Origin of the sequence: Providencia sp. (genome assembly GCF_003533305.1) — a bacterium.
Taxonomy (GTDB): domain Bacteria; phylum Pseudomonadota; class Gammaproteobacteria; order Enterobacterales; family Enterobacteriaceae; genus Providencia.
The window spans coordinates 1-82,246 of the sequence record NZ_DOEH01000018.1; the positions used below are offsets into that span (position 1 = coordinate 1).

General features: G+C 38.5%; 76 protein-coding genes and 1 pseudogene. 29 read left to right on the forward strand and 48 right to left on the reverse strand.

Translation table 11 applies throughout. From position 1 onward, the window contains the following. Positions 1–50: 50 nt before the first annotated feature. Positions 51–1,058 (reverse strand): nitrilase family protein, encoded by a 1,008-nt coding sequence (locus DD649_RS10665; RefSeq protein ID WP_294106999.1) that lies wholly within the window; start codon positions 1,056–1,058, stop codon positions 51–53. Positions 1,059–1,154: 96 nt separating this feature from the next. Between DD649_RS10665 and DD649_RS10670 the strand changes: the two genes are divergently transcribed. Continuing rightward, positions 1,155–2,030: a LysR substrate-binding domain-containing protein gene (locus tag DD649_RS10670; RefSeq protein ID WP_336430588.1), complete on the forward strand. Its 876-nt coding sequence runs from the start codon at positions 1,155–1,157 to the stop codon at positions 2,028–2,030. Positions 2,031–2,048: 18 nt separating this feature from the next. On the opposite strand, the gene DD649_RS10675 is transcribed toward DD649_RS10670, so the two are convergent. After that, positions 2,049–2,747, reverse strand: a complete 699-nt coding sequence (locus DD649_RS10675) for an RluA family pseudouridine synthase (protein WP_336430590.1) — start codon at positions 2,745–2,747, stop codon at positions 2,049–2,051. A 201-nt stretch (positions 2,748–2,948) separates the two neighbouring features. On the opposite strand from DD649_RS10675, the gene DD649_RS10680 reads away from it, so the two are divergent. After that, positions 2,949–3,842, forward strand: a complete 894-nt coding sequence (locus DD649_RS10680; RefSeq protein WP_294107002.1) for a LysR family transcriptional regulator — start codon at positions 2,949–2,951, stop codon at positions 3,840–3,842. Positions 3,843–3,900: 58 nt separating this feature from the next. On the opposite strand, the gene DD649_RS10685 is transcribed toward DD649_RS10680, so the two are convergent. From DD649_RS10685 to DD649_RS10695, 3 genes and pseudogenes are all read right to left on the reverse strand, one after another. After that, entirely contained in the window at positions 3,901–4,890 is a 990-nt protein-coding gene (locus DD649_RS10685; protein ID WP_294107003.1) for an aldo/keto reductase, read from the reverse strand. A 108-nt stretch (positions 4,891–4,998) separates the two neighbouring features. Further along, positions 4,999–5,334, reverse strand: a pseudogene (locus DD649_RS10690) (aldo/keto reductase); the annotation flags it as partial. A 225-nt stretch (positions 5,335–5,559) separates the two neighbouring features. Beyond that, the gene (locus DD649_RS10695; protein WP_294107004.1) at positions 5,560–6,456 is read right to left on the reverse strand and encodes a LysR family transcriptional regulator; all 897 of its coding nucleotides are present in this window, start codon (positions 6,454–6,456) and stop codon (positions 5,560–5,562) included. A gap of 114 nt (positions 6,457–6,570) precedes the next feature. Between DD649_RS10695 and DD649_RS10700 the strand changes: the two genes are divergently transcribed. From DD649_RS10700 to DD649_RS10710, 3 genes are all read left to right on the forward strand, one after another. Continuing rightward, positions 6,571–7,794, forward strand: coding sequence for an MFS transporter (locus tag DD649_RS10700; RefSeq protein WP_294107005.1), 1,224 nt, complete (start codon positions 6,571–6,573; stop codon positions 7,792–7,794). After that, entirely contained in the window at positions 7,772–8,251 is a 480-nt protein-coding gene (locus tag DD649_RS10705) for a cyclophilin-like fold protein (protein ID WP_294107006.1), read from the forward strand. Before DD649_RS10700 ends, DD649_RS10705 begins: the two co-directional genes overlap by 23 nt. A gap of 150 nt (positions 8,252–8,401) precedes the next feature. Continuing rightward, positions 8,402–9,409 (forward strand): alpha/beta hydrolase, encoded by a 1,008-nt coding sequence (locus tag DD649_RS10710; protein ID WP_336430772.1) that lies wholly within the window; start codon positions 8,402–8,404, stop codon positions 9,407–9,409. Positions 9,410–9,556: 147 nt separating this feature from the next. Here the strand turns inward: DD649_RS10710 and fabG are convergent, their stop codons facing one another. From fabG to codB, 22 genes are all read right to left on the reverse strand, one after another. Then, positions 9,557–10,294, reverse strand: coding sequence for a 3-oxoacyl-ACP reductase FabG (gene fabG, locus DD649_RS10715; protein WP_294107007.1), 738 nt, complete (start codon positions 10,292–10,294; stop codon positions 9,557–9,559). Then, entirely contained in the window at positions 10,295–10,546 is a 252-nt protein-coding gene (locus tag DD649_RS10720; protein WP_294107008.1) for an acyl carrier protein, read from the reverse strand. It abuts the gene before it with no gap. 16 nt (positions 10,547–10,562) lie between these two features. Beyond that, the gene (locus DD649_RS10725) at positions 10,563–11,357 is read right to left on the reverse strand and encodes a MaoC/PaaZ C-terminal domain-containing protein (protein ID WP_294107009.1); all 795 of its coding nucleotides are present in this window, start codon (positions 11,355–11,357) and stop codon (positions 10,563–10,565) included. Beyond that, positions 11,354–12,607, reverse strand: a complete 1,254-nt coding sequence (locus DD649_RS10730) for a beta-ketoacyl-[acyl-carrier-protein] synthase family protein (protein WP_336430598.1) — start codon at positions 12,605–12,607, stop codon at positions 11,354–11,356. Before DD649_RS10730 ends, DD649_RS10725 begins: the two co-directional genes overlap by 4 nt. Then, entirely contained in the window at positions 12,604–14,037 is a 1,434-nt protein-coding gene (locus tag DD649_RS10735; protein WP_336430600.1) for a TolC family protein, read from the reverse strand. The genes DD649_RS10730 and DD649_RS10735 overlap by 4 nt, the downstream gene beginning before the upstream one ends. Beyond that, positions 14,034–15,998, reverse strand: coding sequence for an ABC transporter permease (locus tag DD649_RS10740; protein WP_336430602.1), 1,965 nt, complete (start codon positions 15,996–15,998; stop codon positions 14,034–14,036). The genes DD649_RS10735 and DD649_RS10740 overlap by 4 nt, the downstream gene beginning before the upstream one ends. A 2-nt stretch (positions 15,999–16,000) precedes the next feature. Next, complete coding sequence (locus DD649_RS10745; protein WP_294107180.1) at positions 16,001–17,092, reverse strand: efflux RND transporter periplasmic adaptor subunit; 1,092 nt, start codon at positions 17,090–17,092, stop codon at positions 16,001–16,003. Between the two features lie 80 nt (positions 17,093–17,172). Further along, a complete protein-coding gene (locus tag DD649_RS10750; RefSeq protein ID WP_336430605.1) occupies positions 17,173–19,386 on the reverse strand; it encodes an ATP-binding cassette domain-containing protein in 2,214 nt (737 codons plus the stop codon). 5 nt (positions 19,387–19,391) lie between these two features. Then, a complete protein-coding gene (locus DD649_RS10755; RefSeq protein ID WP_294107013.1) occupies positions 19,392–20,348 on the reverse strand; it encodes an ABC transporter in 957 nt (318 codons plus the stop codon). Further along, a complete protein-coding gene (locus DD649_RS10760) occupies positions 20,345–21,025 on the reverse strand; it encodes a DsbA family protein (RefSeq protein WP_336430774.1) in 681 nt (226 codons plus the stop codon). The genes DD649_RS10755 and DD649_RS10760 overlap by 4 nt, the downstream gene beginning before the upstream one ends. Before the next feature lie 87 nt (positions 21,026–21,112). Beyond that, positions 21,113–21,313 (reverse strand): DUF4762 family protein, encoded by a 201-nt coding sequence (locus DD649_RS10765; RefSeq protein ID WP_294107014.1) that lies wholly within the window; start codon positions 21,311–21,313, stop codon positions 21,113–21,115. A 124-nt stretch (positions 21,314–21,437) separates the two neighbouring features. Continuing rightward, the gene (locus DD649_RS10770; protein ID WP_294107015.1) at positions 21,438–23,132 is read right to left on the reverse strand and encodes an O-antigen ligase family protein; all 1,695 of its coding nucleotides are present in this window, start codon (positions 23,130–23,132) and stop codon (positions 21,438–21,440) included. A gap of 17 nt (positions 23,133–23,149) precedes the next feature. Beyond that, positions 23,150–23,713 (reverse strand): fimbrial protein, encoded by a 564-nt coding sequence (locus DD649_RS10775; protein ID WP_294107016.1) that lies wholly within the window; start codon positions 23,711–23,713, stop codon positions 23,150–23,152. A 12-nt stretch (positions 23,714–23,725) separates the two neighbouring features. Next, on the reverse strand, positions 23,726–24,844 hold the full coding sequence (locus tag DD649_RS10780) for a fimbrial protein (protein ID WP_294107017.1): 1,119 nt from the start codon (positions 24,842–24,844) through the stop codon (positions 23,726–23,728). A 2-nt stretch (positions 24,845–24,846) separates the two neighbouring features. Continuing rightward, complete coding sequence (locus tag DD649_RS10785) at positions 24,847–25,461, reverse strand: fimbrial protein (RefSeq protein WP_294107018.1); 615 nt, start codon at positions 25,459–25,461, stop codon at positions 24,847–24,849. Positions 25,462–25,471: 10 nt separating this feature from the next. Continuing rightward, positions 25,472–26,224, reverse strand: a complete 753-nt coding sequence (locus DD649_RS10790; RefSeq protein WP_294107019.1) for a molecular chaperone — start codon at positions 26,222–26,224, stop codon at positions 25,472–25,474. Positions 26,225–26,265: 41 nt separating this feature from the next. Then, a complete protein-coding gene (locus DD649_RS10795) occupies positions 26,266–28,713 on the reverse strand; it encodes a fimbria/pilus outer membrane usher protein (RefSeq protein WP_294107020.1) in 2,448 nt (815 codons plus the stop codon). Positions 28,714–28,825: 112 nt separating this feature from the next. Next, the gene (locus tag DD649_RS10800; RefSeq protein WP_294107021.1) at positions 28,826–29,365 is read right to left on the reverse strand and encodes a fimbrial protein; all 540 of its coding nucleotides are present in this window, start codon (positions 29,363–29,365) and stop codon (positions 28,826–28,828) included. Positions 29,366–29,449: 84 nt separating this feature from the next. Next, positions 29,450–29,992 (reverse strand): fimbrial protein, encoded by a 543-nt coding sequence (locus DD649_RS10805; protein WP_294107022.1) that lies wholly within the window; start codon positions 29,990–29,992, stop codon positions 29,450–29,452. Positions 29,993–30,189: 197 nt separating this feature from the next. Further along, positions 30,190–30,531: a helix-turn-helix transcriptional regulator gene (locus DD649_RS10810; RefSeq protein ID WP_336430619.1), complete on the reverse strand. Its 342-nt coding sequence runs from the start codon at positions 30,529–30,531 to the stop codon at positions 30,190–30,192. Positions 30,532–31,327: 796 nt separating this feature from the next. Next, on the reverse strand, positions 31,328–32,626 hold the full coding sequence (locus tag DD649_RS10815; RefSeq protein WP_294107024.1) for a cytosine deaminase: 1,299 nt from the start codon (positions 32,624–32,626) through the stop codon (positions 31,328–31,330). Next, the gene (gene codB / locus DD649_RS10820) at positions 32,619–33,866 is read right to left on the reverse strand and encodes a cytosine permease (protein ID WP_294107025.1); all 1,248 of its coding nucleotides are present in this window, start codon (positions 33,864–33,866) and stop codon (positions 32,619–32,621) included. The genes DD649_RS10815 and codB overlap by 8 nt, the downstream gene beginning before the upstream one ends. 471 nt (positions 33,867–34,337) lie before the next feature. Between codB and dcuC the strand changes: the two genes are divergently transcribed. The 3 genes from dcuC to DD649_RS10835 all read left to right on the forward strand — a co-directional run bounded on the left by dcuC (position 34,338) and on the right by DD649_RS10835 (position 38,342). Beyond that, a complete protein-coding gene (dcuC, locus tag DD649_RS10825) occupies positions 34,338–35,615 on the forward strand; it encodes a C4-dicarboxylate transporter DcuC (RefSeq protein ID WP_294107026.1) in 1,278 nt (425 codons plus the stop codon). 15 nt (positions 35,616–35,630) lie between these two features. Beyond that, positions 35,631–36,896 carry an amidohydrolase gene (locus DD649_RS10830; protein WP_294107027.1) on the forward strand — a complete coding sequence of 422 codons (1,266 nt, stop codon included), beginning with the start codon at positions 35,631–35,633 and terminating at the stop codon, positions 36,894–36,896. A 570-nt stretch (positions 36,897–37,466) separates the two neighbouring features. Then, positions 37,467–38,342, forward strand: a complete 876-nt coding sequence (locus tag DD649_RS10835; RefSeq protein ID WP_294107028.1) for a helix-turn-helix domain-containing protein — start codon at positions 37,467–37,469, stop codon at positions 38,340–38,342. 7 nt (positions 38,343–38,349) lie between these two features. Here DD649_RS10835 and DD649_RS10840 read toward each other — a convergent pair whose 3' ends face one another. The 4 genes from DD649_RS10840 to DD649_RS10855 all read right to left on the reverse strand — a co-directional run bounded on the left by DD649_RS10840 (position 38,350) and on the right by DD649_RS10855 (position 43,174). Then, positions 38,350–39,591, reverse strand: coding sequence for a Zn-dependent hydrolase (locus DD649_RS10840; RefSeq protein WP_294107029.1), 1,242 nt, complete (start codon positions 39,589–39,591; stop codon positions 38,350–38,352). 388 nt (positions 39,592–39,979) lie between these two features. Further along, a complete protein-coding gene (locus DD649_RS10845; RefSeq protein WP_294107030.1) occupies positions 39,980–40,423 on the reverse strand; it encodes a universal stress protein in 444 nt (147 codons plus the stop codon). 115 nt (positions 40,424–40,538) lie between these two features. Continuing rightward, entirely contained in the window at positions 40,539–41,609 is a 1,071-nt protein-coding gene (locus DD649_RS10850) for an HlyD family secretion protein (protein ID WP_294107031.1), read from the reverse strand. Positions 41,610–41,632: 23 nt separating this feature from the next. After that, positions 41,633–43,174: an MFS transporter gene (locus tag DD649_RS10855; protein WP_294107032.1), complete on the reverse strand. Its 1,542-nt coding sequence runs from the start codon at positions 43,172–43,174 to the stop codon at positions 41,633–41,635. A gap of 154 nt (positions 43,175–43,328) precedes the next feature. On the opposite strand from DD649_RS10855, the gene DD649_RS10860 reads away from it, so the two are divergent. After that, entirely contained in the window at positions 43,329–44,231 is a 903-nt protein-coding gene (locus DD649_RS10860; protein ID WP_294107033.1) for a LysR family transcriptional regulator, read from the forward strand. Positions 44,232–44,332: 101 nt separating this feature from the next. On the opposite strand, the gene DD649_RS10865 is transcribed toward DD649_RS10860, so the two are convergent. From DD649_RS10865 to DD649_RS10905, 9 genes are all read right to left on the reverse strand, one after another. Continuing rightward, positions 44,333–44,767: a YbaY family lipoprotein gene (locus DD649_RS10865; RefSeq protein WP_294107034.1), complete on the reverse strand. Its 435-nt coding sequence runs from the start codon at positions 44,765–44,767 to the stop codon at positions 44,333–44,335. Between the two features lie 26 nt (positions 44,768–44,793). Further along, positions 44,794–45,222, reverse strand: a complete 429-nt coding sequence (locus DD649_RS10870; protein WP_294107035.1) for a hypothetical protein — start codon at positions 45,220–45,222, stop codon at positions 44,794–44,796. Between the two features lie 313 nt (positions 45,223–45,535). After that, the gene (locus DD649_RS10875; protein ID WP_294107036.1) at positions 45,536–46,018 is read right to left on the reverse strand and encodes a hypothetical protein; all 483 of its coding nucleotides are present in this window, start codon (positions 46,016–46,018) and stop codon (positions 45,536–45,538) included. Continuing rightward, complete coding sequence (locus tag DD649_RS10880; protein ID WP_294107037.1) at positions 45,996–46,658, reverse strand: hypothetical protein; 663 nt, start codon at positions 46,656–46,658, stop codon at positions 45,996–45,998. The genes DD649_RS10875 and DD649_RS10880 overlap by 23 nt, the downstream gene beginning before the upstream one ends. Further along, positions 46,615–47,187 carry a hypothetical protein gene (locus DD649_RS10885; RefSeq protein WP_336430638.1) on the reverse strand — a complete coding sequence of 191 codons (573 nt, stop codon included), beginning with the start codon at positions 47,185–47,187 and terminating at the stop codon, positions 46,615–46,617. Before DD649_RS10885 ends, DD649_RS10880 begins: the two co-directional genes overlap by 44 nt. Then, positions 47,171–47,920, reverse strand: coding sequence for a type III secretion inner membrane ring lipoprotein SctJ (sctJ, locus tag DD649_RS10890; protein ID WP_294107039.1), 750 nt, complete (start codon positions 47,918–47,920; stop codon positions 47,171–47,173). Before sctJ ends, DD649_RS10885 begins: the two co-directional genes overlap by 17 nt. Before the next feature lie 3 nt (positions 47,921–47,923). Beyond that, positions 47,924–48,220 carry a type III secretion system inner rod subunit SctI gene (gene sctI, locus DD649_RS10895; RefSeq protein WP_294107040.1) on the reverse strand — a complete coding sequence of 99 codons (297 nt, stop codon included), beginning with the start codon at positions 48,218–48,220 and terminating at the stop codon, positions 47,924–47,926. A 54-nt stretch (positions 48,221–48,274) separates the two neighbouring features. Continuing rightward, positions 48,275–48,583: an EscF/YscF/HrpA family type III secretion system needle major subunit gene (locus tag DD649_RS10900; RefSeq protein WP_294107041.1), complete on the reverse strand. Its 309-nt coding sequence runs from the start codon at positions 48,581–48,583 to the stop codon at positions 48,275–48,277. A gap of 35 nt (positions 48,584–48,618) precedes the next feature. Beyond that, the gene (locus tag DD649_RS10905; protein WP_294107042.1) at positions 48,619–49,821 is read right to left on the reverse strand and encodes a PrgH/EprH family type III secretion apparatus protein; all 1,203 of its coding nucleotides are present in this window, start codon (positions 49,819–49,821) and stop codon (positions 48,619–48,621) included. 229 nt (positions 49,822–50,050) lie between these two features. Here DD649_RS10905 and DD649_RS10910 point away from each other — a divergent pair, with 229 nt between their 5' ends. From DD649_RS10910 to DD649_RS20095, 19 genes are all read left to right on the forward strand, one after another. Next, positions 50,051–50,830, forward strand: a complete 780-nt coding sequence (locus tag DD649_RS10910; RefSeq protein ID WP_294107043.1) for a helix-turn-helix domain-containing protein — start codon at positions 50,051–50,053, stop codon at positions 50,828–50,830. After that, a complete protein-coding gene (gene sctC, locus DD649_RS10915; RefSeq protein WP_294107044.1) occupies positions 50,820–52,523 on the forward strand; it encodes a type III secretion system outer membrane ring subunit SctC in 1,704 nt (567 codons plus the stop codon). The genes DD649_RS10910 and sctC overlap by 11 nt, the downstream gene beginning before the upstream one ends. After that, positions 52,514–53,614: a type III secretion system gatekeeper subunit SctW gene (sctW, locus tag DD649_RS10920; RefSeq protein ID WP_294107045.1), complete on the forward strand. Its 1,101-nt coding sequence runs from the start codon at positions 52,514–52,516 to the stop codon at positions 53,612–53,614. The genes sctC and sctW overlap by 10 nt, the downstream gene beginning before the upstream one ends. A 21-nt stretch (positions 53,615–53,635) precedes the next feature. After that, positions 53,636–55,702: an EscV/YscV/HrcV family type III secretion system export apparatus protein gene (locus tag DD649_RS10925; protein ID WP_294107046.1), complete on the forward strand. Its 2,067-nt coding sequence runs from the start codon at positions 53,636–53,638 to the stop codon at positions 55,700–55,702. A gap of 123 nt (positions 55,703–55,825) precedes the next feature. Further along, a complete protein-coding gene (locus DD649_RS10930) occupies positions 55,826–56,230 on the forward strand; it encodes a type III secretion system protein (RefSeq protein WP_294107047.1) in 405 nt (134 codons plus the stop codon). Between the two features lie 6 nt (positions 56,231–56,236). Beyond that, the gene (gene sctN, locus DD649_RS10935) at positions 56,237–57,529 is read left to right on the forward strand and encodes a type III secretion system ATPase SctN (protein WP_294107048.1); all 1,293 of its coding nucleotides are present in this window, start codon (positions 56,237–56,239) and stop codon (positions 57,527–57,529) included. Beyond that, positions 57,529–57,984 carry a hypothetical protein gene (locus tag DD649_RS10940; protein ID WP_336430649.1) on the forward strand — a complete coding sequence of 152 codons (456 nt, stop codon included), beginning with the start codon at positions 57,529–57,531 and terminating at the stop codon, positions 57,982–57,984. Before sctN ends, DD649_RS10940 begins: the two co-directional genes overlap by 1 nt. Beyond that, positions 57,956–59,407, forward strand: coding sequence for a type III secretion system needle length determinant, SpaN/EivJ family (locus tag DD649_RS10945; RefSeq protein WP_294107050.1), 1,452 nt, complete (start codon positions 57,956–57,958; stop codon positions 59,405–59,407). Before DD649_RS10940 ends, DD649_RS10945 begins: the two co-directional genes overlap by 29 nt. 2 nt (positions 59,408–59,409) lie before the next feature. After that, on the forward strand, positions 59,410–60,339 hold the full coding sequence (locus DD649_RS10950) for a FliM/FliN family flagellar motor switch protein (protein ID WP_294107051.1): 930 nt from the start codon (positions 59,410–59,412) through the stop codon (positions 60,337–60,339). Between the two features lie 10 nt (positions 60,340–60,349). After that, positions 60,350–61,006 (forward strand): EscR/YscR/HrcR family type III secretion system export apparatus protein, encoded by a 657-nt coding sequence (locus tag DD649_RS10955; RefSeq protein ID WP_294107182.1) that lies wholly within the window; start codon positions 60,350–60,352, stop codon positions 61,004–61,006. A gap of 13 nt (positions 61,007–61,019) precedes the next feature. Next, positions 61,020–61,292, forward strand: coding sequence for a type III secretion system export apparatus subunit SctS (gene sctS / locus DD649_RS10960; RefSeq protein ID WP_336430653.1), 273 nt, complete (start codon positions 61,020–61,022; stop codon positions 61,290–61,292). After that, a complete protein-coding gene (sctT, locus tag DD649_RS10965; protein ID WP_294107053.1) occupies positions 61,289–62,083 on the forward strand; it encodes a type III secretion system export apparatus subunit SctT in 795 nt (264 codons plus the stop codon). Before sctS ends, sctT begins: the two co-directional genes overlap by 4 nt. A 21-nt stretch (positions 62,084–62,104) precedes the next feature. Then, complete coding sequence (locus tag DD649_RS10970) at positions 62,105–63,199, forward strand: EscU/YscU/HrcU family type III secretion system export apparatus switch protein (protein ID WP_336430657.1); 1,095 nt, start codon at positions 62,105–62,107, stop codon at positions 63,197–63,199. 156 nt (positions 63,200–63,355) lie between these two features. Next, positions 63,356–63,817, forward strand: coding sequence for a type III secretion system translocator chaperone SicA (gene sicA, locus DD649_RS10975; protein WP_294107183.1), 462 nt, complete (start codon positions 63,356–63,358; stop codon positions 63,815–63,817). Positions 63,818–63,846: 29 nt separating this feature from the next. Next, a complete protein-coding gene (gene sctE / locus DD649_RS10980; protein ID WP_294107055.1) occupies positions 63,847–65,898 on the forward strand; it encodes a type III secretion system translocon subunit SctE in 2,052 nt (683 codons plus the stop codon). A gap of 20 nt (positions 65,899–65,918) precedes the next feature. After that, on the forward strand, positions 65,919–67,253 hold the full coding sequence (locus DD649_RS10985) for a type III secretion target, IpaC/SipC family protein (protein WP_294107056.1): 1,335 nt from the start codon (positions 65,919–65,921) through the stop codon (positions 67,251–67,253). Between the two features lie 3 nt (positions 67,254–67,256). Next, complete coding sequence (locus tag DD649_RS10990) at positions 67,257–68,420, forward strand: hypothetical protein (RefSeq protein WP_294107057.1); 1,164 nt, start codon at positions 67,257–67,259, stop codon at positions 68,418–68,420. A gap of 74 nt (positions 68,421–68,494) precedes the next feature. After that, positions 68,495–70,438, forward strand: coding sequence for a hypothetical protein (locus tag DD649_RS20090; protein ID WP_336430667.1), 1,944 nt, complete (start codon positions 68,495–68,497; stop codon positions 70,436–70,438). A gap of 4 nt (positions 70,439–70,442) precedes the next feature. Further along, positions 70,443–70,706 (forward strand): acyl carrier protein, encoded by a 264-nt coding sequence (locus DD649_RS20095; protein ID WP_336430669.1) that lies wholly within the window; start codon positions 70,443–70,445, stop codon positions 70,704–70,706. Between the two features lie 58 nt (positions 70,707–70,764). On the opposite strand, the gene DD649_RS11000 is transcribed toward DD649_RS20095, so the two are convergent. From DD649_RS11000 to DD649_RS11030, 7 genes are all read right to left on the reverse strand, one after another. Next, positions 70,765–72,156, reverse strand: a complete 1,392-nt coding sequence (locus DD649_RS11000) for an amidohydrolase family protein (RefSeq protein ID WP_294107058.1) — start codon at positions 72,154–72,156, stop codon at positions 70,765–70,767. A 71-nt stretch (positions 72,157–72,227) separates the two neighbouring features. Continuing rightward, positions 72,228–73,178: a carbamate kinase family protein gene (locus DD649_RS11005; RefSeq protein ID WP_294107059.1), complete on the reverse strand. Its 951-nt coding sequence runs from the start codon at positions 73,176–73,178 to the stop codon at positions 72,228–72,230. 71 nt (positions 73,179–73,249) lie between these two features. Further along, positions 73,250–74,803, reverse strand: coding sequence for a xanthine permease (locus DD649_RS11010; protein WP_294107060.1), 1,554 nt, complete (start codon positions 74,801–74,803; stop codon positions 73,250–73,252). A gap of 270 nt (positions 74,804–75,073) precedes the next feature. Further along, positions 75,074–76,489, reverse strand: a complete 1,416-nt coding sequence (locus tag DD649_RS11015) for a DUF1116 domain-containing protein (RefSeq protein ID WP_294107061.1) — start codon at positions 76,487–76,489, stop codon at positions 75,074–75,076. Beyond that, entirely contained in the window at positions 76,489–78,039 is a 1,551-nt protein-coding gene (fdrA, locus tag DD649_RS11020; RefSeq protein ID WP_294107062.1) for an acyl-CoA synthetase FdrA, read from the reverse strand. The genes DD649_RS11015 and fdrA overlap by 1 nt, the downstream gene beginning before the upstream one ends. After that, positions 78,029–78,952, reverse strand: coding sequence for a DUF2877 domain-containing protein (locus DD649_RS11025; RefSeq protein WP_294107063.1), 924 nt, complete (start codon positions 78,950–78,952; stop codon positions 78,029–78,031). Before DD649_RS11025 ends, fdrA begins: the two co-directional genes overlap by 11 nt. A 41-nt stretch (positions 78,953–78,993) precedes the next feature. Further along, a complete protein-coding gene (locus DD649_RS11030; RefSeq protein ID WP_294107064.1) occupies positions 78,994–79,599 on the reverse strand; it encodes an ankyrin repeat domain-containing protein in 606 nt (201 codons plus the stop codon). A gap of 784 nt (positions 79,600–80,383) precedes the next feature. On the opposite strand from DD649_RS11030, the gene DD649_RS11035 reads away from it, so the two are divergent. Continuing rightward, positions 80,384–81,316: a LysR substrate-binding domain-containing protein gene (locus DD649_RS11035; RefSeq protein WP_294107065.1), complete on the forward strand. Its 933-nt coding sequence runs from the start codon at positions 80,384–80,386 to the stop codon at positions 81,314–81,316. A 5-nt stretch (positions 81,317–81,321) separates the two neighbouring features. Here DD649_RS11035 and DD649_RS11040 read toward each other — a convergent pair whose 3' ends face one another. Continuing rightward, complete coding sequence (locus tag DD649_RS11040; RefSeq protein WP_294107066.1) at positions 81,322–82,179, reverse strand: alpha/beta hydrolase-fold protein; 858 nt, start codon at positions 82,177–82,179, stop codon at positions 81,322–81,324. Between the last annotated feature and the right edge of the window lie 67 nt (positions 82,180–82,246).

The window sequence follows — 82,246 nt, forward strand, 5'->3', positions numbered from 1 at the left end:
GCCATTTGAATTATTTAGAGTATAGAGTGGATATACTTCAACCACTTCAATTATTTAGATATATCTTCATCTTTTTTATTGCTATTAAAACAAGGGATATCTTCAGAAAAGCGCGCTGTAATGGAATCACGCTCGTAACCTTGAAATTCACTTAAAATAGTGTACAACTCGGGGCGGCGGCCGTGGATCCAGCGTCTTCCGGTAGATGAAGTGAGCAAATCTAGATCCAAATTAGCGCATACCATTGTGTCTTCATAGGTATGACTTTCTGTGATAATCCGCCCATAAGGGTCAATAATCATGGCGTTACCAGTACGGATTTCACCGTTATCCAAGCCAACCCCATTACTGAACAAAATGAAAAAACCATTATCATGAGCGCGTGAAGGTAACCAGCGCATTAACCAGCCACGGCCATTATCACCCTGTAAAGCAGCCATGAGTTCATCGGGATTGTTATGTCGATTTTCCCAAAGACTAACTGGAATAGGTTTCATACCTAAAGGGCTGCGTGAATGGGTTCCTCCGGTCTGATGTGGGGCAATAAGGATATCAGCACCCAGTAATGCAGTTATTCGTGCATTTTCGGTGAGGTTATTATCCCAACAAATAAGGATACCAACACGAACGCCCCAAGGGGTATCAAAGACAGTAAAACTATTTCCTTTGCAAATCTCTTGATGTTCAAAAGGATGGAGTTTTCTGTGTATATGGCGCTTACCATCAGGCATACAAACCGCATAGGCGTTATAGAGCTTTCCGTCACTTCCCTTCTCTATAAATCCTGCCCCTATTGCCATTTGATATTTTACAGCCCAAGCAGCCACTTTGGTTATGGATGGGCCATCATCAGCAGATTCCGATAACATATAGACTTCTTCACTGCTAAGATTTGGAACGTGCCAGTAGCCGGTGATGCACATCTCGGGAAATGCTAAAATCTTTATATTTTTCTCATAAGCTTGTAGGATAAAGCTTTCCATAACTGATAAGTTATACGATTTATCGCCAGCACGGTGACAAAATTGTACAGTAGCAGTGCATAGATTGTTTTTCATTATACTCGTCCTAATCTGGTGATTAAGTCGTCATTTCACTAAAAAAAATCCAATGAGTATAATCATAATTTTTCCCCTATTTGATAACTAAAAAGAATGAATATAAAACTATTACGTGCATTCGTTACTCTTGCACGCCAAGGGAAGTATCATTTGGCAGCGGATCAGCTTTGCATAACGCAACCCGCACTAACTAAGCAAATTCAGGCGATTGAGAGTATTTCTGGCCTGACCCTATTTCAGCGTGGCCGTCATGGTGCCAAGTTGACTATAGCGGGGGAACAATTAATGCATAAAGCTGATGAAGTATTGATGTCTTATGATAATTTTTGTTCTGCGATGATAGATATTCAAAAAGGGAATACAGGCAAGATAAAAGTGGGCTTTGGTATATCGTCCTTTAGTTTGGCTCCCGAACGCGTGGCAGTTTTTCATTCGCTATTTCCCAGTATTCAAGTATCACTGAACGATATGCCTACGGCAGTACAGCTTCAGCTTTTAATAGAAGGAAAGCTTCATGCAGGGTTTGTAAGGCTGCCAGTTAATGATCAGTTAGAAAGCAAAGCCCTCGCCGAAGAAAAATTGGTTCTTGCTATAGCGCTGAAACATTATAAAAAAGGTGTTAATGCAATAGAGTTAATTAAAACTCATAATCTTCTTCAACTTTCTCACCATCGAGGGGAAGGATTAACCGGTCAAGGGCACAAATTTCTTACCGCGAATAACATTATTCCCCCAGCTATTTTAGTTGCTAATGATATTCAGACTTTATTAGCACTTATCGCTGCGGGTGAAGGGGTGGCTCTATTGCCTCAGAGTGTTATCCATATTCTGCCGTCTCAAGTAAAACTGGTGCTTCTTGAAGGTGCGCATACTACATGGCAAATAGGTCTAGCGTGGAATTCGAAGATAGAGGACCCTATCAGAGATAATTTTGTTAGGACAGTACTCTCATCATCAGTGGCTTTATGATCAAACGAATTTTTGTGTTCAAAATGGACTGGCATTATGGGCTTTGATCCACTCGTTGCTAATGGGGTGCACAAAGTGCAGTTCGCTGGCGTGCAACATTAGCCGTGGAGTTTGTTCAGTACCGGGTAGTAGAAGTCCACCATACAGGTCGCAGCCCAAAATAGGGTGTCCCAATAGCTGACAGTGGATGCGGAGTTGATGAGTACGCCCTGTTTCTGGCGTTAGTTGTACTCGCGTTAATGGAAGCAATGTTCCATCTTCCAATTCATGATAGAAGCGCTCAATAACCTGATAGTAAGAACGGGCGGGTTTGCCGTGGATTGCACAAATCGACATTCGGGGAAATAGTGCAGGGTCTTTTGCAATGGCGGCGTCTATCACACCTTCATTCTCTATTAGATGTCCGCAAAGTAGTGCGCTGTATACCTTGGTGACTGCGCGTTGGCTGAATTGGTGGCATAGAGCGGCGTTTATCGCTTTATTGCGAGCAATCACCATTAATCCGGAAGTGCCGAAATCGAGACGGTGGACAAGAGTACAGCCGGGAAATATCTGCACCAATCGGTGATGTACTGAGTCTAGATTTTGTGGGTTTTTCCCCGAAAGACTAAGTAGTCCGGCAGGTTTATTGATAAGCACGAGATGCTCGTCCTGATAGAGATTTTCAATTTCTTCATGGCACGGCGGAGCAATAAAAGTATCGATAATCTTAGACATCAGGCTATCTCGATAAAAAGTAGAAATGAATGATAACTAATTTTAAGCCGACTGGCGAATCGGGGTATGGCGAGAAAACGTATTTATTCTTGATGTTATTGTCTATCAAGTCCTCATGTCTTACCTAAATATAACTCATTGCATTTATGGGTGAATCTTATTAATTTGGTTTGTAGGGCTAGTGGCTTAAGGAAATGTGTAATGCTGAAAGATAATTTTAATGAATTGCAAATCTTTCTTGTTGTTGCGAGGGAACGAAGTTTTACTAAAGCCGCCAATATATTGGGAGTGTCTCAATCGGCACTGAGTCATTCAATCAAGGGATTAGAAGAGCGTTTGAACATTCGGCTCTTAACCCGTACAACCCGCAGTGTTGCACCTACTGAGTTAGGGACAAAAATTATTGCTTGCCTCGAGCCTAAACTGACAGAGCTTGAATATGAATTAGAAAGCCTAATTCAGCTTAATGGAACGGTTTCAGGTAATATCCGCCTCTCTACGGGGGAGCATGCAGCTCGTAGTCTTCTTTGGCCAAAATTAAAACCATTTCTGCGAATGCACCCCGATATCAATATTGAGTTGGTCGTTGATAATGGTTTTGTGAATATTGTTGATGGCCGTTTTGATGCAGGAGTACGTTTGGGGGAAAGTGTTGATAAGGATATGATTGCTGTGCGTATTGGGCCGGATATGCGTCTGGTTGTCGTTGGAGCACCTAGTTATTTTGCATCCCACGATATACCGCAAACCCCACATGACCTACAGTCTCATCGCTGCATTAATATGCGTCTTCCTTCGGCGGGTGGTTTGTATCATTGGGAATTTGAAAAAGAAGGGAAATCGTTGCGCGTGAAAGTTGAAGGGCAACTGACCTTTAATTTATTGTCAGAGCGAATTGATGCTGTGTTATCTGGATTTGGGGTTGCTTGTGTGCCAGAGGATACAGTTCAAGAGGTGGTGAAATCTGGTGAGCTTATTCAAGTTCTGGATGATTGGTGCCCAACATTTTCAGGTTATTACCTTTATTATCCAAGTAGAAAACAGCACCTTCCCGCATTTGCATTATTAATTGATGCGCTACGCCATCATGAATAATATTTAAAAATAAGGCTGATACAGTGGTTTTAGCAACTGTAATCAGCCCTAATTCATATTAACGATTAATCAGTGCTTGTAATGCAGAAGGGTAGCGTTCGCCAATAATTTTCACTGTATTAAGCGCATGCGCTATTTTTTGTAAATCGCTTTGGGTCAGCGTGATATCCACGGCGCCAAGGTTTTCATCTAAACGATGTAATTTAGTTGTACCTGGGATAGGCACAATCCACGGTTTTTGTGCAAGTAACCAAGCGAGCGCAATTTGTGCTGAAGTAACGCCTTTTTCTGCGGCAAGCTCAGATAATAATGAAATTAATTGTTCATTTGCCTCAAGAGATTCAGCACTGAATCTCGGGACTTTACTGCGAAAGTCATCATCGCCAAAGGTGGTACTTGTTTTAATCGCACCAGTTAAAAACCCTTTACCTAATGGACTGAATGGCACAAATCCAATGCCAAGTTCTTCAAGTACAGGCAATATTTCGTCTTCAGGTTCGCGCCACCATAAAGAATATTCACTTTGTAATGCAGTAACGGGTTGGATTGCATGAGCCCGGCGAATTGTTTGTACACTCGCCTCAGAAAGGCCAAAGTGTTTAACCTTACCTTCAGCAATCAGATCTTTGATTGCACCTGCGACATCTTCAATCGGGACATCAGGGTCAACGCGATGCTGATAAAGCAGGTCGATAACGTCTGTTTTGAGCCGACGTAATGAGCCTTCGACGGCTTCACGAATATGTTCAGGGCGGCTGTTTAAAAGCTGCTGTTTATTATCATTTCCTAAGTTAAAACCAAATTTTGTGGCAATAACTATTTTGTCACGAAATGGCTTTAAGGCCTCACCGACGACTTCTTCATTTAGGTATGGACCATACACTTCCGCGGTATCAAAAAAGGTTACACCCCGTTCAACCGCCGCACGAATTAATTCAATGGCTTTATGTGTATCAGTAGCGGGACCATAGCCATGGCTTAGTCCCATACAACCTAGACCAAGAGCAGAAACTTCAAGATTAGATTTACCGAGATAACGTTTTTTCATGGTTTAGTTCCTAATAACTGCGTTCATTGTTTGTTTTGTTATACATCCAGTTTACGATTTGCTAACCACTCAACCATGGCAGGATTTCGATGAGAGAAAAAGGCACTCGTTGCCGTAGGGCTGGTGGATAAGATAGAGATCAACGTAATCAAGCTGTAGGCGATTTAGCGAACGTTCAAATTGTGCTTTGGCACCTTCATAACTCGCGCCTTCTAACCATAATTTTGTTGTTATAAATAACTCTTCTCTTGGTATTTCGCTTTGTTTGAGTGCATTCCCAACTTGGCTCTCATTTTGATAAGAAGCTGCGGTATCAATTAATCGATACCCTGTTTCTAGTGCGTCAAGCACTGCGCGCTCACACTCGGCGGCATCTGTCATTTGAAATACGCCGAAACCTAAAAGTGGCATTTCAATATCATTATTTAATTTGACCGTTTGCATATTTAACTCCTTTTGCTACCTGTGAGATAAAGCATAACGTAAATTTATTGATTAGATTAGAGGCTGTTATTTTCTAGCGCTTATGAGCAAAATTCATGAATTCAGATTAACTAAATAAAAAACCACTTAAGAAAGTAGAGGGGGAGAGGTGAAGTAATAATGTTATAATACAAAAGGTTGTGATTACGAATGTATCGATAATAACTAATATTTATTTTGTTATGGTTATTTTGCTCTATATCGTATTGCTTCAACAAAAGCCATAAAAGCAGGTGAGGATTGACGACGGTTTGGATAATATAAATGAAAGCCTTCAAAATAAGGGCTGTAATCTGTTAATACTGCTTGTAGCTTGCCGCTAGTGATATAAGGTTCGGCTAAATGTTCAGGAATATAGGCTATTCCCATTCCATCAAGAGCGGCATTCAGCTGGTGGAGGGTGCTATTAAAGACTAATTGCCCATCGAGTTTCATACTAAAAGCACGACCTTCATGTTCAAACTCCCACGCATAAATAATACCAGCGGCTCGGTGGCGAATGTTAATACATTGATGCTGAATGAGATTATCAGGAATTAAAGGTTTTGGAGAGGATTCAAAGTAAGATGGCGAGCCAACAGCAATTAAGCGCCAGTTTGGTCCAATTCGTACTGCTATCATGTCCTTATTGATCTCATCGCCAATGCGAATACCTGCATCAAAACGTTCTTCTACAACATTAGTAAATCCGTAATCGACATACATTTCTAGCGTAATATCGGGATATTGTTGTAAAAATTCTTTGAGCATGGGGCGAATATACAATTCAATTTGGTCGTCTGTGCAGCTTAAACGAATAGTTCCCCGTGGTTTATCTCTCAGCTCACCAAGTGCGTTAAGTTCAGCATCAATTTGTTCAAATAGAGGACTAATTGCATTCATTAGCTGTTCACCCGCTTCGGTCGCAGAGACATTGCGTGTTGTTCTTGCTAATAAACGAATACCTAATCGTTCTTCTAAAAGTCGAATGGTGTGGCTTAATGCCGAGGGTGTCACACCAAGTCTTGCTGCCGCTTTAGTAAAACTCTTTTCTTGAGCAACGATAAGAAAGGCGTGTAAGTCGTTCATTTTGCTTTTTGTCATTAGTGAATTTTTCTCACAAGTTCATAAAGATTATGCCTACTAATTAAATTATCTACCCTATGCCATCATAGTGTCCATTAATTTGTGATTTATAAATAAGAGGGAATGAACGGGATGGATAACGCTATTTTACAAAAAGAACCGCAGCCCCAAAATGCAAATTGGAGTGCGGTTTTTGCTATGACCTTATGTGTCTTTGTGTTGATAGCATCAGAATTTATGCCTGTGAGTTTATTGACACCTCTTGCTCGTGATTTTCAAGTCACTGAAGGTATGGCTGGTCAAGGTATCACTATTTCAGGTTTTTTTGCGGTGATCACCAGTTTGTTTATTTCTGTATTAACGAAAGGAATAAATCGTAAAACCTTATTATTGGGATTAACGGCGATTATGGGACTCTCGGGTGCTCTGATTGCTTTAGCCTCAAATTATTATGTTTATATGGTAGGTCGGGCATTAATCGGTGTTGTTGTTGGCGGATTTTGGTCGATGTCTGCCGCTATAGCCATGCGTTTAGTACCGATAAATCAAGTACCTCGCGCTTTAGCCATTTTTAATAGTGGTAATGCACTAGCAATGGTAATTGCGGCGCCATTGGGGGCTTTTTTAGGTGCGGTTGTGGGATGGCGAGGCGCATTTTTTTGCCTAGTTCCTATTGCAGTACTTGCCATTATTTGGCTGTGGGTGAGTTTGCCTTCGATGCCACCTAAGCTATTGTCTAACCAAAATAATCAGCATATTTTCACCATTTTTACGTTATTTAAGCGTCGTGTTATTGCCCTTGGCATGCTGGCTGTTGGATTTTTCTTCATGGGTCAATTCACGCTGTTTACCTATGTTCGTCCTTTCCTTGAAACCGTTACAAAAATTGATATTTCGATGGTGACGTTAATTTTATTAATTATGGGTATTGCAGGATTTATTGGGACGCTCTTAGTAGGGAACGTATTAAAACGTGGACTTTATCGAACATTAGCAGCGATACCATTATTAATGACCATAGCTGCTTTATCTCTTATTGCTTTTGGTCATTCGCTAGTTGCCGTCATGATTTTATTAGGAATTTGGGGATTGATATCAACAGCAGCACCTGTTGGCTGGTGGAGTTGGGTGCCGCGAATTTTTCCAAATAATGCAGAAGCGGGTGGTGGTTTAATGGTGGCCGTTATTCAACTTTCTATCGCGTTGGGTTCTACGGTTGGCGGTTTGCTTTTTGATATTAGTGGTTATCAAAGTGCTTTTGTTTTCAGTGCGCTATTTCTAGTGATTGCAGCCATATTGGTTAAGTTTACGGCTAAGACTGAAGGAGTAGTTCATGTCGAGAATATCACCGAATAAAATTACGATATCTTTATGCCTTTGCATGTTGATTTCGTTTTTTAACTCGATTCAATCCGTTTATGCCAGTGACACTTCTGTGGGTCAGAAGGTAAAAACACACCTTATACAAATACGTGTAGATAACCAAGTAGTTATAGGGAAATTGGATGATACCGAAACCGTACGTGATTTTATTACTTTATTACCGATAACCGTTGAACTTGCTGATTATGCCGCTACGGAAAAAATCACTTATCTTCCACGCAAATTACTGACTCGAAATACCCCTGAAGGGATAACACCAGAAATAGGTGACATTGCTTATTATGCGCCTTGGGGAAATATCGCCATTTTTTATCAGAGATTTCATTATTCATCGGGCTTAATTCGATTGGGGAAAATTACTCAAGGTATTGAACATTTGAAATTTAAATCAGCGAAGCAAGTCACGATAGTGCTTTTCCAAGAAAACTAACAGAGGGTTAATTTTATGAATAGTTATCGACAAAAATTATCAAAATATCCGCTTAATAATGAACGTCGTCATTTACTTAAATTAACAGGGGCGAGCCTCGCAGTGGCCAGTATTGCATCGGTGATAGCAACTCCTGCCTCGGCTCAATCAATGCCATTACTGAATCAAAAGTGGGATAAAACTTTTGCAAAAAGTGAGAACGTTGAGCACCAAAAAGTAAGTTTTAAAAATAGATATGGCTTGGTATTAGTGGCTGATTTATATCAACCTAAAAATAGGCATGAAAAATTAGCAGCAATTGCGCTCAGTGGTCCTTTTGGTGCAGTAAAAGAGCAATCCTCTGGTTTATATGCGCAAACGTTAGCGGAGCGTGGTTTTATTACATTAGCATTTGACCCGTCGTTTACTGGGGAAAGTGGAGGTGAGCCACGCAATGTCGCTTCAGCGGATATCAACACTGAAGATTTTAGTGCTGCGATAGATTTTTTAGGAATGCAGCCAAATGTTGACCGAAATCGTATTGGTGTTTTAGCCATATGCGGTTTGAGTGGAATGGCATTGACTGCCGCTACCAGCGATTCACGAATCAAAGCAGTTGCAACGGCTTCAATGTACGATATGTCTCGCAGTATTAGCCGTGGATATCAAGATAGTTATACCGTTGAGCAACGCCAAAAAGTGATTGATTACCTTAGTCAACAGCGTTGGGAAGATGCTGAGAAGGGTGACTATGCGCTTGGTTATCACGAAGTTCCTTTTGATGAAAATGGCAATATTATCAAAGGACAACGAGTTTTACCGGAAACCTTACCTGAGAACGCACCTACCGTATTAGCGGCATTTTACGATTATTACCGCACGCCTAGAGGCTTCCACCCTAGATCAATTAATTCATCGACTGCATGGACGGCCACTACGCCGATATCATTTTTTAATTTTCCGATGCACGCCAATATTGACATGATCTCACCAAGGCCTATTTTATTAATCGCTGGGGAGAATGCACACTCTCGATATTATTCTGAAGATGTTTATAAACAGGCTTCTGAGCCAAAAGAATTATTGATTATCCCGAATGCAGATCATGTTGATTTATATGACAATATCAAAAAAATCCCTTTTGATAAACTCAGTGATTTTTTTCAACAAAATCTATGAGTCAGGATATGATTGTTTTTATAAATAAAACTCATTAATTTACTTTGATATATGAGCTTAGTAATCATACGTTTTAAAATAGAAAAATATCCGGAAAGTTAAAAACTCTCCGGATTTAAAAATAAGTTTAATTTTATTAAATAATAACTAAGCCGTTAAACCACCATCTAAGACAATAGTTTGTCCTGTTAGATATTGGCTATCTTCTCCGATGAGAAACTTAACCGTTTTAGCGACTTCTTGGGGTTGTCCTAATCGGCGCAATGGAATATTTTTGCACATTGCTTTTAGCTTAGCTTCCGGCATTGCGTTGGTCATATCACTGTCAATAAGCCCTGGCGCAACACAATTAACACGTAAACCAAAACGTCCTATTTCATGGGCTAATGAACGCGTTAGGCCTATCATTGCTGATTTACTTGCTGCGTATGCTGTTTGGCCAATGTTGCCTTTTAATCCAGTGACGGATGACATTAAAACAATCGAACCATTACGCGCCATTAGCATTGATGGCAGTAACTCACGGTTCCAATTAATAATAGAAATGATATTGTTATCCATAACATCTCGCCAAACCTCAGCATCTTGATGAATATGTAACGCATCCCTCGTAATACCAGCATTATGAATAATCGCAGCAGGTTCACCGAATGTTTCTAATAAAGATTGAGTGAGTGCTTTGACTTGTTTTTCATCTTTACCATCACATTGGTATCCTTTTACCCACGTATCAGAATGTGTATTTTTAAAGGACGCTAATGCATTTGAAATACCCTCAGTATTACGCCCAGTAAAAACCACATTCCAATGGGATAATAATTCAGTCACGAGTGCTTGCCCAATACCTCGGCTTCCACCTGTAATGAGTACCCATTTATCTGCCATTTAAGATTCAGACTCCTTGTCGATATGTTCACATAATATTTTCACTGAAATATTAGGGTGTTGAATGAAAAAATCAGCGTCTAATGAGAGGTTAAACTCACGTTTTACAAGTACCATTAATTCAACATAATCTAAGCTATCAAACTCTAGTTGGATTAATGTTAGGTTTTCATTCATATCCTCTGTTTCTAAATCTTTAGCATCACAGATCATTTCACTAATTTTGATATAAATATTTTGATATTGACTCATCGTATTGTCCTTTGTTCTATTTACTTTTAGCGTTAACTTTTAATGTTATGGAATTACTCACTAATTTATTTTTATAACGAGCAATTGTTTTAATACAAATTAATAATCCAGTTTCTATGTCACCGATAACTAATGAAGGTTGAATACTGATATGAATAGGTTCAGGGGTAACGGCGGGTACCCATTTTTGAAGTAGGCTGCTTTCAAAGATGATTTCTTGATGTGTTTGAACGATTGGATAATCTGAAAAAATATCTTTTAAGGTTGTACCTTCCGGTAGCCAAGCTGCAATATTTTCTTGGCGTAGTAGGGCATCATCATGTATCAAATATTGAAACATAACGGCATCAATAAATTGCCAGTCATATAGTTCTTTTGAAAAAACAGCGAATGATGATTGTAATATTGCCACCTCATCTGAAGATAGGCAGTTCATTGTTTCTGAATCATTCAAATCAAAAGTATTTAGCGAAGATAGCTGACACGTTAAGCTATTTTTTTGATCTTCAGCGGATAAGACGGCGACGGAACCCGCTTTGTTTCGAGTTACTAAATGATAGGTTTTATCGTTCCATAATGGATTGCGTAGTCGTACAACACATTTTATATAAGCGTTATTTGGCGCTACGTCATGACAAACTTGCTCACTAGCAAATTGTTTCGCGTCTAATAATACGCGCATACCATGGACACTGAGCTGATCAAGGCCCTGTGCTTGTACCCAATTAAGGTCAAAATGGATTGGGTTATAGTCACCTGAAAACGCCGCCCAGTGGTGAGCATCCTTTAGGGTATAATGTAAGGGCTTCATTTTGATTTTTCCAAAATTAGCGCGGCGTTAGCACCACCAAAGCCGAAGCTAAGATTCAGTGTTCGTTCAATATTGCCTGTACGATGCTCATTTGGAATATAATCAAGGTCACATTCAGGATCTGGGTTTGATAGATTGGCGGTTGCTGGCATAACGCCATTTTGAATAGCTTGTAAGCAAATAATCGACTCAAAGCTACCTGCGGCGGCAATTAAATGCCCTGAATATGATTTAGTACTAGAAATGGGGATCTTATAAGCGGCGGAACCTAAGGCCTTTTTAAGTGATTCAGTTTCATTGAGATCGTTCAAGGCTGTCGAGGTGCCATGGGCGTTGATGTAATCTAATGCTTCAGGCTCAATATCGGCTTGCTGTAATGCCATTTGAATTGTTTTAACCCGCGCCAAACAGTCTTCCGCTGGTGAAGTAAAATCAAAAGCATCTGAAAAATTAGCATAGCCTGTGATTTCACCTAAAATAGTTGCGCCACGTGCAATTGCACTTTCACGCTCTTCTAAACACAGGACTGCCGCGCCTTCAGAAAGGACAAAGCCACTTCGGTCTGCACTGAATGGGCAGCTCGCTCGTGTGGGATCGGCGGCTTCATGGGTTAACGCACCGAGTATATCGATATTCCATACAGCGCAATCTGTTCGTAATGACTCCCCTGCACCTGCTAACATCATTGCGGCACGACCATTTCGAATGACTTCAAATGCATCGCCAATCGCGATAGTTCCGGTGGCGCAGGCCGCTATCGTAGTATTTTGGTATCCGCGTAAGTTCCAAAATTGACTACAGGCTGCGGTAGTCGCATTGGGCATGGCATAAAAACAGTTGAATGGCGATGTCACACCCGTTTTTTCGAACTCACTCACTGACATATAGCTTTCATCGAGTCCCGCCCATCCTGTTCCCATAATCACACCACACATCAGGGGGTCATAATATTCAGTGGGGGAACTGCCAGAAAAAGCCATCTCCATTGCTTCACGAGCAGCGCCTAACGCTAATCGTGAGTGGCGTGGTAAGCGACGGCGGATAGCCGCAGGTACGCCTTTTAAACTCGGTTCGTTATCAATTAGTCCTAAAAAATGGCACTGGATATTTTTTTCTGTTTTATCGACGAGCCGGTAGCCGAGTTGTTTATCCATAATGGCTTGCCAGCAGGCTTGTGCAGTATCACCAAGGGGAGTGACAGCACCATACCCCGTTACAACAACGCGATTAAAGTGAGTTTTTTGATTCATGATTGGTTGTCCTCTGGTTGAGTGCTACCGCCACCTTGTGCTAACCAAAGTTGTAGCGTTGCATAAAGATAGTCGTATTGATTTTGTGCTAATGAATTTTCTAGAGATAAAAGGTCATCTTCAGCATTCAGCAATGTTTGATAATCCAGCACACCAGCGCGATAACGGCTTTCTGTTAGTTTTAATCGTTGTCGACTGAGTGCTAATGAGTCTTGTAGGCGACTTTTTAGTTCCTCTGCGGTGAAGCGTGCTTCCATCGCATTATCAACCTCTGCCAGTGCACTATATGCAGTACTTCGAAATGACACCGCTGCTTGTTGCACCTGTAAATCGGATTGCTCGATGGTGAGCTGCACGGTATTCCATTGAATAAAGGGTAATGAAACCGCGCCTCCTACCACTCGCGTCGGGTCACTAAACCACTGAGTGAAGAGTTGGCTACCTGCATTTAAGGCACCTTGAAGGGATAATGTGGGATAGAAACTCAGTCTGGCTGCATCCGAGTCGGCTAATGCTGAACGTAAACGCGATTCGGCAGCCTGAATATCCGGGCGTTGTGCTAACACGGCCAAAGGGGTTGAGTGCTGGATTTCAATTCGTTGATTACTATCAATAAAGGCTAATTCACTGATATGTTTCTCTGCTGGTCGATTTAACAACAAGGCTAACGCATTGCGTAAACTGTCGCGCTCTTTCATTAGTTTGCGCAATTCATTTTTGCGGCTGATTACTGTTTGTTTTGATTGTAATAAATCGAGTTGCCCAACTTTACCGGCCAAATACCATGATTGAGCCTGTTGCAGGCTTTTTTCTGCAATTTGTTGGCTAGCCGTAAAATTATTAATTTGTTGATTTAACAACGCAATATTCCAATATAATTGTGTTGTAGTATTGATTACGGTTAATGTTGTTGCGTGATAATCCTGTTCTGTTGCGATAGCTTCCCACTCATTTTTCTCACGAATTCTTGCTAACTTCCCCCATAAATCTACCTCGTAATTTAACGATAAACCCGAGCTATAACTTTCTTGGGAAGGGGAGCCATGACGGATTGATTTTGTGTTACTCGCCGAACCATCCAAGGTAAAACTCGGCGTGATATTGGTATTGGTCAATCCTGCCATGTTCCGTGCTAATTTTAATTTGATCGCAGCGGCAGCCAAGTCATTGTTGTTTTCTAAAACTTGGGCGATCAGTTGGGATAACTTAGGGTCGTTAAATTTTTTCCACCACTCTGCGGATAAATTCTGGTGCTGTGGTGAATTGATGACGTCATTCTTATTTGAAGAGTGCTTGATTTTTTCATCCCACGACAAGGGTAACTCAAGCGGTGGGCGCTGATATTCTGTTCGTGTAAAGCTCCCGCAAGCACTGAGTAATAGCAGTATTGAAAGTAAAATAGTGTGTAAAGAGAGCTGCTTGATATTCATTCGCGAGCCAATGCCTCTGTCGGATTAAGTTTGGCTGCTCTACGTGCAGGAAAATAACCGAAAATAAGTCCAATTAGCGCAGAGAAGCCACAAGCGAGTAAAACCGGTAATAAGGTAAAAACCATCGTAAATTGAGTGGTGACTTGAGCAAAAATAGTCCCCGCAACCCAGGAACCTGCGATGCCGATTAGTCCGCCAAGGGAACAAATTAGGATGGCCTCAATTAAAAATTGATTCATGATATCGGCAGGGCGAGCGCCGACCGATAGGCGAATACCAATCTCGTGCGTACGTTCAGTGACGGATACCAACATAATATTCATCACCCCAACGCCACCGACTAATAAAGAGATAGCAGCGATAGATGTAATGAGTAATGACATTGAATCAGACGTTTTTTGTAACGCATTTGCCAACTGGTCATCAGATTGAATAAAAAAGTCTTTTTTGCCATGTTCACGTAATAAAAGCTGCTCAACTTGTATTTCAGCTTGTTTAGGTGTCAAGGTTTCAGGAAAACGTAACGAAATATACTCTATTGGTTTGTCACCTAAAACGCGTTGTTGTAATGCGGTGTGGGGGGTCCAACCCATAATAAATCCACTCGACATTTTTGGCCCAGATTTGCGAGCGATACCGATAATTCGCCATGGCGAGCCTTCTATTTGTACTATTTGGTCTAAAGGATCTTCCTCTGGCGTAAATAACACTTCTCGGCTGGTTTCATCCAAAACAATAACGGGTGCATTATCTGCTACGTCTAATGGGCTAAAATTACTGCCTTGTAAAATCTGAAACCCTTGCGCCGCAAAATATTCATCAGAAACACCATTGAGCAGAATTGAAAAGTCGAGTCCTTTATTAACAACAATCGTCATACTGCTGGTAACAGGGGAAATTTGCTCAATCCATGAAAATTTTTTCAGGCTTTTGATATCGTTAAGTGATAACGCACGCTCCATATCTGGGCGTTTCGACCCCCATCCTGTTCCGGGGCGAATTTCAAGGGTTGTACTGCCGAGTTTTCCGATTTCATCCATGATGGTACGTCTTGCCCCTTCACCCACGGCCATTGATGATACGACGGAGGAAATGCCAATAATAATGCCAAGCATTGATAAGAATGCTCGCATACGATGTCCGATTAATGAGCGCCAAGCCATGCGGATTGATTCATGAATACTTCTTCCAAGAGAGGCTCGCCCGTTATCTTTGACTGGCGGGAAATTATGTGGAATTCCTGTTTTTTGTAATGCATCATTTTGATTATCAGCCACAATCTTGCCATCACTGATTTCAATAATTCGCTGAGTTTGCTCAGCAATATTTCTATCGTGCGTGACAATAATGATTGTGTGCCCATCAAGATGTAATTGGTGCAAGACATCCATCAATGCTTTACCGCTAACGCTATCTAATGCCCCCGTGGGTTCATCAGCTAAAATCACACGAGCACCATTGATTAATGCGCGACAAATACTGACTCGCTGTTGTTGACCGCCCGATAATTGATACGGTTTATGGTTTAAACGTTCGCGTAAACCTAATTTTTCAGCTAAGAACTTAGTTCTAGTGATGCGTTCAGCTTCTGGCATTGCCGTATATAAAGCGGGAATGGCAATATTTTCTTCAGCCGTAAGGTACGGCATTAAATGATAGCGTTGAAAAATAAAACCGAGATATTGACTGCGTAATTCCGCGAGTTGTTCGTTATCTACCTCATGAACTGCAATACCATTGATAAAAATTTCACCTTGAGATGGCTTATCTAAACAGCCAATGATATTCATCAAGGTTGATTTTCCTGAGCCAGATGCACCAATGATGGCGACCATTTCTCCTTGGTTTATTGATAGTGAAATATCATTTAGTACTGGAATGGTTTGTGTTCCCGCAGAGAATTCACGGAAAACATGATTGAGCTTAATGATGGGTTCGGATGATGACTGATAGTGTTTCATCGTTAACTCACAACACTATCTGGCTGAATGACAACGCGTTCGCCTTCTTCTATCCCATCAATGACCTCGACAAAATGGCGATCATTGAGACCAATTTTTACAGTACGAACTTCCGATTTTCCATTATCAATGACGATGACTTCATATTGATTGATACCGACAGAGCGCCCTAGTGCACTAACCGGTAAACGTAAGGCATTTTTGACTTCAGCAACACGAATGAAAACCTGAGCGGTCATCGAGGTTTTTAATTCACGATTGGCATTATCAACTTCAAATGTGCCATTGTAGTAAACTGCCCCACTTTGCTGTCCACCTGAGTTGTTTTTTTCTTCAAGGGCTTCGGAGGGTATGGGTTGTACATAGCCCATTGTACTTTCATACTGTTTTTCGGGATTAGCGATAACATGAAATGTTAAAGATTGTCCCGAATGAATTTTCTGAATATCAGCTTCAGAAATGCGTGTTTGAATCTGCATTTTATCGAGATTAGCCAGCACTAAGATAGTCGGAGCTGTTTGTGACGAAACGATGGTTTGCCCCTCATTGGCGACAATTCCCAGAACTTCACCACTAATTGGCGCGACAATACGTGTAAAGTTCAAATTAGCTTGTGCCGTTTGTACTGCCATTTCAGACTGAATGATCATCGCATCATTGACATTGACTTGTTGTAACTGGGCTTCATATTGCGCTTGTGCTTGCTCATATTCACTTCGAATACCAGAACCATCACGTTGCATCATGACTTGGCGTTTGTAAGCTTTGATATACTGCATCAAGGTTGCTTCTGCTGCTCGTTTTTGCGCTTGTGTGCTCAAGAGTTGTGCGGTTGCATTTTTTAATTCAGATTGCTGAATGGTCGGGTCAATTTCAGCAAGTAGTTGGCCTTTAACAATTTTATCGCCCTGTTGAACAAATAATTTTTTAATCTGTCCATTAACCTGAGCACCGACGTTAACTTGTACCGAAGGTTTCAAAATACCCGTCACCATGACAATTTTTTCGATATCGCCACGCTCAACGGATAGAATTATTGTTTCGTGTTGCGCTGATGTTGGTGTCTGCCAAAATAGGTTTCCAACGACAATCATGAATAGCAATACAGCAATACCAAGCACTTTGGGCGAGCGAAGTATTTTTATTAATGATTTCAGTTTGACGTGGCGAGTCATCATTGTGTTAATTCCTCTGTTGTGGTTAGCAAAGAGGATGCAGGCTTAGCAGTATCGGTTGTTTTAAACTCATTTTTATTTGATGGATGTTGTTGGTTGAGATTGCCATCAATGAGTCGATAAATATGATTAAAACGAACCGTGATTTTATCGCTGTGTGTCACAACGATGAGCGTTTTCCCTGCCTTACGACAATGAGACTGGATAGTTTCCATCACGGTTTTTGCGGTTTCTTCATCTAAATTAGCCGTGGGTTCATCGAGCAGAAGAATAGGGCGAGCGCTATATAGTGAACGAGCCAATAAGAGGCGTTGACGCTGCCCAAGTGAAAGCGCGGAATGACTTTCTCTTATCAGTGCGTTTAAACCACCCGGTAAGCTATTGATGACTGTTCCCAATGCGAGATTTTCGAGCAATTGCTCAATAATTTTGCGATCTTTTTCGCGGAAGTTGGGGTCAAATAATGTAATGTTTTCCAACACTGTCGCATTGAATAAAATATCTTCTTGGCTTTGTAAGCAAACCAGTTGCGTTAATTGCTGGGTACTGACAAGGTCACCATTCGAATGACATTCGCCTTGTTGTGCGGCGAATAATCCAGCTATCACTCTTAATAATGTACTTTTACCTGCTCCGGACTCCCCGACGATGGCTATCTGTGTACCCGAAGGTAAATCTAAAGAAATATCATTTAAAATGGGTTTGATTGGATCATAGTTAAAGTGAATATGCTCAAAGGCGAGATGGGGCGCTTTACCTGTAGGGTGCTTTTCTTTAAATGGCGTAATATTTTCTTCATTCTTTTTAGGGAACAAAGAATGAACTCGGGTATCAATAATATGCAGTTGTGATTTATGAATAATGGCATAGAAGATACGCGTGATATATGAGGTGAAAATCTGACGTAAGAAACTATAAGCAAAAAAATCACCTAGCGAAATTAAGTCGTTAGCAACCATTGGTAAAATCACTAACATAAAAATGACCATTTCTAAGCTACCCGTTAATTGATAGATGCCATCTTTAATTTGTTGGTAAACATTCCTTCGTTGCATGCACGTAAATAATTCACGGCTTAGCCATGCAAATTGCGCTTTACGTTGATTCTCTAACCCTGCTGTTTTAATGGTGAGGATGCCTTGCAGCGTTTCCATGAAAAAATCATTGAGTTCAGCGGCCTTAAGCTGTAGTTGCTGCGTATACCAACGGTCACGAATGATTGCCCAAACGCTGATAAGTCCCATGATGGTGACACCGGCCGCTGAAATCGCCGCTAAAACCGGCGCTATCCAAAACATGACACCGAGAGCGATGGCACAGATTATCCAATCTGTACGTAATCCATTATCAAGTTCAACTTTTGCAGTTAACGCGCCTTGCCACGCCACAAAGCGGCTAAAAATATCGCCAGGGGCACGTTTTTCGAAGAAGCGTAATGGATTGCTGAGTAAACGTGAGAATCCCACACCGCTATTGATTAAGACAAAATGTTTTACAAATCGCTCACTTACCATTCGTACGGCAAGGGCAAGCAATGTTGCACCAACAAAGGCGAGGATAAACCAACCATAGGGAAAAATCGCATTTTTTGCATCAGAGAAGGCTTGGTTTATTGCATTGCTCACCATAGCCGGCATTAAAAAAAGTGTTAGTGAAACTAAGAAAGTGAATGTCATTAACCAATAAATATTTCGAACAACCGCAGTTTCTTTGAGGCTCATCGCATGAGGAACCTTCCGACTGTTCGATGTATTTTTTGTTGTTGATTCTGCTGCTGCCGCTGCTGTGAGGGATTCAATTTTATTTAGTGCAGTTTCAGGCTCTAAAATGAGTGCATACCCACTAATTTCAGCCTTTAAGGCAGCAAAAGGCAGCCATTGTTGTCCAATGGCGGGATTCATTACACAGACATTTTGCCCTTTACGATATGCAAGTACGACAAAGTGATTTGCGCCGTAATGTAAAATAGCAGGGAGTGGTAGGCTATTTAATTCATTATGCTCAAAAAGTACCGGTGTTGTCGCAATGCCGTAATTGGTTAAGATAGTTGAAAGGTCGATCAAAGAAGTCCCATGATCGGAAGCAGGATAAACTTCACGTAAGGTATCGAGAGAAATAGATAACCCTTGAGTTTGTGCCAGCATTGCAATACAAGCTAGCCCACACTCATTAGTTTCTTCCTGATAGATAAGACTTGGAATAATGTTTTTCATTATTATTAATGATTAATAAAATAAAGTGAATGGCTATGCCATAGAAGCCAGTCATGGGGATAATCGCGAATTGCATTTTCGATAATCACTGGCATTTGAGCTGCGACATCTTTAGCCGCAACAGGAGAATATATTTTGATTTGCAGCCCATTTTGATAATACAAATGGTAGAAAATAACCTGCGCTGAAATCGCGTTAGATAATCGTATGACTCCATTGTGGAGTTTGGCTGGACGATTAAATAATTGGCATGATAATTTACTCGACATCCCTTCTTCGGTTTGAATTGTGTAATCAGGGGTTATATCAGGAAAAACAATCATGTTTTTCTGACCTGTCGCCGTTTCTGTCATTAACGTCATTAGGCTGCTGGCCAAAGATTTATTATCTTGATGAATTGAACAGTAAGATAAATTGACAGCACCTAGTTCCCGAGCAGACATATTATATTTTTGTTGTTCAGCACTAGAGGAAACAACAACGGTGGCACTGCCTGGTGTAACACCCGCGCCGACCATAGTGGCAAGAACATCTGAAACCATATGTAGGGGGGCAAGAACAATGGGCTTTTTTTGCTGATGAAGGGGTTCGACAACGTTATTGAGAGCGAGCGTACAAGCTTGAACTTGAGCAATAATATGGCGATTTTGTCCCCAAGTTGCTGCTTCTTCTAAAATAAAGCGACGAACTGCAATCCAGCTTGCATCAATATAGCCGTTAGTTTTCATTAAACTGCGGAAATTCTCGGTGGCAACTTTATTATGATTCTGATATTTCCGTCCCAAGATCCCCATACGAGCAAGACCTCGAGATATAACGAATATTGATGCGATATTGCCGTGATGCAGTAAAAAGCGTAAAGAGCTCAACGCACTATGGCTGAGCTTTTCATATCCTTTTTTAAACGGCATCAAGCAATTTTTCGCGCTGAAAGCCGTCCAAACAATTAAAAACTGAATCACTGTGACTCCTTTTTACTTTTATCTAGTAATTCAATCATGTAATCAGCAAACTCAGGAAAATCGCGATCTTGATAAACCACATAACGTTTATTAATAATAAAAGCGGGGGTGCCAGTAATTTGATAATATTTAGTGATATCAGCCATATATTTGAGTCGTTCTTGGACTGCCTGACTTTGACTGACTTTTAGATATTCAGTGACATTAATATCATTTTGCTTTAGCCAATTTTCGAGTATGTCTTTTTTAGCTAACTCAATTTTTTTATTAATTACAGAATCATATAGACTTGAACGTAATTTAAACTCTATACCCATTTCTTCTAATGTTGCAAAAATAGGCGCATAAGCGGCTAGCCCTTCACCGTTAGTGATTGTCAAATGGATGACTTTAAATGTGGCATTTTCAGGTAGTGTCTTTACAAATTTACTAATATTTTCATCATTAATTGCACAGTAATGACAACCATAGGATAAAACTTCGATAATACTGTTATCTTCTTTTATTGGGCTTAATAAAACTTGTTCAGTACTAAATTCAAAAAAAGAAGAATTTTGATTGTCATCATTTGAAAATGTTTTGAAGACAAAAATATGATAGAACAAAACCGTTATGAGGGAAGACGCAATAATAACAAATAGTGTATAAAGAGTAAGGGTTTTTGGTTTGAAATGCATATTCATAACAGTTAATTCCATTCTTTTATGAAAATACATGGAGATAAATCCCCATGTATATATTAATTAAATAAAACTAATTAAATCTTATGGTGCGATTGGGCCTGCACATTTAGCATCATCAGCAGTTTGAGCTTGGTAAGTTTTATTACCATGCTTGTCAGTACATGTTGTAATTAGCTTACAAGATGAAACACCACCAACAATGATTTTTTCATAAGAGTCTGAACATACTTTACTTGTTCCACCAACGATATTTGCAGCTTCAGTAGCATTTAACTTTTTCATTTTGTTTCCTTTTTAAATGTATATTAATTAAATAAAACAACACTCTATTGATAAACGATTTACCAATAAATTCTTACAATTCTATTTCTGATATGAAGGTTTCTATAAAAACAATCAATTCTGTCTAATTAATTAAATTAATTTGTTCAATTCGTTCATCTTTAATAAATAGCCATTTTGCTTTTTTATAAATTTTTTTAGCTTTTTCTTTTTGATCTAACTCATTTAAAACAAGTATCCATGAATAATAAACATTAGCATCAGGGTATTTAAGAGAGTAATCCTCTGCCCAAATGTCAAATAGTTTTAAATATTTATTATCATGTGTTTCATTATAACGTAACAGATATCCCATATTTAAATCATAACAATATCGATCAGCTATTAATAAATAGCTCCATTTGTTGTTAGCAGGATTTGACATTGACAATATTGATTGACTTCCTGTTTTTTCAATATAAGTTAAATGTTGTTGTGCCTGCAACGTTAAATATAATAATGTTATTGAAAATACGCCACCTAATGCCAATATACTCCTTGAAAAAATAGCAATTGGTTTATAAATTATTTGTTTTTTTAATGAAACATCGGTGCACCGTAATAATAATATCAAAACTATTCCATGTGGCGTTGATAGCCATAATGGAAACTCGGTCATAATATGAATAAAAATAGGTAAAGCTATTACTAGATAAATATAATTTTGGCTTCGTAATGAAGATCGTAATAAATAAAAAACACCTAAAGTTATGAAGCATATACCGAGAAGCCCAATTAATCCACCTTCAACCATCCAACGCAATATTTCATTATGGGGGTGAGACATTGTGCTTTGACTAGTACTAATTAAATTACCACCAAATCTCTCTAAGAAAACTGATTCAAAACTACCAACTCCAGTTCCCCATAAGAAATTTTCACTAAATAGAGATAAACTATGTTGCCATAAAACCCAACGAATATGTGATGTATGTAACTTCATTTCAGAAACATCAGAAACGTTAAGCCCAATTTTAATTATATATCCTAAAATAAGTCCAATAATAATTGAAAATAAAGCGAGTAATATTTTTTTACGATAATATCGTGCAAAAATAAAAAAAACAATTAAAACTAAAAATAAACTTAAATAACCTGTTAATGATTGTGACAAAGGTAATACTGAACTCATTAAAATGAGACTTATCATAATAATGCTAAGAGAATACCAAGTATTTTTTTTAATTTTAATTATTAAACCAACTGCACTTGCTATTCCAACACAAATAAAACTAGAGAAAACATTTACTTGTTGAAATATACCATATGGGCGTTCACCCGATAATGGCGGGTAAGAAAACCCAGCTATAGGTAATAGATTAAAAGTCTGAACTATGGCTAGTGTACTTTCGATAACGCTAGCTAGTAATATTCCCCATAATATAATTTCGGAGTCAATTTCTGAGAAATTGATTTGCATTAATAATTGATAGAAAACCAATATCCCTAATATCCAGTATGCTGTTAAATAGGCACTTTGTCGATAAGCATCTGGTGAAAAAAAACAAATAAAAATGAAAACAATTAGGCCGATAGAAATTAAATTGCTCGCTGTTGAGTAAAATAGGGTAGTTCTTTTTAGTTGGATGATACTAACTAAAAAAATAAATAAAGCAATACTAAAGTTACTAATTATATTTAATGGCAATGATAAACCTGAACCACCTAAATTAGGTAGATATATATGTAATATCACACCAAAAAAAATAAGCGTGAGAAAGAGTGTCACCCAAGGGTAACCTAGTCTTTTATTATTAAAATTTGTTTCTATTAAATTCATGTTATTATTTTTAATTATTATTGATAATTTAAGGTGTAATATGCCGTGCTATAGAAATGTCCATAGGTAATTGTTTCATTTGCTAACGCTTCTGGTTCAGCTTGAATATAAGCCTTAAATTTAATTTCAGTATTATTGTCTGTAAGATTTTGTGCTAATGAAGGTGCATTCAATTTAATTGATGTATCATTTTGATTTAGCAAACCAATACCAATCCCACTTGCTGTGCTTTTATTATTAATGGCTAAATGGTCAGGAAGATCTTGATTTTCTATTCCATTAAATGTCACTGTGACTGCTTTAAATACAGAAGTATTACAACTTATTAAGTGTATAGAAAAAGGCAATGGTTTTGATTTGCCATTTAAATAAAGCTCCTTGACAGATACTTGCTCAAAATCAACAGGTATTTCTTCACTTCCTGGTGCTATTTGACAGGGTGTGACAACAACTGTTCCTGAAAAAGAGTAATTACCTGTATTAATATGTGAAGTACTTGCAATGGCATGGCCAGAGCCTAATATAAAGCCGCAAATTGCGCCAAAATATTTTGCACGAATTATTTGTTTATAATTTAACATGCTATTAGCTCCTTATTGAAATTCAGCAAGAATAGTACCCGTTGCTGTAAATTCACCATCATCTACCGTACTTCCGGGGGCTGCAATCGGTGCTGCGGTTAAATTCCAAGTACCTTGATTGTTTACAAAGTTAGGTACTTGATAGGCTTGGTTGGGCTTAACCACATTTCCCATAGAATTATCTTTAATGACAATGCCTAAGTTTGTACGTTTAATACCATTTTTTAAGGTACCGAAATAATCTGAATTAAATTCAGCATGACCTGAAGCTCCTGGCAATAGTGATAATTTGATATTTAAGTCACCAGTTGTAAAACTACCTCCTGAGCATTTCACTGGTATCGCGAAAGGTTGTAGGTAATTTGTTCCATTTAATTGTTCACTGGTATTCGCAACATCACCAAACTTTATATCAATAGGATTTCCGTTATTAATTATGCAACTATCTGCAACGGTAATAATACCTGCCCCTAATACCACACGGGTTGACGGTATAGCGGCGTAAGAAGTTCCGGCATTATCTTTTCCTTTTTTGGCAAAAACTTGTACTAGCTCCGCTTGATTAATGGTAATTCCATTAATAATTGGTTTTTTTAGTCGGAATGTTACTCTTCCATTAGAACCTGTTTGTAATGTTGTCGCATAGTCACGGCTATTCGTACTCGTTGGTCGGCATTCCATTGGATCGGACCCTCCGTTCCAAAGATTTGTCATAGGAACTGTAATATGTTGGTTTACCAGTCCACCAATCTGGATTTCAACTTTTACATCAAAATATTCGTTGAGACTTAAATAACCCGGATTTTGCATTGATTTTGGAATTGTTGATGTCAAATCAAACGTCATTCCAGAGTCAGGATCTGTATTACCAGGCCCCCCAGGTTTCATATAAGTATCACAATAAATATTAAAATAAGGCGTGTTACCTATATTGAATGTAAATACGGTTTCTGCGTCTTTTTCATTAACCAAAAGCTGATTATTCATCTGCGCTTCAAAAGTATAAGTTCCGCCGTCAGGAATAACAGCGCCATGGGGATATCCTAGTGCTCGCATAGGTAATAATGCGGTTGTTAGAAAACCAGTTATAATGACGACACTTTTAAAATTTTTATTTTTGAGCATAGACATTTTTATAAATACTCCAGTTTTAACCTAACTAACCCGTTAAAGTTACCTGCTGTTACTGTTTGCCCTGTCGCTTCTAATACTGCATTTAGTGTGATGTTATTATCTCCAGGTTTAATAACCCAAGAGGCTTTAGGTTGATTTAACATTAAATTTTCATGATCCTGACTGAAAATACGCAATCCAGCCCCTTTCACATCACCTTTAATACGCACTAAATCAGAATTAAAGAAATCAGGTTCTCCGGTGATACTCAATGAAACAGCACTTTCTCCCGTGAGATAGTAACGTTTACCGTCTTGAGTGGCTTCGCCCGCAGAATTAACAAACGATCTCGATGCTCCTCGTTGACAGTCTTTAAGCCGTATATTAAAAGTGACTGGCGCGCTTCTATCACCAATTCGATGAAATGTTCTTGCATTTATTTCACCTAAATCAACATATTGCTCCTGTGTGCTTAACTCGAGAACACAAGGTGATGCATATATGCTTCCTTGGAAATGTACTTCACTGTGTACGTCAAGTAAGGTTTGACGAGACGTTTTATCATCTGCAAGTTCAGCAATTGCACTGGCACTACTTACTCCGAGTAACAAGATCCCTAAGTGTTTAATTTTCATGTTAATACTCCTAGCGTGGTTGTTGCTCGGTTGGTAATGCCTTGCATGTATTTCCACTACAACTGTATTTCAGTTCAGGATGTCCGCCATAATCGTTCACATACATCATGGTAAAGCTTTCTGCCGCACCATTTACTTTGATATCTAAGTGAGATTTAGGCGCAATCATGACACCTGGGAAATCGGTAAGTTTCTTTCCACCCTCGGCCGTTAATTTGTTATTTAAACTAATTATGGTGACGTAATAAGGTGTTGGATTTTCTGCTCGCCAATTATTTCCCTGTTTGTTGAACGTAACTTGATTTTGCCAAACTGCACTTTTTGATTTTGGAATAACGGCGGTTGGTCGATAAAATAGTTTGATACGTGACTGCATGGCCAGCTGTAAAACATTGGCTTTATCGGGTTTTGGTGGAACTTCACGAACATTTAAATAAAATAAACTTTCACGATCTTGTGGTAATTTATTGATCTCATTTGTTTTTGAAACGCGAGCGACGCCTTTTTGTCCCCCGTTAATTCGTTGTAATGGTGGCAGTACAACTAAGGGCGATGTAATTTTTTTACCTTCAGCATCTTCAACCCATGACTGTGCTAAAAATGGAATACTTAAACTTGTATTTGATAAATTCGCACTTGTAGAAGTCTCTGCTTCCGTAATAATAATTCGTGTTCTATCAAGTGAAATACCAGCATATGACTGATTAACACCTGCCATGATGACTAGCAAACCACCGACCCATTGATTTATCTGAATTGCCATTTTTTATATCCTATATAAGACTTGTTCTGATCGTCGTTTTATTATTGGCAAGGCAGCAGAACTGACATACCAGAATCAATTTGTGCAGGTAGCTGAACTTTGCATTGTGCTTTTCCACCCCAAGAGACGGTTAACGTTTCTTTAGGATTTACTGCCATCAAATAAGACAGCCCATTTTCCATTACCATGGCAATATTGATGCCATCAGCATTGGTTACATCTGCGCCAAAAGGAGGAACGGTGTCGTTATAACGGATTGTTGCCACTAATTTTTCACCTTTTGCTACATCAAACCGCTGATAACCAATTGCGCCTTCCGTTAATGTTGATGTCGCAATCGCTTTGTTGGTATCAACATCACTGTTTAGTTTGTCCACATCAATACGAGTATCAAAACTGTAATAGCTCACGATATCGGGAACGACTGATATACCTTTCCAGTTAGTTCTGGCTTTTTCATGGTTAAATGGCACGCCGCCAACACCATTGGTATCAACCATAATTCTTGCCGTATTGCTTGTTGCACTACTGTTATGCAGCGCGGCACCATAGCCCGTAGCGGTAAAACCACCACGGAATGTTCCGTTAAGTGATGCAGATTGTCTTTCTTGATAGCTGACGTTGGTATTGACTTCAGCAAGTTGCGTTCTTTTTTGATAATAGCCATCGAATTGGGCACGGTCGTCACCACTTCTACCGGCTCTAATTCGCCATAAGTTATTGAAATCTCTATTGTCACTATATGACAACATATGGCTTGTTTTACTACCACTGTTCTGTAAATCATAGCCCGCCCAACGGCTATCACCGACAGGGACTGAAACCGATAGGGATAGGCTATCATCGCGTTTTCCACGATATTCAGAGCGATAGGCTGAAATATTTGTTGAGATACCATCAATTTCCATAAAACGGAATGTACGACCAACAGATAAGCCATATCTATCTTGGGTTGTTTGATCCCAAAAGGTTTGACGGGTATAGGTTAAGAATACGGTTGTTCGCCAGTCTGCTTGGTCAGCCCAAAATGTTTTATTTGCGGTAATGGTATACATCTCTTTTTGACGACCAGTACCTAAATATTTATTTTCACGCTCATCTAAATATTGAGATATTGTCCGAAATTTATCCTGTGAGAAGCGATAACCGGCAAATGTAATAGTACTGTTAATTTCATCAAATGATTTTGAATAGCTGAGTCGAAAAGATGAGCCCGTTTCAGTGTTGTTGCCCGGAATCCGACTAATAGATTGTGTGATATCAGCAGACAGTGCACCCAAAATAGAGAGATCTCGCCCTAAGCCTGCGGATAGTGCGGTATAGTCTTTGCCTGCAAACAATATTCCACCAATAACTGACCAGTTATTACTTAATCCCCAAGAGAAATCACCTGTTGCAAACATGCTACCTTCAGGCTTGTGGTTAAAGCGTGATGGTTTACCCGCCGAGATGTTATAGCGGATATAGCCAGGCCGAGTTAGATACGGAATATTTGCGGTATTAACTTGAAAGGTCGAAATATCGCCATCATCACCTTCAACTTTTACATCTAGCGTTCCGCGAATTGAGCTTTGTAAATCTTGAATACTAAACGGGCCGGCGGGAACGGTTGTTTCATAAACCACTCGTCCTGCTTGGCTAACAATAATTTTTGAGTTACTTTTGGCAATTCCATTAATTTGTGGTGCGTAACCGCGTAAATTAGGCGGTAACATACGTTCATCACTGGATAAGTTAAATCCGGTATAACGAATAGTGTCAAAGACTTGAGAGTTAAGATAGATTTCCCCTAACGTCAGTCTTGCTGCCATATGGACTAAAGGGCGATATGCATAGAATTGATTCCAATCGAATTTTCTGTCGCCACGTTCATTATAATTAGCCTGATAGTCTGCCCTGAAACGCCATGCGCCAAGGTTGAATCCAGTTTGGCCATAAGCAGATAATGAATGTTTATTGGTGTGTGTCGTTAAAGAACGTGCAACTGTCCCAGATAAATTATAGTCAAATAAGATACCGGATACGCCAGTATCCCAACGTTCAGGTGGTACCCAGTTTGGGTCCGAATATTTCATCCACGCCTGTGGCATAGTGATATCCAGCTTTCCTTCTGAGTTATTAATTTTCGCACCAGGAATAACTAAAATATTCGAACATTCTGGCGATATGATTTGAATTTTCTTTAATGCATCTTCTTGAAGTGCGAACATTTCAACTTGTTCATGTGTAAAACAAGCTAATGTTTTTTCACTATTTTGTGGATCAGTAATATAAGTTATTTTTTGTTGAGATAATGATTGACCGTTAATATAAAGGTCTAATAAATAGACTCCAGGAAACACAAAGTTATCTTTAGAAAAACGCGTTAAATCAATATTACTTCGATCGCCAACATCTAATACATCTGTATTAAATTCGACGATATCATCAGCGAGGAGATTTGAGGAATAACAGAGTAATGCAATATATATTGCAAATAACCTTTTCATCTTAATTATGTTTTTATTAAAAATAATCATTATATTTACTCTGTATTCACTGGCAATGTTGGAATTAATTTCTCATGAGCTTATGAGATAAAATAAATTTTTAATTTTTCTTCTAAAAATAATCCATTCTAAATCGTAGAGTTGCTGCAAACTCACCTGCCTTTATATTTTTTTGATAAGCAATAAGAATCGCAGTGAAGTTCAAGCTATCACGTCCTTCAAGTAAGGTGTAATCCGGCATTTTTGTATTAAGGCTTAGGATTTCTCCATGATAATCTCGTAATTGAATTCCAAATCCTTCAGACTTTCCATTAACTCGAAGTAATTTATCACTATCAACTGATGTTCCCATTATTGTTATTTGAGCTCGAGATGCGCTACCTTTATCTGCTGAGGGAAGTGTGCAGCCAATTAGTTTTATTTGAAATTGTTTACTTACAAGTAAATTAGCCTCTGGTGTAATTTCTCTTGCACTAATTTCACCAAAATCAATCCAAAGATCTCGGCTATTAGGATCAATTGTGCATGAGGCTTCTATTAGTTCGCCATGCATAATAATATCACCTGGCGTGCTATTAATTGTTACTCCCCAACTTAATAAAGGTAACAATAAATGAGAACCTAATGCTATTTTTATAACTCGCATTATCATGGGGATACCATATGGCTATATATCAAGTTTTATTATTGCGGAGTATTTAATACTCCGCACATTTTCATAAAAACGAGCTACAGCTTATTGATAGTTGATTTGGAAATTAATCGTTGAATCAAAGTTACCTGGCGTTACTGCATTAGATGCATTATCAGCTTTTAGATAAGCAACGAATGGAATTGATGTTTTACCATCAGTTAAGTTAACTGCTGTAGAGGCAGTTCCCCAAACAACATCTTGATTGCCATTGTCTCTTAAACCAATACCTGCGCCACTTGCTGTACCTGAAGTAAATGCGGCTAAGCTAGCATCGTTAGGGTTCACTGTTGATGGTGTATATGTCACTGTTGCTGTTTGTGCTACAGTGGTATCACAGCCTTGCAGGACGATATCTTTTTTAACGTTACCTGCGCGTTCACCATTTTTTAGGTTTGCTACTGGGATTTGATAAAAATTAACTTTTACTGGGCTTGATTCTTCACTTAGACCACATGCAGAGTTGACTAACTCACCTGTAATTTCAATCGTACCGTTAGTTGGTGTACCCGTGTAAGCCGCCATTGTTGCAAAAGAAGCAAAGCCAGTTACGAATGCAGCAGCCACGACTATTTTATTCAATTTCATGATTTATTAATCCTATATGATGTTTATTTTGTGATGATTGTTATTAATAACAACTTTAGATAAAAATAAGCATTAACAAAAATTAATTAATGATAATCTTTAATAAAGTTGTCATTTTATTTTCTATTTTTAGAGTCTACAAAACTGATCTTATTTAACAATACCCGTCTTGGGTGTAATAATAGATTTTATAAATTTCATCGCCATAATTTTTTAGAATCTTGACCCAGTACAGATAAATAGGTGGATTCATTTTTTATGATATATTTTAGTCTTTCGTTATCATGTTTATCGATAACAGTATTAAAAAAATCTCTCCATGATTTATTAAATACGGTTAATATCGTATCCATCATTTCAAATGTTAGCTTAGTTTTCCCTGTTTCATATCGAGATATTTGTTGTTGGCTAACATTTAGCATTTTTGCCAGTTGACCCCCTGTTAGGTTTTGCTCTTTTCTTATTCCTCTTAAATATAGTCCCACTTCTTTATTTATTCCGTTAGAAAAATGAACCATTTGATTAGAAAAAAAAACCATTTTAATTGACCTTTAATTTAAATAACTAACCTCAGACGCCATATGAAATTTTCATTAAGTATATTGGCGGTTATTTATTTTGTATAATAGATAGTACGAATTGATTGATATTAAAAAACATTATCATCTTAATGAAATGAAAAAGTGTTACAGGAAAATGAATGAGTTAAAAATATAAATCATAGATAACAATGAGTTATATTTTTCATATCTAAATAAAAGTAGATGCAATTTACATTTAGATACAATGTAAAATACAGACACACAAATTCAACTCGTTTTATGTTTAATTTGATCAAAAATAATACAAATGCAAGCTAGTAAATGTCACTAGTTACTCCAATTACGAGTTTATTATTTTATTTGTTTTTTTTTAAGACTTATCCTACTCAGACTACAGGTTAAATTTTCAATGAATTATCATGGATTATTATAAAAACAAGTAATTTGTATGGGTATGTCAATGGCTTGATTGCATCTTAATTGGATTGTCATTTTGAGGCGTGTAATTTATAAATGAGATAAGTTAGGGGTGTATCGGTATCAAAATCTCAGTGTGGGTGTTTATTTTAGTATTAAGTTTTATTTAGATATTGAACAATTCTAGTTTTTAGCTTTTTCCTTAACAGGGTCTCTTATTAACTGATTATTTATAATATTGAAGGTACTGGTTTCATCGTAAAAGTATTGTCGCTTTGAACTGTGGGCAAAAAAAAAGGAAAATGAAGTCACATTATGCTTCATTTTCCTGTTCACTACCCTTTCAGGTAGGCGTTTATCTAGAATTTATTGGTGTTTAGTTCCCTGAAAGTGGTGTGTAGCCATAACGAATAGTTTCAGGTTGATCAAGATGGATCTGCGTGATGGCAGGTTGAGTGCAAGCGATCACGCGGCCATCACGAATAGAATAACGTACAGGAACTTGGCGACGTAGAGCATCAAAGCCATTTTCTGCGGGTAGAATAAGTAGGCTTGCGCGTTTACCTTCACTCACACCATAATCTTGTAAATTCAGTGTTCGTGCACTGTATTGTGTAATAAGTTTCAGCCCATCATTAATTTGGTCATAGCCCATCAACTGGCAGACATGCAGCCCCATATGCAAAACTTGAAGCATGTTGGCTGTACCCAGTGGATACCATGGGTCAAATACATCATCATGACCAAAACAGACATTAATATCTGCGGCTAACATTTCTTTGACTCGGGTGATCCCTCTGCGTTTAGGGTAGGTGTCAAAACGGCCTTGCAGGTGAATATTAACCAGTGGGTTTGCGACAAAGTTAATGCCAGACATTTTTAGTAGGCGAAATAGGCGAGAGGCATAGGCACCATTATATGAGTGCATTGCAGTGGTATGACTAGCAGTAACGCGAGCGCCCATACCTTCGCGGTGTGCTAGGGCGGCAACGGTTTCCACGAAACGTGATTGTTCATCATCAATTTCATCACAATGCACATCAATCATACGATCGTATTTCTGTGCCAGTGCAAATGTTTTATGTAGAGATTCCACACCGTATTCACGGGTAAATTCAAAATGTGGAATTGCGCCGACAACATCAGCACCCAAACGCAATGCTTCTTCTAATAATGCCTCTCCGTTTGGATAAGACATGATGCCTTCTTGTGGAAAAGCTACAATTTGCAGATCTATCCATGGTGATACTTCTTGTTTGACTTCGAGCATGGCTTTGAGCGCAGTGAGTGTGGCATCGGACACATCAACGTGAGTACGGACATGTTGAATGCCGTTGGCAATCTGCCATTTTAGTGTTTTCCAAGCACGGGCTTTAACATCTTCATGAGTCAGTAATGCTTTGCGTTCTGCCCAGCGTTCAATCCCTTCAAATAGTGTGCCGGATAAATTCCAGCTTGGCTGGCCCGCGGTTTGGGTGGTATCAAGATGAATGTGGGGCTCTATAAATGGAGCGATAACTAAACCGCCCTCGCCATCAAGGCCTTCAGGTAAAACTTCATTGGTAGGTTGCGGGACAATCGCCTGAATTTTTTGGTTATTAATATCGATACGCCATAAGCCATCACGTTCCGGTAAACGGATATTATGTATATGTTTTATATTATGATTAAGCACGGGTTATCTCCGGGTTGATGACATGACGACGATTAAGCAGTGGATTTAGAACAGCATAACTTAATGCGCCACCAAGGACAGCATTTACAGGAACAATTCCTGGTAGCCAATGGCCTGCAATTACACCAACGGCGACAGCGAGTAGTGCGCTAATATTGACATCACGCATTTTGCTACAATCAAAGGTGTCATAACGGTGGCGATACATTAAGTAGTCCATAATAATGATCCCACCAATTGGTGGAATAGCCGCAGATAAAAAAGTTAGCCAACTAATAAAATTGTTATAAAGCCATAGCGCACATAGGGTACCGATTAAGCCATTAATAATAGATAAGGTTTTGCTAGATAGCCCTGTAATATTGGCAAACCCCAATCCTGAAGCGTAAAGTGCATTATCATTTGTGGTCCAAATATTAAGCCCAAGAACAATAATTGCTGGCAATAAGAGCCCTTGTGCAATCATGACATCTGAAATATCTGCCATACCGAGTGATGCAGCGCCAGCGGCACCAAAGATAAACATTAATGAATTACCGAGGAAAAATGCCACTATTGCAACGAGTACTGCAATTTTTGGCTTGCGTCCGAAGCGAACAAAGTCTGCGGTTAAAGTACCAGCACTGACAAATGAGCCAACAACCATTGCCAAGGCTAAGTTAAAATCGATAGGTTGTGCGGGGACAATGGAAACCAAGGTGCTCATGCCGCCCACACTGGTTACTGCAAGATAGACAGAGTAGCTGCCGAGGATGGCAATTGCCGGTACAGCAATAATTGATAGTACGGTCAGTGCGGAAATCCCAAAAAAAACAGTTACTGTCATCAATATTCCAGAGACACCGATTAACCAATTAATATCCCAACCGGTGGCTTTTCCTACTGGAATGGCAAACATCGCGACACCAACGCCGAACCAGCCAACTTGTGTACCGCCGAGTAAGAATGATGGGAGCCAGGAACCTTTAATACCGAAGGAGTAACGCGCGAGAAGGTGAGTTGTGAGGCCTGTTTTAGATCCGATGAAACCAAGAGATGCGGTATAGATACCAAGAATAAGATTACCGATAAGAACTGCGAGGAAGAAATCATTAAAACTGAGACCGGTACCGAGTGCGCCTCCGGTCCACATACTGGCGGAAAAGAACGTTAAACCTAGCATCACAAAGGTTAATGCTAGTCCGCCTTTTCTCGCGGATATGGGCACAGGCCCATGACTATAATTTTTATCTTCAGACAAAATTACCTCCCATTTCGATTAGCAGGCCAAAAAATTCGAACGGAGTTTATAGATGAATAAAATAAAAGCAAATTATTTCGCACATAGTTTAATACAATTAATGAATCGCTAATGTGACGATTTTATATCTTTATATTATATTAATTGAGTTAATAACGTTAAAAAATAGATCAATATTTTGGTATTGAGAACTATTCTAATTAATCTGGAAATTATTTTAAATTTACTCATGATATAGGAATGAATTTTTTAATATATTCATCTTAATGTGCGAAACAATTTAATTTCAATATTTCATAAAGTAAATTTAGATCACAAAATAATAGCAAATTTTATTTTTAACTATAAAAATTGATTTCACTCAATTAAATAAAACCATTGAGGCTCACAATGGAATGTGACACTAGGGATTTTATTTCATCACTCCAATTAACTTCTAAGCGTGACGCTATAATAAGAAGAGGATATTTTATGATAATGCAAATTATCGCAGGGCTAGTCATTTTTTTGACAATCTATTTATTAATAAAGAAATATGAAACTCGAATGGTACTCATTGCAGCTGGATTAGTACTTTGTATTATTAGTTTAACACCAATGAGTGCGCTCGATGCTTTTAGTGAAAGAATGGTGTCGGCCCCATTAATACAAGCGATTTGTTCGAGTATGGGTTTTGCCTATGTAATGAAATACACAAAGTGCGATAAACACCTTGTTTTAGTTTTATCTAATTTATTAACTAAATTAGGCTTTTTTCTTATTCCAGCCGCTGTCGTTTTAACCTTCTTTATTAATATTGCGATTCCATCGGCAGCGGGCTGTGCCGCAGCAGTTGGCGCGACTTTGATTCCATTATTGATTGCAGCCCGCATCCACCCTGCAATTGCAGGCGGTGCGGTATTATGTGGCACCATCGGTTCAATGCTGAGTCCGGGGTTATCACATAATCCTTTTGTGGCGCAAATGTCTAACATGAGCATTGTGGATTTGATTGCTCGTCATGGTCCATATAGTCTGGCTGTCGGGGCGATAGGTGCAGTTTCATTGTCCATCGTGGCATTGGTAAAAAAAGAGTACAACATTAAAGTTGCTGTAAATGATAATGGTGGGGCAGCTAATTCTGTTGAAAGTGAAGCTGCTGAGCGTCCGAATTATCTTTATGCAACCGCACCATTCATTCCATTGATTTTATTACTATTACCCTTTATTGATTCACTAAAAGCTTACCAAATCACGGTACCTGCAGCGATGCTAATTGGCGCAATCTATGCATTAATTATCACGCGTACTAACCCATCAATTATCACGAAAGAATTTTTTAAAGGAATGGGCAATGCCTACGGAGATGTGCTCGGTATCATTATTGCTGCCGCTGTTTTTTCTGCTGGGTTAAAAGCATCTGGTCTTATTGATTCATTTATTGGTTTTCTGATCCATGCCCCTGAATTTGCCCGTTGGGGCGGGACGTTAGGTCCATTCTTGATGGGGATGATAACTGGATCTGGGGATGCCGCCGCTTTTGCATTCAATGAAACTGTGACGCCGTTTGCTCAACAATTTGGTTATGAAATACCGGATTTAGGCATGGCTTCAGCTATTTCTGGCGCATTAGGACGCACGATGTCACCACTGGCAGGCGCAACAATTGTTTGTGCTGGTTTAGCTAATATCAACCCAATGGAAATAGCCAAAAGAACGGCACCCGGTATGATCGTTGGTGTGATTTTTATCGCACTAATAATGCTTTAATATTAAGGAGATAGTATGTCTGTTATCACATTAGAACAACTCATAAAATGGCGTCGCGAGTTCCACCAATACCCTGAAATTGGTTGGTCTGAATTTTTGACAACCGCCAAAATTGTGGACCAATTACGCGGGCTTAACCTTGAAGTTAAGGTTGGTACTGATGTTATAAACCCAGAATATGCGTTTGGGCGTCAAAGGAGCATTGTTGATAAAGGGTTAGAAATTGCACGTAAACATAATGTTAGCGAAGAATTACTACAAGAAATGCAAGAGCTGACAGGCTGCGTAGCTATTTTTGATAGTGGAAAAGCAGGTCCAACAGTTGCTTTACGGTTTGATATTGATTGCGTCGGTGTGACTGAAAGTACGGCTGATGACCATCGACCAAAAAATGATAATTTCAGTTCTTGTCATCCAGGTGAAATGCATGCTTGTGGTCATGATGGGCATATTTCTATCGGTTTAGCCGTTGCTAATTGGTTAGTTGACAATAAAGATAAGTTAACAGGTAAAGTTAAGTTGCTATTTCAGCCTGCTGAAGAGGGGGTTCGTGGTGCTAGAGCTATGGCTGAAAGCGGGATTGTTGATGACGTTGACTATTTTTTAGGTTCTCACTTAGGTTTTATCGCAAATAGTGGTGAAATTGTGATTAATCCAACTCATTTTCTTTGTACCACAAAACTTGATTTTCGGTTTAAAGGCGTACCATCTCATGCAGGTGCTGAGCCAGAATTAGGATTAAATGCACTTGCTGGTGCTTGTCATGCCTCAACCCAGATGTTAGGTATATCTCGTCACGGAAAAGGAATGTCTCGTATTAATATTGGGGTATTAAAAGCAGGCGAAGGGCGAAATGTGACACCTGCTTATGCTGAAATGCAGGTTGAAGTTCGTGGTGAAAATGAAGATATTAATCGTTTTATGAGTGAAAATGCCATTCGTATGGCAGAAGGTTCTGCTCATAGCTTCAAATTAGAGATGGAAAGTGAAGTTATGGGGGAAGCTGTTGATCTAACAAATGACCAGCAACTCATTGATATATTAACAAATGTTGTTAATCAGCATACTGAATTAACCGGTATTGCAACGAGGCCTTTTGGTGGGAGCGAGGATGCGACAATTCTGGCTAAACGGGTACAGCGTTGCGGTGGAAAATCACTTTATTTTGTTGTTGGTGCGGATAGAACCGCAGGCCATCATCAATCAAAATTTGATTTTGATGAAAAAGAAATGCTAACCGCATATAACTTATATACGGGTTGCTTAACTTCTCTTTTATAATTCATTTAATATCTATATAAATGGCCGATAATATTATTTATTCTCGGCCATTATGTTTTTATGAATTAAAAAATATAATTTAATATATTTATTTTTCCATTAACATTTAATGATTATAGTAATCTGATACGTATTTTTCTTTGTCAGTAAGAAAATAAGTATTATTGCTATATATAATTAATGCTTTTATAGCTTATCGAAATGTGATGTTTAAGTGAGTTGAATTGTAATGTTGGTCTATTTTTATTCCCTGAGGTGATATGCTAGAAAATGAAGTTGAGCTAGTGTCTTAATACGATTTTTAGAGGGAAGCTTTTCTGTTCAAATAATGTTAATGAACAAATCGAATTGATAGTAAGCTCATTTTTTTCGCATAAATTTTATGTTTAAAATCGTCCTGTCTATCTAAGATGCTAGCTAATCCTATTTGCTTAATCAAATTTCTTAATGCAACTAAACAAACAGTTTGATATTGTCATCAGATAAAACAATCAAACTGCCCGTTTTGAAATGTTATCAGTTTGTTGTTAAACGGCTCATGTTGATTAAAAACTCACCTAAAGAATAAATATGAAAAATAATCCGATTAATTACATTTCTATTGGTAACCGATTACGAGCCTATCGTATTGCGGCGTCTTTAAAAGCGGAACAAGTCGCTGAAAATCTGGGTATTTCTAGAGCCGCAGTGTACCGTTTAGAAAAAGGTGAAATTGTCAAAATAGAAACACTCGAAAAACTGGCCGATTTACTCAATACTTCTCTTTCAAGCCTACTGGGTGTGAGCGCTGAATATTACTCTAGTGCTGATGGTTTTTTTGAGCGAATGCGCCAGCTTGAGGATTCATCGACAAAAATTTATGCACATTTTGAGCCATTTTCATATTTATTAACCTCTAAAAATTATGATAATTATCTTGCCAAAATGTTGATGGATTCCGATCTTGGCGTTGGGCTTTCGGAAAAACAACAATCAACACTTTCAATACTGGCTGAGCGGAAAAAAAAGGTTAATAACCAAAGCCCGCAATTATTTAATCTTATTGGCCTTCAATCAATTCAACGATTACTGCACTCGGGGTTAGTGGGTTCTTTAAATTTACCACCGAGTACGAAAATTGAGCGTATATTACAAGCTAGAAATGAACTTAAGCATCTTATTAATTTAATTGAAGAAAATCAAAGTTCAGTACATATTGCAATATCAATTAAAACCATTCCTTCAGTCACATTTCAAATTTTATATCACACCGATGGCTCATCATCTTTAGCGGTTAGCCCCTTCAGACTGGGGGAATTTCCTAATATCTCTAATGGAATAGCTTCAGTAACTAACTCTGAAGAAGCGATTTCCCGCTATAGGCAACTTTTTGATAATCTTTGGAATGATGCCGCTAAAGGTACGGATGCCATTAATTTACTTAAAAAAACCCTTGATGATTATTAATTATTGACTATTTTGCCAGTGTATACAGCGTATCTTTTAATAAATTTGCAGCGATAATAATATCGTTAAAGTCAGTAAATTCATCAGGATGATGACTGATCCCATCTTTAGATGGCGTAAAAATCATTGCTGTTGGAAATTTTTTCGCTAGGTTCATCGTGTCATGCCCAGCTCCGCTTAACATTGTCATATATTTAATGTCTTTTTCGATACAATGTTTTTCGATAATGTGGCAAATATCATTATTTAATTTAACCGGTAGTTCCGATGAAATTTCTCTAATATCAATAGTGACATTGTTATCCTGCTCCGATTTGCTAATCGAATCTTTCAAGCTATTGGTTACTCTTTTGATACTTTCAGATTCAATACCTCTGACATCGACTAAAAACTTTACTTCTCCTGGAATGACATTCATTGAGTTAGGATAAACATTCAATTTACCGATTGTTCCCACTGTGCCCCATACCGACTCTTTACAAGCAGCTCGATTCAAGTCATCAATAATTGCGGCGCTTGCCACAAGGGCGTCATGGCGTTGATACATCGGCGTTGCACCGGAATGGTCGGCGTGACCTTTCACTTGAACTGAATAGCGAGTTGGTGCCGCAATACCATTAACAATACCAATCGTTTTTTCTTCAAATTCAAGTCGTTTTCCTTGTTCAATATGCAATTCAACAAATGCAGAAAAATAGTCGTCAGATAATTCACATGCTTCTATTTCATTACTTTTATAGCCATTATTATCAAGCACTTCAAAAAAATTACTGCCTGTATCATCTTGATTTAATGCCCATTTATTTCTATCGACAGCGCCGAGTAGCACTTTACTGCCAATGCAGGAAAAACCAAATCGGCTTGATTCTTCTGCACGAAAGATAATCAGCTCAAGGTCTCGGGTTAATTGTTCAGGTTCAAATTGTGTTAAGGCGTAAAACCCAGCAAATACACCGAGGGCGCCATCATAAGCCCCACCATCAGGAACGGTATCAAGATGAGAGCCCGTGCCGACTGCGGGTAAATCACGACGTTTTCCAGATAAGCGGCAAAATACATTACCTATGGCGTCTTGGCGCACTGAAAAACCAGCTTCTCTCATTATTTTCATCATATAGTTATGAGCTGATTGATCTTCTTCCGTATAAGCGAGCCGAGTGATACCTTTGTTTTTAGGGGAAGCGCAAAATGTTTTTAGTTTTTCGAATAAATTTTCCATATCTTGTATCGAAAAATTTTGCTTATTCATGGATGACCTCTCACCTAAAATACTTATCGAGTAAACTGTCTAAAAAATGAGACTGCAAGGGTAAAAAATAAATAAACCAGTCTTATTTAAAACTGATTTATTTGTATTACTCTTTTTTACAAGCTAAAAATGGATAAGTCAAACACAGTTGTCTAATAATTGATATTATATGATTCTGATCAAAATAGAGAATAGAAAGCAATATGAATAAAGGGTTAAATTGGTTTTATAATTGTTAATATTCAATGTGTTGATGTACTTATTTTTAACTAAGGTGAATTTATTTTTGCATTTTTTCGATGAATTATCTGATGGTTTTTAAATGCTAATAGCAGCCTAACGGCTGCCATAGCATGATATTATCGACTAAATTCTGATGTGATTGATTTTAGCGAGGGATCACTAAAACAGGTTGGCCGATATCATCTAATAAATTACGAGTGACGGAAGTATTTAATAAGCGTCCTAGTGACGAAAGATGACGATGGGAAATAATCAATAAGTCACAGTTGAATAGTTTCATTTGTTCAGGGATCACCTCAATAGGTGTGCCAGCAGCCAATAAGCTTTTTACTTGAAAGCCCATTTGTTTTAATGCCTGAGTGACCAACGTGAGTTGCGCTTCTGCGAGCGCTTCTTCTCGCTGGGCAGCAGGGTATTCATTGCATTCATCGCTATCAGAACGCAATCCTGTCCGACTTAATGCAAAGGTATTGTCAATAACTGTTAAGACAATGACTTCTGAAATAGAGCCTTGTAAACGCTGCATATATTGTAAGGCGTTACCGCTATTGGCGAAGCTATCTACTGCAAGTAAAACTCTATCAATCATGAGGAGCTCCTGAGCTATGGCTTAAACTTTACTGTTAAATTCTATTTTTAGATTTTGCACTGCATTGCATTAATCACTTTTTTCATTGCAATTTGGACAATATATTTAAGATAAGTTACTGAGCTGATAAGCGATCTCCATTTAGGGTATTAATACTTACATCCGCAGACATACCTACGCGTAGTGCATTCATCATCGTTGTTTGATCTTTATTGTTATCAAAAATAATTTTCACCGGTATGCGCTGAACAATTTTAGTGAAATTGCCCGTTGCATTTTCGGGGGCCACGGGTGAAAAACTCGCGCCAGAAGCAGGGGCGATACTATCGACATAGCCTTTTAAGGTTTGACCTGGGAAGGTATCAATATTGATATCCACCTGCTGACCATGCGTAATTTTTTCCAATTGAGTTTCTTGGTAGTTAGCGATGATATAGAGCTTGTCTTGGGGCACAATGGCCATTAAAGCATCGCCAGGTTTGACAAATCCACCAATACGTAAGCTTTTCTTACCAATGATGCCGCTAATGGGGGCAGTAATTTGGGTATACGATAAATTCAACACGGCCATCGCCTGCTTAGCCTGTGCGAATTTTAACTCAGCATCACTGTCTGCTTGTTTAGCTTGCAGGACTTGCAACATGTTTTTGGCCGCTTTTAGTGATGCTTCAGATTGAGCGACACTGGCTGACATGGTGTAAACGCGAGTGGTTGCCTGTTGTGCGGCTTGTTGTGAGCCTGCGCCACTTGCTGCCATTTTTTGATAACGGGTATGTTCTTGACGAGCAAATTGAAGCTCTGCTTGTGCTGATTGTAATTGTGCTTGTGCTGCTGCAATTAATGCATTTTGTCGCGTAAGACTGGCTTTAGCATCATCTTGACGAGCAATGGCTGACTGTAACTGTGCCTTTGCCTGTGAAAGAGCGACATTAAATTCACGTTGATCAATTACCGCGAGCAACTCTCCTTGTTTGACCCATTGGTTATCTTGTACTAATACTTCGGTGATCACGCCCGCTATTTGTGGGGAAATACGTGAAATATCAGCTCGAATGTAGGCATCGTTAGTATTTTGTTTGGTGTTTTCAATAAAAAATTTATTGATGAGTAATCCGAGTACAACAGTAATAATTGCCAATATGGCTAAAGGTACTTTTCGATTAGCCATAAATTTGATTCCACTCATTTTTGATTCCTGAATATAAATGTCTAGACCGCCGCGACTGACCGCGGTGGATAAATTCGGGTTGGCATGAAGAAGATCAGCACGATAAGTAATAATGCTAATCCCGAAACCAACATATAAAGATCAGCGCTGGCCAATACATGACCTTGCTTTGTGGCTAATTGTGTTAATACGTCTACTGAGTTCTGTGAGGTTGCCCGATGAGCTGAACCAAAACTATCAGCGATAATGTCTGAATGAAAATCTGTGCGTTGGCGATTAAACAAAGCAATAGCGCCCCCTGCGGCAGTGGCAGCGAAGCCCTTGACGGCATTGAACCATGCCGCTGCAAAAGGACCATCCGTTGGTAGTAATCCTCCGGTGGCTAACATCAGTAATGGAATTACCGCCATGGGTTGAGCTATGGCTTGCAATAGGGAAATAGCGCGGAAATTGTCACCATTCCATTCAGGGGTTAGTTGGGACGCTAACAGGCAGGCGGTTGCCATTAATATCAAACTGATAGCTAACACCCAGCGACAGTCAACTCTAGGTGTATTACAAATTATGGCAACGATGGGTAAGGTAATTAATTGTGGCAGCGATACCCATAACATCATGTCGGACGTTTGTTCCTGACGATATCCTTGAATGACGGTTAAATAACCAGATGTAATATTAACTAACGACACCATAATTAATAAAACGCCACCGAGGGTAATTAATGAGAAAGAAAGATTTCTTTTACCAAGTAGCTGTAAATTAAAAAATGGTAATGGGTGGTACCACTCGTTAATTAAAAAGAGTGCTAATAATCCGAGACCGCCAATGAATAAAATATAGATAAGTGATGAGTTGAGCCAATCGAGACGCTCCCCTTGAGAGATCCCAATGGTCAACATAGCCAGCGCACAGCTTCCCAACAGTAAGCCGCGCCAGTTAAATTGTTTTAGGCGTTCTAAACGTAATGGGTCTTGGGGTAAGCCATAACCGATACAAATAGTGGCGATCGCCATTAAGGGTAAGTTCCAATAAAAATAGCCACTCCATCCCCAATGAAAAGCAAAAGCGGCAGCAGTAGCGCCGAATGTTGCGCTCCAGGCTGAAACCCAGCCGTAAGCACCTAATCCCAAAACTTTGATTAGCGGTGGCATAAAACGTAATACAACAGTCATTAACATGGGTGGTAATGCACCTCCCGCAAAGCCTTGCAAACTGCGTACTGCGAGTAAAATCGAATAGTGCTCCCCTAACCATGGTGTGATTAATCCGCCAATTAAATAAATTGAGCACATGAGCAGTGCAACTCGGCGTAATGAAAAGGTTGGCCAAAAGCAGGGCGTGAATCCTGATCCAATAACAAAACCAGTGACATAACAGGTAATAAGCCAGCTCCCCGTATCCAAGTTTAGTGACATGGCACCTTGAATATCAGCTAGCGCAAATTTACTGGCATTTTCGCCAATACCACTTGCCATAACGGCTAAAAAAACACCAAATAATCCCAACCAAGTACGACCGCTAATTTCTGTAGCACTGGTGAGCCATTTATTTTTGTAGTGCGGCGCAATAGATGCATCAACCATTCCAAACTCCCATCTCTCGCTCCTATTGTTTCAATCATTATTTTAAAAATGCCAAAGTAGTATCTAAACTTTTGTTGATTGTTTAAAATGAAATCATGTAAATAAGTTGTTGCATAAAATGCAATCCATTTGGTTGATGGAAAAAGGAGGCTCGATGCCGCAGAAAATTGATTTTAATTTGATCTATGCACTTAACTTGTTACTCGAAGAGGGAAGTGTGGGGGGAGCAGCAGAAAAAATGAATTTAAGTGCCCCAGCGATGAGCCGGATTTTAGGGCGGATCCGTGAGCAATTTAATGATCCGATCATGGTTAGAGCAGGGCGAAAATTGGTACCAACGCCACGTGCATTAGAATTGAAACAGCAGCTTAGTAGTCTAATAGCACAAGCAGAAGCATTGATTGAACCCAATGAAGCATTTAATCCTTTAAGATTGGAAAGAACATTTACGATCCGAGCGAATGACATTTTTATTGGTGCATTAGGTGGTGGATTGTTAGAAGGGCTGCGAGAGAAGGCACCGCTGAGTAGTTTAAAGTTTATCGCTGAAAGTGATATTGATGATGATGGATTGCGCAGTGGTAAAGTTGATTTAGTGATCGGTTCTTCGCAGAATTGGCATCCTGAAATCAAAGCTCAAAGTTTATTTACCAGTACCTTTCAAGCATTGGTGCGTCAAGGGCATCCGATTATTGGGCAGGTAACACCTGAGAGTTTGACCCATTATCCACATATTAGTGTTTCACGGCGTGGGTTAACGCAAGGGCCTATAGATGATGCACTACGAGATCTTGGTCTACAGCGGAATGTGGCGTTGACATTACCGGGTTTTCATTCAGCAATGATGCTGACGATGAAGTCGGATTATATCTTGCCATTACCGCGTCATGTGTTGCAGGGGGTTAAAAGTATCAATCTCCCACTCGTCGAGATTGATTTGCCTCTTGAATTAGAGTCAGTATTTATTGTTCAAGCTTGGCATCCTCGCTTGGATAGAGACTCTGCACATCAGTGGTTAAGACAAACTATTAAGCAGTTTTTTTTAAAGCGAGAGTAATTTAATGAGGATTATTCTTTTAATTTATGAATATTTATTATTCATATGATATGAAGATAATCTTTATTCTTATTTTTTGATTATTAGCTTATATAATTAAATTATATAGAATTCACAAGAAGCATTAAATTATCAGAAAAATTCTCAGTAATTGGTATAATTTTAGAACTCATCATGATCAACTCACCTTCTTTCTCTATTCTAACGCTGATGCCTAATTTACTTTGATTAATGATTAATTCTTCAGGAAGCTTGATGGCAAATGAAATACTGCGTCCAGCGCTTTGAGTTCTAAAGCTATAATCAATATTCGACTTGGCATGATTATCATTTTGTTCTATCGAAGTAAGAGAGAGTGTAATTGTGGAATTTTCAGGAATATCGATAGAGTGAGAATAGATATTACCTTTAATATGTTGAGCTGTATCTGCAATAAAATAAGTAGATAAAGGTGTGTGGCAACCAGATAGAATACAGGTTGTCATAAAAATAAATAATAAAAATATGTTATTTTTTAATGTATTAGTTTTTGACATGATTAATCTTCTTTGGTAATTAATAATTATACTAATGAGCGGCTAAATACTTTTTGGAAAAAGCATCTTACATATGAATAGACGTTTTTCTTTTCATCTCTTTTTGATAATATCGGCATTTCTGATTTTTCGCCGGTATAAAGTATGCCAATTCGAGGTAATGTCATAATTAGATTTTCATCTAATTCGACTTTTTTGAATGATTGACGTAACTGTCTGACTAATTTGTAATAGCTACTTTCAGTGACGATAGTTCCACGTTTTTCCCATATTTCATGCATGATTTCTCTTTTGCTTATTGTTTTAATAAGAACAAGCTTTAATAAACAAGATTCATTTTCTGAAAGATTGATAATTTTTTTTCCTCGAGAAAGTGTGCGTTTGAGCGGGTCATAAACAACATGCTCAGATAAGAGAACCATAGATTCTTTTTCATTATAGTCAGTGCTATTCATAGTATTTCCCACAAATATAGTTTGATTGAAAATTAATTATATACATCCTAACTGTCTCTAAAGTGGTGTTCAATATAAAAAAACGATGCTATATAAGATATCTAAAAAATTCAGGCGTTTTTTTATAATAAGACAAAGTGTATTGATGATGTAAATTTAAACTATATTTAGGGGTAATATATATCAATTTCTTATTTGTATTTTTTATATTTATTGATCTTTATCAAAAAATAAGGCTTAGTTTATTAAAAAAGTAAGCTAAACCTATTAATACTGGTCGGAGGTCTATTAAATAAAAAAATCATCCACTAAATTAGATTGGGCCAATATCATCGTCATCGTTGTCCCCTTCTAGAGTTACATTACTTATATTATGGTTAAGTTGATTCGTCAAAGGAATAGACATCAAACTGATCGACATATAACGGGATAATGCTTTAGTGAATTTTGTGTTTAATGATTGCATCTCAGGATCATCTGAAGATTGGAATGTTTGTGCTACACCAGCTACAAAATTTTGTTTTTCATCTTTGCCTAAATGGATCATGGTCTTAAATATATGGGCAAAAAATTCCTTCTTATCTTCTCTGGACTTTAGTTCACTAATGAATTGATTAATCTTGTTTTTTTCATTAGGGGATAGATTTATTTTGTCACTCTGGTACTGATTATTGCTTGCGGTTTTCATGCTTTTTTCCTGCCAAAGTGAGGTTATTTTATGTTGAATATTTTCAGGCTGTACCTGAGCATTATTCTGTACTGTGGTTGCCATTTTAATTTGTAGGTTGGTTTGCATCGTCATTTCTTTCTTCGGTTAAATTCATGAGCTCTATCAAATTTTGATAGGCATTTTTGCGTTCTTGTAAAATCTGACACTGTGTCGGTACCGAAAATACATGGGGTAAGATATTTTTTGTTGCAACCGAGGGGGAGAAATAAGTAATTTTATTATCGACCTCTAACGCGATGGTATTTTCAGTACTAGTTAATAATTTTAGGTCAGCACAATTTTCAGCAAAACGTGATTGTAGGTTTGCAGGAAGATGTAATGCTATATCGGCTGCTTTATGTTGTTGTTTTTCAAAATAGAGCGCCACAATTTCCTGTAGGCGATTATCAGCAAAAAAATCTGTTAGTAGCTTGGTAAGCTGACTTTCACTTTCGTGAGCTTTCTCTTGATACTGCTTTTCACTGGTTGCTAATACATTAATAAAATCGGCTAATAGTTGTTTAATACCCTCGTTATAGCCATGTTGATAGGCGGTTTGGTAGAGCGCTTCTTGTTCTTGTTTTGCTTGCTGATAATACTCATTGGCTTTTTTTTGAGCTTGTTGAGTGACGGCTTTGCGATACTTATCAGTACTTAATACTTGATGTTTGATTAAGACTTTTTCAGCAACGGTTTGCTTGATATCCGGGGGTGTTTTCTCTGACATAATGGCATGTTTCTTCAATAGTATTCCAAGGTAGCATCGTTTTCACTGATGGCGGTATAAGCTGCTGAGTTTCATGGCTAAACATATGTTTTGCGCGCAGAGTATAGGCCGCCCCAAAGGGGGCCAAACATAACAACAGCTGTTGTGCCCCAAGGGCAGTTAAAACTTGTGGAGGCGTTGATGGTTGGTTTTCTGATTGCCAAAGTGGGCGACTCAAACGAGTGTGAAGTGCTCGATATTGAGAAAGCTCCACCCACCACGGTAGGGGGTCTGCGTGTAATAACACGCCTAAACCTAAAGCAACTTCAGGAAAAAGTGCCCAATGTTGGGATAACACCTTTGGTAATAACGGCGTCTTTTCATTGGGCATAGGCAAAGAATACTGCTGGATTAATTGCTGATTGTGTTTTCTTTGTAAAACAGGCGGTAGGTCATGATAGGCCACCCCATTAAAGTCACTATGAAAATAACAACCAGGGGCCAGAAAAATATTCCCTTGCGTAATGAGAAGGTTATTCAGCGTTGCCATCAGCCTGTTTCTCCACATTATTTACAACAGATTTCTTTTTACCTTGTTGGCGAAAAAGTAATAGTAATGTTCCGCAAAGTGTCAAAATTGCGGCAATAATAGAACCGATTATGATTGGGTTAAATGAATATTCAGGTGCGGATTTTATTTGGTATTGCAGTGGTGGTCGATTGACTATTACGACGGAGACATTATCGTAGCTAGTTTCGGCAAAGCTACTGGTTAAAAACAGTTTGATTTTATTCATCATCATTTTTGGGTCTTCACTCCCAGAATAAGTCACCAAACTGGACACATTTTGCGTTTGTTTTGCCGGATTATTGCCATTTAATGGATAACTGACATGAACACGTGCATTAATCACATCAGGGATCGTGAGTAAGGATTGTTCGAGGCGCTGTTCAATTAAAGAAAGTAAACGGGTGCGTTCTGCTTGTGGTGATGCCACAAGTGAATCGCCGGGGAACGCTTGAATAATTTCCACAGGTTCTTTTGATGGCAAGTTATATTGACGTAGTAAATCTACCGCAATCACAAAGTCACCAGGTAAAACCCGAATTGAATCCCCATTTTTATTATCTTGTTTGCGAGTGGCCTCGACACCATGCTCTTGCAGTATGGCGAGTACTTCATTGCTCTGTCTTTGACTTAGATGGCTTAGGAGTAATTGGTTATCACATCCTAGCAATAAGCCAATAAAGCTAATTAAGATAAATTTCTTTAAAATATTCATGGTTTATTGCGCTTTTAAGACCGTATCAATAGCTGAAACACTTTTATGTGTCAGTGTACTAATCATATTCATGGTAAGACTGTAATTACCGACTCGATTTTGAAATTGAAGTAATTGAGTTGGATTACTTGGGTCAATACTATTCACATTATCCATTAATGCTGCTTTTTCTTGGCTAACAGAAACTGAATATTCGGCAAAAAGCTTTTTAACTTTGTCTTCAATTGGTATCCCTGATGGTATAACAGATGTCATTTCTGTCGGGCTTATTATTGATAAATTTGGTGTGATAGTTAACATAGATGATTTCCTAAATAATGCAGAGCATCATGTTAAATGATGCTCTATTAAATATTAAACGTTACGAATAATAGCTTGGTCAGTTTCTTTAATAGATTTCATAAAGTTACTTTGTAATTGACGTGCCATATTATAATTGCCGCTCATTGCTGTGATTTTCGCTAAGACTAGCGGATTATCGACTTCTAAATTGGTACTGGAGAGTATTGTATTTAGCTCATCACCAAATAACTTAGCTTTGGAGCTAATGCTCGCAGAGGTGCGATATATCATACCTAAATTATTTGTACCGCTCCCTTCTACTTCAAGATCGGATTTTGCCCATCGATTACTGCCATCTAAACCTGGAATTGGATCTGCCATTTGTAAGTCTCTCTTTATTTTGGAAATTAAATTAATTAAAAACTGGTTGAGTTAAAAAACCAATGGTTATTACCTAATAAAATATAACCATTAGCATTGGTGACAAAAGATTTTCCCACGAGTTCATTTTTAACAAGGGATACCGAAAATTGAATATGATGCTCCCCCCATTTTTTATAAAATGAATTCGTGAAGTTTATTAAAGAAATAGTTTGTTTGTCATTTAAACTATCTTTTACGATAAAAATAACTTTATTACCTTTAGTGATTTTACGCCATTGAACATTACTTTCTGTTAATCCTAACTCGGCTTTTTTTAGTAATTCATCAAAAGTAATAGTTTTTAAATTTATTTTTGTTTTACAGTTAAAATAAGATGATAATATTTTGTCTATATTCTTTTCATCATTAATTAAATGGTTATTTGAGATGCTCCTTATTATTGGTTGGCAAGGATTATTAAGTTCGATTTTTAATATATCTGGAATTGTGTCAATGAGTTTTTCTTCAATTTCACTTTCAAATTTAGACATTATTTTAATAGAGAATTTTTCATTGTACTTTGCTTTAACGAGTTGTTGCATGCTCCAATCTGAATCTCGTTGTGTTTTCACTAAGATCAGACTTTCATTTTTCATACCTTGGGTGACAATAATCGGGTAGTGATTGCCTTGAAGAATCTGTTCTAACATCTTTGTTTTCTTTTGCGTATTCTCAGCTGTCTGAGTAGGAATATATTGAAATGTAACAAAAAGAACAAAGAGAGAGAGTAGCGTGAAGAAAAATACTAGCATAGTTTGTTTATTAATAAAGCTTGTTTTTTGTACTTTAGATTGTTTTTCTTTTGGCTTGAAATCAAGTAACGAATTTTCAGTGGTGGTGATATTTTGAGGGCTATCCCAAGTGGAATCCTGCATTTTGATTGCGATAGGAAAAATGTCAGCTAAAAGTAATTGTTGCAGAATAACCGGAATGTCGGTGCTGAGGCCATTATCATTGAGTCGAATGGATATACCTTCGTTTGGATTATTTTCATCAGTAATAATGGAAAACTCACAAGCGCTGCCATCACTAGGAATATAGTAAGTCGTGAAACCGTCATCATTAATGTCGGTTCTATAATCAATGTCTTTATTAATGATAATAAGATTCATATCTGTATTAATCATTAACTCTTGACCATTCATGGGGCCGCTAGCAATTTTTATTATACAAGCCCGGTTATTTGTGTCGTTCATAAAAAATTATCTCGTGGAATTAAATTCACTTTAGTAATGGATTAATCGGATTAGCTATTGGCCGCAAGTAAAGCAAAAAATAGTTTTTTTGTCAGTTGAATTGATCTTATTCATTTACACTTATAATTTGGACGGAAAAGTATGAACGATTCCAGAGTATTCCTTTGTTATTTTTTATCCTATCACTCACTCTGTAGCGACTAAACTTAATTGATAAGGCCTACAGATAATGTCAAACAAAGATATTGCTATATTATTAGAAAGTAGAGGCTGTCGCTTTTCTTTGCAGGACAAATTGGTCTTGGCTATACCAAATAAGAATGCACCGCCTTTTTTTTATAAATCTATATATTCAAATTTAAATATTTCGATAGAAAATAAGTCTATATTCATTTGCCAAGAGAATGAGTGGGACTTGATAGATAAAACCCATTGGGATTTATTTTCAATGAATTTATCAGAATTAGTCGAAATTCTAGCAATTATAGACACTGCAACAGGGCAAGCTTTTTTGGCTAAAAAAGAAGTTATTGAAGTAACCGAAAATTGTAACTATGAGTTTATTTCATTGAATGAAGATTTACCTTTAAAAGCATCAATTAAAAATATTGTGATTGATTTAATTATTAGACATCACTCTATATTTGATAGCTGGTGTGAAGTATTAAGACGCTATGAGGCATATGGCATGATGCGGTTTATTCTTTCTTCTGCGCAGGATGATAGGAATGCCAATATTAATCAGCTATGCGCTCGTTATGGAATCTCCGCATCTTATTTTAGACAGCTTTATAGAGAAAGCTTTAATAAAACTGCGAAAAGAAAAATTATGAGTGTTCGCATGGCTAATGCAATTTTGCAGTTAATTGAAAGTGAAGATTCAATATTAGATGTGGGGTTAGAAGCCGGTTATTGCTCAGCTTCGCATTTTACTAATGACATTAAAAAAGAGTTGGGTCTGACTCCATCGGAAATCAGGCACATTGGAGTAACATTATATGAACAGTAAAAAAAATCGGGTGTTATGTTTAACACTCTTTTTACTGAGTATGAATATTTATTCAGCGCATGCAGAAATTATTGTGGCGGAGCCTGTTACGCAATCAAAGAATCACGATACATTTGTGGCAAATAATATTGCAATAGGTAAAGTTTTTGATGCGGTTGCAGAGCGTCTTAATAAGCCCATTATATTGAGTAAATTAGCCGCCCAAAAAAAGGTGACGGGTAATTTTAATTTAGCCAATGCGGATGAAATGTTTAAAGCATTAACTCGTCGCATTGCATTGGTTTGGTATGACGATGGCGCAGGCATTTATGTTTACGATAATAGTGAAATGCGCAGTGCTATTATTCCAACAAATAATGTTAGCAGTAATCAGGTGCTTAATTATATTCAACGAAATGGTATTTATGATTCGCGCTTTCCTGTGCGTTCACAAGGTGGTGAAAGCCTATTATTTGTTTCTGGACCACCTCTTTATATTGAATTAATCAAAGCGGCATCTTTGTATCTTGCTGAGCAAATCAAAAAAGAAGAGTTATCCAGCGGTGAAGTGGCAGTTATTCCACTCAAGCATGCATCTGTAACTGATAGAAGTTATTCACTACGGGGACAAAATATTACGATCCCCGGCATGTTAACGGTCATTAATACTTTATTTAAAAATGGCGTTGGGATGGAAGAAACACTGCATATTCAGCCACCTCCAGCACCGATTAACTCAACGGGTGACTCGATAGATGAATTGATGGATGCACCGATTGGCGAGTTAGCACCGTCTACTAATAAACGCATGGTGATGACCCGTGCGCCATCGAATAGTGCTTTTTCGCTTGTGGCTCACCCTGATAGTAATAGTTTGATTGTTAAAGGTAGCCAAGAAAAAATTCGTTATGTTCGTCAATTAGTTAATACATTAGATATGCGTCGTCGCCAAGTCGAACTCTCATTGTGGATCATCGATATTACGCGTTCTGAATTGGATAATTTGGGCGTGAATTGGGAAGTGGGTACTTTTAAAACAGGCACTGGCTCAGTGTCGTTTAATCGCAGCACATTATCGAATAGCCAACAATTTCTTTTGCAGATTGACGCCTTAAATAAAAGCGGTAATGGCCATATTGTTTCTCGTCCGGTTTTATTAACACAAGAAAATATTCCTGCTTTATTTGATAACAACACCAGTTTCTACGCCAAGCTACAAGGTGAGCGTATTGCGACTCTCGAACAAGTGACTTACGGCACGATGGTGAGTGTGATGCCACGTATTTCAGCAGGTAATCATGTGGAAATGGAAGTCAATATTGAGGATGGAGCAGAAAATCGCGATAGCGCTGGGAAAACATCGAGTGTTGAGGGTTTACCCGCCGTAAATCGTACCAGTATTAATACGGTCGCCCGCATCGCCAAGGACAGTAGCTTGTTGATCGGTGGATATACTCGAGAACAATATGTTGAAAATGAAAGTAAAATTCCATTCCTTGGCGATCTCCCTTTTGTTGGTGGATTGTTTAGTCATTCGTCGACTAACCAACAGAAAATGGTGCGTTTATTTTTAATCCAGCCAAGACTGTTAGAAGAAAATGAAGGATGGGATGGTCGACAATTCTCTGAAAAAACACGTATTACAAACCGTGATAGCCAATTACACGGTACGGTTCAATTTCTTCAACAATATATGAGTGAGTCATGGCAATAACACCACTTAGCATCAATAACCGATTTTCGGTTAACACTCAAAACAAAAGTCGTACACCATCAAGTGGCAGTAGCGACGATGCCGATGAAGTATCTCGTGGCGCGGGTGTTATCGATAGTTCCAGTGAATATGCATCTATGTCGATGTTGGCTGCTAGCCATGTTCGTCGAGGAAGTGCCAAGAAAGGTAGTGAAGAAGAGTGGATGCAGTTTGCTGATCGTATCTTAGATAAAGATGCGGATGAAAAAGTGCTGCATATAGAAGGTTTACTCAGTAAACAGTTGATGAACCCTAAACAGTTACGTGCTTTTTTATTGCAATATTTTACGGACCCCAGCGACTTATTGATGGTACTTGCTGCGTTAGTCAATCGTAAAAAATTAAAAAAAGAACAGATTGAAAATCTCGAGGCACTAGAGAAACTGTTGCAATCCGAAGATACCAAACGAAGTGCGCAAGCGGGAATTAATGTCGCACTAATTGCGAGAGCATTTGCTAAAAAGCTGCAATTTAGTGCAGATAATTTACGTACGTTATATCGTGAATTTATCAGTTATGACGGACCCGTAGTGTATTTATATGAACAATGGGTTGAAGAGATGGAAGCCCAAGAGCGAGAAAATATGATGCGCTATTTAGGGCGAGCTCTTGCTTGTGATTTACAAGCTTTACCATTAGGTGACCTTAATATTTGTGAGTTTGGTAGCTTTTTTAATCGGGTTGGTCGACTGCGTGAATTACAGTCTTTAGACCATGTTTTTTGCCAGCAATTTTTTCAATCTGGTTTTTTTCGTCGCAATGAAAAAGCAAATAAATTACAGCTTGAAAAAGAGTTGAGCCAGTTATTTACCCGAGGCATTCGTCGGCAAGTTAGTTTTGAAGAAGAATTGATCACTTTTATTAACGAAGAATTGCATGTTATGAGTAGCGACATGCGAGCCCGTTTTTTACAGTTGTTATTAATTGCTTTTTCGGTGATCCCAATCACTGTCTTTCAGTCACTCGACGCGAGGGATGAACTTCTCGAACAATTAAAAATACTCATGGACCAAATTATGGTGCAGGAGCAAATTCTACACCGCCAGTCATAGTTTGATAGGATAAATAATTCCATGAAAAATATAACCGGATTTTTATTACAGATCCGTAATCGCCCAGAATTAATGGTACTTGTTATCATGATTATGGTTATTGCGATGCTTATTATTCCATTACCCACAATTCTTGTCGATTTATTAATCGGCCTGAATATTATGATTTCAGTGCTTATTTTTATGAGTTCTTTTTATATAACTCGCGTACTGAATTTTCAATCATTTCCCTCTATTTTGTTAATCAGTACATTATTTCGACTTGCGTTATCAATTAGTACTAGTCGCCTTATTTTATTAGAAGCCGATGCTGGGGATATCATCGCCACCTTTGGTGAATTTGTTATTCAAGATAATTTAGTCGTTGGTATGGTGGTATTTGCCATTGTGACCATTGTGCAATTTATCGTTATTACAAAGGGTTCTGAACGTATTGCAGAAGTGGCGGCGCGTTTTTCTCTAGATGCGATGCCCGGTAAGCAAATGAGTATCGATGCAGATTTACGTGCTGGTGTTATCGATGAGGCAACAGTTAAAGAAAAACGTGGGGACCTTGAAAAAGAGAGCCAGTTATTTGGTTCTTTTGATGGGGCAATGAAGTTCATTAAAGGGGATGCCATCGCCGGTATTATCATTATTTTTGTTAACTTAATTGGTGGTATTTCTGTTGGTACCGCTCAGCAGGGCATGGATGTTTCAACGGCGTTAAATACTTTTTCGTTATTGACCATTGGTGATGGATTAGTTGCGCAAATTCCTGCACTGCTTATTTCAATTAGTGCTGGTTTTATTGTGACTCGAGTCGGCGGTAATGATAAGAATTTGGGTGAAAATATTGTTTCTGAGTTATTCGCTAACGACTTCACAATATTAATTACGGCACTGATTGTACTTTCTATGGGTTTCTTACCTGGCTTTCCTACGACGATATTTCTATTCTTAGGAGGACTGCTGATCGCTCTATTTGTTGTGCGGTATTTCAAAAAACATAAAGCTAACCAAAATGAAAAGAAACTAGTCAATGAAAGTGTGAATCCTGATGTGACCGAAGGGGAAACTCAACGAGAAAATAGTGAGGCAGATGAAGAATATATTCCAGAAACTTTACCTATTATTATTTCTGTCAATCAAAATTATAAGCAACATCTAGAAGAGAGTAAATTTTTATCACGAATGAAAAAAGATATTTTTATTCGTTATGGATATCGAATTCCAGATATCGCAATTAACTATTCACCTATTGTTCCTGAAAATAAAATAGTGGTATTAATTAATGAAGTAAAAGCGGGAGAATATGATGTCTATTTCCATGGTCATCGTTTATTAACGATGAACGATGAGTTAGAATATCTTGGCGTGGAGTTGATTAAATTTACCGATGAATATGGTTCAGTGAGTACATGGTTTGAAAATAAACATCTTTATAATATTGAACAACTTGGCTTAATGGCACGTGATGATGTTACGGAAGTTATTGACTGTGTGAGTACTTTATTACTGCGATATATTAATGAGTTCTTTGGTATTCAAGAAACTAAAAACTTACTTGATGATCTTGAGAGAAAATATCCTGAATTACTAAAAGAATGTTATCGCCATGCCACGGTGCAAAAAGTCACTGAAGTATTCCAACGTTTATTAATGGAAAAAATTTCAGTCCGTAATATGAAACTGATTATTGAAACACTGGTGCAGTGGGTGCCAAAAGAAAAAGACAGCTTAATGTTGGTAGAGCATATCCGCAGTTCAATGGCGCGTTATATTTCTTCTCGCTTCTCAGTAGATGGTCGTTTGAATGTGTTAATGATTAATGCTGAGCTGGAAGACTCTATACGTCAAGGGATTAGACAATCATCGGGCGGTGTGTATTTGCATTTAGAACCTGAAAAAACAAATGAACTGATACAAGCTGCTGAACTCGCTTTAGAAAATAGTTACTTATCTGTTCGTGATATTAATATATTAGCACCCGTTGATATTCGTCGCTTTGTGAAGAAAATTCTCGAAGGTCGTTTCCCTGAGCTAGAGGTACTCTCTTTTAATGAGGTCTCTGACATGGTGAAAGTGAATGTGATTAAAACAATTTAATATTATTAAGTTTATATAGTTAAAACACTGTAACAAATAAATTCACGTAATAAATAATATGACTAAATTATTAATGGTCATAAGCAAACAATTTGTCATTAAAATAAAATAAGGAAAATGCCTGTGAAATATCGATTTATAGAAGTACTAAATGAATTTTTAAATACGATGGGTCGTAGTGATTTAGTTAATTCTCAATTAGATTGCCATTCTAATATCCAATTAGAGATGAGCGATACCCCTCCAATTAATATTGATCTATCAACGGATGATATTATTATTTGGTGCCATTTAGCTGATTGTAATTATAGTCACTTAGAATCTGTCAGCTCATCATTATTAACCACATTATTAGAATATCCACCACGTAATTTTCAACCAGGACAACCTGCATTAAATATCGTTGATAATATTTATGTTCTTTCTGCTGTGTTAAAAGAATCCGCTATCAATAATATTCAACTTTTTTCTGATAGTTTTGACGAATTCTTTGAGCGTGCAAACGAACTTAGAACTCAGCTATCTTAATTAATCATGAAGCTATTTGATTCTTGCGCGCATCCGGCGCGCATTCATGGATGCCTAATTGAAGCGCCTTTAAGGGGCGTCTTCATTGGTGAGATTTGCTTTATTGAGCAATCTCTTGCACAACCGGAAATTATTGCTAAAGCACAGGTTGTCGGCTTTAAAGAAGGGCTAACAGTATTGAGCTTAATTGGTCGCGCCCAAGGCTTAACCCGAGAGGTGGTTATTCGTCCGAGTGGCTATCCATTCGTATTTCAAGTTGGGGAGCACCTAGCTGGTAAAATCTTCAATGCTGCCGGAGAGCAGGTTGGCACATTAAGTGATGATGTTCCTGAAACCATGTTACTCAATACAAAATTACAGCGTATCGATAGCCCACCGGTCAGTGTGATACAACGACGCCCAGTTTCTGAGCCAATGTTAACCGGTGTTCGTGCCATTGATGGGCTTTTGACCTGCGGTTTAGGACAGCGTATTGGTATTTTTGCTGCTGCTGGTAGCGGTAAAACGTCATTGATGAACATGATTATTAATCATGCCCATGCAGATATCCATGTGGTAGCTTTGATTGGTGAGCGTGGTCGTGAAGTAATTGAATTTATTGAAGAACTACAAGCATCCCCTCATGCGGCTCAGACTATTTTGATCTACGCTACCTCTGATAGTCCGCCGATTGAACGTTGTAATGCGGCGCTATTGGCAACCACTATTGCTGAATATTTTCGCGATTGTGGGCGCAATGTTCTGTTGTATGTTGACTCGATGACGCGTTATGCGCGAGCGTTGCGAGATGTTGCGTTAGCTACCGGAGAATTACCCGCCAGACGTGGTTACCCCGCTTCTGTTTTTGAACAATTGCCAATGTTGCTAGAGCGTCCTGGGCGTTTAAAACACGGTTCAATTACGGCTTTTTATACGGTGTTGTTGGAAAGTGAAGAAGAGGCCGATCCTATTGGTGATGAAATTCGCTCTATTTTAGATGGGCATATTTATCTGAGTCATAAACTTGCAGGCCGCGGGCATTATCCCGCTATTGATGTTTTGCATAGTATTAGTCGTGTTTTCCAAAAAGTCACTACATCCGATCATCGTAATTATGCCGTTAATCTTCGTGACATGATTTCAAGGCTTGAGCAAATCCAAGTTTATCTTGAGTTAGGTGAATATCAACGTGGTGAAAGTGAAGAAAATGATAGGGCGTTGGATAATAAAGACGGAATTGAACGTTTTTTAAAACAAGCCATGGATGAGCCAATGCATTTTGATGAAATGCTAAATCAATTAAATATTTTGGCATCGTAATGATTAACAAGTTGCTTGCATTGACACAAAGGCGTCTTGAAAGAACGTTACAAGAGCAGTCTAAGTTGAATGCCTTGATAAAGGAATTACAACAGCAATGCATCAATATTCGCCAACGTATTTCGATTTTGGCCACTCAGACTACCTCTTATGAAAAATCAGAAGAATTAAATCGAATTGCATTTTGGGAACGACAAAGATTGAAAGCGGCAGTACTCGCTGAAATTGCTCAATTTGAGTTCAAAATAGAAACAATAACCTTGGAATTATCAAAACATAAATTATTGCAATCGCAAATTGCTAAGCGTGCATTCATGTTACGGAACAAGTGCGAGAAATTCCGAAATTATCTTAAGCAACAACGTACTGCTCGAAGGTTAAAATCAGAACTTCAGCAACAAAATGAAATTGAGGAGTTATTCGTACATGTCAGTAATAAAAACGAACCCGAGTGAAAAAATAGTTCATCGGGTAATGGAAGGGAATGCAACATCATCAAAGTTTGATAGTTCCACATTTAGTCATAAAAATCTTATAAAGAAAATAGTTGAAACTGCCGCCAATAAAAAAAGAACGGAATTTGCTTGTCATAAAAAGCAAAGTAGAAAAATAGAAGATTATATTACGCCAGCAGTCGCCCATTTACCGATTCAGGTGCTGCAAAATAATGGTATGCCGAAGGCATTCATAGCGCTAAAAGACAGTCCTTATACGGATATTAATACTAAAGCAGTAGGGCAAAGTAAGTTGCTAGAGGTTGATGGTAGCGAGTTACCGATAAACCAAGATTTACCTACTGAGCGTGAGTTACCGGTTAATACTGAACTAAAGGTTGCGCATAAATTAGTAATTGAGGATGAAATTCCTTTGGTTAACAGCATGATGGTTAATTTAGTCTCGATAGATGGGATGCCTCAGATAAAAAATCAGCTCTCAACCCATCATAGTACTCAGTTCGAAGAGCAAACGGTCGTATTGGATGCGGGGGTAGAGTTAAATACAACGAAGCCACTGGCTGCATTATTACCATCTAACCCAATGAAACTAGCTGATTTTCCTACGTTAGAATCACTAAGGGGGCAAGCCAAGGCTTTACCGTCTACCAAAAAAGTTGAATCGAAAATAGCGTTACAACCGGAAATTCAGTTAGAGAAGGGAATGAATTTATCGAGCCAAATGAGGCAGATGAATACTAACTCATTGAATGAGTTTAAAAATACTACGGTTCCTTTAGTAACAGACATGCCTCTTACAGCAGACCTTCCATTGAAGGCCCATGAGTTGGGTAACAAACCGTTAGGTGAACAGGGTATTGACGTAAGTTTTTCGGATGCCCAAAGTGAACAGTCGAGAGCGTTAACAACACCACAAAAAGGTACACATTCGTCTGATAATTCGCTGCTTGAACCCACAGGAACCCGCATTAATTCTTTAGTTAATGAAGAGCAAAAATCGCCAACTTTATTTCAAGAGATTTCGACGGAAAAAACGGATTTGCAAAACCATATTGTGACATCCGTTATTAGTGAAATGGTCGCGCGACCACAGACCTCAACTCAGGCTCAACAACCAAGCCCAATGGCCCATAAAACACCTGAATCTATGGAGTCTAATCCAGTATTTGATGCAAAAGAGCCTAAGGCGGAAGCGCGTAGCCTCACTTATACCTTTAAAAATTGGCAAGCTAGCCCATCAGTGACATTTGAACTTGCCTCTAAAGGAGAATTTCTTGGCTCAACGTATAGTCAAGAAGTGCATCAAGCGCTGAATGAAAATAAGCATTTATTCAATCATGAAAGCAACGTGCATATTCGACGTGAAGATGAACGTAATCAGCAACGTCATGATCAACAGCAGCAGCAACAAGAAGAAGATTAGTCATGTTGAATATTCGTCGAATCAGTGCGCGTGAAAAACAAATTAGAGTTTGGCAGCAATGCTACTCGTTTAATACACAGATCAAACAATCGAAACGTGGGCAGCGTCATTTTCAATTATCAATGGTGAGTGAAACGCAAAAAATCACTATATTTGTTGCAGTTGAAAGCTGGTGTCATCACCGCTGGCCTAAATTGACTCAGTATGCTTGGGAATTGTTAAGTATCAGCCAGTTATGTGAATTATTTACTTCTGAATATAGTAAGAGTACGTTTTTCTCCCATCAATTCCGTTGTGAATCTGTCGAGATAGTTGATGATGAACGCATCAACCAACCTTGGTTAGTTGTGAAGGAAGCTAGCCTTGGCGAGGTGTTATTACCAGAGCCAATTGAAGGCCTTGAAAAGATAAAACCGACCAATCAGTTAGTAAACAATTTGAAACTACAAGCTGATTGGATCTTGGGATATAGCTATATCAGCGTCAAACTTTTGCAAAAAATAGAATTACGCGATGTGCTGTGTGTTCAACAATTACAGTTAAATATGTCTGTGACAGGACGGCTGTTAGCCCAGTTTCAAAAGCAAGAAGAAGGATTATTTATGATCGAAGAATTGATGGTGCCAGAAGTTGAAGAAACATTTGTCGACTCTGAAGACGATGAAATACAAGAAGCCGTTCGTCCATTTGATGTCAACGAAATGAACGTCAAATTAACGTTTGTTTTGGGGCGCAGCGATATTACCGTCGATGAGCTTGCAAAAATGCAACCTGGTTATATTTATTCTATTGGTGAAAATAAAGAGCGTGAAGTTAAGGTGTATGCCAACAAGCAACTTATTGCAGAAGGTGAGCTTATTTATATTGGTGATAGTGACGAACTCGGTTTGGAAATAACTCATATCGTGAGTTTGGGTGATAAAAGAGTTTAATATGCCAACAATACCAGATGGAATTCCATTATTAGCGATTATCGCTTTTTCGACATTACTACCGTTTATTATTGCGGCAGGAACCTGTTATTTAAAAATATCCATTGTATTGATTATGGTACGTAACGCGATGGGGGTTCAACAGGTTCCCTCAACGATGGTATTAAACAGTATTGCATTGTTGCTTTCTATTTTTGTGATGATGCCAGTATTGCAAGACGTGAATAATCATATGCGCCAAGAAAGTGTCGATTTTAGCAATGTCGAATCTATTGATAACTTTGTTGATAATGGTTTGGGTGGGTATAAAGCGTATTTAAAAAAATACTCAGATCCTCAATTAGTGACTTTTTTTGAATCGATACAACAAGGCCGAAGTGAAGCAGAAGTAAGTGCTGATGAGGCTGAAGCAACATTATTTTCTTTATTACCGGCCTATGCATTAAGCGAAATTAAATCGGCTTTTGAAATTGGTTTTTATATTTACTTACCGTTTGTTGTTATTGATTTAGTTATTTCCAGTATTTTATTAGCACTCGGAATGATGATGATGAGTCCCGTAACAATATCAATACCGGTTAAATTGATTCTGTTTGTTGCTATTGATGGTTGGTCGCTAATCTCTAAAGGTTTAGTTATGCAATATATTGAATTAGCGCAGCATTAAAGCGGAAAATACCATGGACCAGATAGTTTATTTAAGTAATAAAACGATGTTGTTGATTGTTGTATTATCCGCAATACCAGTCATAGTTGCTACCGCGGTAGGACTACTAGTGGGGTTATTACAAACGGTCACTCAGCTTCAAGAACAAACATTGCCTTTTGGCATAAAATTATTAGCTGTCTTTGGTTCACTTTTTATGATCTCAGGCTGGCTATCCGATAAGGTCATGAATTTTGCTTTAGAAACGTTGACTGCTGCGATCCCTGCAATCGGGTTATTCGGATGAATCAGGAAATGCTATCGCTAGTGTCATCACTCTATTTTATTTTTCAAGAAGGACTGATCAAAATAGCGCTAGCTTGGTTAAGAATTGCTCCGGTGATGTTTTTACTCCCTTTTTTGAGTAATAAATTACTTAATGGTGGGATCATTAAAAATTGTGTTGTCGCCTATATTGCGTTAGGTTTATGGCCTTTTTTTTCTTCTCGTGAAATTCAATGGGATGAAATCAGTTTAGTTGAAGTATTTATTTATGAAATTGCTATTGGGCTAGTATTAGCGTTGATATTGGCTTTGCCCTTTATGATAGCCAATGTTATTGGTGAATTAATTGATACGCAGCGCGGTGAAACTATCAGCAGTATTATTGACCCAGCAAGTGGAACAGAAGCCTCTGAACTCGCTGTGTTATTAAGTCACATTACATGTATGGTATTTTTGGCTCAGGATGGAATGTATCAGTTAGCCAATATATTTGCACAAAGTTACCAGTTATTACCTTTTGCTCAGGGATTTACGTCATTTACTAGCCTTCCTTTAGGTGAATGGTTAAATAAGATGGTTGTTAATGGTGTGATACTCACAGCGCCAATATTAGTGACGTTATTTATTACTGAGGTTGCTCTCGGGTTATATTCTCGTTTTTGCCCTCAATTAAATGCATTTTCATTATCATTAGCAATAAAATCAATAATCGCGTTTTGTGTGTTTTTACTTTATTTCCATAATGAAGTTCCGGATATATTAGTTAATATGATTTCGATTTCGCCACTGAATGATATTTTTCTTTCTTCTTAATTGTCATGAGTACAGATAGCTATGGCTGAAAAAACAGAGAAGCCTACCGATAAAAAAATTAAAGACTCAGCTAAAAAAGGACAAGGTTTTAAGAGTAAAGATAGTGTTGCTGCAATTGTATTAGTCGTCAGTGCATTTGTTATTGATGGAGTTTCCAGTTTATATGAACTTGGCGGACTGATGCGTAAAATATTTTTATCACCTACTGATATAAAAGTTGATGCATTAATTTGGCAGTTTTTTACTATATTTTTAAGTATTGTTTTGCCAGTACTATTTGCTTGTTTTTTATCGGGTACTATTATTGCTTTATTGCAAAGTCGTTTTAGATTAGCCAGTGAAGCAATTAAACTGGATTTTACAAAGTTAAATCCAATTGCAGGGTTTAAGAAAATATTTTCGCTTAATTCTTTAAAGGAATTAATTAAGGCCATTTTGTATTTAATTGTCTTTATTATATCAACATTAGTCTTTTTTATTGTTTGGCGAAAAGATATTTTCATGCTTTATCGAACTATGATCAATGGCATGATTAGTCAATGGGTGAATCTCTGCGTTACTTTTATTATTGTTTTTCTTGCTGTCGCATTAATTATCATCCTTGTGGATGCCCTTGCGGAATTCTTTTTATATATTAAAAATTTAAAAATGGAAAAACAAGAGGTCAAAAAAGAATATAAAGATAATGAAGGTGATCCTCAGATTAAGAGTGCTCGTCGTGGTATGCACCAAGAAATATTATCTGAGGAGGTTAAATCAAACGTGCGTAATTCAACATTTGTTATGGCTAATCCAACACATATCGCTATGTTGATTTATTATGATCCTGATATAGCCCCTTTACCTTTTTTACTTTCAAAAAGTAAAGGGACACAAGCAAGAGCGATAATTAAATATGCAGAACAACAAGGCGTTCCTGTGGTTAGAGATATTATTCTGGCAAGGCAAGTTTGGCGCTCATATAAGAAAGATAGCTTCATTGATGAAAATGGTTTGCAAGATATTATGCAAATAGTGTCTTGGTTAGTTCGTGTTGAATTAGTGAAAATGGGAATAGATGTTGATGAAGCATTGAATACATTAATTAAAAATGACTCTAATTCACAGAACTATTGAAGTGTAAATTAATCATTTATCGCTTAAATCGTTTTTTTAAAGAAATAAAAAATCAATTAACTATGATGCAAAGATAAAGTTTGCATCATGTATCACATGTAAAAATAAGGTGGGTATATGAATAACGCTAAAGCAGAAGATTTGCAAAGTACGGATATGGAAGTATTGCTTGATGATATTACAACTGCATTAATGGAAGGTGCAACTTATAAAGATATACATGGAATACCACAAAGCACTATGGATGGTATTTATGCTTATGCATATGAGTTCTATCAGCAAGGTAAATTAAAAGAAGCAGAAACATTTTTTCGATTTTTAAGTATTTATGATTTCTATAATACAGATTATGTGATGGGACTAGCTGCTGTCTATCAATTAACGAAGCGTTATGAGAAAGCCTCTGAATTATATGCGCTTGCTTTTGTATTAGCTAAAAATGATTACCGACCACTTTTTCATGCAGGGCAATGTAATCTGATGATGAAAAAAAGTAGTGCAGCAATTCATTGCTTTGAAAGTGTTTTAGAAAGTAGTACGGATACGGATTTACAAAAAAAGTCACAAGCTTATTTAACGACATTAGAAAAAAATTTAGAAAAGGTTGAGCCTAAATAGAGGGCTCGAATATAAAACAAAGGAATAATATGATTAATATTACCAATCCTAACAGTGAACGAATTGATAAAATTCATACTTTTCTACAAGGTAGCAACCCTATTGGGCTAGGAGAGGACAGTGTAAAAGCGGTCTTAGCCTGTGAGGAAGCTTGTAGTGATATGGTTTCAACAGAGCAAACGAAACGCCTCAGAGCGAAAAGTACACCAACGCTAGCAACGCCAAATATGGGCTTTAATGCGAGCGCTTCAGTTGTTGAGGCATTTGTTTCATTACGTCAAATTCTGAATAATAGTACGATTGAGGGGCTGCGTGACACATTGAAATTGCTTAATGCAGAATCTGAGTCTCGTAGTAAAAAAGGTAATGATTTACTGGATTCTTTTGCACAGACTACGGATGCGTTAAGTAATACAAAAATTGAGTTTGATGAGCTCACTAACCAGCTGAACGTTAAAAATTCTAACGTAGATTTTTTAAATGGCGAATATGACACGTTAATAAAGCAATCTGATGCTAATCAACAGAAGCTGCAAACACTTAATAATGCTTTAGGGGAAACTAAAGCTAAATTAAATATACTTTTGGCGCCGACAACATCTGATGAGAAAGCACAATTTACTCAGTTGACTCAACAAAAAAATCAACTAGAAGCTGATGTTAACTATCTTAATACCCAGCAGTTATCCCTTAAAACACAATGTAGTACTCTCCAGGCGAATATAACAAATTGCCAAAAAGAAATAACAGTACTTGAGCATCAGTATAAAAAAGTGACTAATCAAGTCACCGAACTGGCAAAAAACGCGGATAGCCAGCGTGAAACATTAAATCAATTTGTTGCAGAAAGCTCAAAGCCTATTGAGATTGATGGCGAAAAATGGGAAAGCACTCTGGCTTTACTTACGATGCTGACAGCATCACTAAAAAAAGCTATGAATGAAGACTCTATTCGCAATATGAAAGAGCAAGAAGAGGTGATGAATACAATTAGTAAAGCCTCTCGAAAAGATTCCGAAGCTAAAGCTAAAGAAGCAGAAGAAGCTCAGCGTAAAGCGGATGAAGCCAATAAGGCTGCTTCATGTGCGAGTAAAATTTTTAGCTATGTGATGTTAGCGGTGTCAGTCATTGCAACCGTTGCCACGTTTGGCGCTGCCGCTCCTTTAGCGATTGCGGTAGCCGCGATTGGTATTGCCATTTCAGTAGCCGATATTGTTCTTGAAGAGACCGGACAAAGTAGTTTGATGCAGATGTTGGCGACTGAAATTTCAAATGTAGTTACTGATATGCTTATCACTTTTGGTGTGCCAGAAGAAAAAGCGAAGCAGATTGGTAGTATTGTTGGAATGATTGTGGCAGCAATTGCATTTTTAGCACTCTCATTAGCATCGATGTCATCTTTTGTGAAAAATATCGCCAATGTTGCCACTAACGCAGTAAAAATGTTTGCTAAAAATGCAGGTACCTTATTGAAAAGTATTATCAAGTCGATGCCAAGTAGCTTAACGAATGCATTAGGAAATATTGCGAATGGGGCTGGGAAAGTAGGGAAATCGGCTGATGATATGGTGGTACTTACTAAATTTACCAAATTAGCCGACAGCATTGATGATTTACAGCAAGCGGTAAAAACTACCACGAAGGTAGCGCAAAAAGCTGATGACATGAAAGACATTGTGAAAGCGGCAGATAAGGTTGCTGACCAAGCTGACAATATCACAGATGCCACCAAAACGGCGGATAAAGCAATAAATTCGGTTAAAACACAAAGTGTAGCAGCGGCTCGCCTTGAAGTTGGTATGAAAGGAACCGGAGCGGTATTGACGGTTGCGAATACGGCAACCTCGGGGGGACTGAATTTACATGCAGCAGGCCAAATTCGTGATATGAAAGAAATGCTTGCTGGCATGATGCTTAACAGTGAAACCATTCAAGCCTTGGATGAGTTATTAAAAAATTTATTGAAGTCTATGTCGCAAAATTATGAACAATTCGAAGAAATGTTCAGTGGAATGCTCACGTCATTAAATCAATCAGGTCAAGCTAAAGCCAATATGCTGAAAACAGCCCGCTTTGCATAGCCAATATAGGAATTTATCAAATGAGTTTTAATATTCAATCAGAATTAAGTAAGCCAGTTTTATTTCCTAAGTCTATTAGTTTTGGGGAAGTTTCTTCTACAGTTAACAGTAATGGGAAAGCAGCTCTGACTCAGTTGCCTCAAGGCGTGCAATTAATGGATGTGCATACCATGGCATTAGAGTCTGAGATGACCATGGATAAGCCATCATTAAAAATGTCTCAATTTTTAATGATGGATGCTCAAAGTTTAGTAGATTTTAGCGCCTTAACTGACTCAGATAAGCTAACCACATTGGATGATCTACATGCATTTCGAATGCTGACACCAGAAAATATCCAACAGGCAATCGTTAAGGTGTTAACAGAAGAAAAAAGCCCTATTGAGCAGTTGATTGGTGACGCACAGTTACCGGATGAAGCTGATTTAAAACAGATGTCTCAAGCCATTCAGGTACTTATTGCAAGCAGTTTCTTCAAGGGCTCATCAGAGATAAATATTGAAGGGAATGAGGCAAAAAAAGGTCAAAAGCCTATTGATAGCGTAAAAAACGGTACTTTTATTGGCATTATTAGTAACGATTTGATGGTGGAGTTATCGAAAATTATCCGTAACGTGATGAAGGAAATTAATATTTCAGATCGCCGTATTAGTGCGGATTTTCTACAATTAAATGCCAAAATGGTACAAGCTTCCGCGGATTCAACTATTCGTGAGGGTAAAGAAACCTTTAAAGGGGCGATGATGGGCTTTTTTACTTCCCTAGCGATTACTGCTGCGGGGAGTGCTTTCCAAGCAAGAGGGCTACGTCAGCAACATCAATCGATTAAAAGTAACTTGATACCAGGAAATCAAAATCTCAGCGGTGCTGGTAAGTTATCTGGGTTAAATGGAAAAGTAGGGAGCGATGCAACGAAGCCGAATGCGTTGAGTTTGACGGGAAAAGATGGTTCAACTGTGACGTTGAGTAATCAAGCTACGCAAAATCAAAAGAATCTTGCGAGTCAAAGAATTGACGAGGCAGGCAAACGTACAAAAGATTTAGGCATGTCACAACATGAGAAGCACGACCAAGTCATGAATAAATCTCGTGTGCAAATGGCAGTCGCTGAGCAAGCTTCTCGAATGTCAGATAATGCGGGTCAGTTGGCAACAGCGTCAAATCAAGTCAATGTGAAGTCGGCAGAAGCTGATAAAATAATTGAGCAATCAGTAGCGGATATTGCACGGTCAGTTTCGGGTGATAAAGATAAACAAATCGATAAGAGCCAAGACCTTGCCAAACAAATGCAAGAGCATTTACGTGAAATTCGCGAAAATGGCTTAAGAACGATGCAAAGTCTAGTCAGGGGTTAGGGAATGAATATTTCGGCCTCGATTAATTATAATAAATTAAATAATAATCAATTATTATCAATTCCTATTAATGTTGAACAAACAGACCTCCCCTTTAAAGGGGAGGTTATCTTTAATAATGCACTTGATCCTTATCAGAAGGCATTCGATGTATTTCAGCAAATGGGGTATCGAATTCCAGAGGAAAACGTTCAACCACAGCCAATGAATAACTCGTTGGAAAATATACAACTCAAATCAAAAATGCAGGCGTACAAGCATAAGAGAGTTAATGATAACTACGAAGAGGTGAGAGGATTAGCGGCCAAAAGAGGAGTTGCTGATGGTCGACCCCATATTGCAGGAATAAGTGAAGTCATTGACAATATATATACGGATTACCAGCAAAAATACGGTGAGTTAGTTAAAGCATCGATGCAATATATGCAAGATATGAATATCATGGCAAGTAAGCTATCCCGTTATATAGAGGCGGGTGAAAATGGTAAAATACATATCAAATTAGAAGATACTTTGAGAGCAATGGATGAAATAGTTGCGAAATACTCGGGTACGAGCGTAACTAGTGAGGTTGATGGAGAGACAAAAGAATTAAAAGAGCTGAGAGAAGAACTCCGCCTGGCTTATGAACGCATAGAGGTAATTAAAACTAACGGTGGAGTTAGTCTAGCTTTCGAATTTATGAACGTAGTAAATCTGTCAAACAAAATAAAGGAGGAAATGAAGAAACTTAATCTTAAATCTGTTGGCGGATATTTTGGAAAATGGGAGCCTGATTTTGATAAGGCTAAACCGCTAATGGAAATAAACGGCACTGAGCAAGAGTATGCTTTTTGGGAAAAAAAACTACAGGGACAAGGGTTTATTGTTAAGCGAGTGAATGGAGCGTTACGTATATTTCCAGATTTTAAACCAGTAAAAGAAATTTTTTATACGCTGAATCATTCTTCGGCAACTTGGGATACAGACGGAAGTGATATTTCATCCCAAGAATTTCAAAGCTTGCAATCAATCGTTGATAGCCAAAAAGGTGCCATTAATAGCTCACAATCTCGTTTAGTAGAAACTTTTAGACAAGATGATAGCCACTTTGAAACTTTAATTCAGTTACTTATCCAATTATATAAAGATTTACAGCAATATAATAATAGCTACGTCAATATGTAATAATTGAGTATTAATTTTCTCCGTAGAAAAAAGTTTTAGAGTTTTTACTCTATATTAATAAATAAGGAGGGGGGATGATCATAAATAAAAGTATCACGACACCAACTGTAAATAATATATTATCTTTATCTAAAAAAAGTGATCAAACAAAATCATTTTTGGGTAATTTAAATTCAGTTAATAATTCAAGTCAGGAAACGCATTTTTCGGCCAATAAACAGAATATTGATAAAACATTTAATATTTCAGGTAAAAGTGAAGAATTGCATCTGAGTAACCAGAAGTTACAGGCTAATATAATTAAGTCGCTATTAAATGAAAAATACCCAGATATAAGCTTGGATATGATAATCAAAACTATGAATTTAGGGCATGGTGGAAATCTCCAAGGACAAAAATTACAGTATCAACCTGAAAATGCACTAATTAGTTTAACATTATTGACTCATGAGGAAATTAAGGGTTCAAAGGTATTAGCCTGCGCGGCAAAGCTTATTGAGCAAGTAAATAGCGGCGATAATGATAAAACTCTTAAGCAGGTACTTAAATCATCGCAAAAAGCCTTTGAAGTAGAGCTTTTTGATAATGTATTGGGCAAAAACAATATTGATGGGTTAATTCAGCGTTTTATAGATAAATATGTTCAACCTGCAATTAAAGAAAAATTAATGCCTTATTTATCTGAAAAAACCATCGAAGCATTACCGATAGATAAACTATTTGTTGGTTCTCTTCAGGAAACGAAAAAAGAGTTAATCATAGAAGCGAAAAACCAGCTGATGGGACATAAAGTTGATAAATCAGTTGATAGACTCTTACAGCTGCATAATATATTTTCGGTGCTGGAACAACAAATCGAAATTATGGGGCAATTAAGTGTTTCTATAAATACGGATAGCAATACTGAAAATCCTGTAGCAACAAATTCTGTGAAAAATGCCAAACCTGAGGATATGGTTGATGGTGGCTCGGATCCTGTTATTGCGCCTAATGATCCAGCTCCTGCGTCTTCTAAATCAACCGTGAATAATTACGTTACTAATAATTATTTTATGGCAAAAGAATTGGTCGCAGTGAATAACGAAGGAATAAAAACGAGCCAGTCTGAAAATAGAACAGTCGATAGCCATATACCTGAATCAGTACAAAAAAATAGTATTGAAGAGGATGAAAATAAGCCCAGCATGCCTCGGTTTAAAAGCACGTTAGAAATTCCTCAAGTCAATAATGAGCGAGTAGCGGTATCAACTGGAAAAGCATGGGAAAATACGATTTCTTCGGTAAAAGAATTGCACCAAAGCATTTTAGATAGTGCACGAGTTCCATCCGCTGAAGTTAGCCACATGTCATCAAAACCTGTTGATTCTAAGCTTAATTTCGATAATAGCGCTCTTTTTCCTAAATCAACGGTGTTAACGGGGCGTTTTGAAGCTGTTGAAACGACTGATAAAGTGACGGGTAAAACGAAGAAAATTTGGCAGACTAAAGCACCAGAAGCAAAGAGTGTTACATTATCGGGGCGTGGAGCGTTAACCCGTAATCAAGCAGAAAAAGAGCGCTATGTTGGTGGACCAATAGCATCAAGTACGGAAAAAATGGGAATTCCAAATAATACCAATACGTTTGGTACCCGTTTTAAATCAGTAGAGGTTGTTGATGAAACAACAGGGAAGATGAAAAAAAGTTGGCAACCGGTAGCATCTGAAACACAGCCTGTTACTTTAACTACTCAAGGTGCGTTGACACGCAATCAAGCAGAAAAAGACCGCTATGCTAATGGGCCTATTGCATCAGGTACCGAAAAAATGGGGATTCCAAATAATGCCAATGTGTTTGCTAACCGTTTTAAATCAGTAGATGTTGTCGATGAAGCGGCAGGTAAGGCGAAAAAAAGCTGGCAGTTAGCGGATAAAAAATCAAGTAAACCCGTAACGTTAACAGAAATGGGCGCGCTAACTCGCAACCAAGTTGAAAAAGAAATGTATAACGATAATGCCACCCATTTTGCGAAAGGTTGATCAGATGACTGTACAGAATATAGTTCAGCAACAATGGGTTGAAAACCAAATCAAGGACATTCGCACTTATTCGGGGATCACGAAGCCTTTTACTATGGACTCAGCGCTGATAAGAGATTTACACATTGATTCTTTGGAGATGCTGGAATTAATTACCGCTATTGAGCAGTATACGGAAAAATCGATCAGTGATCATATATGGATGCAATGGTACCGTTTACAGGATATTGCCGATTACCTTTCAACGGTTTTTGAGCCAAAGAAATAGGTTTGATTATGAGGTCAGGATTTAATTAAGTTCTGACCTCATTTTTAATCATCTAAGTTTAACTTGTTTGTTTTTGTACTGTTCCGGAGGCAAGAACCCCTTTATGGAAACTTGCTTGTCTTGGCGAAATGCGTGCAACTGCCTCAGCAGAACAGGATGCATCGACTAACACAAAGCTCGCATCATCACCTTTAGTCGGCCAAACTTTCTGACCTTTATCATCGAGCGGCAATACATTTCCTGTGGCAATAGCTAAAGAGCGCGATAATGACAGTTCATCGGGACGAGTATAAAGCTGAGCATATAAATTAGCTTTTTCTAACATATCGCCTAATCCAAACGGTGACCAATGATCCACCACACTGTCAGTTCCGGTCATCACAAATACCCCATTTTGATTGAGCGTTTTTAACGGCATATGTAGCGTACCGATAGGCACTGTTGATGCAATGGTGATTTGTTGTGCCGCAAGCTGTTTTGCTATTTTCTCAGCTTGTTCTGGATTGAGCATGGCTAAGGCAAATGCGTGGCTGATGGTGACTTTGCCACGTAAACTGCGATTTTCATCAACAGTTTTAATCATATATTCAATTGCAGCAAGTCCAGCGGGACTGGTTTCATGTAGATGAATATCAACCCCTTTATTGTAATCCAGTGCAATTTGGAACATCGTATCGAGGGATTTTTCCATTGCGCCATCCACATTTGTGGGGTCTAAACCTCCGACGTAATGGGCGCCTGCTTGCATGGCTTCACGCATTAAAGGCTCTGATTTTGATAGCAATAATCCATGTTGTGGAAAGGCAACTATTTCGCAGGTTAAGTCTTGCTGACGGTCAGCTAAGACTTGCTGTAAAACCTCTAAATTTTTTAAACCTGAAACTGGTTCAATATTGCAATGGCTACGGGCAATTGTTGATCCTTTGGATTGGATCAAGTTGATCAGCGCATTAGCGCGTTCTTTAGTATAGGGTTGAAGATCCGGCAACATTTTTTGCTCAAGGGCTATCATATCCATAATCGTTTTGCCTTCGCGGGACTCTGGTGCTTGCCAAGGGCCGCCGTAAAAGGTTTTATCAAGGTGGATATGCATGTCACGAAATGCGGGCAGTATTAACTTACCCTGAGCACTGTAGGCATTTAGTGCATTATTAGGATGCTGTTTGTTAGCTAAAACGGCGGCTATTTTGCCCTCGTTGATTTCAAGGGTATGAAGTGCAGTCTTAGTGCCAATAACCGTTGAATCACGATAGTTAAAGCCCGTCTCAAGTAAGGCGTCATCAAGGTAATAATGTTTATCAGTAATACTTGAAATACCACTACGTTGTAAGGGCTGATGAGTTTGTGCCGAAGCCATTCCTGACATTGCACCAAATAAGGTACAAGCGGCCGCGACTTTCGCACTTGTTGAAAGGAACTCTCTTCTGCCTGATGGGAAATCTGCTTTCATAGAAACTCCTTATTAATATAATAAGACTTCACACTGATGAAGGTTTCAGCGAGTGTGAAGTTGGGGATCTTCTAACCTTGAATTATGTGCGTTCCGGTTTCGCCACGTAATGCTTCGGTGAGCTTTTCAGGTGTAGTGATGATGACGCGTTTACCGCCATTGGCAATAAATGACAGACTGGCTTCAATTTTAGGTAACATGCTGCCCGCCGGGAAATGGCCTTCTTCCATATAGCGTTGCATATCTGTTGTGCTGGTTTCGCCGAGCGCTTTTTGTTCCGGTTTTCCAAAGTGAATACACACTTTTTCAACACCGGTGGTGATAATCAAGATATCGGCATGCAGCTCTTTTGCTAGTAATGTGGTGGAGAGGTCTTTATCAATCACCGCATCAATACTTTTGTATCCGCCATTACCATTGCTGATAACCGGAATACCACCACCGCCAGCGGCAACGACAACAAAATTGTTTTCAGTGAGAGTCCGAATGGCTTTTGATTCAACAACATGTTTGGGTTCCGGAGACGCCACTACACGACGATAACCACGGCCAGAATCTTCAATAAAATGCCAATCTGGATTGGCAAGTTTTAATTCTTCAGCTTGCTGTTGTGTGAAAAATGCCCCAATCGGTTTAGTTGGTGCACTAAAATTAGGATCGTTTTTATCAACTTCCACTTGTGTGATAACGGTAACCGCTTGGCGGTTATGACGCTGTGTTAGCGCATTTGTCAGTGCTTGCTGGACTAAATAACCAATACCGCCTTGGGTATCTGCCACGCAATTGGCTAATGGGGTTAATGGTAACCCTTCAACGGTATGTGCAATTTCTGCACGACGCAAATCAAGCCCGACTTGAGGACCATTTCCATGGGTCAGAACAATGTTGTAATTGCCTTCAAGCATATCGCTAATATGGTGTGCGACTTCTTGTACGGCCTTTTCTTGAGCTTCGATAGACTGGCTGTTGTTATCTTTAATAATACTGTTGCCCCCGATGGCAACAACCACGAGTTCTTTCATTGTGATGTATCCTGAGATAATGTTTTTGATAGTCGGTGTTTTTACGCACCGGCTATCAGAGATTGGTTTTGTTATGCGGATTTGCTGACTTTTTCAGCTTGTTGTTCTTCGACTGACTGACGGCTATCCATAAAATGTTTGATAACAAACAAAGCTGCCATCATGAGGTAAGCGTACACAAACATCAAGGTTGGACCTGTCGCAATGCCAACTGCTGGTGAATGGATGATACCGAAGAATACCAGTATCGCACCGACTGCTGCTGCAATCGCACCACGCAATGGTTGATTGAGAATAGCAAAGATAGCAATACAGCCCCACAACATACTAGCCAATGGTGCACCATTACCTAAGTGAACAAGACCTTGGTAGTAAACGCCTTTGTGCAATAGTGTTTCAATACCTATGGCGTTTGCTGATGTGCCTGCCGCACCCATTACACTATTAACCATCGTCAGTGCCCAGTTAGCAATCCACGGGAACAGACAGATAAAGATAACCGGCACTTCTATTTTCGGTGTTTCCCTCACCACTTGGTTGGCGGTAACCACACCGATGAAGACCAGTATTGGTACAATTGCCGTCATTGGAATGATGGCTAGCATGAATGCGCCTAAACCAAACAGCGGTACGATAAACATCGTGATACCAGATGCTAGCGTGTAACCAACACTTGCACCCATGGCTTTCCAGCCAGCGTGACCTACGTAAACGGTTACTGGGAATGGGTTACCCATAAAACAACCCACTGTTGATGATAAACCGTTTGCTAACATAACTTTACGGGTATTGTATTCATCACCAGCCGCATGCGCACTTTCGATATTTTCAAGGTCAAAAATGTAGTTCGCAAGTCCTAATGGCACCGCAGACGCTAAATAAGGTAAAGCATGTGGCAAACCTTGGAAGAAGCTATCAATGTGGATGCCTGGTGGGTTGAAACCAAAAGACGCCATTGAGGTTTTAATCGCTTCAGGGCTCTGTAAACCGGAGATCCACGCAAGTGCAGTACCCGCAATTAACAGTAATAAACCCGTTGGAATGCGAGCGAAAATAGGTTTTTTACCGAACCAGTTAATGAAGATTAACAGTAAAACGATGAATGAAACTGTAGGCGCTTCAAACGCTTGCAGCATTGGGTTCATCGCCAGTAACAGTAATCCAAGTCCAGACAGACAAGATAACAGTACGGTACGTGGGATCATCTTACGGATAGCTTCACCGAGGAATGAACCACCGACTAAAATCATCGCCTCAACAAAACACCAAACGAGAGCGATTTGAATGGCAAACTCTGCATTTTGTGTTGTTTGATATACCGGCATGATGACTAAGAAAGTCACGGTAAAAATTGATGGCGCGCTTGGCCCTGATGGTAAAGCGGTGACATCGTTACGACCTGTTTGCTTGATCATTTGCTGACCGAAGTAAGCATAACTGATACTGGCAAGTAAAACGGTAAAACCGAACGCTGGTGCAATACGTCCATAAACAATTTCAGTTGGGATGCCTACGACAAAAACGAGCAAGCCCATCATGGTGAGTAGGTTGGTGAGGTTGTTGGTCATTAGCCCGAAGTAGGCTGCTAAGTCCCCGCGTTTCCATTTGATTTTGAATATACTCATTTTAAGTATTCCCCTGTTTACCCGTCATACTTTGAGCCACAGCTGTGTTGGCTGCTCTTAGCTACCCAAGTCACATACTTGTGTATGTTCCTTGGGATATCTTCGTTTGCCGCCTTGCTGCAACTCAAATTATTTAGGGTATACACCTATAGAGGTGCATATCATGATACTCAAAGTTGCAGTTTATCTGTGTAGCTAAATACTCAGGGTATTTGTCGTTTTATTTTTATTACCCGACTTTAGTCGGGCGTTATTTTTTATTACTGGAAACTAAGCGTATTTCTGGGCGTAAGCTAGCATTGCTTGTTCAAAACACTCAAACGGAGGATGAACAATACCCGCACCAATCATGCCAATACCGGCATCTTTATGAGCAATTGCTGTATTGATGACCGGAAGGATGCCGCTGGCAGCCACTTTGGTGATATCAATTGCAGTTGGAATGCCCATAAAGCCAAGCAATGGAATAGTAACGTTCGGGTTTTCACCTAAAGTGATTTCACGCATTTGGCGAGAGAAATCAACGGCTTCATCAACAGTTCCACCGACAAGTGCCACAATGGCAGGTGCGGTTGCCATCGCAAATCCACCAATACCATAGGTTTCGGTGATTGCAGAATCACCGATATCTAAGCCTGAATCTTCTGGCTTATAACCGGCAAACATTGGGCCGATAACTTGTTGAGATGGGCCAATAAACCAATGTCCTGGTAAGCCACTGATACGTAGACCAAACTCATAACCATTACGTGCCATAGTGGTGACGACTGTGCTGTATTCGATACCGTGAGCTGCATCCATAGAGGCTTTACACATTGCCATCCACGTTGGGCCTGAGAAATAATCACTGCTAGCCACGAAATCAAACACTTCTTTTTGCTGGGCAACTGAGAAATTAGTTTGGATAATGCCGGTTGTCAGTGCTTGGATTAATAGGGTGGTGCCCGCATTGTTACGGTTATGGCACTCATCGCCCATATGCAGGGCTTGAGCCAACATCAAACGCAGGTCAATTTCACCAACGAATGTCATTGCATCGCGCAGCATTGGACCTAATACATCACGCATCCAATTTAAACGGTCAATAACGCTTTGATCGTTAGCACCCATACGCAGAATTTTTGCCATCTGCTCACTAAGGTTGGTAAACGCACGGTTACCGTAGGTTTTGTTTTCGACAATATGCATGAACATCGATGCTGATGTCACACCAGCCATGGAGCCCACGCAGTCATGTTCGTGACAAGGAGAGAAAATAATCTCATCTGATGCGGCAACACGTTCGGCATCAACTAAATCTTTGGCTAAGCCTTCAAAAACTAATGCACCCGTTACTGCGCCTTTCATCGCGCCACACATATCTTTCCAAGCAACCGGAGGGCCGGCGTGTAAAATAGTATTTTTAGTCATTCCCGGAACGACGTTAATTGCTTGGTCATAACCGATAAGGACAGGCTGGGACTGAATAATACGCTCAAGCGCTTGGGCGTTAGCGACAGCAATTTTCTCTTGTAGTGATGCATTGCTTTCGATTTTATCTAATGCGCGAATAACCTCGATATTACCTTGACCTGGTGGCGTCCAGCTTAAGTGAGTGACTGGAATATGCTGCTTTTTCAGGTCGTCGCTGAACATTTCGATGCCAACGTTAATCACATTTAATGGTTGCTTAAATAATGAAGTCATTATGCTTTATCTCCTTTCCAGACAAACTCGCGTCCTAATAAACCGGTATTGGTGCTGCTGCTTGCCCAAATCACGTCGGCATCTGTCAGCATTTTGACTTGTGCATCCATTGCTGGTGTATCTTGGTCAGTACCCAGTACATAACCTAAAATAATCAGTTCACGGCCATCTTGTTTAGCAATATTTTTCGCTTCTTTGATTGCATCAATCATAACGCCGACAGGATCTTCGTGAGAACCAAAGCCCAAGACAAAGTCCATCATAATGACACCAACTTCAGGATCACGAGCTTCTTGTAATAAACGACCAATACGGTTGGTTGGGTCGATCATTGGGTGTGGTTTACCGTTGGTAAAATCATCATCCCCAAAATCTAGGAAGGTGTGAGCGATACTTTTATTGACATCTTTTAGGCGATACTCAAGGTTTGGTTGAATATTGCTGTAGACGTCATCATATTTTTCGAGGGCAGCAAACATTGCTTCATCGCACAGGGTGCCACCACAAAATAGACCGCGGATATATTTTTGTTCAGCGGTTAATTTGGTGCGGACTTCTTCAATTAATGGCCAGTTGAGTGAATGTAAGTTTAAATCTTCTTTTTTGAGACCCGCGAGTAACACTGTTTTCAGCGCAGCTTCTTTGGTGCTCTTTGCAAATGTAAGACCTGGTTTGTCTTCTGGCAACGGTTGGCTGCCTAGGAAGCACACTACTACAGGTTTATGACATTTTTCTGCCTGCTCTAATACTTTCTTCGCTACGGCGGGTGCTGGTGGCTTAGAAATTAAGGCAATAACTTGAGTTTCTTCATCGGCATCTAACATCTTGAGGGCATCGATCATCATAATGCCGCCAATTTTTTCGCTTAGGTCGCGCCCACCGGTACCAATGAGTTGCGAAACCCCTGCACCGAATTCATGAATGCGTACGCTGAGTTCTTGGCTGCCGGTACCAGAAGCACCGATAATACCAATGTTGCCGCGGCGCACACTGTTACCAAAGCACAGTGCAGTACCGTTGATGATAGCCGTGCCACAGTCAGGCCCCATCATTAAGAGTCCTTTACTGCTTGCCATTGTTTTTAACGCTAATTCGTCTTCAATGGATACGTTGTCAGAAAATAACATCACATTGAGGTCATTTTCTAAAGCAATACGCGCTTCACGGGCGGCAAATTGACCATTAACTGAAATAATCGCTAAATTACTATCAGGGATATGTGTTTTGGCTGAATTGAGGGTGGCGTATTTAGCTTCGTGAGAACCGCCGCCTTGATTCTTTTTATTAAATAAATCTTCAATGCCAATTAAGATCTCTTCGTTGGCTTCATCGCTTGAACCTTTAATGACAATCATTAAATCGCCATTTTTGGCTTCTTCTAACTCAGTGGTTAATAAGCCTAAATTTCTTAAGACGCCTTTATTCATCTCTGTTGCCATTGCCACAAATGCTTGCTCAACATTAGGAAGTTGATTTGCTTTAGTGGAAATGGACATCAGTGATACAGAATCAAAATAGGTATTCTTTTTTATGACAACTTTAGTTGACATAGCTTTCTCCGAAATAATGAGTGAGATACAAAGCATCTCGAATGCCAAATAGCATGTCGCTGCCTGAACTGGACCCGATATTTAAAATGTCTAAAAACTGTGAATAAATATTTGTTTCGTTCGCATCAACTAATGATTGAATCAATTGATGCATATTTTCGCGATATTCATGGTTTAGGGCTTTTTCTAGGGTAATGGCGCTAATGGGTGTTGTTCTTTCATTGCTTTGCATGATGCCCTGATGAAATTCAGGATAAAATGCACGAGCAGGATGTTTTTCTAAGAGCAAAAATGCCATTAACCCAACGAGATAATCATCTCCAGACGGCGTAAGCCCGATACCTAACCCAACAAACTGGCTAATGACATTAGCCAAACCATGGCGTTGTTTTGCCTTGAGTAAACTAATTAAATTGCTACGTAATTGATTTAATTTTTCTGTGGATGCTACATAAAATAAATTATCGCCTTGATAATTAAATAGAGAGCTTCGAGCTTCACTTAAAATTAAATCTAATCTATTTATTTGCTTTAATAAAAATGACTGATAATTTCTCTGGTTTATTTTCTCATAAATAAAATTAATAACCGGTTGTTGCCATAATTTACATAATGAAAAAGACAATGAATAATGTTCACCAATGCATATTTCATTATTTAACAAATAAAAATTGTCCTCATTCTTAATGTTTAAAAGAGAAAAATCGTTATTTAATAATCGACAACTATTTGGTGCATTATCTAATTGAGTACTTAGCAAAGTAAAAAGATGATTATCAATAGAAACATTAATGGCTTTATTAAAGACTTGTTCTACTTTGCCTGAAAGCTGCGGCTGATTGAGAAGATTTAAAAAATGAATATCAGCCGTTAGCCCGTATAATATTTGCCGATGAGATGTGGCGTTATTCACAAGTCTCCTTATCAGCGTATGTCTCGAGTATCGCTCAGTGCTTATGCACCAGCCGCAACGAGAAGTGCTGCAATTTCGGTATAGCCTTTTTCTTTTGCCAACTCTAATGGTTTTTTACCATATTTATCAGTCATGTGAGGGTTAGCACCATGCTCTAATAGCAACTTAACGATTTGTTGTTGTTTGTCGCCACCGTCATTGAGTACGATAGCTTCCAGTAACGGTGTCCAACCAACAAAGTTAGTGTGGTTAACATTCATTTCTGTTTTTTCGAGTAACTCACGAACGATTTCTACGTGGCCTTTTTCACTTGCAGGTGTAATACCTACGCCACCAAAGCGAGTTAATAAATCCAAATTAGGATTTGCAGGTAAAACCAAACGTAATAGCGTTAAATCGTTATTTAAGCAGCTAAGTAGGAAAGGGTTAAAACAAGTTTGATCTTGTTTATCAATATCAGCACCTGCGTTAATTAGCAGTGAAACACATTCATAATGTTTGTTTAGGCTGGCATTTATGATTGCGGTGCGGCCTTGACGATTTGTCACATTAATATCAATACCGTTATCAAGGCATTTTTTTAATATATCTAATTGGCCTTGTTCCGCTGCGGTTAGAAATTCTTGAACCAGTGTGCTGGAAGTCATAACGCTCTCCTGATAACTAAAATTGATAAATAGAAATTGAACACTATTTAATATGGCTAAAGCATAGCAACTGCGACCTATAAAAAGAATCCATTTAAATTTAATTCATCAATAAGGCCCTTCATTGTTGAGTTAAATTCAATAATTGGCTATTTTTGTGCGTGAAAGCATTGTTTACAGACCTTTTTGGATGGTTTTAGGGGGTTTTTAGACCAAAATTGTTGGTTTATTTTTATTAATTAAGGGCACAATAAATGATTTAATCAGATCTGTGACGCAGTTCAAATTTAAGGTTTTTAAAATGTTAATGTTGTGATTTTTTTGATCAAAAAAGATTAAAATGTTAAATCTTAGTTTTAGTATTTAATTCAATAATATTAGGTATTTCGAATATAAATAGTCCTTTCTCATATTACATCAATTTTACAAAATCAAAGGAAAACAAATAAATATTCTGTCTAGATGAATATTTCTGTTAACCTATGAAAATAGATTAAAATATAGACTGTTTTATATGCTGTTGAATTTAATTCAAATATATCCGTCATACTTCAAGCTACAGGGGATATCCGTCATGCTTCGAGCTACAGGGGCGTTGACTGCACTCAGCTACCCGAATCACATACTTTTTGTATGCTCATCGGGATAGCTTTGCTTGTCGCCTACCTGTAACTCGAATTATTTAGGGTATGTGTAGATTAGGTTTTAATGTATAGATCAGGCTTTAAGCCGCAGGGGTAAACTCAAATTATTTAGGGTATGTGTATAATTAGGGAATAAAGTAATGAATTCGATTTTTACTGAAGAAAATTTACTGACTTACACTACGGCAGCTAAGTTTGCCAGTTTTAGTAAGGCCGCAGAAGAATTGGGTATTACCACATCGGCGGTCAGCTATACCATAAAACGCATAGAAACCTATTTGGATGTAGCGCTATTTATTCGTGATACACGCAATATCGAGCTGACAGAAGCGGGTTATTATTTTTATCGCAAAGCAACGGACTTATTAAATAACTTCCATTTGATTAAAAAAGGAATTTATTCTATTGAGCAAGGTATTGAAGCTCGTGTGCGTATTTGTATTAACCAACTGTTATATACGCCATACCATACGGCTAAGTTGCTGCAAATACTCAAAAAACAATTTCCAACATGCCAAATTACAGTGACGACAGAAGTGTATAACGGGGTATGGGATGCGATTATTAATAATCTTTCCGATATCGCAATAGGCGCTCCGGGTACGTTAATGGATGGTGGCGGTATTGATTATACTGAGATAGGTGCTATTCATTGGGAATTTGCTATCGCATCCACTCACCCGTTAGCACTAATGCCTGAACCTATTGCAGAAAGCCAATTACGGTTATATCCCAACATTATGGTGGAAGATACGGCGCATACCATCAATAAACGTATTGGGTGGTTGTTACATGGTCAAGAAGCTATTCAGGTGCCTGATTTTAATACTAAATGTCAATGTCAGATGCTCGGTGAGGGAATCGGTTTTCTGCCTGATTATTTGATTAAAGAACATGTAAAAAATGGTTTATTAGTGATCAAAAAAATTCAAAATCCAAGACAGGATTCTCATCTGTTATTAGCGACACAACATTCGGCAACAGGGCTGGTAACTCAGTGGATACGAAGAGAATTTGTTGGAAAGGGGATTTTAGCTAATCTATACAGCGATTTGCTAAAACCCATTCACTAGAAAAGTTACTGAGTGGCAATCTCGAGGGCTTTATTGATAGCATCAGGGATTACGCTACCGTGATTCTTACCTTCAAATAATGTGAAATTACAGATGCGGCCATGACTTTGGATTTCGTCACAGATTTGGCGTGCAGTAATCCAGCTTTTTCTCACTTGGTAATTTTTCTTTTGCTCATCCGTTAACCGTGATAAATCAGGCTTTTCTTCAAGCCCCCCTAGGGTAATATTAATGGGGGAAGCCGCTTGTTTATCAGTGAGTTTGGCGATATCTACCATTTTCCCTTCGCCCCACCACAGTGACGGGCTGGCAGAGACATAAGATTGATAATCGTTAGGATGATTTTGATAAGCCATTAAGGTAAATAATCCGCCAAATGAGTGACCAAATAAGGTCTGTTTTTGCTTATCAAGGGGAAATTGTTGTTCAGCCCATGGTCTGATAGTTTCTTGTAAGAATTGATATAATCCATCAGAACCGCCACCTTCTTGAAAGGCTTCACCTGCAACTTTTGGGGTATAATCATAAGTGCGGATTTTACTGGGAAAGGCTTCATCCACAGGGTAGCCAATACCGATAATTATCGGCAATGAGTCAGATGGAAACTTGCTGATAGCTTTGTTGACGACTAACGGATATAACCCGTTACCATCAAGCATATACAGTACAGGCCGCTTAGCCGTAACGTTATAAGGTACGGCGCTGTATATCCGTAAGACTCGTTCACCATAATTCATATCAGTTTGCTGAATATCATAAAACTGACTGACATTTTCATCCAGCTTTGGGATGGTTTGGCTTGGGCGAGCCCAAGCGCTGGTTGTCATGCACAGTAATAGGCCACTTAATATGATTTTATTCATCTACTCGTCATCTTCAAGTTGCATGGGTGTTGGCTACGCTCAGCTCCCCGAATCACATACTTTTGTA

Excerpts from the sequence above, each read along its gene's own strand:
- DD649_RS10665 (WP_294106999.1), bottom strand. The coding sequence starts at position 1,058 with ATGAAAAACAATCTATGCACTGCTACTGTACAATTTTGTCACCGTGCT.
- DD649_RS10670 (WP_336430588.1), top strand. The coding sequence starts at position 1,155 with ATGAATATAAAACTATTACGTGCATTCGTTACTCTTGCACGCCAAGGG.
- DD649_RS10675 (WP_336430590.1), bottom strand. The coding sequence starts at position 2,747 with ATGTCTAAGATTATCGATACTTTTATTGCTCCGCCGTGCCATGAAGAA.
- DD649_RS10680 (WP_294107002.1), top strand. The coding sequence starts at position 2,949 with ATGCTGAAAGATAATTTTAATGAATTGCAAATCTTTCTTGTTGTTGCG.
- DD649_RS10685 (WP_294107003.1), bottom strand. The coding sequence starts at position 4,890 with ATGAAAAAACGTTATCTCGGTAAATCTAATCTTGAAGTTTCTGCTCTT.
- DD649_RS10695 (WP_294107004.1), bottom strand. The coding sequence starts at position 6,456 with ATGACAAAAAGCAAAATGAACGACTTACACGCCTTTCTTATCGTTGCT.
- DD649_RS10700 (WP_294107005.1), top strand. The coding sequence starts at position 6,571 with ATGGATAACGCTATTTTACAAAAAGAACCGCAGCCCCAAAATGCAAAT.
- DD649_RS10705 (WP_294107006.1), top strand. The coding sequence starts at position 7,772 with ATGTCGAGAATATCACCGAATAAAATTACGATATCTTTATGCCTTTGC.
- DD649_RS10710 (WP_336430772.1), top strand. The coding sequence starts at position 8,402 with ATGCCATTACTGAATCAAAAGTGGGATAAAACTTTTGCAAAAAGTGAG.
- fabG (WP_294107007.1), bottom strand. The coding sequence starts at position 10,294 with ATGGCAGATAAATGGGTACTCATTACAGGTGGAAGCCGAGGTATTGGG.
- DD649_RS10720 (WP_294107008.1), bottom strand. The coding sequence starts at position 10,546 with ATGAGTCAATATCAAAATATTTATATCAAAATTAGTGAAATGATCTGT.
- DD649_RS10725 (WP_294107009.1), bottom strand. The coding sequence starts at position 11,357 with ATGAAGCCCTTACATTATACCCTAAAGGATGCTCACCACTGGGCGGCG.
- DD649_RS10730 (WP_336430598.1), bottom strand. The coding sequence starts at position 12,607 with ATGAATCAAAAAACTCACTTTAATCGCGTTGTTGTAACGGGGTATGGT.
- DD649_RS10735 (WP_336430600.1), bottom strand. The coding sequence starts at position 14,037 with ATGAATATCAAGCAGCTCTCTTTACACACTATTTTACTTTCAATACTG.
- DD649_RS10740 (WP_336430602.1), bottom strand. The coding sequence starts at position 15,998 with ATGAAACACTATCAGTCATCATCCGAACCCATCATTAAGCTCAATCAT.
- DD649_RS10745 (WP_294107180.1), bottom strand. The coding sequence starts at position 17,092 with ATGATTGTCGTTGGAAACCTATTTTGGCAGACACCAACATCAGCGCAA.
- DD649_RS10750 (WP_336430605.1), bottom strand. The coding sequence starts at position 19,386 with ATGAAAAACATTATTCCAAGTCTTATCTATCAGGAAGAAACTAATGAG.
- DD649_RS10760 (WP_336430774.1), bottom strand. The coding sequence starts at position 21,025 with ATGCATTTCAAACCAAAAACCCTTACTCTTTATACACTATTTGTTATT.
- DD649_RS10765 (WP_294107014.1), bottom strand. The coding sequence starts at position 21,313 with ATGAAAAAGTTAAATGCTACTGAAGCTGCAAATATCGTTGGTGGAACA.
- DD649_RS10770 (WP_294107015.1), bottom strand. The coding sequence starts at position 23,132 with ATGAATTTAATAGAAACAAATTTTAATAATAAAAGACTAGGTTACCCT.
- DD649_RS10775 (WP_294107016.1), bottom strand. The coding sequence starts at position 23,713 with ATGTTAAATTATAAACAAATAATTCGTGCAAAATATTTTGGCGCAATT.
- DD649_RS10780 (WP_294107017.1), bottom strand. The coding sequence starts at position 24,844 with ATGTCTATGCTCAAAAATAAAAATTTTAAAAGTGTCGTCATTATAACT.
- DD649_RS10785 (WP_294107018.1), bottom strand. The coding sequence starts at position 25,461 with ATGAAAATTAAACACTTAGGGATCTTGTTACTCGGAGTAAGTAGTGCC.
- DD649_RS10790 (WP_294107019.1), bottom strand. The coding sequence starts at position 26,224 with ATGGCAATTCAGATAAATCAATGGGTCGGTGGTTTGCTAGTCATCATG.
- DD649_RS10795 (WP_294107020.1), bottom strand. The coding sequence starts at position 28,713 with ATGAAAAGGTTATTTGCAATATATATTGCATTACTCTGTTATTCCTCA.
- DD649_RS10800 (WP_294107021.1), bottom strand. The coding sequence starts at position 29,365 with ATGATAATGCGAGTTATAAAAATAGCATTAGGTTCTCATTTATTGTTA.
- DD649_RS10805 (WP_294107022.1), bottom strand. The coding sequence starts at position 29,992 with ATGAAATTGAATAAAATAGTCGTGGCTGCTGCATTCGTAACTGGCTTT.
- DD649_RS10810 (WP_336430619.1), bottom strand. The coding sequence starts at position 30,531 with ATGGTTTTTTTTTCTAATCAAATGGTTCATTTTTCTAACGGAATAAAT.
- dcuC (WP_294107026.1), top strand. The coding sequence starts at position 34,338 with ATGATAATGCAAATTATCGCAGGGCTAGTCATTTTTTTGACAATCTAT.
- DD649_RS10830 (WP_294107027.1), top strand. The coding sequence starts at position 35,631 with ATGTCTGTTATCACATTAGAACAACTCATAAAATGGCGTCGCGAGTTC.
- DD649_RS10835 (WP_294107028.1), top strand. The coding sequence starts at position 37,467 with ATGAAAAATAATCCGATTAATTACATTTCTATTGGTAACCGATTACGA.
- DD649_RS10840 (WP_294107029.1), bottom strand. The coding sequence starts at position 39,591 with ATGAATAAGCAAAATTTTTCGATACAAGATATGGAAAATTTATTCGAA.
- DD649_RS10845 (WP_294107030.1), bottom strand. The coding sequence starts at position 40,423 with ATGATTGATAGAGTTTTACTTGCAGTAGATAGCTTCGCCAATAGCGGT.
- DD649_RS10850 (WP_294107031.1), bottom strand. The coding sequence starts at position 41,609 with ATGAGTGGAATCAAATTTATGGCTAATCGAAAAGTACCTTTAGCCATA.
- DD649_RS10855 (WP_294107032.1), bottom strand. The coding sequence starts at position 43,174 with ATGGTTGATGCATCTATTGCGCCGCACTACAAAAATAAATGGCTCACC.
- DD649_RS10860 (WP_294107033.1), top strand. The coding sequence starts at position 43,329 with ATGCCGCAGAAAATTGATTTTAATTTGATCTATGCACTTAACTTGTTA.
- DD649_RS10865 (WP_294107034.1), bottom strand. The coding sequence starts at position 44,767 with ATGTCAAAAACTAATACATTAAAAAATAACATATTTTTATTATTTATT.
- DD649_RS10870 (WP_294107035.1), bottom strand. The coding sequence starts at position 45,222 with ATGAATAGCACTGACTATAATGAAAAAGAATCTATGGTTCTCTTATCT.
- DD649_RS10875 (WP_294107036.1), bottom strand. The coding sequence starts at position 46,018 with ATGCAAACCAACCTACAAATTAAAATGGCAACCACAGTACAGAATAAT.
- DD649_RS10880 (WP_294107037.1), bottom strand. The coding sequence starts at position 46,658 with ATGTCAGAGAAAACACCCCCGGATATCAAGCAAACCGTTGCTGAAAAA.
- DD649_RS10885 (WP_336430638.1), bottom strand. The coding sequence starts at position 47,187 with ATGGCAACGCTGAATAACCTTCTCATTACGCAAGGGAATATTTTTCTG.
- sctJ (WP_294107039.1), bottom strand. The coding sequence starts at position 47,920 with ATGAATATTTTAAAGAAATTTATCTTAATTAGCTTTATTGGCTTATTG.
- sctI (WP_294107040.1), bottom strand. The coding sequence starts at position 48,220 with ATGTTAACTATCACACCAAATTTATCAATAATAAGCCCGACAGAAATG.
- DD649_RS10900 (WP_294107041.1), bottom strand. The coding sequence starts at position 48,583 with ATGGCAGATCCAATTCCAGGTTTAGATGGCAGTAATCGATGGGCAAAA.
- DD649_RS10905 (WP_294107042.1), bottom strand. The coding sequence starts at position 49,821 with ATGAACGACACAAATAACCGGGCTTGTATAATAAAAATTGCTAGCGGC.
- DD649_RS10910 (WP_294107043.1), top strand. The coding sequence starts at position 50,051 with ATGTCAAACAAAGATATTGCTATATTATTAGAAAGTAGAGGCTGTCGC.
- sctC (WP_294107044.1), top strand. The coding sequence starts at position 50,820 with ATGAACAGTAAAAAAAATCGGGTGTTATGTTTAACACTCTTTTTACTG.
- sctW (WP_294107045.1), top strand. The coding sequence starts at position 52,514 with ATGGCAATAACACCACTTAGCATCAATAACCGATTTTCGGTTAACACT.
- DD649_RS10925 (WP_294107046.1), top strand. The coding sequence starts at position 53,636 with ATGAAAAATATAACCGGATTTTTATTACAGATCCGTAATCGCCCAGAA.
- sctN (WP_294107048.1), top strand. The coding sequence starts at position 56,237 with ATGAAGCTATTTGATTCTTGCGCGCATCCGGCGCGCATTCATGGATGC.
- DD649_RS10940 (WP_336430649.1), top strand. The coding sequence starts at position 57,529 with ATGATTAACAAGTTGCTTGCATTGACACAAAGGCGTCTTGAAAGAACG.
- DD649_RS10945 (WP_294107050.1), top strand. The coding sequence starts at position 57,956 with ATGTCAGTAATAAAAACGAACCCGAGTGAAAAAATAGTTCATCGGGTA.
- DD649_RS10950 (WP_294107051.1), top strand. The coding sequence starts at position 59,410 with ATGTTGAATATTCGTCGAATCAGTGCGCGTGAAAAACAAATTAGAGTT.
- sctS (WP_336430653.1), top strand. The coding sequence starts at position 61,020 with ATGGACCAGATAGTTTATTTAAGTAATAAAACGATGTTGTTGATTGTT.
- sctT (WP_294107053.1), top strand. The coding sequence starts at position 61,289 with ATGAATCAGGAAATGCTATCGCTAGTGTCATCACTCTATTTTATTTTT.
- DD649_RS10970 (WP_336430657.1), top strand. The coding sequence starts at position 62,105 with ATGGCTGAAAAAACAGAGAAGCCTACCGATAAAAAAATTAAAGACTCA.
- sicA (WP_294107183.1), top strand. The coding sequence starts at position 63,356 with ATGGAAGTATTGCTTGATGATATTACAACTGCATTAATGGAAGGTGCA.
- sctE (WP_294107055.1), top strand. The coding sequence starts at position 63,847 with ATGATTAATATTACCAATCCTAACAGTGAACGAATTGATAAAATTCAT.
- DD649_RS10985 (WP_294107056.1), top strand. The coding sequence starts at position 65,919 with ATGAGTTTTAATATTCAATCAGAATTAAGTAAGCCAGTTTTATTTCCT.
- DD649_RS10990 (WP_294107057.1), top strand. The coding sequence starts at position 67,257 with ATGAATATTTCGGCCTCGATTAATTATAATAAATTAAATAATAATCAA.
- DD649_RS20090 (WP_336430667.1), top strand. The coding sequence starts at position 68,495 with ATGATCATAAATAAAAGTATCACGACACCAACTGTAAATAATATATTA.
- DD649_RS20095 (WP_336430669.1), top strand. The coding sequence starts at position 70,443 with ATGACTGTACAGAATATAGTTCAGCAACAATGGGTTGAAAACCAAATC.
- DD649_RS11000 (WP_294107058.1), bottom strand. The coding sequence starts at position 72,156 with ATGAAAGCAGATTTCCCATCAGGCAGAAGAGAGTTCCTTTCAACAAGT.
- DD649_RS11005 (WP_294107059.1), bottom strand. The coding sequence starts at position 73,178 with ATGAAAGAACTCGTGGTTGTTGCCATCGGGGGCAACAGTATTATTAAA.
- DD649_RS11010 (WP_294107060.1), bottom strand. The coding sequence starts at position 74,803 with ATGAGTATATTCAAAATCAAATGGAAACGCGGGGACTTAGCAGCCTAC.
- DD649_RS11015 (WP_294107061.1), bottom strand. The coding sequence starts at position 76,489 with ATGACTTCATTATTTAAGCAACCATTAAATGTGATTAACGTTGGCATC.
- fdrA (WP_294107062.1), bottom strand. The coding sequence starts at position 78,039 with ATGTCAACTAAAGTTGTCATAAAAAAGAATACCTATTTTGATTCTGTA.
- DD649_RS11030 (WP_294107064.1), bottom strand. The coding sequence starts at position 79,599 with ATGACTTCCAGCACACTGGTTCAAGAATTTCTAACCGCAGCGGAACAA.
- DD649_RS11035 (WP_294107065.1), top strand. The coding sequence starts at position 80,384 with ATGAATTCGATTTTTACTGAAGAAAATTTACTGACTTACACTACGGCA.
- DD649_RS11040 (WP_294107066.1), bottom strand. The coding sequence starts at position 82,179 with ATGAATAAAATCATATTAAGTGGCCTATTACTGTGCATGACAACCAGC.